Genomic DNA, 115,343 nt, shown 5'->3' with positions numbered 1-115,343 from the left:
GCTGGCTGGATCAGCAACAGGATTTACCAAGTCTGGCTTCACTCAGTTACACCTTAAATGCAGGCAGACGCCATTTTGCCAAGCGTTTGTGCCTCATCGTCAAGACTGTTGCCGAATTAAAGGAACAGTTAGGCTCTATTCTATCCAGCGAAGATCTAGAGCAGTATTTAGTTGCGATAGAGTCAACAAATCGTGATAGCCCTGCTGATTTGAATCATATCCGCAATCATTATCTACAGGGAAAATCGATTGATTGGGGCACAATCTATGGTAATTATCAGGAAAAAATCTCGCTTCCTGCTTATCCCTTCGCCAAAGAAACTCATTGGGTGGAAATTAAAAATAATTTATACCGCAAAGTACATGCATTGCTCGATGAAAATCTCTCTACGTTTTCCTCATCTATTTTTAGTAAGCAATTTTCAGGGAAAGAATTTTATTTGTGTGAGCATCGAATAAATGATGAGTCCGTACTACCTGGCGCTGTATGTTTGGAAATGGCGCGTGCTGCAGCCAGTCTGGCTGCAAGTAATCAACATGCAGCTACTCTAAGCAATCTTATCTGGAAAAAACCGATAAAAACTTCGGATTGGTCCAATCCAGTACATGTCCATTTATTTCCTGAAACTGATGGTGTTTCATTTGCAATCACAAACACAGATGCGACTGTTTCTTATGTCAGCGGAGACATTCATTATGGGGACCATTCTCCCGATAGCCGCCATACTCCACTTCCCATTCAGGAATTAAAATCAGTATTGCCCCATACTCAAGATCCTGAGGCCATTTATACTTATTTTAAACATGCAGGCATAACCTATGGCCCAAGTTTTCGCGTCATTCAGACCCTTCATTTTAGCGAGACTCATCTCTTGGCAGAACTTACCCTGCCCTCCTCTGTGCCTGCCCAGCACGATGAATTTATAATACATCCTTGTTTGTTCGATGGGATTTTACAAACAACTCAGGCTTTGCTTAAAAATCGTGAGGTGCTTTATCTGCCTTTTGCTATTACCCAGATGGATATTTATAAGCCTCTGGCAAATACCTGTTATGTATATGCCCATCTGATTTCTCCTGCAGATAATCACCATATGCCCGTTTTTAATATTCAAGTCAGCGATGCTGAAGGGGCACTCTTGTTGGGCATTACGGGATTTACCTTAGGTGCGGTGCAAGACTCGATTAAACCTGAAGAAGCTACTATCGCCTATTATTCTCCTGTATGGGTTGCTCAACCATTGCATTCAGCAACAGGAAAACGCCCAGACTCTATACTGATTCTAGGAAGTAATGAGCAGTTAATAAACTCAATAAAAGAACAATTTGCTGATCCCGGGATATCGTGTCAACGAATACAAAATTCTCATTTTGCACATACCCCTATCGATTCGTTAAGCGAATACATTATTCTTGCTCTGGAAGAATTTGATGAACCCCTGTTTTCGCCTAAAGAGATCCAAAAAAACTTGGATCAAACCTATTATCTGGTTCATAGTTTGGTGACCCAAATCAGTAAACTAAAACCTAAAAATCCAGTCCAATTAATTTGTATCAGTAAAGGACCTTCTCTTTTTTCACGTGCTTTAGTTGGATTTGCAAAAAGCCTGCATCAAGAGCAATCCAACATTTCCTGTCGTTTTATTGAATTACATGATCTTAGTCTGCTGGCAAGGGAATTAACCCAAAATGAAATTGAAGTTCGGTACGATAAACAAAATCACCGCTCTATTCGACGTTATGAAGCCCTCCCCTCATCCATATCAGCAGCACCAATTCTCAAAAAGTCAGGGGTTTATTTAATTACTGGCGGAATGGGAGGACTGGGTTATTTGTTCGCATCGTATTTGGCAGAAGAGTATCAGGCCAAAATCGTATTAACCGGGCGTTCCCCTATGTCTGAGCACGTTCAAAAGCGCATTGCAGAACTTGAAAAGCACAGTGCCTCAGTGGTTTATATACCTGCTGATGTGTCATCCTACGAGGAAGTCCTAGCCCTTATTCAAAGTACTAAAAAGCATTTTGGCGCGATTAACGGCATTATTCATGCTGCGGGCCTTACCCACGATGGACTTATTGTAAATAAAACAGTGCCTGAAATCGCAAAGGTTTTAGCACCCAAAATTTACGGCGCCTGCAATTTACATACTGCAACACGTAACGAGGCTTTGGATTTCTTCGTCCTCTTTTCATCCGTAGCCGCCGTATTCGGTAACATGGGACAAAGCGAATATGCTTATGCCAATTGTTTTCTGGATGAATTTGCTCACGAGCGGGAACAGCAAAGAGCCTTGGGCCATTGCTTTGGCCGAACGCTTTCAATTGCTTGGCCACATTGGGAAGAAGGAGGATTGCAGATTGCCCCTGAATACCAACAGGTGCTGGAGCAAACCTTAGGTATCATCAGTTTATCCACGCAACAAGGATTTAACGCACTCTTACAGACTTTGCAGTATGATGCTGCACATTGCATTGTTCTCCCGGGCTATCAACTAAAACTCCTGAGCGCATTGCAGAATAATTCCGTGTTAAAACACTCTATGAGGACTCATCCTCCGGAACTCAATTCGAATTTACGTACACAAACCAGACCTCTTTGGACACTCATTGTAGAGAAAGAAGCGCGCGGAGGCACGGAGCAATGCGCCTCTGCAGCAGAATTTCAAAAGAAGGATATTGAAGATTTTTTGAGAAAAATACTGGCAGAGACTTTGAAATGCGCACCAGAGCGTATTGATAGGAATTTGCCTTTTGAAAATTATGGCATCGATTCCTTGATGATCATTCAACTCAACCAACGTTTAGGCAATGAATTCAGGGAGTTACCCAAAACATTATTTTTTGAATACCGAAATGTAGCAGATTTAGCTGACTACTTCATGGAGCATTATGCCCATGAATTAATTCAACGCCTACCTGCTGATGCAGTAACGAAAACGAATTCAGTCTATCCCTTGGTAATCGCTCCCAAACGACTTAGTGTGACAAAAAATCCATCAAAATCGAGGGATATCGCTATTATTGGGATGAGCGGACGTTATCCTGATGCTAAGGATTTAACCGAATTTTGGCACAATCTGTATGCAGGGAAAGACTGTATCCGCGAAATTCCTCCAGAGCGATGGGCTTTGGCGGACTATTTTGATATGCATCAAGATCAGCCGGGTAAAACGTACAGTAAATGGGGCGGCTTTTTAACAGATGTGGATCAGTTTGACCCGCTTTTTTTTAATATTTCACCGCGCGAAGCCGCGTTAATGGATCCCCAGGAGCGATTGTTTTTAGAAACTGCATGGAAAACCGTAGAAGACGCCGGATATGCGCGTGACGCCTTAGCGGGGCAAAAAGTAGGTGTCTATGTGGGAGTAATGTACGGGCAATATCAATTATTTGGTAACGAATCTACACATGCCAATCAATTTGTTCCCACAAACTCCATATTTGCTTCAATTGCCAATCGAGTATCCTATTTTTTTGATTTGCATGGTCCGAGTATCGCACTGGATACCATGTGTTCTTCTTCGCTTACAGCAATCCATTTAGCATGCCAAAGCATACATGAAGGCGAATGCGATATGGCCCTTGCTGGTGGAGTGAATCTTTCCCTGCATCCCAATAAATATCTCTTGTTAAGCCATGGAAAATTTTTAGCACGTGATGGGCATTGCCGTAGTTTTGGCGAGGGTGGCGATGGTTATGTACCGGGTGAAGCCGTTGGCGCAATCCTGCTAAAACCCCTAGATAATGCACTTGCAGATGGCGATCTTATTTATGCAGTGATTAAAGGCAGCCACCTCAATCATGGGGGAAAAACAAACGGTTACACAGTACCTAATCCTAATGCACAAGCAGACTTGCTTGCTGAAACCTACCAAAAAGCCAATATTGACCCAGCATATATCAGTTATATTGAAGCACACGGCACTGGAACCTCACTGGGCGATCCTATTGAAATTGCTGGATTAAATAAGGTATTTAGCCAAAGAAAAATGCAACAATACTGTGCTATTGGTTCTGTAAAATCCAATATTGGCCATTGTGAGTCTGCCGCAGGGATTGCTGCGGTCACCAAAGTGGTCTTGCAATTACAACATCATACTCTGGTACCCTCTCTTTTTTCTGAACCATTAAATAGCAATATTAATTGGTCCACAACACCATTTCGTGTGCAACACACCGTAAGTGAATGGCAACAACCATTACCCAATGCACCACGCATTGCCGGAGTCAGCTCTTTTGGTGCAGGAGGTGCTAATGCTCATCTGATTTTATCCGAAGCCCCAGAGACATTGGATGGACCAACAAGGAATAAATCACATTATTTGCTGACCGTATCTGCCAAGACAGAAATTGCATTAAATCAACGTCTGGATGATTTGTTAACTTGGTGGGAAAACAATCCAGCAGCAGAACTGGAGCAAGTCAGTTACACATTAAATACAGGCAGAACTCATTTTGATTGTCGTTGCGCTATGGTGGTCAGTTCACTAGAGGAAGCAATTCACTGTGTACAACAATTTAAAGCACAACAACAACCTGCGCAATTGGTTCTCCAAACAGATGGAACAAATACCTCTGAAACCAGGCTATTGAGTCCCACCCTCTTACCCATCCTGATGCACCAATCGTCTCAGCCTTCCCAATATAAAGAAACGTTATTGGCGCTGGCCAAACTTTATGTAGAAGGCCAGGAGCTGGATTGGAAACAAATCCATGCAGGTGAATCCAGGAAAAAAATATCCTTACCTACTTATCCTTTTGCCAAGGAGCGTTACTGGTACTCTGATGTGGACCAATGCAGCGTAATTCAGGAAAGACAAACCGATTCGCCATTAATGCACAATGCACTCATCGACAAGGTCAGCTCGTTTCTTACTCGGCAAGTAGTCCAAATATTGAAAATGAACCAACACCGAATTGCACTAGAAAAAAATCTTGGTGAGTACGGGATGGATTCGGTGCATTTTATTGAATTGGCTAAAAAGATCGCTGAACGCTACCAAATCGAGTTTACCCCCGCCATCTTCTTTACACACAGTAGTGTGAGCTCAATCGGTCAATACCTGATGAATCAATTTCCGGAAGCCATAGCTAAAGCACATCATGAAGCAGCACAACTGCCAATTCATGCTCCTACGATAAAACCCAGGCAGAGAGTAACTGATGGAGCTGAATCGATTGCCATTATTGGTATGCAAGGGCTTTTCCCACAATCCGATGATCTTGCTGCATTTTGGCAGCATTTGCTCGCAGGTGATGATTTAGTGACCGAGATCCCTATAGAACGCTGGGACTGGCGTGATTATTATGGGAATCAAGCGCATCAAAGTAACTCCAAATGGGGCGCGTTTATCACCAATTTCGATCAATTTGATGCAGGTTTTTTTAATATTTCCGCCCGAGAAGCAAATCTCATGGATCCGCAACAACGGCTCTTTTTGGAAATTGTATGGAAAACCATTGAAGATGCAGGTTATGACCCCTTTGCCTTATCCGCGCAGAACATTGGCGTTTTTGCCGGCGTTGAGTTTAGCGAATATCAGACCTTAATTGCCAAACAACAAAAAGAACACCATGGATTTATCGCCACGGGTAATTCGCATAGCATGATTGCCAATCGTGTTTCTTACTTTTTCAATTTTCAAGGCCCAAGTGAAGCCATTGATACCGCATGCTCAAGCTCATTGGTTGCAATTCACCGTGCAGTACAAGCAATCCGTCATGGCGAATGCGATTTGGCTGTTGCAGGCGGCGTAAGCCTCATATTGAGCCCCGATACCCTGGTAGTCACCAGCCAACTGGGGGCTTTATCTGCAGAGGGTCGTTGCAAAACTTTTGCTAAAACCGCAGACGGCTACGTTAAGGGAGAAGGTGTAGCCAGTCTTTTGTTGAAACCTTTAAAGCAAGCACAAGAAGACGGGGATCATATCTATGGCGTCATTAAAGCAACCGCAGTAAATCATGGCGGCAAAGCGCAATCTTTGACTGCGCCCAATGCAGCCGCACAAAGCGAGCTATTGATTCGCGCCTATACCCAAGCTCAATTCGCTCCGGATACGGTAACTTATATTGAAACCCATGGGACAGGTACTGCCTTAGGTGATCCTGTGGAAATTGAGGGTTTAAAACGTGCATTTGCAACCTTACTTTCATCTGAAGTCAAGCAAAACTCGATTGCCTTAGGTTCTGTAAAAACAAATATCGGTCATTTAGAACCTGCATCGGGAATTGCCGGAGTGATTAAGCTGATTTTGGCCATGACGCATGAAACCCTTCCGGGTATTTTGCATTTGCATGAATTAAATCCCTATATCAATTTAACCGATACGCCATTTTACATTGCCCAAGAGACCCAAACCTGGCAGCGCATCAAAAATGAAGCTGGAAATGATATTCCATTGCGTGCTGGAGTCAGCTCATTTGGATTTGGTGGAACCAACGCCCATATTATTCTCGAGGAAGGCCGTCCCCATCAGCGAATGGCCGAAAACCGGCAAGCCAAACCCTATTATTTAATCACGCTTTCTGCCAAACGCCAGGAAAGCATACAGCAAAAAATAGTGGATCTGCACCAATGGCTTAATCAAAATAAGGAAACAGTTTCCCTACCTTCACTTAGTTTTACGCTCAATGTTGGGCGAGCGCATTTTATTTACCGTTGTGCCCTGGTGGTCGATTCTCTTGATGCGTTAGCGAATGCGTTGACCTTATTAGTTAACCATGAAATTCCCGAATATTGCATGATGAATGAAGGCCAAACCTGCACGATTCAAGGGCCAGCATTTGATGAAGTATATCAGGCAACAATTAAAGCCTTAGTTCAGCCCGAAAATTCGGATCAATATCGTCATAAATTATTTATTCTGGCGGATTTATATACAAAACACTATGTCATTGACTGGCAACATGTTTATCACGGAGAAAAGATACACCGTTTGGGTTCGTTACCTGCTTATCCATTCCTCAAACAGCGTTACTGGTATGATTTGGAATCCGATTTCATGCCTATGCCACAAACATCTATGAGCGCGACGTGCCGTGGCTTGTCCACGGCATCCATGGATCCCGCGTACAAGACGCGGGATGTAGGCTCTACGATAAATCATCAACAAACCCTGATGTATTTACAGCAAATCTTCGCAAAACAATTAGGTACTTCTCCCGAACTCATGCAAGCAGATGAAACGTATGAGGTTTTTGGAGTAGACTCCTTGATTGGTTTGGAAATTACCAATCGATTGGAAAAAGATTTTGGCACCTTACCTAAAACATTGCTCTATGAACGCAATCGATTAAATGATTTAGCAAACTACTTGCTCAAAAATTATAAAGAAAAATTATCCACACTGGTGTTCGAGGGCAAGAGCATACCCTTAGCAACACCTCTTGAAACGAAAGCAGTTAAGCCTCTAACCGCTTCACCCAAGATAAGTCATTCATCTCGTGATATTGCCATTATCGGGTTAAGCGGCACATTTCCTATGGCCAATTCTATGGATGAGTTTTGGCAGAACTTAAGTTGCGGACGCGACTGTGTCAGTGAAGTTCCTGCTGATCGCTGGGATTACAAAGAGTACCCTGTAATAATTGGAGGAGAAGAACACTATTTCCCCCATGGGGGATTTATTCCTGATATCGATAAATTTGATCCCCTGTTTTTTAATATTTCACCACGCGATGCAGGACTGATGGATCCACAAGAACGCTTGTTCATGCAATCCGTATGGTCCACCTTGGAAGATGCAGGGTATACCCGTGACAAATTAAAACGTAAAGCCCAAAATTCAGTCGGTGTCTTTGCTGGGGTGACTTATAATTTTTACCCATTATTTATCGCGGAAGAGTGGCAAAAAGGAAATCGGGTGCCTCTGGATATTCAATCGTTTTCAGTGGCAAACCGGATTTCTTATTTCCTTGATGTCAACGGTCCAAGCTTCGTTGTCGATACAGCATGTTCCTCCTCCTTGGCGGCAATACATTTAGCGTGTGAGAGCCTCTTGCGTGGTGATTGTGCCATGGCGATCGCTGGTGGCGTTAATTTGTCATTACATCCCAGTAAATATCACTTCCTGGGCAGTTTTAATTTTATGTCCGAACAAGGACGGTGTGCTAGTTTTGCTGAAGGGGGAACAGGTTATGTGCCAGCAGAAGGGGTTGGCGCTGTATTATTAAAACCTTTAGCTGATGCAATTGCCGATCATGATAGGATTTATGGGGTAATTAAAGGAAGCAGTATGAATCATGGAGGCAAAACCAGCGGCTATACTGTTCCCAATCCTAATGCCCAGGCTGCTGTAATTCTCCAGGCTTTAAAAAATGCCGAGATTGACGCACGAACGGTATCTTATATTGAAGCGCATGGCACAGGCACCGCATTGGGGGATCCCATTGAAATTCGCGGCTTACAAGATGCTTTTGAAAACTACACCGAAGACAAACAATTTTGTGCGATAGGTTCCGTCAAATCCAATATTGGACACCTGGAGTCCGCAGCAGGCATATCGCAATTGGCCAAGGTACTTTTACAAATGCGTCACCAAAAATTAGTACCCACACTACATAGCACGCAATTAAACCCTTTTATTGATTTTCAAAATTCCCCTTTCTATGTTCAGCAAGAACTAAGCGATTGGCAACCCGATAATAATTCGCCACGTCGGGCTGGAGTGAGCTCCTTTGGGGCTGGCGGCGCCAATGTGCATATGATTATTGAAGAATACATTCCCCCAATACTTCCCCAAAGTGCACTAAATAGCCCCTACGTTTTCTTATTATCTGCATTAAATGAAGAACGTTTGGCAATACAAATACAGCAAATGCATCGTTATGTGCTGCAAAACAGCCATACACGAAATAAAGAATGGCTCAGAGATGCGTGTTTTACTTTACAAACAGGACGAGAGCACATGACGGCACGATTTGCAGTAATTGCGGAAAATACAGACGAATTGCTTGCTGCACTGGCAAACTATCCTCATAACAATGGCCCAAATACCTGGATAAATTACACGACTCAAAGTAACCACCAAGCAGCTACTCACATAGAGGAATTAATCAGCAACGAGCTCTATGAAGAATTAGTTCAGCATTGGATTAATGGGGCGAAAGTGGATTGGGAACGATTATACAAACACTTACCTAATCTTATTTCGTTACCTACTTATCCATTTACTAAACGACGCTGTTGGATACCTACAAAAGAGGTAGAAACACTTCCTATAGCCCAGCCAACGCTGCAACCAGCGATTCAACTTCCCAGTACCAATACAGAACAGGTTGATGTCCAAGATTGGCTTTACATCACTCAATGGGAGAAAAATCCGCAAACGACTCAGTCTGCATCAATTCCTCAAAAGGGGAAATGGCTCATATTCTGTGAACCGGAGTCAGTACCTGCATTAAAGCAGGAACTTGGTGAACAAGCAGGGATTTATTGTTTTGCTCGCAATCAATTTGCATCAACTCATGATCAGGAGTACACCCTCAATGCCTCACAAAAAACAGATTATGAACTGCTTTTTACAACACTTCATGCCCAACACGAAGACAATTTAACAGGCGTCATCTATGTATGTTCTGTATCTGATGCAAATGAAGAAAACCATGCCGATCCAAGTCTGGCATTACTCTATTTATTTCAAGCGATGGTAAAGCATTCTTGGTCGCATCAATTAACTTTTTGTCTTGTATCACAATCGGCGCAGGAGGTTGACCCCTCGGATACCCTCAACATCTGGCAACATCATCTCTGGTCCATGACCCGTATTTTTGCCGCCGAACAAGCAAAATACCAGGCTTTATTGCTTGATTTGGATGTGAATGAAAACAGAGAACAAAATGCCAAGATCCTGATTAAGGAGTTAGGGCTTTACCAAACCCAACAAAATCATATTGCCTACCGTGCTTCCGAAAGGCACACCATTCGCTTCATTCCTCATAGACTACCGCAAAATCACGAGGTGATTCCTTCCTGGAAAGCGCCTGTAGCAGCTTTGATTACGGGTGGCTTAGGAGCTTTAGGCTATGAAGTAGCAGAATTTATCGTCACTCAAGGAACCCGCTTTGTTTTGCTTACAGGAACAACAGAACTCTCACCACATACGTCAGAAAAAAATACATGGCTCCGACAGTTAGAAGCAAAAGGCGCACAAGTTCGGTACGCTGCGGTTGATGTTGCTGATAAAGAGCACATGCGCATAATCATCAAAGAGGCAGAAAAAACCTGGCAACAACCTATTGACGGTGTTTTTCACTTAGCGGGAATCACTACGGATAATGTCACTATTGAGAATATGAATGAGGCATTATGGCGTGACGTATTACGCGTAAAAATACACGGTTCATTAGTCTTGCATGAACTCTTTTTACAGGCTCATTTGTCTTCGTTTGTGCTGTTTTCTTCCATTGCGGCAGTTCCCCATTTTGGTATGGCAGGACTTAGTGCTTATGCTGTGGCGAATGAGTTTATGAACGGACTTTCCTTATATCGTCGTAGTATGCAATTACCTGCATCAAGTATTAACTGGGTCGCTTGGTCAGAAAAAGGAATGAGTCATAGACACAATCATGATGCATTTTTAGATGCTGTAGGGATGGCCTCTCTAAGTATTAAAGAAGGAATTGCTTTATTGAATGCCTTGCTGAGACTTAACCCCGCTGAAATTACAGTATGTAACATTCAATGGAAAAAATTTTTACACGTGAATGCCACAGCCAAGCAACTTGATTTCTTTACCCATTTTGTTGCCGAGTATGCCTCAAGCACTCAAACAGCATTTGTTTCCTCATTGAATCAGGAAGAAATTACTGCATTAGTCTTGAATTGCTTTGCATCAGTATTAGGATTAGAAGTCACTGAAATTGATAGAGAAACACCTTTCCAACAGTACGGAATGGATTCAATTACGGGTATCGATTATACCGAACAACTGGGTAAACATTTCCCTGATGTCGTCGCACCGATGGATTTATATCGCTATCCTACTTTAAACCAATTAATTGATTACATCATGCAACGCGTGCAAGTCAACTGTGCACCAGTGCCTGCGCCACTTATTAATGCGGAAGGGAGCATGGATCTGGATCTGTTAAATGAAGCACAGCTCAATGAACTGCTTGAGTTGGAATTAAACGAATTAGAGCTGACTTATGAATGATACAACTACCTTAAAAAAATCATTGTTAATGATCCAAAAGCTCAAGAAGCTTTTACAAGAGCAGAATGAAAAATTATTTGATCCCATTGCGATTATTGGAATGAGCTGTCGCTTACCTGAAGCCAATAATCCTCAAGAATTTTGGGAATTATTATGCCAAGGCAAAAATGTCATTTCACCACTTCCTGACACACGCTGGGAGCTCCTGAAAGGAACTCGAGAAATGGCACAACGTGATGTTAATTTGCCTTATTGGGGTGGTTATTTACCCCAGATTGACGCGTTCGATGCGTATTTTTTTGGTATTAGCCCACGTGAAGCAACGCGAATGGATCCACAACAACGCATTTTATTGGAGGTAGCCTATGAATCACTTGAAGATGCAGGTTTGACCGTTGATGCCTTAGCAAGCTCCAATATGGGTGTTTTTTCCAGTTTGTATGCAAGTCAGTTTAGCCACCTGCAAAAACTGGATTCAGATATGGATGCTTTATTTATTCCTACAGGGAGCGCCATCAGCATGGCAGCAAATCGATTATCGTATTTATTCGATTTGCGTGGCCCCAGCCTGGTACTAGATACGGCGTGTTCGTCTTCGCTCATCGCCATTCAATTAGCATGTTTAAACCTGCACGCAAAATTATGTGATACTGCCTTAGTGAGTGCAGTGAATATCAACCTTTTACCTTCCATTCATTCAGTTTTAGCCAAAGCAACCATGCTCTCTCCTACCGGACAATGCCATACTTTTGATGCCAAAGCAGACGGTTACGTGCAAGGAGAAGGTGCAGGCGCCATTATTTTGAAACCGCTTGCCAAGGCATTACAGGACAAGGACAAAGTCTATGCAGTAATCACTGGCGCCGCAGTGAATCAAGATGGCAAAACAAACGGCTTAACGGCGCCTAATGGTTTGCAGCAAGAACAACTATTACGGGCAGCTTATCGAACAGCCAAAACAGATCCCGCCCATGTTTCCTATATCGAATGCCATGGAACAGGCACGTTCCTTGGCGATCCCATTGAAATTCAAGCCTTAGGCGAAGTAATCAGTAAAAATCGCAGCACCGATAAGCCGTGTTGGATTAGCTCAGTCAAAACCAACGTAGGTCATTTGGAACCTGCTGCAGGCATTATCAGTGTGATTAAAACGGCTTTATCCTTAAAAAATGGTTTGGTTCCCCCCCATCTTAACTTTAACCAGGCCAATCCCCATATTCCGTTTGAGCGTTATTCTTTGCAGATTCCCCATCAACCGGAACAATTACCCAGATACAGCGATACCGGTATTGCTGGAGTAAGTGGTTTTGGTTTTGGTGGAGCTAATGCCCATCTTGTATTACGCGAACTCTCTCTAAATGAGCAGCCCATTTTTACCGATGGGATCTCCAGAGATAAAGAATTATTTACCCTTTCTGCAAAAGAAAAATCTGCATTATCTGCATTAATTGCTCGTTGGTGTGATTATTTAAAAAATAATCCGGAAACAAATTTGGCACAGCTTTGCTATAACCTCCATATCAGGCGCTCTCATTTTGCACACCGTGTAGCAATCATAACTGATTCAGTTACTGATCTTTACCAAAAACTGTTTGCGTTGCGTACCGATCCAGATGCTCGAAATGAGTTTGTATTTATCAATCACGAGCAAAAAAAATCCATTACCCCTAACCCGATATCTGAGTTTTCTACTTTGGATTTGCCTGCTTTAGCAAAAAACTATGTCGCCCATGCGCAGATTGATTGGAAAAAATATGAAGAAGAACGTTCTTATGCACCTCTGGATTTGCCGTTTTATCCATGGCAACACAAAACATATTGGCCAACCCTAGAACAAAACATCAATGAAAGAATCAATACAACCTATCCCATGCGGGGTAAAGTTCTTGCCTCGCCTTTACCCGCACGACAGTTTGAGTTTGTCTTTGATACAAAAGTAATGCCTGAAGTTCAGGATACTTTTTATGTTTTGCATGCAGGTTATTATCTGGAAATGTTAGCCTATGCAACCAAGCAATTATCGCAAAAAGCCTCTTTTAAAGTACGAAACCTCAATTATTTATCACCCCTATTAGTTTTGGATGGGAAAACCATCTTGGTACAACTTATCATCCAAACAGATGAAGAGGGCATATTATCCTTTCGCTTTTACAGCAATGATGGCAAAGAATCGTGGATAGAGCATGCAAGTGGTACTTTAGCCCTGAATATTTTGCCCTCGTACAACCAAATTGAAACCCAGGACGAACTCCTGCAACGACTCCCTGTCTCGGGAACTGGTGAACTGTTTTATAACCGAATAACAGGCATGGGCATGCCCGCCGGTGATACGATTCGTTGGGCACAGCAATATTGGGCGAATAAGGATGAACTGTTTTGTGAGTTACGCGAACCCAAGTCCTCAGAGCGAGGGAAACAATTTGTAACCCGAATGCATCCAGGTATTATTGATGCCTGCATTCAGACACTCTTTTTATTGTTGCCCAAGCAATTCACCAAACCCTATATTGCATCACATATGGGCGCTTTAGAGTTTTATGGCTCAGTAGAAGATCAGAAATATATATACACTGTATTAAAAGAACTGCATCCAGAAGGAAAATACATCATTGCTGACTGGTACTTGCTGGATAAAAATCATGAATTGATCGCTGCATGCCATGATCTGCGCATGACCGTACTCAATGATACCCTGCAAATTAACCAAATTATGGAGATTCAATCCCAATTCCAACTCGATTTATCATTGCCTTATGAAGTGTGTCAAACCAAATTGATTCGGTACTTAACGGAGCAATTTGCGATGATTTTTTCAATGCCCCAAGACGACATCAAACCCTTCCAATCCTTGCATGAACTAGGAATGGACTCACTCATGGCGCTGGCAGTGATCCGAATCATAGAAACAAACTTAGGCATCACTTATTCTTTGCCTTTGATGATGCAAGGACCGTCCATTCATGAGATTGCCGAGTATGTATTAGCAAGCCAATGGTTAGGTTCCCAGCAAGAACCTCCTGTACCCCAAGCTCAATTTGAGACTAAACCTCTTCAGAAATTCGCTATAGAACCAGTAGTGCAAGGAGACCCGGAGCACTTTCCCACGCGGTCTACTCTCTGGATCGCCAATCGAACAATACAAGCTAATGCACAAGTACGTTTGTTTTGTTTCCCTTTTGGCGGTGGCGGTGCTTCAATTTATCGCGAATGGCAACAGGAATTTCCTGATTTCATCGAAGTATGCCCCATCCAATTGCCAGGCAGGGAAAATCGAATGGAGGAACCACCTCTTGCCAACCTCGATACCTTGGTTTCAATGTTAGCCAATCAGCTTAAACCCCAATTCAACCTCCCTTTTGCTTTTTTTGGCCATAGTTTTGGTTCCCTTATTGGATTTGAACTGAGTCGCTATTTACGTCGCCATAATTTGCCGCAACCCGCACATCTATTTGCCTCAGCATACCCTGACCCGCGTATTCCCTCCAAAAGCTTGGATAATTTGCTGACAACACTGCAGCAAATGAATATTAACTTATTTGATTTAGACCCAGAACGAATCAGTGAGTTAGACGACGAACAATTAACGGCTTTATCCATAGTATTTAAAGAAAACGGCATTGTTGATTACAGTGATGAGCGGATGAATAAAAGTATTATTAAAGTCTTATTACCGATTTTTATCAGTGATATGAATATTGTAAAAAGCTACGGTTATCGTGATGAATCGCCTTTAAAATCAAATATTACCGTATTTCTAGGCAAACAGGATACTTGGGTCTCTCCAGAAGATCATTTAGGGTGGGCGGCTCATTCATTGGAACATTGTGAATTCCAACAATTTAATAGTGGGCATCTGTTTATAAGAGAAAAAGAAATAAGATCACAAGTAATTCAAAAAATTTCAGAGAAACTTCTGCGTTTTAGTACAGCAGATTCTGAGATCTAAGCCCCTCTGGACCGTATATAAAGCTGAGAGGTGTCGCCAAAACCATCAAATTTACAAAACTTGGGCGTTGAGAATTACTTTTTTTAGTTGAACTCATTAAAATTGGTGAGTAATGGCTTTATTATGACTTTAGTCCCTAGAAAATTATTTTTTTCGCTGGATAATTCAATAAACTCATAGTTTAGCCATTTGGCATCTTCTGTAAACATACGCACACAGCCATGGCTCGCACGGTACCCTGGAATGTCATTAGAACCATGAAGAGCAAATCCTTTATGAAAATACATACAATAAGGCATCCTGGCATTATCGTAGGTATTGGATTGACACTTTTCGTTTTCTTTACTAAAGACGCGAAATATTCCAGTGAGCGTTCTGCATGATTTTGGGCTATCAACACATTTATCACGACCTGAAGAGATAGGTCCCCATTTGACTAAATGCCCCTGATGGTTATACGCAGCCCAAGCCAGCTTTTCCTGATCAACAACAATTAATTTCTCTCCATTAGTATCAACTTTTAATGAAAATGGAGCAATATCGAAAAGACTTAAATTTGTTAAATTAACGGGAACTGCTATTTCTTTGCCGGGCCAAAGAACATTGTAACTACGATTCAACCGCTGAACTATATCACGCTGTTGAGGATCTGGAAAAAGATTTTCCCAACTATCACCACGAACTATTTTTAAACAATCATATTGCGAATAAGCACAGAGCGTTGGTCCAAAATAAGCAGCACTATATGCCCATGATGTGTGTAATGTCGCAAAAACAGTCAAGAGTATTTTTTTCATATTTCATCCTTGCTTTTTGATTGTTGCTCAAAAAATCATATGCATTCAAAATTCAAGTAATGAACAATATTTACCCTCCTTGATTTAATAATAGGATATTAATTTTGCACTGTCAGATTGAATATGAATCAAAACCCTTCACATAGTTATAAAGAGTTGCTTTTTTTAATTGGTTTGTTATTCAACAACACCTAAATGATAGGATGGTTTGGTTGGGTCTAAAGAGAGTACTGTATTTTCTCTCACTGACTTTCCAAACGTTTCCTTGATGGCAAAAGCTGAAATCAGTACCGAAATTATAGAAAATATAATAACGAGAAAGAGGGCCTCCTGATAATTTTTTATTTGTGCAGGATAAGGCAACATACTCCCTATTATTGGAGCACTAACTGATGTAGTTATCGCTATCATCGCATTATTAAAAGCTAACCCTATTGCCAGATACTCTTCTTTACATTGCTCTGCAATAGCTGCAAATCCGATGCTTTGTCCACTGGCACTTAAACCAAGGGCTAGAAAACTAAGCCCTGTTAGTGTTTTTCCAAATGGAAAATATATAATTCCGGAGAGGGATATTAAAGCTGTAAAAGCACTTGTGAGCATTAGAGGTTTTCTCCGTTGTAGCTTATCAGATAAAAAACCGAGTAAGGGGCAACCTAATGCATAACCTAACCATGCCAATGTTATCATGTAGGAGGAAAATACGGGAGAAAATCCTTTTTTTATTAGAAATTCCACCCCGATATTTTCTGAAAAATATTCAATAGCAAAGTAAACACAACCAGAAAAAAGTGCAATGCTCCACACCTGTTTTTGACTGATTATTTTTAATAAATTCTGTGATACTTTGATAGGTTTGGTAAGTACTATAAATTTTTCTCGAGTATTACGATTGTTTTCTACAAACAACAATGTGAGTACAGCAATAATTATACCGATAACTGCCATACTGAAAAATATACCACGCCATCCTAACATAGAGTTTTGAGACAATGTGTTTAATGGGCCTGCAGCAAGCATTGGGCCTAAGGTACCAATAAATTGAGAAATACCTATAAACAAAGCAATATTTTTTCTAGGCATCCAATCATAGACAGCAATTAACAAACAAATAAATCCAAAAGAAGAACCTAAACCCATGAAGATGCGGCACAACATTGCTACACAGAAATGTTGGGATAAGGCAAAGCCCATTGTAGAGCTTGCACAAAAAATTAAAGCAATAAATAATGCTTTTTTTAATCCAAAGCGTGCAGTAATAATTCCAATAGGAATTTGCATTACTCCATAAATGACTAAATATCCTGTTGTGCTTAACAAAGAAAAAGTCATCGGTGTTAGGTTTAAGTCATTCATTAGTTGTGTTTGAAAAGTGCCTACCACTGTACGCAATAAAAATTCATACATAAAAAAGAGTGCACAGATAAGCCAGACTAATAAACCTTTTAAATTGAGTTTATTTTCTGCACTCATTCTTGAGCCTCTTTGCCCCAGGCTTCTAAAGCGATTTCGGCTCGATTATTATCGATAAAAGTAGCTACCTTAAAAATAGTTTGTCCTTCATAAATTAATGGATGACGGTTTATACCTACCACTATTCCTTCATGCTCTGCCTTTAGAACTTCAGCTGTATCAGCACTGAAAGGATCACTAATGATTCCGATACACTGTCCTTTTTGAATTCTTTGTCCAAGCTCTACGGTACTCAAAAACACACCACTACGATGAGTACGGATCCAGTCTTGATCTTGCGAAAAAACAGGTTTGAATACATAATCATTTTGATCAGACACATCCAGCATGCTCAAAGCCTCCATCACGTTATGAATCCCAGATAAACCTAAACTAATTGCCGATTTGTCAAATCGCATTGCTTCTCCTGCTTGATAGACAAGCATGGGAATACCTAATTGTTCTGTAGTTTTTCTCAATGAATTATTTTGCATGTTGACATTGGTAATAACGGGGGCTCTAAAACTTTTAGCTAAGCACTTACTTTCAACATTATTTAAGTCACAATAAATTTGAGGCAAAATTTCATGGTTGATAGAGCCAGTTTGTAATTCTATACAAAAATCACTTTTACTTAATATTTCTTGTGTGAAGATGTGAGCTATACGCTCACCATATGAACCATTTTCTACACCGGGAAAACAACGCTCAAGATTTGTATCATTATGTGCTCTTGATGGACCGATTAACCCAAGAATATTTAAAACAGGAACAGCAATTAGAGTTCCTCGCATTCGAGACAATCTATCAGATTCGAGTAAGCGATTTATAATTTCCAGTCCATTTAGCTCATCTCCTTTAACAGCCGAAAAAATTAACAAGCAGGGTCCGTGTTCTTTGCCGTGAATTACTTTTATAGGCATATAAAATGAAGTACATGAATAGAAATCAGGTAAAGGTAGAGCCAGATTAACCTGTTCGCCAGGATGAATAGTCGCGTTACAAATATTGAGTTTTGAATTTTTCATAAGCTGTGTATTAGTCGTTATCCTTCAAGTAAAATTTACATGCTAACAATTTACTGCCAATGATGCAAAATTTGACACAGTGTGTTCTGTATGATTAGCAATGATCATATAGAGACATTTATGATAAAAAGTCTATGAAGAAAACCAGAATAATCTACTCTGAAAAGTTGTCGGGTTAATGTTGGGATAAAATTTCTGTTCAGTAAGAAAATGCTGTGAACTAAGGAAATAAAAGCCAAGGAGCATGGAACCTCTATGAACATGCTTCTTTTTTTAACGTTCTACGCAAAAGTTGCGTATAGATAGGAGCATTTTTTGCAAACTGAACAACTGTAGTTGATGTTAAACAGGTAATCATTAACGGCAATATCAATAAATAATTTTGCGTCATTTCAACAACAAGAATGATACCTGTAATCGGTGCTCTTACAGAAGCAGCGAACAGAGCTCCCATGCCAGCCACCGCAAGCATACCCGGATGAATGTTTATGTCACTTGAAATTGCCTGAAGAATATGTGAAGCAGCTAATCCCAAAATGGTTCCTAAAGCTAACATAGGCGCAAAAATACCACCGGGGACACCTGTGCCATAACACAATAAAGTCATAATAAATCGAATTATAAGTAACATTATCAAGACTGAAAAATCAGGGTAAGCGATTAAAGCTTGTTCAATAATATGATATCCACCTCCAACAACGCCAGGCTGTTTATAAGCCAAATATCCTACGGTGAGGCCAATAATTAATACGTAAATATCTTTCATCCAGGGTTTCAGTTTGTCCAGGCTGTATAACAATTTCATCAAGAATTTATTAAAACACAGACCTACAATACCTACTACGATACCAAAGGCAAAGAAAAGCCAAAGCGATTGAAGACTTGGCGGGGTAAAGACAACCATCTTAATATCAGGTTGAGGTCCAATAATGATATGCAACATGATTGTTGCAAACACACAACATATGGCAACCATTTTGAAATTTGTAAAGGAGAAATTAAACTCATTGCGCATTTCTTCAAGTACAAATAAAACACCAGCAAGAGGTGCATTAAACGCTGTTGCAAGTCCTGCTGCAGCTCCGGCAGCTATAAGTGAGTCACGTCTTTTCCTATTTAAAAAGAAGATCTCACCTAACATTTCACCTAAATTACCACCAATTTGAATGGTAGGCCCTTCACGACCGAGCACCATCTTAGAACCAATTGACATGACTCCACCAATAAATTTTACAGGTAATAATCTTCGCCACAAAATTGGACGCTCATGAAGCAAAGTCCCTTCAATTTCCTGAACACCACTTCCTGATGCTTCGGTTGCAACCCATTTTACTAAAGCCCATGCGATGAAAACCATGACCATCGTTGTGAGTGCAGAAATGACACCGATATTATAACCTTTTGACCCTGCGAAATTAAACCAGCTGATTAAAACATTATTTAACCAATGGATTGCCAACTGCAACAATGAACCCACAGTTCCTGTTAATATGCCTAATAAGGTCGAAAGTACATAAAGTTTTAAGATTTTATCTCGCATCGGGCTTTTTCATCTTTAAAGGGTAGTTTGCTGCATGCTAATGCTAAGAAAAACTCCAGTTAATTTGTCCGCCAATGGCTGTGGTTTGTGTATTGGTATGTCCCTTAAGGGATGTCAAAGGAGTAATTAGATTCACTGGCATTTGGTTAAAGAATGAATGGCCTACCCCTACATCGTAGCCTAAATTTGCATTTTGTTGATAATGGGCTCCCACTGCCACAATGGTCGCACTCCCTACAGGATCGGCAATACCGCGATCACGATCGTTAGAAGGGGTACTCATAAATTGAATACCGCCACGGAATAATATTTTCTCAGTTGCCTTAAACGTAGCGCCTGCTGCATAATCAAAACAATTGTGGTAATTAAATGGAATTGTTACTGAACGCGTTTCTCCCGTAGGAGTTTCCGTATTTTCCATGGTTATTTGATTAAATGTTCTCCAATTGGTATAAAAAACCGTACCAAACCCAGTCCATCGTTTGGTGAAATCATGTTGTAAGCTCAATTGAGCTCGGGCCGGCAAAGCTGCTTTTGTTTCTTGTTGATTGGTTCTAAAGATCGCTACCACAGGTCCGATTGCAGGTGTATGTACTGTGCTATGGCCTCTGGTCGTAAGTGAAATTTTAGAATAATAACTCAATCCAATCCGAGTTTCTGGTAAAAAATCCCATAAAATACCGCCATGGCCCCCATATCCCCAACCGCTTAAATGATTTTCGAGTCTTGAGTCAGAAGGAAAAGAAACAGGCGGACCATACATATTATTTAATGTAAATGCCAAATGCAGTGCATCAAAACCCGCACCCAGAGAAAAGCGCTCCGTAATTTTCACTCCTAAACTTGGGCCTACATCAATGCCAACCACTTGAGCACGTGTTGCAGCATAACGTGCCATGGATGAGCGGGTGGAACCATAATTCGTACCCAATCCAAACGGAGTTGTTAAATTAAAACCAAAAGAAACGCGCTGAGTAAGGGGCGCTGAATAATAAAATGAGGGCATAAAAGCCCTAATTTGGCTTTTTGCTACGCCAGACTGCGCCACAGCGAACGGAAATGGGAAGGGTGGTGTCACTGCAGATCCTGTAAATCGGGCAGTACCGATGATGCCCAATGCATTACCTACTATTTGTTGACGCGACAGCTTAACAAGACCTGCTGGATTTGTATAAGCCGTACTTGCATCACTGGCAGCCGTTGCCCAATCAGCATAAGCAACACCCAATCCTGCTGAATTAACAAAAGGCAGGCTAAAATCGGATGCCCAAACTGGAGAAACTACACAGCACGAAAAAAGCGCTAGGTATAAATGAGAGACTTGACGCACGTTTTGCTCCTTTATAGTAAATAGCTAATCCCCTGTATGAATATGTACTCGAACGGTTGGATTTGAGCGCAGGTTCTCCCAAGATGCGCCAAATACAGCCGTTCCTTGGTAGGGACTGAGTCTTTTACCCCTTTATATTTTACTATCCCTTAATAAATTAATAACCTTCTCAATTTCTTCTGACATCGGTCTACAATGTTCTATTTTTGGAGAATATTGACGAACTGTATGATAAATAGATTGAGCTTTTTTACTCGCTTTTTCAATACCACGTAATTCAAGTGCTTGCGTTGCTGCAATTAACAAAATTGCCGTGAGACGCTCCAAATTAGCTACTGACTCTTGAAAATCAAAAGCAGCATGTGTGCCCAAACTATTTACATCCTGATTATCACCCTCGGTAGCTAAGGTAAATGCCTGATGTGACTGGGCCAATTTGCGATTTTGAACTGCAAGTGCTGCAGCTAATAGCTGCATTGATCGAAAACCATTATGTTTACTTGGATTAGGTACAAGATTAACTGGTAAATTATGATTCTTACGAGGATGAACTAAGTTGGCGAGCAATGCATGCATCCAGGTTGAAGCTTGAGCAATGTCCATTTTTAAAATGTCGCATGCATCGGTTATATAAAAACCCATAAAATTTGCGCTATGATGAATACTGTTCGCAGCGACATCAATAATTGGATTATCATTAACAGAGTTCATTTCATTTTCTATCCAACAGATTGCACGCTCCAAATTCTCATGGAATGGTCCGAATCCTTGGGGAACAGATCGAATTGAATAATAATCTTGTACTGGTTTATAGGTATAATCTGTAACTCTCAATTCATCTAAATCAATCAACAATTGACTCCCTTCCCAGAAATCGATAAAAAATTGATTGATTGTCATTTCACCCTTATGTTTTTTCAGTTGGTGCACCATAGGATGATAAGCACTGCTGATCACGAGTAAAGACTCTAACGTCATGGCAATAGCGGCCAACATTTGCTTGAATAAATGATGCAAATCATAGACGGCCAAACTGGCTATTGCCGTCATGAATGAGGTGCCATTGATCAAGGCAAGCCCATCACGCATTACGGGTTTATATGCCTTAAGGCCCGCTAATTGAATCGCTTCAGGCGCCAACATAACCTGATTCTGATAAGTCACAGCAACTGGTTCTCCAATAAGCGCTGCTGCAATCATAGAAAGAGGAATAAGATCACCACTGGCACCAATAGAACCATAACAACGAACGACCGGAGTAATACCTGCATTAAGAAAGTCTAAAAGTGAATTAATTAATTCAGGATGAACGCCTGAATATCCTTGTGCCAGACAATGCGCACGCAACATCATCGCCACGCGTACGATATGCGGTGAAACAATTGTACCTAAGCCGCAAGAAAGAGAGCGGAGAATATTTTCCTGTCGCTCATTAATCGAGTCATAATAATCTGATGTATCAGTAGCTTTGAGCGTAGCATCGATATAACGAACCTGATCACCAAAATTTGTATTGACCCCATAAATAGGAATTCTCGAATCAACATGAACTTTCAAAAACTGGTATGAGGCTTCTATGGCCTCCATCGCCTGGGGGGGTAAGGCTACTGGCAATGAATGATGTGCCAATGCTTGAGAAGAAGCAATAGTTAACTGACAACCATAACCAATTGTTATAGGTATGTCTACTCTGCTCATACTTACAGGATCAGACATTTTGCGAGTATTGGGAGACTTTAGATGTTCCAAGCGTAAACTCCATTTATCATAGTAAAAATTCGCCAAAAACTGGGCTTAGTGTGTTCTTTTTTATAAGATTTTTCAACAAAATAATTTAGGTGGAATTTTTAATCCTCAATAAGTCTGGGCAAATGACCCCTCCAGGCTTATTGAGTCATTTTAGAATCTATTTATAGCCAGATTACAACCACTCATTAGAATGGCAATTCCAATGTGTCATCCAACAAATGCATTTGTTTCTTAAATAACTGCTTAATCTGTTCTAAATTATCTTTATCTTCGGCTTCAAAACGAGCAACGAGACAAGGTGTAGTATTCGAAGCACGTAATAGCCCCCATCCTTTATCGAACTCAACACGTAACCCGTCAATGGCAATAACGCGTGCTTGAGGAAATTCAGCCATTTCATTAAATCGCTTCATAAACTGGAACTTCTCATCATCCGCTATAGCAATCTTCAATTCAGGCGTATTGACGCTATTGGGAATTGCTTCAAATTGCTCACTTACAGTCATGTCCGATGCGCTAATGATTTCAAGTAAACGGCAGGCACTATACAGTGCATCATCAAATCCATACCAGCGATCTTTGAAAAATAAATGGCCGCTCATTTCACCAGCCAAAGCAGCCTCTTCTTTTTTCATCACGTGTTTCACAATGGAATGACCTGTAGGGCACATTTTGGGTATGCCACCCGCTTCTTTGATCACAGCCTCCAAGTGACTGGAGCATTTAACATCAAAAACTACAGTAGCTCCGGGAAGACGAGTTAATAATTCACGAACATACAGCATCATCAAACGATCAGGCCAAATCATTTCACCTTTATTCGTGATTAAACCCAAGCGATCGGCATCACCATCAAAAGCTAAACCGATATCTGCTTTATGGGCTGCTACTGCAGTTTTCAAGTCAGCTAAATTAGCCTCAATGGTTGGATCGGGATGATGATTAGGGAAGTGACCATCTACATCACAATAAAGCGCAATAACCTCGCAACCTAACTCGCTAAGCATCTGAGGTACAATTGGACCAGCAATCCCATTACCACAATCAACCACCACTTTTAATGGACGCTTGATTTTTATATCACTTCTAATGCGTTGCTCATATTCAGGCAATACATCAAATGCCATGTCTTTCCCTTGGCCCGCAACGCGCTTGCCGTCAAGAACCAGTTGATACAAAATATCAATATCTTCTTGCATTAAAGTCTTACCCAACAAGACCATTTTAATACCGTTGTAATTTGCTGGGTTGTGGCTTCCTGTTACCATCAATCCACAATCAATGCTTTGAGTGTGAATTGCAAAATACATGACCGGCGTAGGAACTGCCCCTAAGTCTACTACATCGATACCGCTGTCCAGCAATCCTTGTTTTAAGGCGGAAGCCATAGCAAAACTCGTGAGACGGCCATCGCGTGCCAAAAAAATTTGTTGGCGCTGCAAATCACGCAAATAACAGGCTAGAGCGAGTCCAATACTATAAAAAGCATTTTCATCCAATTCCTGTCCAATTATGCCTCTGATATCATATGCACGGAACACCGAACGCGTCACTTGCTTTTGCTGATATTTCATTTAATGCCTCCCTGAACTTCCAAACCCACCTTCACCCCTGGAGGTTTCGGTAAATGCCTCAACGATTTCAAAAGCAGCTTGCACAACTGGGACAAAAACTAATTGCGCAATACGCTCCCCGGGATTTACTGTAAAATGCTCAATCCCTCTATTCCAACAAGAAATTTTGAGTTCTCCTTGATAATCAGAATCAATGAGTCCCACTAAATTCCCTAAAACAATACCATTTTTATGCCCTAAGCCTGAGCGGGGTAAAATCACAGCCGCTAATTTAGGATCAGCAATATAAATCGACAGTCCTGTCGGCAATAGCACCGTTTCTTGCGGTGCAATTTGAATCGGCTCATTAATACAAACACGCAAGTCCAATCCGGCTGAACCGTGAGTTGCATACGAAGGTAGCGGAATAGTATCACCTATTCGAGGATCAAGAATTTTTAATTGAATCGCTTGCGCCATCATTTTTCCTATAAAATATTAATGCCCATCATTTTGCAGAGTTGCAGCAATGATTGCAATAATTTGTCCAGCCAACCGTGTTTTATGGGTTAAGGGTAATTCGATTTGCTTGTTTTTTGTAATTACAGTTACTTGATTCACTTCACTATCAAATCCAAGTCCTTTTCCTACTGAGTTTGCCACAATCATATCCAGTTTTTTACGCTGTAATTTTTCAGTGGCATAATGCACAACCTCAGTGGTTTCAGCAGCAAACCCAACCACGCAAGAAGCCTTAGCTGATTCAGCAACACGACTGAGGATATCGGGATTTTTTATCAATTTAAGCGTCATTTCGTCCTGATTTTTTTTCTTCATTTTCTCAGAAGCAGGCGACTCGACCCGATAATCAGCAACAGCAGCTGTTCCTATAAATATACCACCTGCTGGCATTTCCTGCATTACTGCGTCCAGCATTTCTTGTGCCGATTCAACGAGAATCCGCTTAATTTTTGCTGAAGCCTGTAAAGTACTTGGTCCACTAATCAGAGTAACTTGCGCTCCTGCCATTGCAGCAGCCTCTGCCATGGCATAGCCCATTTTTCCAGAGCTGTAATTACTGATATAGCGTACCGGATCCATAGGTTCACGAGTAGGTCCAGCGGTCACAAGTACTTTTTTACCCGCCAATAACTGGTGGACATTATATAAACGTAAAGCACTCATGATGTATTCCACTTCACTTACGCGTCCCAAACCTTGCTCACCGCATGCTTGAGCCCCTTCTTCAGGGCCAACAAAAATCACCCCTCGCTCTTGCAAAAGCTTAAAATTAGCTTGGGTTGCAGGATGGGCCCACATGCTGCGATTCATGGCAGGACAAACTATCACTGGCACTTCAGCAACAAGATATAAAGTAGAGAGCAAATCATCAGCAATACCTTGTGCCAGTTTGGCAAGGCAATTGGCGGAAGCAGGAGCAATAATCAAGTAATCAGCCCAGCGTGCTAATTCAATATGTCCCATGGCACGCTCTGCCTGGGCATCAAATAAATCAGTACGTACATCGTTTCCTGATAAGGCCTGCATCAACAAAGGACTAACAAATTCCTGGGCGGATTGCGTCATCACCACTTTGACCTCCGCACCAGCTCGAGTTAATTCTCGAATCAGGTACGCTGATTTATAGGCGGCAACTCCTCCACAAACCCCAAGCAATACTTTTTTCCCGGTAAAATCTTGCATGACTCAACGTTTTTGATAAGAATAGCTGTGATCAAAGCATAAACTTCGCAATAAAGGAATAGAAAAATGACGGTTGTCCAATCAACACGGCGGTTCGATCTGCGTGAAAAACTTATCACGTATGGCGCACAAAACCTTTCAGATGCTGAATTACTCGCAATTTTTATCAGCTCTGGCACCAGTAAAAAATCCTGTGTGCAATTAGCTTTTGATCTCCTCAAGCATTTGGGTGATGTACGCGCCGTTCTAAATGCCGATATACAAAGCTTCAAACAAATATCGGGCTTGGGTGATGTGCGGTATGCCCAGTTGCAAGCAATCAAGGAAATGTGTCGGCGCAGTGATTTTATTCAATTAAAAAAAGAAACCCAAATCACGAACAGCAAACAAACTTATGCTTATTTAAAAAAACGTTTGCGTGATTATAAAAATGAAACCTTTGCTGCATTATTTCTTGATAATCAACATCGCATCATTGCTTATGAGGAACTCTTTTCCGGGACAATCAATACAGCAACGATTCATCCCAGGCCCATCATAGAGCGTGTTTTACAACTGAATGCAGCAGCACTCATTCTGGCCCACAATCACCCATCAGGCCTATCCGACGCAAGCCACCAGGATATCATCGTAACCGAACGCATCCGTGAAGCTCTGGAATTGGTTGATGTCCGCTTACTCGATCACATTGTTGTTGGCGACAACGAAGTCTATTCCATTATTGCCGAAAGCAAATCGATATGCTGTACCTAATCACGATAATTTCCTGTATCCAGATACAGTGGCATCTCATTATTACTTAAATTTTTTTGACCTATAAATTATTTTATTGATCATTTAATAATCACATAAGGTAAATGTTTTATCATTTACACCTATGAAGTAAATGTAATCGGAATAAACGATGTCACAAACAAAAATTAACGCAGAACAAGATAAGGATCTGCAAAAATACCTAAAAAGAATACAGAATCGAATAACAAAATATAATCAATTATCAGCCCCTACTACACTAGATAATAAACAATTAATTGATGATTTATATCTTTTCACGCAAACTTATCTTAAAAAAGCCTGCACGAATGATGCGGATAATTTTAAAGTCATTCAATTATTTCGACATGGAGAATGCACGAACGCGGATAAAGGATATGGATTCAAACCGAATGCAAATATTAATCCAGCCGCCGATGCAAATATGAAGCATTTTGATTATTCAGTGCTTTTGCATAATCAAAGTAATGATGCTCACGTTGTATTTTCAACTATGACACGGGCTACTGTAACCGCCGCAAATTTTATTAAAGGCTTACGTACTCATAACAAAAAAGTAACAGCCAAATCCTCACGTGAAATAACAGAAATTGCCGAAGGACCTTCCGGTTTTGATATAATGAATTGGCGTGAATATGGTCCGTTGCTTAATCCATTTTCTGATGTGAAGTTTTTACATCGAGCTTTGCTTTTTTTCTCATTTATTCGTTACGCTATTTTTGGAAGCACGTTAGAAGACAATAAGAGTGCAAAACAAACAGCATTGGATACTATCGGAGCGCTTGATGAGACGTCACAGCCCTCTGATGTAACCCATACAACAGACGCACAAAGAGAAAATGGGTTAGCAAAAGAGATAGTAGATGAACTAGATAATGATGAGCCGCGCGATATGGTAGTCATAGGCCATGGTAATTCAATACGAGATACTTTAACGAAGCTTTTTCCAGGTTATAAAGCGGAGCATCGAAAAGACGATGCATTAGACTTTGCTGAAAGCCAAGCTCTGATGGCATTTGATGTAAATGGGAAAAAAGAGCTATTTATGCTGCCATTTAGGATTCAAGTAGATCAACATACTCCTGGAAAAATGAATGTACGATATGTGCCTTATGCAGAACTAAATCCGGACTATCAACAAGTTGCACAAGAAGTAACAGACAGAGACTTGGAAATTACCGGTTGGCAAGTCGATGAAACAGATGCACTACTGGAGCAAAATCCGAACCGTTCGTATGGAACAATGCGCTTGCTAAATTTTGGTGGTAAGCAGAGAAGCGAACTTCCTGAATTAGTAATAACGGAATCAGATACACAAGAGTACGGCTCTGAGCAGGACGAGGATGAATTAGGTTTTCATCCTCAACCAGGTACAAAGCTTGGTAACAGCGGAAGTTTTGGCTAACTCTGGATCTCTAGAACAACATAAAAAGTGATGTTGTTGTTCTAGAAATAATCTTTCAAAATATGAGATTGGGAAAAACCATCGACGTATCCCAATCTCTCGTATAATTAGATGATGCCAATTAAAATAACCCATCCTTATGACTAAAATTATCTCATCACTGCTTTTTTCTCTTGCCATCGGTACTGCTTTCGCTGAAACAGACTATTGCCAATTGGCAATAGAAAATTTATATGCAGAGAAAAGTGATTTAATCTCCGTAATCAAAATCAATACCCATAAACCGTCGCTTTATTCATCCACAGTCGAAACAAGTAACGATTGTACCAATTACATCCCCTTGTTTTCAGTCAAAAACCCTGACGTGATAGAAACCCAAGGTGGCTTATGTGCCGTATTGCCTGCTGATGAAATAAAGCCTAATTTATGTTCTTTAAGCGTAACGCTTTGTGCTTCCGAAAAAGAGTGCCAAAATTTAATTATAAAATTAACAACAGAGAATAATCATTATACAAAAGCAGAGCCTGCTTATTATGAAATGGATTTCAAGTAATGAGATAAATGATGCTTTGTTCTGGAGTCTATACTTCAGAAAATGCTTTGAAAAAAGGTGTCGAAATATTACAAAAGGCTTTAGTTTTTCTAGTTCAAGCTACGAGTCATTTTATTCCCCAGATCCTTTAATTTGGGGCCAAATTTTTCTATTGCAATTTTATGATCAAAATTTATATAATGCGGACAATTAATGTTTGCTGAGCTGTTATATCATGACGTTTTCGAGTAAATTAAGAGCAGATTATGTTGAATTGATTAATGAAGAGTTAGATCGTATTCCTGTAGTACGCATTGAAGAGTTCAATTTAATTGCTCAAGAATTACAAATGCTCATTACTTCGCCTTTTATTTTAGCGGTTAAAGGCTTCTTTAGCTGCACTCCAAGGAAATCTACGCTTTCTGAAGCAGCTCAAAATCAGATTGCTTATATTCATTATTGCTATAATACCCCTAAAGATTTTGTGACAAATACAAAGGATTATTCTGAATATCAACAGATTCTCAAGGAAAGGATTTCAGCGAAAATCACGGAATTTCAAAAATTCACTGAAAAAGAAAAAAATGCGTACATCACGTTTCAAAAAGAACAACATAGTGAAGTGAAGCACACCTCATTCGATTTGGTTTAGTAAACATGAAGCTATTAGAATTTGCTTTTAACAGCTATATGTTGACTGCGCTTCTAGTTCTTTTTGCTTCTCTGCAAACTCGTACACTTGTTCTCTAGAAAGAGTAACGTTATACCTTTCATCAGTCGAATAGTTACTCTCGAGAGTAATAGTAAATTTTTTATTTTCTTTAATTGGTTTATCTTCACATGGTGTTATTTTTTCAACGAAGTGATACGAAGTGTTCAAAGTCTTGCCGACATATTGAGTATGGCCAAAGCCAACTTTCTCACCGAGTTTATCTATATCCAATCCAGCCAAATATTTCACTGCCAAATGAAGATCATCTTCTGTAAGTGCTGGATGACGTATGTCAGATAATTTCTCTTTGAGAATAGTACTTTTTTCTTGAGTGCCGGTCTCAACGCTTCCTGAGGCAAAATGTTGTTGTTGCAAAGAATGAAGTTTAGTGAGCAATTCCTTATTTCGAGAAGGTTTATGAGTTATGTTTCTTTTAAAAAAACTGCCGCTACGCTCGCTACTTACTAACTCACAATCTTTTTCTTTTATTGTAACATTGCTGATACTGTCAATATGCGTAATTCTTTTACCAACATGTGCATTCATTGTATCGAGTATTTTACTCATGGTCAGCGGTTCACTGGGTTGCCATTTAGCATAATAACGCGCTATTTCCGTAGCGATATAAAAAGCATTATCTTTGTCATTCTTTCTACCTTTCTGGCCTACCTTCAGTGTCTCAATAAACGATTGATTGTATTTATCGATGTCTTCTTGTTTCGGTTTATCAAATTCTAAATTAAGTCGATAATCGAGCGCATTGTACAGATTTGCTTCTTCTTGAAATTTAGTTATTACAGATTCCACACTGGAGCGGCGTCTTCGTATTTGCTCCCCAGCTTCAGCCCATCGATCAACAGAATCCATTACTCTCCAAGTATTTTCATGAACTTTTTGCATTGCGGTATACTCATAATAAGTACTCGATATTTGACGTATTATATCACGTTGACAATACCATTCCTCAGGTACAGGAACAGCACCAAGAGAAAATGCTTCAGTGAGCGATTGATCGCCTGCAACGCCACAAACATCCGACAAACGCATTAAATCAAGTGTCGTTTCAAGGGTGAAGCGATTTCGTTCAAATACTCTAAACTCTCTACCCTCAGGATTTGACCTATCTAAAATAATTTCCTGTGGCTTTTCTGAATCTCCAATATGAAAAACAAGCTTGGTATACCCAAGTTGTTTTAACTTTTCTTGAAAATCCGGTTCTTGAAGCATTAATAATGTTTTTTTGTCCTTATCATCCTTAGTTGAAGCACTTACAAAAAAATTAGCATGTTTGCCGGGCTCATTACTTGCTGCAAAAACCGTAGCAGCTCTTTTGTAAGAAAAAGGCCAATTATAATAAGAAAAAGCAAAACTATTTTTTGCAAGAAATGAAGATGTATCACCGCCCCAATTACCTAAAATCTGTTTTTTCAAAGAAGATTCAATTCCATCAATTATTTTTGCGCGCGCATTTTGTTTTGCGGGAGGAGAAAGACGTGAAAATTCCTTTAAATCGGATTCAATCAAAATTCCAGGGTAATCTTTCCCTACACCCACATTTCCGCTTAAACAAATTATGGGGGGCTTGTAAATTGGCTCCTTTTCAGGTGTTACCTCATAAAGACCATATTCCCCAATGAAAATTTTGGCGCAATCACTATTTTTATGATGTAATGTTAGTGAACCCTCGCAAATAGCAGTTTCCACAGCGAGTTGCGCTTTGCCACATATCCTGCCAATTACTGAACCATGGGTAGTGGTCGTATTAACAACTCCAATTTGAGGATAAACCTCTCCATCTAAGAAGCTCGGTTCAATTTGGCTTATTTTCTTAACTGAATCCTCTCTAGCCAAAACGTAAATAGGAGCATTGGGGTATTTTTTTGCAAGAAATTTAGCTATTTTCATTCCTAAAGAAACATCACCAAAACCCTCTTGATCACTCATATGCAACACTATGGGACCTTTAAAATCAGAGTTACCTTTAAAATCGGGTTTAAAAACATCTTCAGAACGTATCATGCTTTACCGCACAAAAAATCAATATATATTTAAATATTAGACTATCTATTAAGTCATTAAAGATTTTATAGGTTATATTTTAGCCAGAAAGAACAAATGGAGCCTCAAAATAAAATTAGAGCTCCATTTTCTATTTTCAAAATAGTTCAAAAATAATCGGATTTAAATTTGGAGAAATTAGAAGTAACTATGCCCTGTCAAAATCAAAAGAGATAATTTTGGCAATTTCAGGTTGTTTTAAAGCTAAGGCCAAGAGTCTATCAATACCTAAAGCGACTCCGCTGCATGAAGGCAAACCATGTTCTAATGCCTGCAAAAGATAGTGATCTGCCTCCATGAAAGGCAAGCCTTTTTCATTTCTTATTTTTTGGTCCTGGGCAAAACGTTTTGCTTGCGCAGCAGCATCGGTTAACTCATGAAAACCATTAGCCAACTCAACCCCTTGATAATAAACCTCAAAACGTTCCGCTACTCCATTGCTAATTTTTGCCAAGGAAGCTTGTGATGCCGGAAAATTATATACCGCAACTGGAGCACTTTCCTTGCCCAGAAAAGGTTCGACGACATGACTCATCAATAAAAAGAGATACTGATCTCTATCCTCTTCTTGAGGAGGCAAAACATTCTCCAAATCGTAATGCGCCAATAGGTCACGAAGTTGCCTGGGGGTTGCCGATAATGGATCAATACCACAGGCTTCAAGAAAAGCTTGTTGATACGTTTTTTTGATCATGGGACTGGACTGCATTACCCTTTGCAGAAAAAGATCCATTTCTTCCATTAATGCATGATGATCGATCTCCAGCTGGTACCATTCGAGCAAGGTAAACTCTGGATTATGCCAACGTCCTAATTCATCGTCACGAAATACACGGGCTATTTGAAAAATAGAACCACTTCCTGCTGCGAGCAAACGCTTCATATGGTATTCGGGGGAAGTCTGTAAATAATACGTTTCATCACGAAAGGTGGCTTTGATATTGCTTAGATAAACATCGGTTGTCCCATATCGCGCCATAATTGGCGTTTCTACTTCCCAATAACCACGTTCCGTAAAGAACAAACGTATTTTTGCTAATAATTCTGCGCGTTGGCGTAAGAACTCGATCGGTGCTGAAGGAGGCCACATCAATAAAAAATTCCCAATTCAAGCCGTGCTGCTTCGGTCATTCTTTCTTGAGACCAAGGCGGCTCCCAGACCAACTCTACAGAGCAATCGCGAACGCCTTCTACGTTGTTGACTGCTTGTTCTACCGTTCCTGGAAAAGTTTGTGCCACAGGACAACCAGGGGTAGTTAAGGTCATTTGAATCGTGACGTGAGCATCTTCATCAATCGAGATATTATAAATTAAGCCCAAATCATAAATATTAACAGGAATCTCAGGGTCATAAACGCCCTTAAGCGCATTAACAATGGCTTCTTTCAGTAATTCCTCATCCTGTTTTTTCTTAAAACCAAACATAAAGTACCTACTCTTTTTGGTGGCCGTAATCTAGGTGCCAACACAGCTGAGCTGTTATAACCTAATGGTATATATAAACCTCGCCCACGTCCCGCGGCTTTCCGTGGGAACCAGGCATCTTTCACCATCACTGGATCCCGCAGACAAGCCGCGGGACGTAGGATTTAACTCAATTCCTACATTTAATTGCAATGCTCAATGGAACCCAGAAATAGATCCTCCTATTCTGTTTTCACCACATTGCTGTCTTTATTCAACGCGGCTTCCAAAGTATGCCAAGCCAAAGTAGCACATTTTACCCGTGCCGGATAAGCCTTCACTCCTGCAAGTACTGTCAACTTATCCATATAACGTAACTGACCTTCTTCATTCTGAGTCAACATATGATGAAAGCGATGAAACATTTCATGAGCTTCTTCTATAGTTTTCCCTTTGATCGAGTCGGTCATCAATGAGGCCGATGCTTGGGATATAGCACAACCACATCCCAGAAAACTTAACTCAGTAATCACATCTTTTTCTATTTTGGCATATACCGTTAATTTATCCCCACACAAAGGATTAAAACCATTCGCTTGCGTCGTCGCATCCTTCATTTCATAATGATGGCGTGGATTGCGATTGTGATCGATAATGATTTCTTGATAAAGTTCTCGCAATTCAGCACTCATGCAAATACCTCTTTAACTCGCTGCAATGCGTGTATGCATGCATCAATTTCCTCTTTGGTGTTATAAAATGCCAGGGAAATACGCGAAGTAGCTGCAACATTATAAAAATCCATCAACGGCATGGCGCAATGATGGCCACTTCGTATTGCAATTCCTTCGCTATCTAAAATAGTACCGATATCATGGGCATGAATTGTTCCATGTACAAAAGCGACAACCGGTACTTTTTGTTTGGCGGTTCCAATAATATTAAATCCGCTCGACCGAACTCCGGCAGTTGCATAGTCTAACAACTCTTGTTCATAAGCGATGATTGCTTCCATATCCAAAGATTCTAAATAATCTATGGCAGCGCCTAAGCCAATTGCTCCGGCAATATCAGGAGTACCTGCTTCAAATTTACTTGGCACCGCAGCGTATTCTGTTGCTTCAAAAGAAACGGAATTAATCATCTCGCCCCCTCCTTGATAAGGAGACATGGCATTCAGAAGTTCTTCTTTGCCCCATAGAACACCAATACCTGTAGGGCCATATAATTTATGCCCGGAAAAAGCGTAAAAATCACATCCTAAATCTTGCACATCCACAGGAAAATGAGGAGCCGCTTGTGCGCCATCGAGTAATACTTCTGCACCAACATCATGTGCCATCTTAATCATTTCTTTAACGGGATTAATCGTGCCTAAAGCATTAGAGGCATGTGAAATTGCTACAAATTTAGTGTTTTTATTTAATTTCTTGGCAAACTCATCCAATAAAATCTCACCGTCAAGAGAAATGGGGGCAACCTGCAGCTTGGCCCTGGTTTTTTTACACACCATCTGCCAAGGAACAATATTGGAATGGTGTTCCATATGCGTAATTAATATTTCTTCATCAGGTAAAATACGTGGGGCAACCAAACTTTGTGCAACCAAATTAATCGCTTCAGTTGTTCCACGTACAAAAATGCATTCACGTGGTGAATTCGCTTTGATAAAGCGCTTCACTTTGGAACGGGCAGCTTCATAACTCTCAGTGGCTCTGACACTTAAAGTATGCACACCACGATGTACATTCGAATTATCATGCTCGTAATAATGAGACATAGCCTCAATCACCGCTTTAGGTTTTTGTGCGGTTGCCGCATTATCAAAATAAATTAAATCAAAATCATTTACTTTTTGATTGAGTACAGGGAAATCTCTACGAATTGCCTGAATATCCAAAGCGTCCATTTAGCTTACCCCAACTGTTGTGTTAATAAATGCCCCATGTAGTCTGCTAATTTGCGATGGGGAATAAGCCGCAGATTATCACTAGCAAAAGCATGAATTAAATAATGCGATGCTTCAAGCCGACCAATCCCACGAGTTGCCAAATAAAATAATGCTTCCTCATCCAATTGTCCAACCGTCGCACCATGAGAGCACAATACATCATCAGCAAAAATTTCTAACTGCGGCTTAGTATCCACTTCGGCGTTTGCTGAAAGTAACAGGTTTTTATTTTGTTGTTTGGCATCTGTATGCTGTGCATTTTGAGCAACAAATACCTTACCATTAAATACTGCTCGCGAACGACCAGTGAGAATACCTTTATAATCCTGTTCGCTGCTGCAGTCAGGCACCAGATGCTGCACTGTAGTATGATGATCTACATGTTGTCCTTCAGCAGGAGCATAAATCCCATTCATCAAAGAGTGTGCTCTTTCTTCTTGCATATACAAACTGATATCAGAACGCACCCATTGTCCGCCAAGACTTAAAGAATGATTGGCAAACTCACTGCCTTCTAATTGTTTCACCGACAGGTGACCTATATGAAACGCAGATTTACTCTCTCTTTGAAGGGTATAATGCGTTAATTTTGCACCAGTACCAACAACAATCTCGGTTACCGTATTCGTCAAATAGCAGCAATCAACCAAACCTTGATAATCTTCAATTATTGCAGCCTGACTGTTTTCCTCAGCAATAATCAAATGTCTCAAATAAACCGCTTGATTCGTTTGAGTTTGTACATGAGTTAACGCTATGGGTTCTTCAAGAACAACTCCTGATGGAATATAAATCAACACACCACAGTGAATCATAGCCGTATTTAAATAATGAAAACCATGCTCTTGTTTTAAAATAGTTCCCAGATAAGGCTTAAGTAATTCTGGATGTTGTGCTATTGCTACAGATAAAGGCAGAACTAACACTCCTTTAGGTGTCTTAGCAAGCTGCTCCACACCCGAAATGAGTCCGTCTCGAATCAACATATGCTGATTTATTGGCAAATCAGAGTTTACTTTATCCTTATAGGTAGCCGCAGCCTCCTTGATGTGATCTGTGGCATTAAAACGCATAAAAGGCTGATTTAGTAATGCTTCAACACGGGTATATTTCCAGTCTTCATCATGTCGCGTTGGAAATCCACATCGATCCAAATCCATTAATGCCTTAGTTTGCAATTGGGCAAGCCAAGGCAAAGATGATAAACCCGCTTTTGCTCGTTGTTGGTAAAAATCCAAAATCTCGCTCATATCACTACACCGTTTCCTCAAGCCAGCTGTACCCTTTTTTCTCTAATTCCAGTGCCAATGATTTATCACCAGACATAATAATACGCCCATTTACCAGCACATGGATAAAATCAGGCTCAATATAATCAAGCAAGCGCTGATAATGCGTTACTAAAATAATAGAACGCTCAGGAGAACGCATGGCATTAACACCATGCGAAATAATACGCAGCGCATCAATATCCAAGCCTGAATCAGTCTCATCGAGAATAGCAAGCTTGGGTTCCAGAGCTGCCATCTGCAAAATTTCATTGCGCTTTTTTTCACCGCCAGAAAACCCCTCATTGATGCTGCGGTATAGAAAGCTTTCATCCATTTCCAGTAACTGACATTTCTCCCGAATGAATGTAAGGAATTCAATGGCATCCAGCGTATTTTTTCCCTGACCTTTACGCACTGCATTAACAGAAGCTTTAAGAAAATTAATGTTCGTTACCCCAGGTATTTCTACCGGATATTGAAACGACAAAAAAATACCGGCACGCGCCCTTTCTTCAGGAGACAAAGGGGTCAAATCCTGACCTAAATAGTCTATTTCTCCACTCATCACTTGATAAGAAGGATGGCCAGCCAATACCTTGGACAGGGTACTTTTTCCTGAGCCATTAGGCCCCATAATGGCATGAACTTCACCTGCATTGACCTGAAGGTTAATGCCTTTCAAAATGGACTGGTCATTTATTTCAACATTTAACTCTTTGATTTTTAACATGTTAACCTACTGCCCCTTCTAAACTTAGACCTAGCAATTTAGTCGCTTCCACCGCAAATTCCATAGGTAATTCTTTTAATACCTGCTTACAAAAACCATTCACAATCATCGAAACAGCATCCTCGGTATCGATTCCTCGTTGCTGACAATAAAACAATTGCTCTTCACTGATCTTGGAAGTAGTTGCTTCATGTTCTACTTGTGCTGTGGGGTTTTTGACTTCTATATAAGGAAAAGTATGTGCGGAACATTCAGAGCCCATAAGCATTGAATCACACTGAGTATAATTGCGTGCATTCGTTGCTGTTGGGGCGATACGCACCAAACCGCGATAAGCATTATGTGCACGTCCTGCACTGATCCCTTTGGAAATAATAGTTGACCGCGTGTTTTTTCCAATATGGATCATTTTAGTGCCGGTATCGGCTTGTTGATAATTATTGGTTAAGGCAACTGAATAAAACTCACCAACGGAATCATCTCCTTGTAAAATTACACTGGGATATTTCCAGGTAATTGCTGAGCCCGTTTCAATTTGCGTCCAGGAAATTTTGGACCGTTTGCCACGGCAAGCACCGCGTTTCGTCACAAAATTATAAATACCTCCTTTTCCTTCCTTATCACCTGGATACCAGTTTTGCACCGTAGAATATTTAATTTGTGCTCCGTCTAATGCAACTAACTCGACTACAGCGGCATGGAGTTGATTTTCATCACGCATAGGCGCGGTACAGCCCTCCAGATAAGAAACGTAACTGTCTACATCAGCGATAATCAAGGTACGCTCAAATTGTCCTGTGGACGCTGCATTAATCCGAAAATAAGTCGATAACTCCATCGGGCAACGCACCCCTTTGGGAATATATACAAAAGAACCATCACTAAATACTGCCGAATTCAGCGCCGCATAAAAATTATCACGATATGGGACTACCGAGCCTAAATATTGCATCAGCAATTCTGGATATTTATGTACTGCTTCAGAGATAGGACAAAAAATAACACCTTTTTCAGCGAGTTTCGCTTTAAACGTAGTTGCCACAGAAACACTATCAAAAACAGCATCCACAGCAACGCCAGCCAGCATTTCTTGTTCTCTTAAAGGAATGCCCAGCTTCTCATAGGTTCTTAGTAACTCAGGATCAACCTCATCCAGACTCTTGGGCGCATCTTTTTTCATTTTAGGTGCTGAATAATAAGAAATAGCCTGGTAATCCACAGGCGGATAATGCACACTGGACCATTGAGGAGGTGACATGGTTAACCAATGCTTATAGGCTTTTAAACGCCACTCAAGCAAAAACTCTGGCTCGCCTTTAATTGCTGATAAACGACGAATAACATCTTCGTTCAGTCCAGGCTCAAAAGTATCTACTTCAATGTCGGTTGTAAACCCATGTTGATATTCTCTATCGAGCAGAGAATTAATTTGCTCACTGCTTTTAGCCACGATTAACTCCACTTGCCAATTGTCGAACTCGCTCCACATCATGTGCTTGCAAAGTTGGTTTAGCCAAAGTAGCTAAACTGACACTATCCAAAGCGGTTTCAATTGCTTGGCTTATTAATCGCCAATTGCCCTGAATCGTGCAAACACCTTGTAATGAACAATCATTAGGTTGCAAACTGCACTCTGTGAAACCACGATGTTCTTCCAATGCAAAAATTATTTGCGACACAGAAATCTCAGTTGCAGGCCGTCGCAATCGATATCCTCCAGTCACTCCACGTACTGAGGTTAACAAACCTGCACTGGTCAAACGTTTTAAAATTTTACTTACCGTAGGTACAGTCAGATGTGTATGTAATGCAATATCACGAGCATTACACAATTCTTGTGCGTGCCTGGCGAGATAAACCATCACAACTGTTCCATAATCGGCCAACTTGCTGATGCGCAGCATAACACCTCAAAATCGAATAATCTAGTACTAAATAAGTCTTAATTTGGAACAACACATCCACTTGATTAATTTCCTATCCATATTATAAATATAGTACCAAAATAGTTCTATATTTGGCAAACCAGAATATTACCTTATTGTTCATGATGGATGCAAATAAATTCAACAATAACAGCAACTCTATTGGATGGTTTGTAAGAAGTTAGTGGATGTCCCAGATATACCTATTAAAATCAGGCATATTGCCAAAGCGATTCAAACAGTCCAGGCTGAACAAACGAATACCCATTCTCTATGTAAAACGCTTGCGATCTAGGTGATGACTATTGTTCATAGCACATTAGCAGTTTAAAAATTTGACTCACTTGAACTAAAAGCAATATATAACGTATCATCTTCTTTTAAACTTAGAGTGTTTGCAATAGAATTTCATGCTTGAATCAGGATCTATTAGGAGCAAGACCATGACAGTTGCGCATTATCCAGCCTCATTGGTCAGCAGCCAACTTGTTGATTCGGGAACGATGCTTGTCCCGCAAGGTTACTATCGCTCCAAATTATTTATTGCTCCATTTTCTACTAACGCTTTAGTTGCGGCAGCAGGCCCTCTTTTGTCGCTATTGGAACGCCTCTGTCTTAGCCCTTCATTGCCCGCCATTGAGAATATCAGAGACAATATTGAACATGAATTACTTGCTTTTCAGAGCAAGATGGATGCATCGAAATACCCAGCAGACTTTGCTGCCATCGCTCATTATTTAATGGCAGCGACCATAGATGAAATCCTGGGTAAAAATTACATGCGTGTATATCAAATTACCGCTGAATTTAAAGCCTTTACACCGCTCACTAATGATAATGCTCAGCCACAACATCGTTTTTTTGAAATCCTTAACTATATCAAAGAACGACCAAACCAATACCTTGATCTTATCGAGTTGGTTTATTTTTTTCTAATTATTGGCTTTGAGGGGCATTACCATCTCAAACCGGATGGACGACAGGTTTTGGATAACTATATTGAAGATCTTTATCAAATCATTCAGAAAAATCGTTTTAATCAACCACGCCGTTTATTTAATGAAAACCCTATACCCAAGATTGTTAAAAAAAATTATAAAGCGGTCATAATTACTTTGATTACTGCGATTACTGTGGTAACACTTGCTTTTTTGACCAGCCAATACTTATTGGAAAATAAAGCAAAAAACGTTTTATTTGGACATACCCAACTTGCTCTTCTGGATAGCTGATGAACAATTCTTTACGCGCATTATGTGATGCTATAACAAAAATACTTTCACAATTAAAGCCACAAAGCAATCAGTTGTCCTTTATAGTGATTACCGGCAAGAATACTCAAGGGAAGTCGGCTATATTAAAGCAAAGCAATATGGAAGAAATACCTGTTTTTAGCGAACAACATGCCAAAATATATTTTAATCAGAAAGGGATCATTATTGAGCTTGGTGAAAATTGGCTTTCCAACAGTAAAACCTTATTGCTCACAACCCTGAAACAATTAAATCGATGCAATGCATATCTAAAAATTACCGGTCTTGTTTTATGCATTGATGTAAATGACTTGCTTATTGCAGATCCAAGTCAGTTTGCAGAACAGAAAAAAGCGCATTTGCAATTGTTGGAACGATTTGGGAGCAACCTGGGTTATTCCATTAATCTTGCGCTGATGTTTACCAAAATGGATACTCTTGCTGGTTTCACCGAATTTTACCAGTCAGAACATGCAGCCGATTTATCAAAGCCTTTGGGGTTTTCGCTGGATTGCAGGAATGAATTAAAGAAAAAAATAGAAGCATATTCACTACAATTCAATCAGCTCACAGAACAACTTGGCCAACAAGTAATTAGCAAAATGCATCCTGCACGCTCTACAATGAGGCGCAGTTTAATTCGGGAATTTCCATTACAGGTAGCCAGCTTGCGTGCCCCTATTCAAGCATTGATCCAGGGGGTTTCACCCAAACTTTTTAATTTACACTCCATTTATTTTAGCAGTGCAGAGCAAGGCGGAGTGAGTATTGACCGTCTGAATAAAAAAATTCAGCATGAATATGCATTGGTGGTCCAAGATACTTTTCCGCAAGCGACAAATTTCAGAGCCTATTTTGTTGAAGGTGCATTACAAACCCTTCAGGAGCATTGCAGTCAAATTCCACAAGTCAGAAAGTTTTCGCAAAAACCCATTATTGCAATTACTGCAAGTATTGCGGGAATCAGCTTGCTAATCTTAAGCTACAACCATTATAAAACAGCTCATTTATTGGATGAAGCAAGTAAAGAATTACTCGCTTATGACATACTCAACAGTCAGAAAAATAAAGAAAAGCAGGCTCTTTATCATTTATCCAAGGCTGCAAAAACGATGAGCCATATTCCCAGTAATTCCTTGTCGCTACCCACAGTGCATCAATTAAAACACAATTTGCACCACAATGCTGAAAGCCGTCTCCAGGGTGAGTTTTTACCTTCATTAAGCAATGAGCTGGAAGACGTAATCAATAACTCAGGAAATACCCCTATCGTTCGTTATAAGGCCTTGAAAATCTATCTGATGTTGAGCCAGCCAGAACATTTTTCAGCAATGCAAGTACATGATTGGTTTGCTGCTCAATGGAAAAACCAGCCTGAGAGTTCTTTAAACAAACAGCTGGCACTTTTAAAACTCTTATTAAGCAAACCACCTCAAAATATAACTACGAAACCACAAGTAATTAGTGACGCCAGGAATTATTTAAATGCATTGCCCACCAGTTACCTCTATTATTCTATTGCAAAAGAGTTTCTACCTAATGCCAAACAAAAAATTGCAATTAATGGTTTTGTATTAGCGACTAACGAATTACCGAGTTATTTTACCCGATCAGGTTTTAATGAAGTCATGCAAAGAATCCCTGATATTAGCCACAGTCTGCAAAAAGAAAACTGGGTTCTTGGACGCAATGATTTAAGCCAATTACAGGAAATGATAACTCAGGCATATTGTTTTGATTATGTCACCTGGTGGCAAACATTCATGCGCAAATCACAACCCTTGCATTATCAAGATTATCAAGCAGGCAGGCAAGTAGTTAAAAATCTGGAACAATCTCATGCACTAAGTAAAATAATCGGTTTAATCCAACAGGAAACCAAGGCGGACTTGACCAATAGCGCCTCGCTATTCAATCAATCTATTGCCAATCAATTTACTGATTTAAACTTAATGAGTCTTTCCAGCACTAAAGAGTTAAGTCTGAAAATCGTTGATTTGGAACGCTTTATTTCAACTTTATCCATGATCAATGATGGGGGTAAAACTGCATTTAATATTACTAAAACCCGTTTTGCCAGCGATAGTGCTTCGGATCCAGTAAGTTTGCTTTATAATCAAGCACGGCAATTACCCGAACCTCTAAGTACCTGGACGAAACAATTAGCAAGCGACACTTGGGTGATACTGATCAAAGACAGCCGTCAGTATATCAATCAACAATGGCAACAGACCGTTTATAGAGAATTCCAGGCCACTATTGCCAGACGCTATCCTTTTGACGCATCACAACCAGAAGAAATCGCAATAAACGATTTCAATCATTTCTTTTCGACTCACGGCGCATTAAATTCATTTACTGAAAACTATGTTAAACCATTTTTGGATATTTCCAATGCAGAATGGAAACCTAAAGCAGTAAATGATTCGGTGTTACCTATCGCATCAGAAACATTAGATGCGCTGATACGTGCAAATATTATTACCAATATGTTTTTCCCTGACCATGGTGAAGAAAGTAAAATTGATTTTAGCCTGCAAAAAATTAGTCTTGACCCTGTGGTTGCCAATCTGGAACTGCAAATTGGCAACACAAAATTGACCGACAATCAAAGCACTGACTCTGTTATTCGTTTTACCTGGCCCCAATCCCACGCAAAACTTGCTCTTAATTCAATTGAAGGAAATCACTATGAACTTGCAGAACAAGGAATCTGGGCTCTATTTAAACTTCTCGAAAAAGTGAACGTTCTAGTTGATGAACAAGACAGTTCCAGCTTACAAATTCTCTTTGAAATCAACAGCAATTCAGGACGTTACCTGTTAAAAACAAATAATCAGGTGAATCCATTTACTCCAGGAATTCTGAATGGATTTACATTGAATGAATCTATAGTTTAATTCTTTAAAATTTTGTTTTATTTCTAATTTATCAGGTACCGTTTTTGTATAAACTCTTTAATTCATCTATAGTTTAATACATCAGAAACTAGATTTAAGGAATTACATATGCCTAAATCGAAGGCGCATCAAGCAGTGGAAAAATTCTATAAGGACGTGAAAGAACTTGACTATAAATATGGTTATTCGCAAAAGCATCTTGCAGGAAGAGCAGCATTTGCTCTGGAAACAGAATTCAGAGCCCTATTGGCTGAAGATGAGAAAAATCCAAATTCTTCCTCCCTAAAAGCGCAACAAAAATTAATCCAAGACGCTCTGGATATTGTCACTAAATATGAGAAAGCAATGAAAGTGGCCCCCGGCACAGTTAATGAATTCAAATTATTCATAAATCAATTTTTTGGTAAAGAGCTTTTCAAGTCTAAGGGTTCAGTATTTTCAGAATCCTATAAAGCGAATAAAGATGAAAAAGAGGATGTTCAAGCGGTTGCTGGAAATTTTAAAAAATATAAAGACGAACTTGAAAATACAAAAATATCGACCGATGTTGCGAACGAAGATTTCGTAAAGAAAATGTGAAGTTATCAAGTCGAGCTTGAGTTAGGCTCGAGTTCTGGTCTTACGAACCTGAATTCAAAACGCGTTTGTTTGAATCCAGCAAAGCATTATGCCTAAGAGCAGGGAAATACTCCCCAAAAGCATCCTCAATGCGGCATCATTACACAACATTCTTATATACAAACCTTATCGTTAAAATTTTAATCACAAAGAGGCGGATTCAATAGAATTCATATATACTGTTAACTCTTTTAAAAAAAGGGTCTCATACCATGCGTACGTTTATTTCCTATTTCCTTATTGCATTACTAAGCTTTGGACTGTTGGTTAACGAAGCATCTGCTAAACGCTTTGGCGCCGGTAGAAGTTTTGGCATCCAGCGTTCCCAAAGTGCCTTGTTTTCACCCAATAAGGTACAGAAGTCCAGTGTTCTGGGACAAAGCGCAAAAAATCCCAGTAGATGGGGAGGATTACTCAGTGGCTTATTAATTGGCGGCTTGCTGACCAGTTTATTTATGGGACATGGCTTTGCCAATGGCATTTTATCCTGGTTAATTGTTGGGGCAATTCTCTTTTTTGTTATCGGTTTTTTTCGCAAAAGAATGCAGCCAGGTTTTCAGTCAGCACAAGGACAAGCCAAGCCTTTTAACCAAAATCCTTTTAATAATTTTAGTCAATCATTTAACAGCAGTTCAGAGAGCGGTACCGCGAATAACTTTGCTCAATATCCTGCAGGTTTTGTGCCCGAAACCTTTTTACGTGAAGCTAAAGTAACATTTAACCGCTTGCAAGCTGCTTATGATCAAAAAAATCTTCAAGATTTGAGTGAATTCACAGCACCCGAAGTATTCGCAGAGATCAAGATGCAGTTAGATGAGCGTGGAAATACGTCAAATAAAACAGAAGTCATCACTTTAGACGCTAAGTTACTTGATGTGTCAAGACAATCTAATTCACTCGTTGCAAGCGTTCACTTTACCGGATCCATTAAAGAAGATGATGAGCCTATGAGTCAACTTGATGAAATTTGGCATTTTCGTCAATTCACTAATAGTACCCAATGGGTTGTTGGCGGTATTCAGCAGGAAGTATTTCAACCTTAATTCTTACGACCCATAACCTGGATGCAACATCCAGGTTATGTATGTCTTCGTGCAAAACGGCAGGTTTTGAAAACTAATTCAAAATAAAGTGTTCATCAAAAACAACGACTTGATTTCGTCCATTTTTTTTGGCTTTATATAAAGCCTGATCTGCTTGGATTACAATACTATTGATATCTTGGTTTCCGTTAAAATTAGAAATTCCGATACTGATTGTGACATACACTTTTTGTTCATTGACAGTAAAATAATTTCGAGAAAATTGCAGTCGCAAGTCATTGCAAATTTTTTGACTGCTTTTGAGATCAGCACCAGGCAATATCAAAGCAAACTCTTCCCCGCCATATCGACCAATGATGTCCCGATTACGTAAACTAACCATCAATAAAGAGGCGAGTTTCTTTATAACAAGATCACCAAATGGATGGCCATAGGTGTCATTAATTAATTTAAAATTATCAATATCGATCATGATAAAAGACAGCAGTGAATTCTGTTGTTTTGCTCTAATAATTTCAATATTCAAACGATTCAAAATACTTGAGTGATTTAATAAACCGGTCAGGCTATCTGTAGTCATATAATAATTTAAAATACTTGCACGGTTTGATCGCGAACGTACTGCGGAAACTAAATCATGCGGTGATACAGGCTTGGTAAGAAAATCATCCCCCCCTAAGCTGATTGCGGCTAATTTTTTATTTTTATCATCCTCCGTAGATAGAAAAATAATAGGAATTTTTGTATATCTTCTATCCTTGCGCAGCAAAACAGCGAGCTCTAAACCAGAACACTCCGGCATATAAATATCCATTAAAATTAAATCGGGTTGGAACGTTTCAAGTTCCTTTAATAATTGCAATGGATTTGTAATAACACGAGTAATCATGTCAGCCTGTTTTAAAATCAAAGAATAATATTCAGCTAATGATTTCGAATCATCCAGTATTAAAATTCGATAGGCTTCGTTAACAGGTGAACTGCAATTTATATTCAATTCTTGCACCAGATAAGCCACATCCAGCGGCTTTTGGAAATAAGCGACACAACCAGCACGTATAGCAATGAGTCGCGGTAATAACTCATTATCAGGAACAATACAAAACAATTGGATAGGCGTTTTCTGTTGCTCTTGCATGGCAACCAGTTGATCCGGGGCATCTTTTTTCAAATAATCTGTATCGATAATTATTGCAATGGGTTGTTTTTCTTGCACTGAATTCAATAATGAGGTCATATCTTTTATATATTGTGCGTTATAATCAGATTGTTTGAGGCTTTGAATTAATTCATTGACTAATTCAGCTTCCTGCTCCAATACGTATACTAATTTATTCTCTTTGGGTTTTATTTCAGTTGAAAAGATTGAAGGGTTTTTAGGAGATTCATAAGCTAATACACTTTTTAATTGGCTAAAAAAAGAATTAATTTTTTCTTGATCATCATGAGTTAACTTTCTATTAGCAAGAATTTCCTTTAATAATATTTCCATTTGGCGTGCTGTCTTACTTAGTTCAGTATAACCATAGGTACCCGCCGAGCCACACAAACTATGGACATCTCGATGAAAATTTTGAAAGCCTACTAAATCCCATTTTTTAAGTTGTGCATGCCATTGCATCTCTATATTATGAATTCTCTCAGGGAGATTCTTGCTATAGAGAACCATGAGATCATGTAATTTTTTCTGTATATTTTCATCCATTGTATTTCAACCATGCATTTTTTATTGACGTGGCAAGCGTCAAAGGATCAAAGGGTTTTTTAATTACATCAATTGCTCCTATTGCTTTATATTCTTCTATCTCCTTAATTTGTATTTTAGCAGTCATAAATATAACAGGTATTTTTATAAAATCGGGGTTCTTACGTAATTCACGTAACGTGGTGGGTCCATCCATTTCAGGCATCATCACATCCAATAAGAGCAAATCAGGAATGTATTCTTTTGCTGCTTCAAGAATTTTTTTTCCATTAGAACAATATTTTACTGTAAACCCACCAATATCTTCCAAAGCAATTTGAGCAATTGCTCTTATATCCGCTTCATCTTCAGCATACAAAATTTTTTTAAGTTCTTTACTGGACATATTTTTCTCCTTTAATCAGTACTTAAAGAAGGTTTTTGATGGTATTTAATAAAATTTCATTTGACGAATTTGACTTAAGCAATGCTTGGCTAACGAACTTGGAATAATCTTCATTTAATTTGGTGTCAGAAAATACAACTACTGGCGCATGATATTTGGAGATCAAGGGTAAAATTTCCGCACCATTTCCATCAGGCAACAATAAATCCAAGATAATCAAATTATATTTGTCTTTTTCAAGCATTTCTTTTGCTTCGTGTAAGTTATTTGCATTTGAAATGATTGCGTGTTTTTCAAGAAGTGTTCCTACAATGGCTTGGGTATCCTTATTATCCTCAACATGCAATATATGAGGCTTACTCTGAGGATCTACCTTCTGGACTTTATTAATTGCGGAAAGTAATTTATTAAAATCAATGGGCTTATCTAACCAATCGATTATTGAAACCGCATTTCCATTAGATAACTCTTTCCCTGTTTGAGCAATTACTGAAAGTACAATAATGGGTAGCGTCATCGTTTTTTTATTTGTACGCAACTCTCTAATAAATGAAATACCGTCTTGATCCGGTAATATTAAATCCAATAAGAGCGCGTGAAACTCATATTTTTCTAATAATTTTCGTGTCTCTTCTGCACTATTAGCAACCTTCACAATAAAACCTGCTGATTCTAAAAGTAATTTAAGATAATTTGCTTGATCCCTATCATCTTCACAAATAAGTAATCTCTTTTTATCTTCTGGAATTAACATTTGATTTTCTTGGACAAAAGCTGGTTGCTGGGATATTGGCAAATCAAAATAAAAGGTAGTTAGATCATTGGGATTGCTTTCAAAATTTAACGTTCCGCCTAATTTTTCAATGATAGTCTTACTTATATTTAGCCCTAAGCCCGTGCCTCCTTTTCCGCGAGTAGTTGATGCGTCTCCTTGAGAAAATTTTTGAAAAATACGTGGCTGGAATTCCGGTGATATTCCTTTACCCTTATTGGAAATGGAGACACGCACCGATGCATCAATTTGTTTCATCCTTAAAATAACTTTCTCATTTTCATAAGAAAATTTGCAGGCATTAGAAATGAGATTCGTTAAAACTTGCATTAAACGATCTGAATCAACGGTTACTAAATAGTCTTTATTAGGCGGTATTAATTCAATTTTTACTCCAAATTTATCTCCATATATTTTATTAACCTCAATTGACTCTGCTATTATTTTATTTAAGTTGGTTGTTTTTAATTCAAAATCCATTTTTCCAGCTTCAATTTTTTCAATATCCAGAATATCATTAATTAACAATAGTAAGCGTTCACAGTTATTATTCGCTATTTCAAGCAATTTTTTTACCTTTTCAGGAAATTCCCCCATGACCCCACCCACTAATAATCCTAAAGAACCCCGTATGGATGTAATAGGTGTACGTAATTCATGACTGACTATAGAAACAAATTCATTTTTTAATTTCTCAGTTTGTTTTAAATCAGTGATATCATGAATTACAATAACTGCTCCTAAGTTATTTCCTTCCGAATTAATAATTTTTTGTCCGTCAATTACTACATTACGAGTTCCATTTTGTTTAATGTTTAGCAGGAGTTCGACACCGCGCACACGTTCTCCATTTAAAGCTCGTTTAAGGGGAAAATCATCAGGACTAATTGGATTATTATTCATTGTAAAAAGGCTAAAATAATCCAATATATTGTTCATGTCTTTATTCGACTTGTCTGACTGGATGTATTTTTGAATTGTATGGTTTAAAACGGTAATTCGGCCTTCCGCATTACACGCAATGATTCCATCCTCTAAATTATCAAGCATTGCGTTAAGAAATTCTTTCTCATTTGCTATAGCAGTGATCATTTTCTTGTAATAGCCCGATGCAATAAGTGCAATAATCAAGATTAATCCCGTGATCCCCGCCACAGAAAAAGCTAAATAATGTGACTGTACTGAAAGATCTTCACTGGTAATAACGTGTGATAAACTGGGAGTAAATACAGCAGCGGCCATCCCTGTATAATGCATGCCACAAATAGCCAATCCCATTAATAGGGAACTAATAAATTTTAGATTAAATTGTCTTTTATACGAACCATAATTACTCTGTATTGCCAACCAAATGGCGGTTTCCGCTGCTGCAATTCCAATGAGAATAGAAAGAAAAAATAAACCCGGTAAATAATGAATATGGACATGGCTTTTCATTCCTTCCATCCCCATGTAGTGCATAGAGGATATAGCAAGACCAACGACCAAGCCACCCAAAGCAAAATGCAGCACGGAATAATCTTTTTTTTGCAAAATAAACAATGCTAACGCTGAAGCGAGTATCGCAACAATTAACGAAGCGAGAGTCCAACTGAAATCATATTCCATGGACATGGGCATAATGAAGGCTAACATTCCAACAAAATGCATAGACCATATCCCTGCCCCCATAGCAAAAGCACCGCCCAGAAGCAAATAAATTCGTGCATGATTAGTCCTGGTGGCGCGAAGTCGACCCACCAGATTTAAGGCTACATATGAGGCAAGTACTGCAATGACATAGGATAAGGCCACCAACTTCCAATCATAATAGCCGGTGATTGTATTCGCTGGAATTGGGGTTACTTGAAACCATTCAGAAAATAGGTCCATTATTACTTCCTGTAATAATTAACACCGAAATTACATTCATATTTAGCCATGCTTCATTCAAAGCATGTTTCAATGCTCGCTATAATTATAGACCTTTTGTTACTTTATGAATTGAGACAACAGATGCGCTCAAACCTGGGTTTTGCTGCGGCTCCCCCAGGCTATAGGAAAAATTTGATGGAAATTAGATGTATTCTACATCAACAATTTCATACTCCACCATACCGCCTGGTGTGTTTACGGTGACTGAATCATCCAGTTCTTTACCTATTAAAGCACGGCCAATAGGAGAACTGTAGGAGATTTTATTCTGTTTAATGTCAGCCTCATCTTCACCAACAATTTTGTAGGTCACCTTCGCATCTGTTGCGATATGACATACTGTGACGGTACAACCAAAGACTACCTTGCCGTTATTCTGCAATTTTCTGATATCAATAATTTGTGCATGAGATAATTTTGCTTCCAGTTCTTGAATACGCCCTTCATTAAAGCTTTGCTGTTCCCGGGCTGCATGATATTCGGCGTTTTCTTTCAAATCACCATGTTCCCTTGCTGTAGCAATCGCTTCAACAATACGAGGCCTATCAACAAATTTTAATCGCTGTAATTCTGAATTAAGTGCTTCTGCACCTTCAACTGTCATGGGGTGTTTGCTCATATCTACCTCAAAAAATAATTCCCTGGTAATTTATCTTTTAACCCCATTCTCACATCAAGGTGAAAACGAGATCATTAAGCTCAGTAATAAGTGCGGTCTTGGTAAAAACGAAGCCTAATGTTTACCCCCTGGGTTTCGCTACGTTGCACCCAGACTATGCACTTTTTATTTTTATTAGGGTCTGTTTACATTTCGCTAGCTTGAGCCAAAATGGCCTGATTTTCGAGTACCGAAGCGCAGCATACATAAGGTATGTGAGCATCGGAGCGCAGAAAATCAGGCCATTTTGGCCAAGATAGTAGAAATGTAAATAGATCCTAATGTAAATCCTGCAATCGAGTTACCGTTTCTCTATCTTCATATTTCATAGCCAAACAAGCGGCCTCAGCTCCTGACAAGGTCGTAGTATAGCTAACCTTGTGTTGTAATGCATTGCGTCTGATTGCAAAAGAATCGGCAATTGCTTGCTTGCCCTCAGTTGTATTTACAATAAAATCGATTTCGTTATTTTTTATAAAATCCAAAACGTGTGGTCTGCCTTCATTCACCTTAAATACTCGGCGACAATCAACTCCCGCTGCTTGTAAAGCCAAGGCTGTGCCACGTGTTGCAATGATTTCAAAACCTAATTCAATCAATCGCTTGGCAATTTCACCTACTCGGGTTTTATCAGCATCCCTAACGGAAACAAAAGCACGCCGACGCTTAGATATGTTAGAACCGGCTCCCAATTGTGCTTTAGCATAAGCTTGTCCAAAACGTCTGGCAATACCCATTACTTCCCCTGTAGACTTCATTTCAGGACCAAGAATAGAGTCTACCCCGGAAAATTTGATAAACGGGAAGACAGGAAGCTTAATCGAATAAAAAGATGGCATATGGTGATTTTGACTTAAACCTTGTTCTTTTAAACTAATACCCAGCTTACAAAGAGCCGCAATTTTGGCCAAAGGTAACCCTGTCGCTTTGGAAACAAAAGGAACGGTCCTTGAAGCTCTTGGATTTACCTCCAAAACATAAATATCATCCGCTTGAATAGCAAATTGCGCGTTAATCAACCCAACCACCCCTAAATTCAATGCCATTTGACGCATTTGTTCCATCAAATCCTGTTGTACCACAACACTAAGACTAAATGGGGGTAAAGTACAGGCAGAATCTCCTGAGTGTATACCAGCCTGTTCTATGTGTTCCATTACGGCACCAATCAATACCTCTTTGCCATCACAAACTGCATCAATATCTACTTCTATTGCATCATTTAAAAATTTATCCAACAATACGGGAGAATCATTAGACACAGCAACTGCATGCGATAAATAATGGCGTAAATCATCTTCTTGATAGACAACTTCCATAGCGCGTCCCCCAAGAACATAGGAAGGCCTTACTACTAACGGATAACCGATCTTATTTGCTAAAGCGATGGCTTCTGCCTCACTACGCACAGTGCCATTATCAGGTTGATGTAGTTTCAATTCGGTGACTAATTTTTGAAAGCGATCCCGGTCTTCCGCCCTATCAATTGCATCAGGAGAGGTCCCAATTATTTTAACACCATTTGCTTCTAACGCTCGTGCTAATTTTAAAGGAGTTTGTCCACCGTAATGGACAATAACTCCCTCCGGTTTTTCTACATCTACAATACCTAAAACATCTTCTAGAGTTAGAGGTTCAAAATACAAACGATCGGAAGTATCAAAGTCGGTAGATACGGTTTCAGGGTTACAATTAACCATGATAGTCTGGCAACCTGCATTCCTAAGAGCCATAGCTGCATGCACACAACAATAATCAAATTCAATTCCCTGACCAATTCGATTAGGTCCTCCACCAAGAATCATAATTTTTTTCTTGTGGGTATCAGGACGAGCTTCGCAACTGGTTTCGTAACACGAATACATATAAGCCGTATCACTTGGGAATTCACCTGCGCAGGAATCAATGCGTTTGTAGACAGGGACAATCCCTAGTTCTTTTCGTTGCTTGCGTACTTCCTCTTCAGAGCAAGACCAAATATTAGCCAAATAGGCGTCGGCAAAACCACGTTGCTTCAGTAGACGTAACGTGAGTGCATCGATATCTGCTAATTTCTTCCCAGTCATAGAGCGTTCCAGAGCGACCAGTTCCTCGACTTGAGCCAAAAACCAGGGATCAACACGACTTTCTTGATGAATTTCCTCAAGAGTTATATTGTTTCTAAACGCATCAGCGATATACCAAAGCCTATCTGGAGTTGGTTCTCGCAAATGACCTCTTAGACGTGCTAAATCACTTTTTTTGAATAAGGGATGCAAACCACAACGCCCTATCTCTAAACCGCGTATTGCTTTTTGTAGGGACTCCTGAAAATTGGATCCAATCGCCATCACCTCACCAACTGACTTCATTTGTGTGGTCAAGATATCTGAAGTTTGTGGGAATTTATCGAAATTAAATCGTGGCACTTTAGTGACTACATAATCAATGCTTGGTTCAAATGAAGCCGGGGTCTTACCACCAGTAATTTCATTTTTTAACTCATCAAGCGTGTAGCCAACAGCCAGTTTGGCAGCTACTTTCGCAATTGGAAAGCCAGTTGCCTTGGAAGCCAAAGCAGAGCTACGAGAAACCCTTGGGTTCATTTCAACCACCAGCATTCGCCCATCCTCTGGATTAACAGCAAACTGTACGTTTGAACCTCCTGTATCAACACCTACAGCTCTTAACACTTTAATGGCGGCATCCCGCATGCGTTGATATTCTTTATCAGTAAGCGTTTGTGCAGGAGCTACAGTAATTGAATCACCAGTATGAACTCCCATGGGATCAAAGTTTTCAATGGTACAGACAATAATGCAATTATCATTTTTGTCACGTACTACTTCCATTTCAAACTCTTTCCAACCAAGTACTGATTCATCAATCAGTAATTCATGCGTTGGTGATAACTCTAATCCACGCATACAAATTTCTTCAAATTCTTCGCGGTTATAAGCAATACCACCACCACTTCCTCCCATAGTGAAGGAAGGACGAATAATTGCCGGATAACCTAATTGCGCCTGAACCTGGATTGCTTCCTCCATGCTATGGGCGATCGCTGAACGCGGCATATCCAAGCCAATTTTGATCATCAACTGACGAAACTTTTCTCTATCTTCAGCGCGATCAATCGCTTCTCGTGTGGCGCCGATCATTTCAACATCATATTTTGCTAAAATTCCCTCGCGTACTAAGTCCAAAGCACAGTTAAGCGCTGTCTGCCCCCCCATAGTGGGCAAAAGCGCATCTGGGCGTTCAATTTCAATAATACGTGCTACTTCTTTCCAGGATACCGGTTCAATATAAGTTGCATCCGCGAGTTCTGGATCGGTCATAATGGTGGCTGGATTGGAGTTTACCAGGATAACCCGATAACCTTCTTCCTTTAAGGCACGTACTGCTTGGGTTCCAGAGTAATCAAATTCACAAGCTTGTCCTATTACGATAGGACCTGCTCCAAGGATGAGAATGGATTTAATATCGGTTCGTTTTGGCATATTGACAACAAAAAAGAATAAAATGATACATTTTACCTACTTTTGCTTAAAGTTTATACCCTTAATGCACAATTAAGTGTATTGATTCGCTAAAATGATTTGCAGCCCTGCTTCAGTTAATGATAAATATTTATAATTAGGATCAGCGGTCGTTCGCTCCAGCCATTCATTCGCGATGCATGTATCCGTTAATTTTTGCAGATCTGCAACTGACACAGACTGTCCTAACTTTTGAGACAGCATTGCTGCTGCATCCTCTTCCATACTTAAAAAAACTTGATCTCGAGTTGCACTACGATTTTTCATCTCATCATAAAATAATTGCAAAATATCAAGTTCATTCATGATCATGGTCCTTTAAATAGATCATTTGACTACTTACAGTATAAACTTAAATTAATATCATGATTGCGAATGAAAGAAGAAAAGTAACAATAAATGTTCAATTTACTCTTGAATATGAATAAATAGTGCTTTGGCTTTCATCTCAACGTCTCACCTGTTAATGCAGTATCCAATTGTGTTGTAGGTGACTCAGAATTATTGCCCCCCGAACTAAAAAACGATTGGGATGCAGTACATAGCCCTATATTCATTTTTTGCTTAGGTACTAGAGGAAGTAACATTTGAAGCAAATCACTCATTTGGGTAGCAATCTCAGCTAACTCTTGGGAGGTGCACTCGTCTTTAGTAAGTTCATACCAAATATATTGTGTTTCCATTTGTTTATAATATTCTGGTTTTTTCAGAGTATCTTTGTTGAGAGGGTGTTTTGGATTTTGCTTTAACCAATGCAGTAAACTTTCTTTATCGGTAACATAGCTGCTCGCAGGAACATTATGCCATTGCTCCTCTTTTTTATATTGCTTCACCAATAATATAGGGGTTTCCACCTCATTAAAGGCTATCATTTCATCCTTAATTCGGGTTTTATCATTCTCCACTAAAGCAGTTCGTACATCCTCCAGCTTTTTTGATAAATCGTTATATTGCGTGTACAAAGTTTTTAAAGCATCTAACCGTTTCTTTTCTTCGAGAGATAAAGAATCTTGAGAATTGGTCAAGTTCTTTATGAGTGTGTTGATTTTTTTTAATTCAATGTCATTTAACGGATGAGATCCCCTTGGAGCCTTTCTTTCTAAATCTGGAACGTCCAAATCCTCCTTTACTACAACAACATCTTGTAATTCTTCTCTTATTCTTTGGAAGCCATCAAAATCAACATCATCGATTAATTCATCCGCGTGCACACCGGCCTGAAAAGCCCTCATATGCAAATCGATGTCCTGGATTAAAGTAGTTTGCGAAGCAAGCGCATTCCAAAATCCCGCCATCTCATGAAGTAATCCACTTCTAAAACCAAGCCAGAATGATTCAAGTATGTTGATGATAGTGTGGTAAACTAAAAAAGCGCTTGCAGCTGCGAAGGTAATTGCCACTCCTGTCGCTACTAGCGGAAAAATAATTAAAGTAGTCATTAGAACATTTTTTGCAATGGAAATGCCAAGATTATTAAAAGCAGATGCAAAATAAATGGGCAAGCTGATTACACTAGAAACTCCCAAAAGAAATGCAATTGCTTCATAAAACGCATTGTATGCCAAGATGCGAAATGGCAATACGATAACACCCAATACGATCGCTAAAAGACGTTTTAGAACATACATAAAATGTACTTATCATGAATAGTTGTATAAAAAATCCCTTTGTGCGCAAGAACAACTCTTTGAATCACGTACAACGCATGTTACTATGTTTAGGTTTAACACAAGTCAATCCAATATGGAAGCAGTTGATGTCATTATTATAGGTGCAGGTGCTGCAGGTTTAATGTGCGCCATTGAAGCGGGCAAACGTCAGCGCAAAGTCCTGGTATTGGATCATGCAAATAAAGCAGGTAAAAAGATTTTAATGTCGGGAGGAGGTCGTTGTAATTTTACAAATTATTATATTGATCCTGAAAAATATAACTCCCATAACCCTCATTTTTTTAAATCCGCGTTAACACGCTATACCCAATGGGATTTTATTGAGCTTGTTAAAAAACATAAAATTCCTTTCCATGAGAAAACCTTAGGACAATTATTTTGCGATAATAAATCGAAAGACATTGTGGATATGTTGCTTAAAGAGTGCGACGCTGCAGGTGCTACGATACATCTAAATACCAGTATAGAAAAAATTCAAAAATCACAAAGCTTTAAACTACAAACTACCAAAGGGATATTTCAGTGCCACTCCCTAGTTATTGCCAGCGGGGGGTTATCCATACCTACCATGGGGGCGAGTCCATTTGCCTACAAAGTTGCAGAGCAATTTGGTATTAAAGTATGGCCGACTCGGGCTGGATTAGTTCCTCTTACTCTGGATGTATTGGAGAAAGAAAGAATTGCTCTGCTTTCCGGGATTGGTATTGATAGTTTAGTCAAAAATACGCGTATTGAGTTTCGTGAAAATACCTTATTTACTCACCGCGGCTTGAGTGGCCCCGCAATTTTACAACTATCGTCCTATTGGTATGCAGGAGAAAGTATTTGTATCAATTTATTACCCGAAATCAATCTCTTGGATTACTTAAAAAGTGCTCGATCTGAAAAACCACAGAAACAATTAAGCTCTATCTTGTCCACACATTTACCTAAACGCGTTATCGAACTCTTTATTTCACCAGAACTTGCTGAAAAGAAACTTGCGGAACTCTCCAATCATAATTTGGACTCTGTAGCGAAACAACTTAACTCCTGGCTTGTAAAACCTAATGGGACTGAAGGATATCGTACCGCTGAAGTAACTATTGGTGGTATCGATTGCCATGCAATTTCTTCCAAAACTATGGAAGCTCAAAATATCTCAGGACTTTATTTCATTGGCGAAGCCTTGGATGTTACCGGTTGGTTAGGTGGATATAATTTTCAATGGGCTTGGTCATCAGGATGGGCCGCAGGGCAAATGGTATAACACGCTTGATACGCAAACAGATGGAACGATGAAAACAGTCATTTTACTTAAAAAAGAAATAAGCAAATGCTGTCAAGATTATGGATAAAATAAGGTAAATTAATTTGCCAAGATGCAGCTCACTTAAAAGGTTTTTTGCCTTTTCCCAATAATCAATCAGATCGATGATTAATGGACTGCCAAACCATAAATAGATAGGACGCTGCCAAAACGGTTTATCCAAAAATCCGCCTAAAACAAATAATTGTTTGGTACATAAACTACAATAATAAACAGCTTGGTCTGTAGTAACTAATCTTTTTTCCCAGCGAACAGTTGGTTCCATACGCTGTCGGCAAAACTTACACTGTATTTTCATTTTTTGATATATTGCACTACGTGCTCCATATTCTACCACAAAACGCTAAGACGAATCGGAAGTAAATCATCAGATGAGTTAGCGGACTTTTCTCATCAAATACAAACCCAATAGCGCGAAAATAAAAGTAGGCCCTAAAGCAGCTAATTCAGGCGGCAATTGAAATACAGTGCTGAGTGGACCAAAAAACCGGCTCAAGATATGAAAACTAAATCCCACTGCAGCACCCACCAATAATTTCGATCCCATAGTTGTCGAACGCAACGGACCAAAAATAAATGGGATGGCGAGGATCATCATCACCATGGTCGTAAATGGTTGAATAATCCGTTGCAAAAAAGCAAACTGATAAGTATGTACGTTCTGATGATTATGCTTTTGCTCTCGTATGTAGCGATTTAGTTCGTGCAAAGTCATTTCATCCGGTTCGATACTGCTAATCGCCAAGATTTTTGGTTTTACGGATACGTCCCAAGGAAGAGAAGCAAAAGTCTGAGTTTTGGTTTTATCTACGTCAAAATCTGTTTGCTGTATATCATATGCAACCCACCCTGTTGGAGTATACCTGGCTTCACGAATAAAACGTGACATTTTTAAATGATGATGAACATCAAAACGAAATTGATAAACTTCGTATAAAACATTATTAGGCAGTATTAAGCCAACAGAAATAAAATCATTTCCATAACGCAACCAAGAGCCCTTTGAGGTTCTCAATGCTTGTCCTCCGCTGACTGCAGCAGTTTTATAGTCATTAGCGTAATGGGATAAGTATGGGACCAAAGTTTCACCTAATGCAGTAATCAATACAATAAGCAATATCGATGCTTTTAGTACTGCCCAGGTTATCTGTCCTATAGACATTCCTGAGGCACGCATTATGACTAATTCGCTATGATTGGCTAAAATCCCAAGCCCAATCAAACAACCAAGGAGACTGGCCATAGGAAAAAATAAATAGACTTGATATGGTATTTGCAACAAAATAAATACCGTTGCTTGTACAATGCCGTAATCAACTCGCCCCAAATCACTTAGTTCACCCACAAATAAAATAAAAATTTGCAGTCCTATCAGCATGAGCGTGACTAAACCAATAGAGCTGAGTACGGTTTTCGCAATGTAGCGATCTAATATCTTCATACTCATGCTAATTTCGCCTGATTACGCCAAATTAGAAACAACCCGAAGCCAGCAATGATAAGATGCACCCACCATAAACCTAACCATTGGGGTGTTTTGCCGGAAATCATTAAATCACGCGCAATAAATAATAAATTAGCATATAGAATGTATATAATAATTGCGGGTAATAACTTGGCATATTTTCCTGAACGAGGATTAATGCGACTCAAAGGAACAGCAACCATGGTCAAAGTAAATACCATGAGCGGAACAGAAAAACGCCATTGCAATTCAGCAGCCTTGGCAACGTTTTCATTATTATAAGGTAATAAACTGGCTGTGCTCATTGTACGAAGATCTTCAGATATTCTAATTACAGGATGCGGCAAGCGTGCTTTATATTGCCCAAATTCTGCGACTTGATAATCCGCATGACCAGGAATCCCTTGGTATTCTTTTCCATTTTGCAGAATGATGTAATCCTCTCCTGTTTTCGCGTCAGTTTCAGCGAAAGCTTGATCGGCCCATAATATATCCCAACGTGTTTGTTGATTTACAGAACTTTTCTTTGCCAGAAATACTTGCTCGGCCTTAGTATGATCACGACTCATTGATTGAACATAAAATACTTCCTGACCGTCATTAATCGCATGGAAACGTCCAGGCATGATGGTTTGAACTAAAGTTTTTATGCCAGTAGTACGTAACAGTTTAGCTCGTTCAATGTAAATTAAAGGGCTACCCCAAATCATTACTACAGCAACAATAATGGCTACCCCTATTGCCATAATAAAACTGTGTTTTAATAATTGATTGGGTCCATAACCACAAGCCCCTAATACCGTCATCTCACTTTCAGCATATAAACGGCCGTATGCAAGCAACATGGCAATATAAAAACCTAATGGAACCAGTAAGCTCAGTAAAGTGGGTAATTCCAATATCATTAACTTCATAATAATGACACCCGGAATACTTCCAGAAGCAGCCCTGTTGAGATATTGAATCAGTTGATTACTCAGAAAAATTAACACCAGTATGGAGGTTAGCGAAATCAAAGTGATAAACACTTCTTTAGCCAAATAACGAAAAATGATCACCCAATGCCCCCATTTTAGTAACCTCATTCATAGAATCATTCTCATCTTGGGGCATTGTATCCTCTTGTGGAAAACTAAAAAAGCCCTTTCTACCCACACTCAGAAACACCCATTCATTAGATTATTTTGTTCTAATTTAATAAATTGGACAATAAATTATTATATTGTGAATTTATTGTCCATAATATCAATTAAGTTTATAAGGAATAATTTAATCTAAGCTCAACTCTATCGAGGCCCCACAAGAGAAATGGTGCATAACATCATTTATCGACGCCATATGTGGGGTTAATTCTACATCACAAAAATAAGGATTAATAATGTCTAAAAACAAACCATTAAAAGATTATCAGCAAAAAAGAGATTTTAGAAAAACTAAAGAACCTCAAGGAGGAACATCAAAGAAAAAAGAAAATATTTTTGTAATTCAAAAACATGATGCCAGACATTTGCATTATGAATTTAGTTTACCAAACGATGATGTATTAATCTCTTGGGCTGCCATTATGAAGAATCAGAGAATAACGTCCATTGGCTTAAGCCCAGTCTTGTTGGTGAAGTTGGTTTTACAGAAATGGACACGCCATGGAAAATTAAGGCATCCTCGCTTTTTGGGACTTCGTAAGGACAAGGATGCAAAAGATGTACGCCGAGAAGATCAAATAAAATAGGTAGTTACAAACCTCTGGGAGGAACCCTATGAAAATTACCGGTGTTAATATCTCTCATCCAGATAAACCGCTTTATCCAGATGACAAAATTTCAAAAAAGGAAGTTGTGGAATATTTTTATAAAATCGCAGAATACCTCCTTCCTTTTGTGCAAAATAGACCACTTACTCTGAAACGGTACCCTGATGGTATTAATCAGGAAGGTTTTTATAACAAACATCGTCCAGATTATTTCCCTGATTTTATAAAACAATTTACTGTACCGACAGTACAAAATAATTCAGAAATGAACATGGTGGGTGTCCATTCTAAAAAGGCTTTGGTTTATTTGGCAGGACAAGATACTCTGGAGCTACACACGTCCCTGTCAACTATGTCTTCAATCGAAAAACCCGATCAAATTATTTTTGATTTGGATCCACAGGATGATGATTTTGAAAAAGTGCGTGAAACAGCTCTTGCTTTAAAAAATCTACTTGATGAATTTGAGCTTAAAACCTTTCTCAAAACTTCTGGCTCCCGTGGGCTACATATCCATTTACCCATCAAAGCTCACTTCAAATTTGATAAAATTAAAGAAATATCAAGAAAAATAGCAGTAAAACTGCATCAACGGCATTCACAAATAACGACTTTGGAACAACGAAAAAATAAACGTGGAAATAAAGTATTTATTGATTTTTTACGGAATGATTATGCTATGACAACAGTAGCCCCTTATTCTTTACGCGCCAAAAAAGGAGCTCCAGTAGCCACCCCCCTGGAATGGGAGGAACTGAATGATAGTTCATTACACCCTCAATCCTATCATTTGAAGAATATATTTCAGCGTTTAGGAAAAAAAGCAAACCCCTGGAAAAATTTTAATAAATACAACCGACATATAAACTTAAACGATCTATTTGAAAAATTTCAATAATGCTATTTCGATAATTTTAAAGCCATTTTGCTTCAAGTGGACTGATAGCTAAATTTGAAGATCTCTCCGGTTTTACAGGGTATGCTGAATGATCTTTAGCGTCTTTCAGAATCTTTGCCTCTATTGTACTTTTTTATGATAAGTGCATAAGGTCGTCGGCACCTAAGCATTTATTAAAAATTAACTATAAAGCAATATATTCCATGTGACCGCCCTTCAGGGACAACCCCGCGAACTAGTCGTGGGGGCGGCCCGTAGGTGATGAAGGATCAGTGTCAACTCTTTTAATGAACAGAGATTTTTTTCAATGTTTCTCCGGAGAGTTTGCTATCGCAATGTAATGCAATATCACCTAAAGACAAGACACCGGATAATTTTTTATCTTTATTAAGCACAATGAGTCGGCGTATTTGTTTCTCTTTCATGCTTTCATATGCTTTTTTTACATCATCATTTTCAAAACAATACCATACGTCTTTATGCATCACATTTTTTACTGGTGTATCCAATGGATTCTTATTGGCAAGAGCGGAGATAACCAGATCACGATCAGTAAGTATACCGACAATTTTATCTTTTGCTTTATCACCAATGGGTAAAAAACCAGTATCTAATTCTCGCATTTTTTTAGCTGCTTCAGTAATAGTAGCCGTGGTGAGTAAGAATTCCGGCTTAGATGTCATGATTTCTTTGACTTGCATGATAACCTCCTTGAAAATAACTTTCCTTAACAAGTGGTAAAAAAAATTATGTTTTTGACTTAAAATTAAACACGTCTTTCTTAAGAGTATATCAATTTTTCAGAAAATCAATTGCTCATATTTTAAATTTATATGGTTTTTGTATGATTTTATGGATGGAATCAATAGGTCATCATATCAAGGAGCGCTCCTATTTGGCGCATCTTAAATGAAAATTGCACCAGAAAATACGCACAATGTTCCCCTAGGTGCAACGAAAATAAAAAAGCAGCTCAGACTTAAGTACTGGAACTGCTTTTTAAGAAAGATTTTTAAATTAATGCTTTACTTCAGATGCTTTTTTCGCTTCGTGAACAAAACCTAACATTGCCTTCTCAATAATTTGAAAAGATTTTTGCATGTAATCTAAAGCTTTGTGACCATTTTCAACAGCTAGACTAATTTGCTTCTCCAATAGTTCTTCAGGCTTTTTAATGCTCGCAATCTCTTCAGGTTTGAGGTATTGCATACCCTGCAAAGTTTTCACATTCAATTCAGCTATGGCTTGAAAAGGTTCTTGAAATTTTTTAGCCACTTCAGTCCATTTTTCAAAATTTTGTTGAGTCATGATATTCTCCTCTATGTTGCATTGCACAATTTAATATTAGTACATAGAGAGCAAATTTGTCAATGGGTTAGTGAAACTTTTTTTGCAGTGCAGCATAAAAAAACCAATCTTTAAATCGCTTATGCGCCCTTGCCTTAAAACTCCCCTCAATAACCGCTAACCTTTAAATAAACTTTGCCATTGTTGCATCATTTTTTGCATTTGCTGATTCCAGGTATCAGTTGCCTGACGATAAGGATTATTTTGTAACGGTTTTTCCATAACTTGAAACATCTGCTCCATCATCTGTTTTAAAGAAGCATGCATCGGATGATTGGCAAGAGAAATGATTTGTCGCAAAATATCTGAAGATAAAAATTGAGTTGAGCCCGCCTCCATTTCCACAATAATTTGTAGCAAGATGGCATTGGTTAAGTCTTTCTCTGTTAATGAGTCCTCTACTTTAAATTGCACGCCATCTACCACATAACGCTGCAATTCTTCAAGGGTAATATACTGACTTGTCTCAGTATCATAAAGCCGGCGATTTTTGTATTTTTTTATTAATCGAGTCATAGTTTTCTCTTAATATTTAGGTGAATTTTGCATTGTTAAAAACTTCACCTTTTTCCTCTTTCGTAAACCAGAAGAGGATAGTCTTTAATAAATGGAAGAATGCAATCTTTATTAATACATATGGAGACCGCCGTTCACACTAAGATTAGCCCCGGTAATGTATCGACTTTTATCACTAATTAAAAATTCTACAGCCCAGGCAATTTCTTGGGTCTTAGCTAACCGCTTTGCAGGAATTTGGGCAATAATCCCTTCCAGAATATCTGGCCTAATACCTTTCATCAATCGAGTATCAACATATCCGGGAGAAAGACTGTTCACAGTGATGTTTTTACTCATTAGTTCTTGTGCCAAACTTTTGGTAAAACCATAAACACCTGCTTTTGAAGCAGCATAATTTGCTTGCGAAAATTGACCTTTTTGCGCATTCACCGAAGAAATATTAACGATGCGTCCTGATTCGTGTTCTCTCATATTTTCAACTACATGACGGGTTACATTAAACATGCCATCAAGATTAACTGTTAATACTTCATCCCATTGCTGTTTGGTCATTTTTGTAAATACAGCATCTCGAGTGATGCCTGCATTATTAATGAGCACGTCAACATTACCGTATTCTTCAATAATGGAAGAAATAACCTCTCCGCATTGCTCATAATCAGTTACATCCATATGGCGAAAATAGATATTCTTATATCCTTCATCCGTTAACTCTTTTTTCCATGCTTTCCCTTCCTCTTCAGAAATTAAATCAAGAGAAAAAACATGTTTGTAAGAAGAGTTCAATTCTTTTGCAATTGCTGTACCTATATCTCCGGTACCTCCAGTGATCAATACAATATTATTATGGTGCATATGGTTCTCTATGAGTTAGATTTGCGAAAATTAATGATAAAGAAACAGTAATACCCGGATTATTAATCAAATCCAGACCTAATTTTACATATACTGTCCACCATTAATATCTAAGTTTGCGCCGGTAATAAATCCGCTATCGGGGGATGCTAAATAAGCAACCGCATCAGCTATTTCTTTTGGATTTCCCAAGCGGCCAACAGGAATACTTGCGATGATTGATTTGAGCACCTCTTCTTTTAAAGAAGTAAGCATTGGCGTTTCTACATAACCAGGAGAAACTGTATTCACCGTTATGCCTTTATTTGCTACTTCTAAAGCCAGGCTTTTGGTGAACCCATACAACGCGGATTTAGTTGAAGCATAGTTACATTGACCAAATTGGCCTTTCCGTCCATTAATGGAGGAAATACTTATGATGCGGCCAAAACCCTTATCGATCATAATTGGGATTACATTGCGGGTCATATTAAATACGCTGGTCAAATTGGCATCGATAACATTTTGCCATTGATCTGGAGACATTTTTCGTAAACTGCAATCTTGAGTAATGCCTGCATTATTAATCAGTACATCAACACTGCCATAGCGCTCCATGACTAAAGCCACTATCTTTTCACAATCTGCAAATTGTGCGATATCACCATAAACGATATCAATATCGTGACCCAGCTCTTTTTGCTCTTCTTGCCATTGCTTCGCTTCTTCATGTTTACCATGTTTGAAATAACACGCGACGACCTGAAAATCGGCAGCTAAGCGTTGACAAATGGCTGTACCTATACCACCAGTTCCACCCGTAACTATTGCTACACCTTTCATCATAACGACTCCCTGTTATTGCGATAATAAAATACTACTATAGACGATCGAAACTAAAACCAAATAAAACCATAACTTCTCACCTGTTCTCTCCTCTATGAGACAACATGGTGAGAAATTACAGAAAAATTACCTATATACAGGAACATATCCTTTTAGCTGTTGGGCAAATTGCCTCAAGACTTCAAGACCAGACTCTTCTGCTTGCCTGCACCATTGCTGTAATGCATCGATTAACTCTTTCTGAGTAGAGGCTGTTTTTAACCAAATATTTTGTAGCGATTGCTTGTATGCATAAACAATACGCAATTGTTCACGCGCTTCCAACAGATGAGATAAACGCATTCTCGCTCTTGTGTTCAACAAACAATTCTCGCGTCTCAATAAACTTCCAGCACGCGCCAAAAGCTTCTTTTCTTCCGTATTTTCAATAAGGTTATGCTTTTCTTGCTTGAGAATGGGTCTAATCACGCTTTTATAATAGTTCGACATGACCTGAAAACGATTCGCAATAACTGCTTTCACCGTATCCAAATCCACTTGCAGCTTTCCTTCTTCCATCGCCAGTTTTGGTGGTAATTTTTTTACTTTGGCAAGGCCTAAAAAGGAAAGAATTCGAATGTACATCCAACCTATATCAAACTCCCACCATTTAATGGAAAACTTGGCTGAAGAAGCAAAAGTATGGTGATTGTTATGCAATTCTTCACCCCCTATCCAAAAGCCCCAGGGGATAATATTTCTTGCAGCATCCGGACATTCAAAATTTCGATACCCCCAATGGTGCCCAATTCCATTCACTACACCGGCAGCATGAAATGGTATCCACATCATTTGAATTGCCCAAATCGTGATTCCAGGAACACCAAATAAGAATAAATTAATGAACAACATCAGCAATATTCCCTTGGAAGAATGGGGAGAATAAACTTTTCGCTCCAGCCAATCTTTAGGAGTACCATGAGAGTACTTAGCGACCATTTCTTTATCTTTACGCGCTACTTTGTAGAGTTCAGCTCCTTCCCAAAATACTTTTTTAATACCGAACACTACAGGGCTGTGCGGATCACCTTCAACATCTGCTGATGCGTGATGTTTTCGATGAATAGCCACCCAATCTGCAGTAACCATTCCAGTAGTTAACCACAGCCACAAACGGAAAAAATGACTGATAATCGGATGCAGCGTCAACGCGCGATGGGTTTGGTGGCGATGAAGATATAATGTTACTGCGGCGATAGTAATTTGCGTCAAAATCAATGTGGCAACCACATATCCCCAAAAAGACAGGTTTAAATAACCAAAAACCATAATAGCTCCACTTCAAATGCAAAAATGCAAATTAAGAAAAAACTCATCCTTTAGTTAGGTACTCAATGTAAGAATTTAAAAAATCCTTATACCATCATACTAAGGATAACACAATTTTACTCTTTACGTTGCAACATTTCATTATGTAGCCGATAATTAATAAATAATAAGATAGGAAATTATGTTATGAACGAAAAATCTCCTTTAGGAAAAATTTTTGAAAATTTGGTGCCTTTCTTGGTAGCCGGAGTTGCTATTGCACTATTTTTTGGTCTGTTATTTATGTTCTCGTATGTTTTGGTTTGGGGCCTTCTCATAGGAGGAATCCTTTGGTTGGTCGCGACAATAAAACAATATTTGTTCCCAAGCCACTCGACTAAAACAGAAGAGATTAATAAAAGTCAGGGTAGAATTATTGAACATGACGATAAAAAATAATGCCCGAATTACCTGAAGTCGAAACGACAAAAGAAGGAATTAAATCCCATCTGGAAGGGCAGACAATTAAACAAATCATCGTCCGCAATTCTCAACTCCGCATCGCGGTTCCCGACAACTTGGATCAATTATGTGCAGGCAAAAGAATAATTGCTGTTTCTCGTAGGGCAAAATACATTCTAATCCAGCTCTCAGAAGGATATCTTTTAATTCATCTGGGAATGTCAGGTCACCTGGGTATCGTAGCGGATAAAAGCCAGCCAGAAAAGCATGATCACATTCTCTTAACGATGGCAAACGAGCTCGTACTCCGATTCTGTGATCCCAGGCGTTTTGGTTTATTCCTGTACATCAATGAAAACCCGTATCAACATCGATTACTTAGCCATTTAGGTCCCGAACCTCTTCGTGAGGAATTCAATGGTCATTACCTCTTTCAAAAAGCTCAAAATAAGAACAAACCGATTAAATCATTAATTATGGATAGTGAAGTTGTGGTGGGTGTAGGCAATATTTATGCTACAGAAAGCCTTTTCCTAGCGCATATCCATCCTAATACCCCAGCGAAAATGCTTTCAGAAGAAGCGTGTTATATGCTCACCAAACAGATTAAAGAGGTACTTAAACAGGCTATATTATGTGGTGGCACTACCCTACGTGATTTTTATGCTTTTGATGGCAAACCGGGTTATTTTAGTATCTCGCTTAAAGTATATGGCCGAAAAAATAAACCGTGCTTGCTCTGTCAACAGCCTATTGAATCGGTGGTAATTTCTGGACGTAATTCCTTTTTTTGTCCCCAATGTCAAAATGAAACATCCAATTAAGTTTGTTCATTCTATAACTTAATTGCCCAATACTTGATTTTAAATTACCATGTAATTGCCTAATTTTCCTGGGATTTTTTTATGTTACGTTTAAGATTAGCAAGACATGTCGCTGAACAATATCAAGTAAAAGGAACAGTGCATCTTCCAGACTTTCTTATTTATGATTTTGATGAAGATGAATATCGAATGTTTTGGCGAGAAATTGCTTCATGTCCCCGGCAAAGACTCTACACAGATGGAGTCGATGTTTTTCAGGTCAGTTGGTTTCGTACTCTTTTTGAATCATTTAAAGGCTGGTTGGGTTTTGAGAATCATTGCCATCCTAATCGCATTGAAATGACTTTAGGTAAAATTGCCTATGCCGGCTACCTAAAGGGTTTTAAATCTAAAGAATTGAGTAAATGCAATGATGGATTTCCAATTTCCACAAATTTTATACGCTTAGTCCATTTACCAAGAACAAATCAAACTTCTAATGAACTCCAGCAATTATTAGTTAGTTATTTCATTGCGCATTCACCTGCCTTTCCTGAACTCAATGAATCCATCCGGAGGAACTACCCTTTTGGTCAAGCCTTTATACGAGAATCTCTGGCTTATTTGCTTCCTGCCATCGATCCCCAAGACAATGAAACAATTGATGCTGCAATTCGCCAAATTAATTATTACCGCCAACATGTCAGCAAAATAGATTGTTTTAAATCCAGTCTTTTTGCCAAAGCCTATGCACAATCCCTGGCTTCACAACAACAATTTTATGAAGCATTGGAGTGGTCTCCAGAAGTCAAAAAAAAATTTAAGGAAGAATTTATTGATTTTTACTTAACCCAAGAAGAAACTGACCCTCAAGCATTAATCAATGCGATGGAACTCATTGGTGCATTATTCTTATCAACGAACAAAGAAGATCAACAAAAAGCAGTTAATTATATACAAAACAATTTTAGCTATGAAGAACAAATAGTTTACTTAATATCATATCCTGAATTACGTACCCAAGTAGCCAAAAGTTATTTAGAGGACGCTAAAAAAGAAAAAAGTAAATGGAGATTAACCCAGTTCTTCACTGGCAATCAAACCCTCGAGTATTTAGCTCAAGCAGTCAGACTTGAACCCCAAATTTTAGATCAGGACAATTCCATGCACGACATCATGATGAGAGAAGAGTGGACTCTATATCAATTTGACCTCGCTATGGAAAGTCATCGTTTTCAGGACGCTGATGTTTTGTATCGAAACAGTCAAAACCTCAAATTTAATAAGTTTAAGCTTGAACGCTTGCGTGAATATTATTTTACTCAATTCAATACAAATGCATCACAGATAAAAGAAGCATTGCTCTATAAAAAGACAAAAGAAGCACTGCAAATGGCTGAAGAACAAATAGAGCTGGCTAAAAAAATAGTGAGTATCCAACCACACGATTCGCTAATCAGGGAGGCGACTTTAAGTTATGCGGCCACGCTTTTGGCGATCGATGAATTAGAGCACCCGGTGAAAGAATCCGATCGAACCCAATTAAGCAAAGCGCAACATCGACTCAGTGAATTTCTATTTCTCAATAGCAACACGACATTAAAGGAAGTCTATAATCAATTAAATAAGTTATTATTACGAAAAATTGATTGTCTGATTGCCCAACTTGGTGTGCCTATTGATTATAACGACAGTTTAAGCGCCCGTGTTGATTTTATTAAAGTGCATAAAAATGAAATTGACGATTTGAAGAACGAGCTTAAAACTTTTATTACTATTAATGAGCCAAAATCAAAGGAAATGCGTCAAATCCTCGCGAAAATTTATTATTTACTCGCCGATACCCTTGTTTATTTTGAGGAGAAAAAGCAAGAGTCCATTCCCTACTTTAAAAAAGCGAAGGAACTCATGCCTGAAAATCTTTATTACAATTTACGGTATTTTGAACTCATTGAAGATGAAAGAAGGCATGGGATAAGAGAAAAAATAGGAGCTATTAGTCATTTACATGGAACTCGATATCGATATTACATGGACGAACGTTGGGGTGAGGATAAAATTATGTCGAATGGTTTTGATATTCATGCGGTCCTCCCCGATGACTCATTCATCAATACCGTAGGCAGGGCAGTAGGATTTTTTTAAATTTATCGTGTTTCGATTGGGGCAAAGCCTATTGCCAATCCCATAGATACATTTAGACTTCTTAAAAACTATCTGTGCAAGCGAATCAACTTGCGTTATATTACCGCTAATTCACTTAGTCTTAACGCGAATGAGAACAAATCAATTACGAACCGCATGGATTCTTTGCAATATCATTTTTTATACGGCAGTTACCAGTACGCGCTGTCTCTTTAAATATTTTTTTAGCACCATAAGCCGGCAATGGACAGATAATGCGCTACACCATTGGATTGATCAGTTACTGAATGCTGTACAAGTAGAGTATAAAGTGATAAACCCGTTTAATGTCCAGCCGCAACCAGGAAAAGCTACAATTATTATGTGCAATCACTCAAGCGCTTATGATATTCCTCTTGCATTTAAAGCATTTCCAAATCATTCCATTCGGATGTTGTCAAAAAAGGAACTCGCAAAAATTCCCTTAATGGGTAAAGCGATGAAAGCTGCAGAATTCCCTTTTATTGATCGAAAAAATAAATATCAAGCGATTAAAGACTTGGCGTATGCGCAGCAATTAATGGAAAGCGGTATTGTTATGTGGATTGCTCCTGAAGGAACTCGCTCCAAAGATGGAAAGCTTGGTTCGTTTAAAAAAGGAGGATTTATTACTGCAATCCAATCCAAGGCAACAATTATTCCTATAGGAATACGTGGTGCCAATAATATTTTACCAGCACGAACTTTTAATTTTCATCTAAAACAAAAAGCTGAAATACATATAGGTAAGCCTATTGATGCCGCACAATTTACCCTTGAGAATAAAGAAAAGCTCATTCAGCACACTTTTGCAGAAATAAAAAAGCTGATTGGAGAAAACCAGTCATAATTGCATCGCAGCCTGGGCTGAAAAGCCCGGTAATAATGCCAAGATGCACAATCGTTGCTGGGCTTTTTCAGCCCAGCATGCCCGAACGCTATTGGTAGAACGTCAGATTTGGGCTCAGGTTGAAAAAAGCGCAGAATACATCAGTATGTGAGCCTCGGAACGCAGAAAATCAGAACAGTTTGGCCAAGATAGTACAATGTAAACGACCCTAGAATTTTACTCCGTATCCGCTTGGCGTGTTCACTATAGACGCGGCTAATCCTATAAATCTCGGATCAGAGGCTGCAGTTAAGATATTGGTTTGCTTATCCCAGGTAATTGCTTGCATGTCCCCATAATATTGCCCTAATTGCATTAGATGATACCCCATAGCTTTTAATTCTTCTTGAATTGGCGCAGGAAAAGTATCCGGCTCAAACTGCAATATATCCGGTAAATACTGATGATGAAAGCGCATCGCCGAAACCATACTAATTGCACCGTAGGCATCATGAAACACTAATGATGCAATTAATACCATAGTAGGGATACGACTGCCTCCGGGAGTTCCCAAAATGGCGACACGCCCTGGTAATTCAAGAAAAGTAGGTGTCATGCTGGATAATGGTCTTTTCCCGGGTGCAATTTCATTTTTATCTGCCCCTACAATACCAAAAACATTTTCTTCACCCACTTTGCTGGAAAAATCATCCATCTCATCATTTAACAAAACACCGGTTCCTTCGGCTACAACGCTGGAGCCAAAGATGTAATTTATAGTCAGGGTCGCAGAAACACGATTACCCTCAGTATCAATAATAGAAATATGAGTCGTATTCGTAGAATTGTTTTGTTTCCCTTGAGGATTCTTCACCTGCTTCTGCAAAACAGTACTAGCAATCGCTTTCTGGGGAGGAATTAGTGTACTGAGCTGTTTTCCGTTTTCTGCGGAAATTAACTTTTCAACGGGGATAGTGATAAAATCAGGGTCACCCAAAAACTGTTCGCGTTGCCAATATGCAAGGCGCATGGATTCTACAAGGTAATGTATCGATTGCACTTTTGATAATGAAGATAAAGTATAGTGAGACAATATATTCAACATGGTCAATAAGGCAATACCCCCTGCTGAAGGCGGAGGTGCGGTAATAATTAACATATTATGATACGCACCTATCAATGGCTCCCTGATCTTGATACGATATTTAGCTAAATCCTCAAGTGTCCATATACCTCCTGCAGCATTAACTCCCTTAACTAAACGCTCCGCCACTTCTCCAGCATAAAACCCTTGCTCTCCTTTCGCGGCAATTTGCTTCAAAGTATTTGCTAAATCAGTTTGAATTAAACGCTCCCCAATGAGATAAGGAGCTCCATTATTTAGGAAAATTTTGGCTGTGGAAGGATACTTCTTGATTTGCTCTAATCGGTCTGCGCTCTTTAAAAAAAAATTTAATTGCTTATCAACCAAAAAACCTTCTTGTGCTAACTTGATTGCAGGAGCTAATGTTTTTGCCAAAGGTAGTCGCCCATAATTTTTGGCAATATATACCAACGCTGCAGGTTCTCCAGGAATCGCTGCGGCTAGACCTCCATTTAAGGATAACCCGGGTATCACACTCCCGTCAGGCGTCAAATACATGTTTTTTTTTGCTGCCAAAGGAGCTGTTTCCCTCCCATCAATAAAGACGTTTTTATGAGGATTTTCTTGATGCAGCAGCCAAAACCCACCGCCCCCCAGTCCTGAATGATAGGGTTCAACTACAGCTAATACCGCAGACACAGCTACTGCTGCATCAAAAGCATTTCCACCATTGGCTAAAATTTCAAGTCCGGCATTAGTTGCCAATGGATTTGCACTAGCTACAGCATAACCAGGAGGAAGGATGTGATTTTGGTCGGCAAAAGTATGGGTAGGGAGATAAAACAAAAAATTGATGCATAGTGTAATCAGGCAAAAAGCCTTAAATAATTTTTGACGTTCCATGTTCACCCTGTCTCTTTTGGAGTTCCCTTACGACACAAGAAGGCACAAATTGAGAGATATCTCCATTTAAAAGTGCAATTTCACGCACCAGAGTAGACGAAATGTACATAAAATTTTCTGATGGGGTTAAGAATATCGTTTCTATTTGCTTCGATAATTTCCTATTCATCCCAGCCAGTTGAAATTCATACTCAAAATCAGAAACCGCGCGCAAACCTCGTAAGATAATTCCAGCATTTTGTTCCAATACAAAATCTATTAAAAGAATATCAAATCCAAGTACGCGAACTCCGGGTAACTCTGCAACCGCCTCTTCTACAAGTTTGATTCTCGTCTCGAGCGGTAAAAAAGGATGTTTTGCTTTATTGCTCGCCACAGCTACGAGAATGTCTGGAAAAATCTTAGCCGCACGAGTAATAATATCAACATGTCCATTAGTAACAGGGTCAAAAGTACCAGGATAAATTGCTTTTAATTTCATATTGATTAAGACTGATTGCATAAGCGTACAGTCTAGCGTATTGTTAATTGAAAAACTACAAAAAAGGACTTGAGGTGATAAATGAATAATATGAAACGATTAGTACTAATTTCCTTTTGCTTCTTAACAGCAGCCTGTGCCCCTCCTCGACCTGCAGGGGAAGTGCCTGAAAACAAAAACCTCCCATCAGAACAAAACAAAGCGATGTCCGGAGCAGAAAATAAAGTGATGTCCGTAGAACAACGCAAAGCAAAAACAGCAACGGTTTCCTCCTGGGAAATTCGTGGGTCCATGGCTGCAAAAAATAAAAATAAAGGATGGTCGGCGGCCATGAACTGGAAACAAAGCGGTCCTGGCGCCTATCAAATCCGCCTAATGGGTCCTTTAGGGGCTGGTACCGTTCTTATTAACAAAAAAGGCAACACCATTACCTTCCAAGATGGGCCTAAAAGAATCACGTCTCATAACCCTGATCAACTCTTAGCAGAGCAAACTGGAATCAGACTTCCTGTAAATAATCTTTACTATTGGGTAAGAGGGTTACCCGCACCAGGTCCTGTTCAATCGGAGCAGCGTGATGAATACAATCACTTAGTACAATTGAGACAAAGTGGCTATACAATTAATTTCACTAAATACACTTCAGTCAGAGGAGTTGACCTGCCAAGTTTGATTCGCCTCGAAGGAAATGGAGTAATGGTTAAAGTAGCTATTCAAAATTGGACTGTTTAAGACCGATTTGCTCTTGGATTCTGATAAAACGAAATTCGGAGATTTTTCTGAATTTCGTTTCTACTGACCTGTTTCAATGCTAATATGACATTCTAACAATAAAGTCAACCACTCTTCTTGCTTAAAAAATATAAAAAATTATTGCTTTCAAAGTTGACATGTTCCTAAAACCACTGCAAAATACGCAACACATTTGCAGGGATGAGCGCAATTTTTAATAATGGATGATTGTAAGAATCTGCAAATTTAGGGGTGTCGCCAAGCGGTAAGGCACAGGGTTTTGATCCCTGCATACCTAGGTTCGAATCCTAGCACCCCTGCCACATTCTTGTTGATTCAAGTAAACAGACAGCAGAAGATAACCTAGAAGGATGCGTTCTTGTAATGCTCAAATAATAATAATATCTTTTTGGCTGTCTTCTGCTATGTGTTTAAGTTTAAATGATTAACCTAGATCTAAAGGCTTTTTACACATGTCCACTATGATGATTTTTGCCGGAAACGCAAATCCGGAATTAGCTCAACAAATTTCTTCTCATTTGAAAATACCTATTGGCCAAGCAACCGTTGGTACTTTTAGCGATGGGGAGACAATGATTGAGATCCTAGAGAATGTCCGTGGTAGAGACGTTTTTATAATCCAATCAACTTGTGCTCCATCAAATGATAACCTAATGGAACTCTTGACAATGGCTGATGCGCTAAGAAGATCCTCTGCTTCTCGTATCACTGCCGTAGTTCCTTATTTTGGTTATGCCCGCCAGGATCGTCGAGTTCGCTCAGCACGTGTTCCTATTACAGCAAAAGTTGTTGCTGACATGATGGCATCTGTAGGTATCTGTAGAGTGCTTACAGTAGACCTGCATGCTGATCAGATCCAGGGTTTTTTCTACATGCCAGTGGATAACGTTTATGCAACTCCGATACTCCTCGAAGATATAACAAAGCAAAACTTAAAAAATATAATGGTAGTCTCTCCTGATGTTGGCGGTGTTGTTAGAGCTCGAGCCGTTGCGAAACGTCTTGACCATGCAGAATTATGCATTATAGATAAACGCCGGAGTGGCCCTAATAAATCTGAAGTTATGCATATTATTGGTGAACCCAAGAATAAAAATTGCATTATTGTTGATGATATTGTTGATACCGCTGGAACGCTTTGTTCTGCAGCCCATGAGCTTAAGAAAAACGGAGCGCATAGTGTTAGGGCGTATATAACTCATCCGGTTTTATCTGGTCCTGCAGTTAATAATATTAAAAATTCAGGTCTTGATGAAATTGTAGTCACGGACACGATTCCTCTATCTGATGAAGCACGTAAATGTGAAAAAATTCGTGTTGTAAGCCTGTCTGATATGCTCGCGCAAGCCATCAAACGAGTTAATATAGAAGAATCTGTAAGCTCGATGTTCGCCGAATAACTACAAACGTGTAGCCTGGCTCTTTGATGAAAATCTGCTAGGATTCCCCAGCGACAAGCGTAGCCTGTTTGCTTGCAAACGGGCTTTTCTTCTCCATTCAAAGATGAATCCGCTCCTCCAGCAATTTGGATGTTTTCACCTCGACCCAATTAAAATTATGTTTGATCCTGGTTGCAAGCAGCCAAACTATACTTTCTGTTCAAAGGTCGTGCTTTAATCCTCCTGGAAAGTCAGATTTGGCTCTGGTTGGACGAAAATACGAGGAGAAAGCCGCAAAGCAGGTATCAGTATTTTCGTCCAACCAGAGCCAAATATGGCTTTCCGGTCATAAAACGCCCATGAACTATTATAAAATTTCAGTTAAAAAAAAGGAGCTTATCAGCTCCTCTAATTTAAATTTCTGTTTAGTCTCGAGTACCAACATATTTATCATCGAAATATCGACGTAATTTAGTCCTCAAAGTTCCACGACTAATCCCCAGCATAATTGCTGCTCGTGACTGATTGTACTTGCAATGCTCCATCACTGCACGAAACAATGGTGTTTCAATTTCTTCAAGTACAAACTGGTATAAGTCAACAGGATCAGTTCCCTTAAGCTCAGAAAAATATTTTTGCACTGAAAGAGTTACGCTTTCGGCGAGAGAAGCGGTGTTGTCCACTACTTCATTACTGATTGTTGTCATTATTATTAGCTCCTCCTTTTAAAAACAGTATATTACCGAAACAAACCCGTTGAAACAAGGGTAGAACAGAAAAAACTGTATTAATAATCAATATATAATGTTCAATATCAGTTCAAAAAGTTCTTATAAGGAGTAGGTTGCTTTTTACTATCTACTCCTTACAAAAATGCTCCAGTTGTATCTTAAAATTTCATCATTGAAGGATCATAAGGTTTACCATTAATTGTAAATTTACCTTGATCCAAACTTACCTCAATTACAAAGTCTGTACCCTGAGCTGTAATTAAGCCATTTTGTTGTAATGCATTTATTTGTTTATTTGTTTGCATTTCTGCTAATTGCTCAGGAGTTGGAGCTGGAGCAGCTGGCTGATTTGGCTGGCCTGCTGTCTGACTCGCTTGCAATTGCTGCGTTAGGGTTTGTTGTAAATCAGGCTTTTTAGCAATTTGCTGAAGCACTGATTGTTTCATAACTGCTTTTACTGCCTCTGCGGGTACTTGCAGCCTTGCTTTGCCTTGAATCTTTTGCATCATTTCAAATGGATTGGCATTTTCACCTTTAGGCAAAGTTACAAACATATTTCCTTCAATCTGTCCTTGTGGAATCGTGAAGCTAAGTTTGGGGATTTCAAATTCTGCACCCTTGTTAAATAATTTGGGTACTTCAGGAAGAAGAGCCAGCATTGCTTGTTGGCGTTGCATATCGTTGCCATTTTGCATTGCTGTTGTTTGTTCATTGATTTTAGCAAGTACATCTGCATCAATGTTTCTTAAAGCAACTTGCAATTCTCCTGGGCCGTAATTCTGGCCATTCGCTAATACTGATTTTAAAGTCAAATTGAAGTTGGTGTTAAAAAGATGCTGTTCAATATCACTATCTGATCTGATTGTGAGATCATTGATTGCAAACATCTTTTGATCTTTAACATAGACATTAAAAGAAGGTAGAGAGAAGTTTGCATCACCCAGATACAATCCAGCAGGTGTTTCATGTAAATCGTAATCACTCGATACTTTGCTTAAAGTGATTTTAGTATCGTCTTTGGTAGCATTCAGACCATCCAAGACAACTTTACCTGCAACTTTACCCATTCCTGAAGACATTTTTGTGCTTGAATCCATACCTAACCATTCAAGGTGACCGGAACCATCTTTGGCAATTAATTTAAAATCGGGAACTTTGAAATCTACAGTACTTTCGTTCAGATAATTAACGAAAATACTTAGATCCAACTTTGGCTTAGTTGATTCTTTGGCAAATTGAGTATCAAATTGCTGGTTATACTGTTCTGGGAATGGGAAAACTGCCTCAGCATAACCCAATCCAAAACGCAATTTATTATTAGCATAAATAATAGGACCATGATGGATTGTTAGTGGCATTGCCATATTATAGTCTTGGGCAGGAAGAGTTTGAGGTTGTCCATTCTCATCTTTTACTATGCGCTCTGGAATATGTAACTGCCATTTAATTTGGGCTTCGGAATCAAATAATCCTCTTTTGTATTGCTCGATTTCAGCATAAAGCCCATTAGATTGGTCAATTACTTCTATATTTTTTCTAATCGTTCTTTCAGTAAGAAAGCCCATGCCATAATACCCGCCTAGAATTAGAACGGCCAGGATAATTATTAATCCTGTTAATTTTTTCATTCTCTTCTCCATGTTATTAATTCGCATGCAGCAAAACTGCAGCTGAAAGTATAGCAGTAAATAACATCTGAGTGCGATACGCGCTTGTAAAAAAACAGGTGTAGCTATTTTTTATATCAATAAAAAAATACCAAGCGCTTAGGAATGGTTCACTGGCTTACAATAGGTTTCTTTAACAGTAAAAGCCAATACCAGTGCGATTATGGAACAAAGAGGCAATAATTTTAAACCCGCTTGGAAATCAGAGAGCAATAATGATTCAACGTTATAAGCACGTGCACCAGATACCATATCAACCAATCGTCCAACTAAAGGTTGTAATGAAGCTCCTACGAAAATCGATATCATATTGGTAAATGCAATTGAGGTTCCCACTACATTTCTATCATGTATCTCTGTTGAAACAGCATAAGCAATAGCAACACCCGTGTTCGTTAAACCGAAAAGAAAGAACAGTAAATAAGCCGAATTTTGACTTAAATTAGAACTGTACACAAATAGAGTTGTAAAAAGTACACCAAAACAGGCTGAAAGGATCATTAAAGGTTTACGTCGTCCCATTTTATCTGAAATCCATCCTGATAAGGGACCACTAATACCCCAGCCGATAAAAATTAATCCGGTGGCAAAAGCAGCTGCATGCGCACCTAATCCTCTACCATATTGCAGGTATGCAGGTCCAATTGCCTCACCAATAACAGCCGTTGGTCCAAATAAAAATCCAGCATAAAGCGCATTAAGCCACGTTTGTCTGCACGATAAGATTATTTTTAAACTCTGAAGAATACTGATCTGATTAATAGATCGTACCTCACTGCGATGTTCTCCCGGTTTATCTTGTACAAATTGATACAACAAAGCTGCGAGTGCAATAAAGAGAAAAGCAATAATCAGCATACTGTGGCGCCATCCCACATTAGTGACTAAAAATGAAACAGGAGCTTCTCCTGCAGCTGCCCCTAACATTCCTAAAGCTTGGGTTAAACCAGCAAGTAAACCTAACATTGTGGGGGGGAACCAGGACGTAGCTAACCTAAGAGAGCAAATAAATGCAAAGGCTGCACTAAAGCCTATGAGCATCCTTCCTATTGAGGCCATAAGTAAACTATCTGCAAGGCCAAAAACACAACAACCAAAAGCAGTCACGAGCGACATAACCGTAAGTAGCCAACGTATACTTAAGCGGTCTACAGTCAGTCCTACAGGAATTTGCATCAGGATGTATGGAACATAAAATGAGGCAGTTAAAATACCAAAACCCGCTTCATTAATTCCGAAGTCAATTTGTAAGTATCGGTGCATCACTCCGGGTGCAACACGAGCCATATAATCAGAAAAATAGAACGCCGCAGCCAACCCCCATACTAACCAAGCAAATCCTAAATAATTTTTACGATTATAAATTTCTACTCTAGACTCATGTACTTTATTCATAAACTCTCTGCGTTAATAAAACCCTAATCGGCTCTGTTCAATTGAATGGTTACCTGGCAATTACACATCAAAAAAACAACCCAGGATAGAGATCGTTAACATTTCACTAGTAATAGCTGAAATAGAAACAAACCCTAAAATATTTATCTAAAAAGTGAGCAATAAATCTGCAAAACCAAAGCAACATTATACTAGGGTTGTCATTTATTTCAACACATAGTTTGATTTCATTTTCATAGGTACAGAAAATGGTTATAATTTACAGTGCTGTATCGCTTTTTCGATGTGTTATCATTGAATTTGTATTATCTTACAATAAATTTTGCTAAAACAATTTCAATTTGATTAAAATCAAAACTAAGGCTTAAAATGAATACGCTTAACCTTGCAATAAAAGAAGCTCTTGATGCGAATGGAAATACCAAAGAAGCCAATAAAGCATATCTTGAGTTTATTAAAGCCAACTTTATCATTCCAGTAGAGCAAAATTCTGCAGATGACCAACCGAAAGTATTGTTTTTACAAGAGCAAGAGCATATCTTCCTTCCGGTGTTCACAGACATGCACTATCTTGATGCATGGGCTGGCGATATAGCCCAAAAAATTCAAATCCTTAAATTATCTGGTGTAGATTTGCTCAAGGGGCTTGGTGAAAATGTGACCGTATGTCTTAACATAGGCAGCGAAATTTATAAGGAATTTAATCCTTCAGAAACGGCACGAATGCGCTCCATGGTATTAAAACTTTTTAAAAATTAGTAATTATCATTAAATCCCCTCTCCCAAATGGGAGGAGGAAAAATGAAGGGTTAAGCAGTACCATATATCACGTCGTGAAATAAAAAATCTTGAAGGGTTTTGCATACAAAATTTATGCTACCAATTCAAATAATTGATATCCCACTAATGCCGAAGCTGCTATTGCACCGCTAATTTCAATTACCAGAGATAAAAAGCCGTGCTTATGGCAATACTCTTGATCATTCGCGGCACTTTCTTCGCTAGATAGCTCCGCTGCTTCTTGAGCATTCAATTCAAATAAAGGCTCTTCACCACCAATTGCATCCCACCAGCCTTCTAGCCAGTGCTCTGCTTGTTGGGTTCCTTTACGAAATGGATTATCTGCCTCAGCTACGTCTGCAAGTGCGCATTCATAACCAAATGCATAGCTGTCTTCGTAGCTTGGATGTTCAATGTTGAAACGTAATTTAATATGTGGTAGTAAGGCTGTTATGTCGTTCATGATTATACCCTCTATTTGTTTATACAGTATTTTTATCAATACTGTTAATCATTTATACATTTAAAATAATTTTACGACTTTCTGTTAACGCTTATTTACCAAATAAAAACATTTACTAATTCTTGACAAATTTTTCTTTACTCTGAAAAAAATAACCTCAAAAACAGTTCGATTAATATCGTATTATTTATTAAAGCAATTTTCAGGCCAAGTTTTTCTGTCTTTAAAAAAAACAGAAAAAATAGAGTAAGTACAAAAAGAGGGATAAAACATATAATTGTGGCAGAATTTAACTTTTTGCCGGCAAATTTTGCCGGTCGTATATAGTCTTACCCACTAGACAAGCCGCAAGTGAATAAGGCAACGGAGTATATATTAATACATGGACTAAACCGAGTGAGCGTGCAACGCACTATAAAGTTCAGTGGGGGAGGCTATATCACTATTGCTAAGGGGCCAAACGATGATACTTCCATTGCCCATCTTTTATATAATAGCGAATTCTATCGTGCAAACGGTTATCACGCCCTTGCCAAAACTCGATTTCCTCAGGAATAACCATATAGCCGCCCCAATAGCTAGGGCGTAATACAGGCTCTTGGCCGTGTTTTTGAATTAAATCATTTAAAGCATGCTCTAATGCTTCTCTGCCCCCAATTTCCTGACTTTGCGGAGATACAATAGCACTGAACTGGCTTTTGATCGGTCTTGTTGAAAAATAAAGATCTGATTGTTCCTTGTTAATCTGTTCGATTTGACCACGAATGCGTATCTGCCTTGCCATTTGTGGCCAATAAAAATTAAGTGCTGCATAGGGGTTATTTTGAATTTGCTTTGCTTTCGTACTTTGATAATTGGTATAGAAAATAAATTGCCCTCTGTCCAAACCTTTTAACAGAACCACTCTAGAATCTGGACGGCCTCTTTCGTCTACAGTTGCAAGAACCATAGCCGTGGGATCATTTTTTTCATTTTTTAAAACATCCTCAAACCAAAGCTTAAATTGGACAATTGGATCTTCAGGAAGTGATTGTTCACTTAAATTCAGATCTCCGTATTCTCGTCTTATATCAGCAATGCTTCGAAAATTTGTCATGAAATGCCATAAAAAAGAAATTGGGCATCAGCGCAGCATAACCCAGGTTATATAGATCGCGACTCGATAATCCTGGGTATGGCTTTTGTCTTAACCCAGGATTACATCATAACTCAATTACTTACGTAAGCTGAGTTACCAGCCGGTTACTTCAGCAATTGCATCGCCCAAATCAGCTGGGGAGCGTACTGTTCTTACTCCAGCAGCTTCTAAAGCTGCGTATTTTTCAGCTGCTGTTCCTTTACCACCGGAGATAATCGCACCAGCATGTCCCATACGTTTTCCTGCAGGTGCAGTAACGCCTGCGATATAGGAAACTACAGGCTTGCTTACATGAGATTTAATGTATTCAGCTGCCTCTTCTTCTGCAGATCCTCCAATTTCACCTACCATGATAATAGCTTTTGTTTGAGAATCTTGTTCAAATAAAGCCAAGGCATCAATAAAACTGGTTCCAGGAATCGGATCCCCTCCAATACCAATACAGGTACTTTGACCAAAGCCTTTATCTGTGGTTTGTTTCACCGCTTCATAGGTTAGAGTGCCGGACCGGGAAACAATACCTACTTTACCAGGTAAATGAATTGATCCTGGCATAATCCCAATTTTGCATTCGCCTGGGGTAATTATTCCAGGGCAATTAGGTCCAATCAAACGGGCTTGGGTATTGTTTTCCAAATAGACTTTTACTTGCAACATGTCTAATACAGGAACGCCTTCCGTAATGCAAACAATTAATTGAATGCCGGCATCTGCTGCTTCTAAAATAGAATCCTTACAAAATGGTGCCGGAACATAAATCACGCTGGCTTCCGCTTTGGTTTCTTGAACAGCTTCACGCATCGTATTAAATACTGGCAAGCCTAAATGCTTTTGTCCGCCTTTGCCTGGGGTCACACCCCCTACCATATGTGTGCCATAAGCAATCGCTTGTTCTGAATGATAAGTTCCTTGCTTTCCAGTAAAACCCTGACACAGTACTTTAGTATGTTTATTAACTAATACACTCATTGTTAACCTCGAAATTTAGTAATTAGGCAACAGCTGCCACAATCTTCTTCGCAGCATCAGTTAAACTGGTTGCAGCAATCACATTCAAATCACTTTTATTTAAAATATCAGCACCTAGTTGTGCATTATTACCTTCAAGACGCACTACTACAGGAATTTTCACATCGACCTCTTTCACTGCAGCGAGAATACCATCAGCAATGAGATCACAACGAACAATACCACCAAAAATATTTACCAAAATGCCTTTGACTTTTTCATCAGAGACAATAATTTTCAGTGCTTCACTCACGCGTTCTTTAGTAGCACCACCGCCCACATCAAGGAAATTAGCCGGTTCACCACCATGAAGCTTGATCACATCCATAGTCGCCATAGCCAGACCCGCACCATTCACCATACAACCAATGGTTCCATCGAGTGGAATATAATTTAACTCCCAGTCACTGGCACGATTTTCGCGCTCATCTTCTTGAGTCGTATCACGCATATTTTTTAATTTAGGTTGACGATACAAGGCATTGCCGTCAATGTTAATTTTTCCATCCAAACAAATTAATTGCCCTTGCTTTGTTACAACTAATGGGTTGATTTCTAATAAACTTAAATCACAATCAACAAACATCTTGCCCAAGCCCATCATCAAATGGGTAAAGTGTTTAATTTGTTCTTCCTTTAATCCCAATTTGAATCCTACGTCACGGCATTGGAACGGCATAACGCCGACAAGCGGATCGACGATGACCTTGAAAATTTTTTCAGGCGTCTCTTCAGCCACTTTTTCTATTTCAACACCACCCTCAGTAGAGGCCATGAATACAACACGACGAGTAGCACGATCAACAACAGCTCCAAGATATAACTCTCGGCCGATTTCGCATGTCTCTTCAATTAGCACGCAATTAACTGGCTGGCCATGAGCATCTGTTTGGTATGTTACCAAACGAGTCCCTAATAATGATTTAACCGCTGCAGCCAACTCATCTTTATTCGAGACTAATTTCACACCACCGGCTTTTCCTCGACCACCTGCGTGGACTTGGGCTTTAACAACCCAACGAGCAGTAGATAACTGTGAAGCCACTTGGATTGCATCTTCAACATTATAAGCTACTTCGCCGTTTGGAACGGGTAAATTGTAGCTCGCAAATAATTGTTTGGCCTGGTATTCATGTAAATTCATTGCAATTACCTTTCTAAAAGAAGCAAAATCTGGCACTACTCATAAGTATCAATTTGTGTATCGCATCCTGAGCGAGAGGCAAAACGAAACTCAGGATTTACTATGAGTACATTTATGAGTCAAATGCGGATTTCGCTGTTACATTTCATTAAACATTAAGTAAAAGGCGAGCTGGATCTTCCAATAATTCTTTAACGCTCACCAAAAATTGTACTGAATCTTTACCATCAATCAACCGATGATCATAAGATAAAGCGACATACATCATAGGACGAATTACAATTTGTCCTTTTTCCACCACAGGTCTGTCTTCAATTTTATGCATTCCTAGTATACCTGTTTGCGGCGGGTTAATAATTGGGGTAGCCAATAACGAACCAAATACCCCACCATTAGTAATAGTAAAGGTACCTCCTTGCATGTCTTCCATAGCCAATTTGCCTTGTCTGGCCTTTGTAGCCGAATCGTTAATTGCCAGTTCAATGTCTGCCATACTCATCTGATCGGCATCTCGAATTACGGGGACTACCAGGCCTCTCTCTGTGGAGACAGCAATACCAATATCATAAAAGCCATGATAAACCACATCTTGGCCATCTATGGAAGCATTTACTGCTGGAAAACGCTTTAATGACTCAACAACTGCCTTGGTAAAAAAGGACATAAATCCAAGCTTGACCCCATGTTTTTTCTCAAAACTGTCTTTATATTGAGCACGCATGTCCATCACTGCTTTCAAATTGACTTCGTTAAATGTGGTCAACATTGCCGCGTTATGCTGGGCTGCCAATAAACGCTCTGCAATTTTTGCCCTTAAACGGGTCATCGGAACACGTCGCTCTTCACGCAAGCCCATGGGTGTCTTAGGTGTCTCTTCTTTTTTACTCTCTCCAGATTTAGAAGTTTTTTCTCTATTGGATTCTATGTAAGAGAGAACATCCTCTTTAGTAATACGCCCCTCCTTGCCACTGCCCTGAATTTGCCCTGGCTGTAGATCATGTTCTGCCAGCATGCGACGTACTACAGGACTGGTTGATTTATCTTCCTTCGCACTTACTTTATCACGTTCCGCTTCTTCACTTTCCTTCGCCGTTTCAGTTTTCTTTTCTTCTTTTTTTTCTTCTTTAGCGTCAGAGTCAGAGCCTTCTTTTATTTTTGCTAGTAACTGGCCAGACTGTACTGTATCACCTTCTTGAAACTTGATTTCAGCCAATATTCCATCAGCAGGAGCAGGCACTTCTAATACGACTTTGTCAGTTTCTAGGTCCAGTAAATTTTCATCACGGGTAACTTTATCACCTACTTTTTTGTGCCATGCAGCTACAGTTGCATCAGCAACTGATTCAGGCAAAACAGGTACTTTGACTTCGATAGACATGATTATACCTTCTTATTTTATTAAATTTGTTAACACATTGTAGTCTGGGGAAAAATGAAATTGCGCCAGACTACGATAAACTCAAACTCAGTCCAATAAAGCTTGCTCTACTAAAGCTTGCTGTTGCTGTGCATGCAGTGCTGGACTCCCAACAGCAGGTGCGGCAGCAAATTCTCTTCCGGCATAATGCAAGGATTGCTCGGGACGTAAACAATCTTTTATATTATGTTGGGAAGAGAACCAGACTCCCTGATTTTGTGGCTCTTCCTGGCACCAAATAATTTGCTTAGCTTGGGTATATTTATTTAGCTCTGTTGTAAGTGCTTTTTTAGGAAACGGGTATAATTGCTCGATTCGCACTAAAGCAATATGGTTTAACTCTTTATCACGACGCATTTGCAGTAAATCATAATAAACTTTTCCACAGCACAATACTACTTTTGTAATTTTTTTCGGATCAAGCGTGTCAATTTCCGGAATAACGTTATGGAATTTACCTTTAAATAAGTCCTCTAAAGGAGAAACCGCTAATTTGTGACGTAAAAGGCTCTTAGGTGTCATGACGATTAAGGGTTTCCGGAAATTACGAATAACTTGTCTTCTTAACAAATGGAATATCTGTGCCGGAGTAGTTGGGGTACAGACTTGCATATTATGCTGAGCACAAAGCTGCATGTAACGCTCCAAACGAGCTGATGAATGCTCCGGTCCCTGTCCTTCATATCCATGGGGTAACAACATGACTAAGCCACATAAACGGCCCCATTTTTGCTCACCAGAACTGATGAATTGATCAATAACTACTTGAGCACCATTAGCAAAATCACCAAACTGAGCTTCCCATAACACTAAGAAATTTGGAGCAGAAGCAGCAAATCCATATTCAAAAGCCAGTACTGCTTCTTCAGACAGTACCGAATCGATAACAGAAAAAGGTCGGTTCAACTCATTCTTTATTTGCTCAAGAGGAACAAACGTTTCCCCAGTTTCAGCATCATGTAATACAGCATGCCTGTGCGCAAAAGTTCCTCTTCCAGAATCCTGACCTGATAAACGCACGCCATAACCTTCCTGAACCAGACTGGCGTATGCCATAGTTTCAGCATATCCCCAGTTCATCGGTATCTCACCTGCGGTCATTTTGTCTCGTTCATTCAATAATCGTTGAACTACGGAGTGTAAAGTAAAACCCTTAGGTAAAGCATTCAATTGCTTGGTTAGTTTTTGTAAGTTTTCCTTGGTGATCGTTGTATCTACTTTATCTGTCCATTTTGCCTTCGAATAAGGAGTCCAATCAACCGCATATTTCCCTTCATAATCACCGTGTACCAAGTCCACTACTGCCTTACCCTTATCTAAGGTATCACGATAGGCATCCACTAATTTTTCAGAGTCTTTCCTCGTCAACACACCTTCCTGAATAAGACGATCGGCATAAATTTCACGTAAGGGACGCATGGATTTAATTTTTCGATACATAGAAGGTTGAGTTACTGCCGGCTCATCTGCTTCATTATGCCCATGTCGGCGGTAACACACGAGATCAACTACAACATCCCGTTTAAATTTCATTCTGAAATCAAATGCGAGCTTAGTCGCAAATACGACTGCCTCAGCGTCATCACCATTCACATGAATAACAGGTGCCTGAACCATTTTGGCAACATCAGTACAATATAGAGTAGAACGTGCATCCAAAGGATTACTGGTAGTAAAACCTATTTGGTTGTTAATAACAATGTGAACCGTACCACCTGTGCAATAACCACGGGCCTGAGAAAAATTGAACGTTTCCATCACGACGCCTTGGCCGGCAAATGCAGCATCTCCATGAATGACAACAGGGACAACTTTCTCCTTTTTCTTCAGATCATCGCGACGGCCTAACCGAGAACGAACAGATCCTTCTACTACTGGGCCAATAATTTCCAAGTGTGACGGATTAAAAGCTAAAGCCAGATGCACTACTGAGCCTGAATTTGTTTTTATATCCGAAGAAAAACCTAAATGATACTTCACATCACCAGTACGTTCATATTTTATTTTTCCTTCAAATTCCTGGAAAAGCTGGTTAGGTTCTTTACCTAAAACATTTACCAATACATTGAGACGGCCTCGATGTGCCATACCAATAACTACTTCTTTAACGTTATCCCTTCCAGCACACTCAATAATTTCTTTCATCATAGGGATGAGTGAGTCGCCCCCCTCAAGAGAGAATCGTTTTTGTCCCACGTAGCGGGTCCCTAAATAACGCTCTAAACCATCTGCAGCAATTAAATCTTTTAAAATTTGCAGTTTTTTTTCTTTATCCAAGTTAAGACGACCATGCACAGACTCCATTCGCTCCTGCAGCCATTCTATTTCTTCGGTATTAGAAATATGCATGTATTCAATACCAATACTACCGCAATATGTTTCACGTAGTGCTTGATATATCTCATCCAGAGTCATTTCTGGACCATTGAACGTGGTGCCTGCAAAAAACTTTCGGTTTCTATCTACATCAGATAAATGATGATGCTCCAATTCCAATGCTGGTACGGGGGTACGTTCTGTCATCTCCAGAGGATCGAGTTTAGCAGCATGATGCCCCAATGCACGATACGCATTAATTAAATCTGCAATTCTGAATTGTTGGCTATCTGAAGCTTGAACAACAGGTACTGCTTTTTTATCTGCATTCTGCAAAAAATAATCACGGATATCTCGATGCGAGAATTCCTTCTCGGCACTATTAACCTTAGGTAAAGCGCTGAATACTGCGCGCCAATCGGATGAAACCGAACTAGGATCAGCAAGATAATCTTCATAAAGACTATCAACATACGCCATACTTCCACCAGACAAATAGGAAGAAGCCCATTCTTTTTGCAGATCGGAACTGCTCATTTTCTCTCACTCCAAAGGGATATTAATCTCTACGCCATTACAATTGGCTATTCCACTCATCCACGTGGATAAAACAGCTATCCCCGCTAGGGCGGGGATCATCCTTATACTGGTTTCGAGCCCCTCACAGAAGATAATTCCCGTTTTTATTGAGAATTACATGCTCCTATTTAATGGCTTTACCAGATACCTTTTAATAACAAGAAAAGTACTATTAGGTTTCTTGCGTCAACATTTGTAAGCGAATATCTGCAATCGCCTTCATTGGATTGAGTCCTTTCGGGCAGACACTGGTACAATTCATAATGCTCCGACAACGAAACACACTGAAAGGATCTTGTAATTTATCCAAACGATGTGCCGTTGCAGTATCTCGACTGTCTGCTAAAAATCGTCTTGCCTGTAATAATCCCGCTGGACCAACATACTTTTCTGGGTTCCACCAGTATGAGGGGCATGAACTGGTACAACAGGCACATAAAATACATTCATATAACCCATCAAGTAATGCACGCTCTTCTGGGGATTGCAGGCGTTCTTGAGCAGGAGGTACCGCATCATTTTGCAAATAAGGCTCTATGCGCTCGTACTGTTGGTAAAACTGGGACAAATCAACTGCCAAGTCACGGATTACTGGAAATCCAGGTAAAGGACGAACAACTATTTTATCGGTCTTTAATTGAGATATATGAGTAATACAGGCTAAAGCATTAGCCCCGTTAATGTTCATACCATCCGACCCGCACACCCCTTCGCGGCAGGAGCGTCTATAGGTTATAGAAGGATCCTGCTCTGCTTTTAAACGCTCAAGTAATGTGAGCACCATGGGATCACTTTTAGCCGGGATCTCCAATTCATAATCTTTCATATAAGGCTTAGCATCCACCTCAGGATTATAGCGATATATTGATAGGGTCAAATTTCTACTATCTGCCATGTAATCTATCCTCTTTAGTAAACGCGTTCTTTCGGCGCAAAAGGTTCGACATGTTTAGGTGATGCATTAACCGGTCGAAAATCAATCTTCTCACCTTCCTCAAAATATAGCGTATGTTTAATCCAGTTCTCGTCATCACGTTTTGGATAATCTTCACGACTATGAGCACCACGACTTTCCGTGCGAACAATCGCAGACTGCGCTGTTGCATATGCAGTTGCCATTAAATTATCCAGTTCTAAGGCACTAACCCGCTCTGTATTAAATATCTTACTTTTGTCTTCCAATTTGGCATGCTCCAAACGCTCACGCAAAGCCTGAAGACGCTTCAAACCTGAAGCCATTACTTCTCCAGTGCGAAATACACCGAAGTCTTCTTGCATTACACGTTGCATTTCATCATGAATTACAGCAGGACTTTCGCCCTCTGTTGAATCATTCCATCGGTTATATCGCTGTAACGATGAAGCAATATCATCATCGCTGATGTAAGCCATCTCTGGTAATTGATGTGATTGCCATAACTCTTCAACGTGCAGCCCTGCAGCCCGACCGAAAACCACTAAGTCTAGTAAGGAATTGCCGCCTAACCGGTTTGCGCCATGCACAGAAACACATGCACACTCGCCTACCGCATACAATCCCTCTACGATATGTTCCTTACCATTGGTTTTGGTAAGTACTTGGCCATACATATTCGTTGGTATTCCTCCCATGCTGTAGTGGCAGGTTGGAACTACAGGAATCGGTTCAACAATTGGGTCAACTCCTGCGAATTTCATAGATAACTCACGAATGCCTGGCAAACGTGACATGATAAGATCGGCTCCTAAATGATCCAGTTTTAACTTAACATGATCAATCCCTTTAGGATCAAAGCCCTTACCTGCACGTATTTCGAGAGCCATAGAACGAGCGACTACATCTCGAGAAGCTAAATCTTTAACCCGCGGTGCATAACGCTCCATAAAACGTTCACCGTCTTTATTAATCAAATAACCGCCTTCACCCCGGCACCCTTCGGTGACTAATACACCAGCCCCAGCAATGCCAGTAGGATGAAATTGCCACATTTCCATATCTTGCAAAGGAATGCCAGCTCTTAGTGCCATACCGAAACCATCACCGGTATTGATAAATGCATTGGTTGTGGATTGGTAAATACGACCAGCACCACCAGTAGCCAGGATGCAAACTTTTGACTGGAAAAATACTACCTCACCTGTCTCAATACACATGGCAGTAACACCAGATATGTGGCCCTGAGAATTTTTGACAAGATCAAGAGCATACCATTCACTAAATACATGTGTTTTGGCTTTTAAATTTTGTTGATACAGCGTATGCAGTAAAGCATGCCCTGTTCTATCTGCTGCAGCACAAGTGCGCGCAGCCTGGTCTCCACCAAAATTTTTGGATTGGCCACCAAACTGACGTTGATAGATTTTACCATCATCCGTACGTGAAAAAGGCAACCCCATGTGTTCTAGTTCATATACAGCTTCTGGCCCTGTTTTACAGAGGTACTCGATTGAATCCTGATCACCAATATAATCAGCACCCTTCACTGTATCATACATATGCCAGCGCCAATCATCTTCATGGGCATTTCCCAATGCACAGGTAATACCCCCTTGGGCAGATACGGTATGTGAACGGGTTGGGAATACTTTGGATAAGAGTGCGACTTTTAATCCAGAATTTGCCATCTGCAGTGCAGCACGCATTCCGGCTCCGCCTGCTCCAATAATTACTGCATCAAATGTGTTACGTGCAATTGCCATGCTACTGCCCCCAAAGGATCATTAAGCCCCAGATAAATTGACTAAGGAGCCATAAAACAACTAACATTTGTACTGATAAACGCAAGGCAGTACATTTCATATAATCTGTAGTCACAGTCCAAATACCTATCCATGCATGCAATGAAAGCGCAAACAATGCAATAAGTGATGCAATCCGAACCAGGGTATTAGAAAAAAGAGCATGCCATTGTGCGAAGCCCAATTCAGGATGCAATAACAAAAAACCAATGATAAAAAAAGAATAAACAGCAAAATAAACTGCTGTAACTCGTTGAATCAACCAATCCTTTAACCCATTACCTGTTAAGCTGGTGACATTATTTACCATATCCAAAATCCTAGAAAAATTGACAAAATAATGGCAAGAATAATGACTAAAACAGCAGAACGCCGACCGGCATCAAGATGCTCACCAAATCCCATATCCATCACAAGATGCCTAATCCCTGCAAGCAAATGATATATCATCGCAGCCCCAAATGCCCATACCACCACTTTATAAACGGGATGAGACAATAAATCTTTTACCTGTATAAAGGCTTCTTCCGATTGCACTGATTGACCAAAAATATACAACATTATGGGTAACAGTAAAAATAAAACCACCCCTGAAATCCTATGTAAAATTGATGCTATAGCCATAGGGGGAAATTTTAAACTACCCAAATCCAGATTAACGGGTCTTTTTTTGTTCACTGTGAGTTTCTTCCTTAATTAGAAAAGTTAATTAAATAAAGCACAAATGCGAAGTATAGCACTCTGTTTTTATCGCGCAAGATTAAGACGCTATGGAATTCGAGCAAAAGCAAACTTTGATTCATTGTAATAGAGTGAAGAGTCAATTATTTTTTTGTTGTTATTTTCACCATGACTTGAGCGTCAGCACTGTGAATAGCATGCATACAAAAATCAAGTGATATGTATTAAGATGCATCGAGTACTAATTTATACAATTTCTGTTCTAAGTGAGCGCTCCTTATCATGGTACTCTGAAGAAATCGTCTCTTTTAATTCTAAATAATCCTTATTATCATTGCTAATGACCGTAATTAACTCTTTAAGATGTCCATTGCTCAATTTATCAGTATCTAAACTTTCTATGTTTGAAACATCTTGTATCAACTTTCGGGCAATACCTAAATTTATTTGTGTCTGATCTTTGTTAAAAAAGAGTTTCAATCCTCCTCGGTAAGGTAATTTATTCTCTAGCCAAGACTCTCTAACAGAAATATATTTTTCAATTGCTTTTTTAGCTGCTTCTTCCTGAGTAAAACCTGCTGCATGCAGCGATTGATAATAATCAATGAAACGATTTTTAAAAGAAGTTATTCCTTTTTCTTGAAGTGACGATTTTTTAGAGAAAATATGACTAATTTCCAAAAACTTATCCTTTATTCTCTGATGACCCCGCCAAATTAGAACTTTATCTTCAGCCGGACTATACGCAAGGTTATAACTTGTTGTACTCGAAGGAACTTGAATAATATTTATATCATGCTGAACTTTCATTTGAGTTAATTTATCTTTTAATCGCTCTATTTCATTTGAGTCATCAAAAGAAATACTGCCTCTAAACATTTTAATATCTACTTTATCCCCCGGCTTTAATGACTTTATTGCCTCATAATAAGCTTTATCAGATGACTCAGGGGTTCCACTGTACTGATCGAGCCAAAGTACATAGCCATTCTCGTTTTGGTTTAAATTATTTCGGGGGGCGGTGACTCAATGGAAAAATAACTTGCAGCACATGAAAATATGAATTACTGACTTACCCGGTTAATTAACAAGAACTTAGTGTATAATTAATGCGCTTTGTTTTTTTATAGGTAAATATTCCATGCTAGAAACTGAATTTAATTCACAAGAAATAAGACTAGTCGACCTCGCCTCCAGAGGACTTTTTCGAACAGTAAACAGTCGTCAATATATAAAATCAACTTTAGCCATGGCCAAAATTCGGCCCGAAGTGATTGACAAAGCAGTAAAAACCGCAATAGCTGCAGCATCTCAAGTTTCAACAGAAGAGGCTGAGAAACGATGGAACATTGTCATCATGTTATGCAGCTTAAAATCAAAAACTCATCAACCAAGTCAAAAAATTGCAGACTACGCTTTAGAGCAAGCGGCAATGGTCGCGGCTAAAATCAATAATTGGGAGTTTTTTATCGCCCTCACAAACTTAACTGATCCAGCACGTAAACCAAGTCAGAAAGCTATAGACAAGATATTAGTGAATGCAGGATTAGCAGCAACTAAAATAAATAATTGGGATTTTGTGTTCGCTCTTTTAAACTTGACTATCCTAACACGTCAACCAAGTCAAATCGCTGTGGACAGAGTGTTCGAGCTTGCAACAGTAACAGCACTTCAAACTAACAATTGGGAAGCTGTTATCGCTCTTGCACGCTTAGCTGCTCCAGCACTCCAGCCCACTAAAAGAGCAATCAATGCAAGCTTAGAACTCGCGCTATTAAGGTTGATACGATATGAACGTCATGGTGATATAGAATCCTCTTCTAAGGTATGTGAGGCAATTAAAGCTATTATAAGCCTAAAACCGCCGGCAAATGTACCCGATAAAGAGCTAGTGGATAAAGCATTATATACTCTACAGAGACGAACCGATAAACACTTCATCCTATCAGCTCAATATGGAGAATGGGAAAAGCTTTTGAATTATTTCATTCAAGACCAATGGGGTAAGCCTTCTCAGAAGGCAATGAATTGTGCATTAACTTATGCATTAGCAACAGTGGGGGAAAATCCTCCAAGGGGAGTTTTTAAGGCACTTTGCAGTTTTATGCAACCCGACAAAAGAACTGCTGGTACTTTGCTGCTCGTTGCAGCCAGAATAGGACGCATTGAGGTTGTCCAGCTGCTGTGCAATTTAGAGGAACAGAATAAACCTTCTCTTTATTTCATTAAAAATGCGTTACAAATTGCACAGCACGCTGGGAATCAGGAAATTACCAGTTATCTCTCCTATGAACTAATGCATCAGCATCACTTAGAACACGATCCTTTAGCCCTGACAAAAACAATACTTACAGACTACTGTGATCATCATACCACTATGAGTCAATTATTTAATACCCAGTTAAAGCAGGTAAAAACAATTCTTGCTAGAGTAAAACGAGCAGACAAAGAAACAGAAGAAGATGTCAGGAATAAAGCAGCAAGCGATGCGGTGGATCAATTAAAAGCAATGAGCGGAATAGATAAGGAATTAAAGATTTGCATTGATTACATTGATGAGCATTGCCGTAAAAACGAACACCTTGCATTAAAGCAAAGCCTTAATTCAATCTCATTTGAAAATTGAAAAACTTCAGCTCAGGGAATTTAAGATAATAAATTCTTATCTTTTAGGACCTGAGCTAGGGCCTTTATGTGGCTGTCTATAGGTGTCACGTGGAGATTCAGAAGGATACCCATACTTATCCGCATTTTGTTTGACAATTTGTAAATAACGCTCACCCCATGCACCTGGATCAAAGTTAGTTACTACGACGTTATAAGGTAAATTGATAATTGATTCAAAAGCCTTTCTTTGGGGGAGCAAATGTCCGCCGAAAGCCACTTGAACTTCCGTTTCTTTATCAATGCCCCCTTCTTTTAAACGCTCAACCAATATATAAATCATTTTTTCTATGGTCATATAGAGCTTATACATTGACATACCAGCAGAAAGCATCTCTTCGCTTTTAGAAGTAGACAATTTGGATCCTGAATCAAGAATAGGATATACAAATTCATACTCGTTTGTTCCTGTTATAAGTTCTGGTTTGAGAATTATTGCAGGAGAAATAATATCTATAGTCGGAGATACAATATAAAGTTCAAAATCAGCCCAATGCCACCAGATTTGATAAACACGTTCTACTAAAGTTACTGGATCATTTAAATCCTCTTCCATTTGCAGCTTGCGAAAATCGATGCTGTTCTTGTTCTCATCAAGAAGTTCGAAGTTTTCTTCAACATCAGGAAAGTCTGGGTTTTCTTCAATAGGAATATCTGATTCATCAGCCATTTGTATACCGCATTTTTCAAAACCATATGATTATTATATTAGCCCAAATTTGGTGAATGAGCACGAAAGTTAAAGTAACTTAAGTAAAAAACCCGTAAAAAAATGTAACTCAAGTGCGCGGCAAATTACAAAAGATATTGATAAAATTCAGGGGAGTTAGAACGACACTTAAAGCATGTGCTTTGACAATTCCCCTTTTCCTGACACTTACGTATTACACCCTTACCTATCCATAAATCAAGCATAGGTTGTAATGCTGTGAGTTCCAAGCGAAACTCTCGAGTCAATTGTTGCGTGCTCACTACACCTTCACGGCAAATGTAATTACGTATTTGCAACAACATGATTCCTCCTTACGCTGCGTTTGATGTATTGGCGCAAGCCTATAGCAAAAAATAAAACGAATAAGAATACGATAATCCCCAAAATATTGTGCTCCGAACTCTGAATCCATTTAGCCACTTGATAAAATAAAACTGCTGCGATATAGGCAACAACAAAAGACCAAACTACAGAAATCCACATATATTTTCTATTTGCCTCTTGTCGAATTACCGCCATAGTAGAGACACAGGGAATGTAAAGTAGAACAAATAACAGATAAGCATATGCCCCTATTTTTCCATCAAAGCGCTGGGCCATTATTCCATATACGGACTGAGATACGGGGTTATCTGCTGCACTAGCTAATACAGGATTGAGCAAAGCAGAGCCTAGTTGAGCTAAATTCTGCGGTATAGACCATAAGGCTGCCTTGATGCCTGCTAAAAAATCAAAGTGTGCAGTGGCAATTTCCCCTACGTGACCTATTTGTGCATACAGTGAATTTAACGTCCCAACCACTACCTCTTTGGCTAACATGCCCGTTAACAACCCGACTGTGGCAGGCCAATTATCTTGATGAATCCCCATGGGTGCAAATAGAGGAGTAATCCATTGCCCCATTAAAGACAATAATGATTGAGTACTGGCTTCACCCGAATTCACTCCGCCGCTCAAAGTAATGGCATTTAAGCCACCTAAAATAACACAAATTGGCACAATTAATTTGCCTGCCCGTACTATAAAAAAACGCAGTCGCATAAAAGTTTCTTTAAATAAGCGCTTGAGTGCAGGTTTATGATAAGCAGGAAGCTCCAAAATTAAGGGGGAGGCATTTCCCTTTAACATAGATTTACGCAAGATAAATCCCGTTAATACAGCCATCAAAATCCCGATAAGATACAAAGAAAACACGATGTTTTGTCCACCAGAAGGGAAAAATGCAGCGACAAATACAGCGTAAATGGCAAGACGTGCGCTACATGACATAAAAGGACTCATCATGACGGTTAATAACCGATCGCGCTCTGAATCCAAGGTACGTGCTGCCATAATCGCAGGAACGTTGCAACCAAAACCAACAATCATCGGCACAAAAGACTTGCCAGGCAAACCCATCATTCTCATTGCTTTGTCAACAACAAAAGCTGCCCTTGCCATATATCCAGACGTTTCCAACAAAGATAAGAAAAAGAACATTGCAGCAATAACGGGGATAAACGTTAACGTGGTATTTATACCTTTACCTACACCATTCGCCAATAAAGCAATCAACCAATTGGGAGCATGAATCTGTTGTAATAACCAGGCAGTGCCTTGTACAAATAGTGTATCAGTACTGATATCAAAAAAATCTTGAAACGCACCACCCACATTAATTGCAAATAAAAACATCAAATACATCATGGCAAAAAAAATAGGGAGGGCAAAAAAACGATGTAACATAATCTTATCGAGTTTTGCAGTAAAATGTTCACTGGCATCACTGTGTTTTTTCTGTACAGATTCAACCATGGCGTGTATTTTCTGGTATCGAGCATCGGCCAATAATATATCAAGACTGGGATCCGCTTCGTTCAATAAAGTCAAATCCTTAGCAATCTCCTTGCCGAATAACAATCCATCTCCCTCAGGAAGTCTACGTGCATAATAATAAGCAAGCGATTGGCTATAACCTTCATGAATTAATGTATTTTCCAGGGTCTCTAAAGTCTGTTGTATGGACTCAGAGACAGGTAATACCCACGGAATCATGGTCTGAGGCATTCGAGTCAATTCTTGCATCAGCTGAGATATACCTACCTTTTTATGTGCCTGGATAGGAATAACAGGGCAACCTAATTGTTGTGACAAGGCATTTGGATCTATGGATATACCCCGCTGCTCGGCAATATCCATCATATTTAGTGCGAGTAGTACCGGTTTGCCTAACTCCAGGATTTGGGTGGTCAAATATAAATGCCGTTCGAGATGACAGGCATCGATCACATTAATGATACAATCTGCCTCCATAGTGGCAACAGCCTGTGCAGCGATTTGCTCATCCTGACTGATTCCATCCGCATTAGCTGCTAGAGAATAAACTCCTGGCAAATCAGTCACTTCAAATCGCTGCTGATCGACAAAGAATTTCCCCGTTTTCTTTTCAACCGTAACACCCGGCCAATTTCCTATACGCTGATTGTCGCCAGTTAATGCATTAAATAATGTGGTTTTACCACAATTAGGGTTACCTACTAACAACACATGAGTCATATTCGCTCCAAAATCAATTGACTCGCCTCTTCCTTACGCAACGTTAAAGCAGTTCCTCTGACTTCAATTTGTATAGGGCATCCTAAAGGGGCAATTCGGACAACTAAGAGCTCTGTACCACAAGTCACACCTAAAGATAAAAGTCTACGCCTGTACTGCATATCAGTTGTACCAAAACTGGTTAACCGTGCTTTATCGCCTTGTACCAACTCTGTAATTTTTATCATGTCCTAACAGCAACCCGTGAAATAACCTAATTTTAGCATAAATGAAATCGAGAATCATTCTCAAATAAGAAAAAAAATATACATTTATTTTAATCTGACCATTCGTAGTCTAGGTGTGAAAATTCAGAAATATTTCTGCTAAATGCTTCGTTTCCCTCCAACTAAGAATTATTTGTAATGAATTCCTGAAGCTCTCTTTTAGGATGACGTGCTAAATAATCCACTGACTGCATTTCCAATAACCGACTTAAGGTACGCTTAAAGGTTTCTTTCATTTCACCCTCGAGATACAATTCATCAACCGTCACTTCTGCGGAAATAATAATATTAATTCCACGATCGTACATTACGTCAATAAAGTGAATGAACATAATCGCCTGTAACGTATGATTTACTGTAAGCACAGGTATGTTACTTAGAAAAATAGTATCAAACTTATCCGCGAGCTCTAAGTAATCCAATTGGCTGCGAGGTAAATTACACAGAATATCAAAGGAAAACCAAATCGCCTTTTCAGCACGCTTAAGATAAGGAATTTCACGATTTTGTATCGTAATTACCCCATTTTCTTTAAACTCAGCCACTAAAAGTGCGAATTGTTTTTCCATGGTTTGTTCAGTTTGTTCATTTAAAGGAAATAAATAAGCATCTAATAAAGGGGTTCGCCCAACCCGATAATCTCTTTGTTCATTTAAATACAGCACCTCGCAATGAGCTTTAATTGCGGCAATTGCAGGTAAAAATCGTTTGCGATGAACTCCATTTCGATACAAATCATCAGGGGGTATATTCGAAGAAATTACCAAAATAACGCCATGTGCCGTCAAAGCTTGCAATAATTCGGCCAAAATCATGGCATAAGCCACGTCATGCACCATAAATTCATCAAAACAAAGTACTCGTATTGTTTTTGCTAATTCTTTAGCAATTTTACGAAGCGGATTTTTTTGTCCTTGCAATTGTCTTAAGCGAGCATCGACTTGTTGCATGAAATGATGGAAATGAAAACGAGCCTTCTTTTTTTCTTCAAGACAATCGTAAAATAAATCAATTAAATAGGTTTTTCCCACACCAACAGGACCGTAAAGATATATGCCTTTGACCTTAGATTTAATTAATGGATAAAGCCAGGATGAATTCGATTTGTTCACGCTATCGATAAGGTGTTGCATACGTATCAATATGTCACGTTGTAACGGATCATCATCAATTTCACCACGATGAATCGCAGCTTCATATTGAGTAATCAAATTCATTATAAAACAACCTGAGAACGAATATATTCCATGAGTTTTGTTTTCAGATCTATTAATTTTCCATGAAAAAAGTGGCCGGTATTGGCAAAACGAATTACCGGTATTTCAGGATTGCTCTGGGAAGCAAAATCAAAAACCAAAGCAGGAGGAACAACCTCATCTTCATCACCTTGTATAATAAGCCAGGGATAAGGAGCGGGATTAAATTCACGATAATCATAATGATGCACCGGAGGAGCTATCGTAATTAAGAGTTGTGAATCCGTTTGAACTGCTGCACGATAAGCCACGTAAGAGCCAAAAGAAAAACCAGCAAAGATGAGTTTCTTTTCGGGCTGCTCTTTTTGCCATTCACGAACCAAAATCAGCATGTCTTCGCTTTCGCCAATCCCTGAGTCATAAGCTCCTTCCGATTGGCCTACCCCACGAAAATTAAAACGTAATGAAGGAACACCTAATTCTCTAAAGGCACGTGCTAATGTAGTAACTACTTTATTGCTCATTGTGCCTCCTTGCAAGGAGTGTGGGTGGCCCAAAAAGGCTATAAAAGCAGAATGATTGTGTTCTGGAACAGTTAAAACTGCTTCCAGTTTCCCAATTGCTCCTTGCAAAAACAAAACATGTTCCCCTGGGAGCGCTAATTTTTCAGTGATTTGCATAAAAAACCTATTGTCATAAAGTACCTTTTCACGCGACTACTCAGAGCTTTCCACAGCAGTAGGCTATGAAAAGCATGAATGATAACTCAGAATTATAGAGGAACAAAATGCATAAAAGAGTCAATACCAATAATAACCGACCATCTTTTTCTAAGCATTTTACTTTTAGAGACTTTTTTACATTTCAGTTACTCTATTGTTCTTAAGGAAAATAAAATGAACTAAAGAGGCTTGGCGCCTCTAGCATGACTGATATAAGTGATGGATTATCCCCATCGGTTACACCTTAATTTTGAAGCGCAAGGGCACTGGCAGCACTCTTCTCATTGTTCAACGAATAATTCATTTTCTTCCTTAATAGCTCGCGAGCAGGTTGCTCAACGAAATAATGAAGCAACGTAGCAACGATAATAGCCGCTGCTAAATCAAGTACAATGGGTAAGTGGAATGGATGTAAAACTACTTGAACCATAAGTGCAGATAAATAAAAAGCATAAGAAATTTTGCCCATGAAAAATGCTAACTTATTCCCAAAAAGCATTTTGGACAGTCCTGAGTTATTGGAAAGGCCCATGATAATCAATGTGGCAGGAACTATGGTTTCCCATAAGGTAGCACAGTAAAAATTCAGAATAAGACATACGCCAACTAGAGTCAAAATATCATAAACGACACTATTATTCGTCCATTTTTTGATCTTTTCTACCAGAAAATACACGACACATCCCCAGAAGAATGCCCAGAAAAATAGCACCAGAGAAATTCCATGAGAAAATGTAAGTTGACGGCCTGTATTTAGAAATTGATGTGCTATTCCCCAATTTATAAGAGCATCATAAAAAGAATACCTTATCTGAGAGTAGATAATTGCCATGATGATAAACAATGCCCACAGAGGAGCTTTGGCAAGTCTGCTGATGAATAGCGGAAAAAGCAGATAGCTGAAAAACTCGGTACTTACTGACCATGAAGGTTGATTCCACGAAAGATGCTCTGTGAATCCCCAGGCCTGGAGCAGTGCAAGGTTTAATATAAATGTTTTCCATGTATTGCTCGGCTGAAGATCAATTCCAACCCATACAAAAGCACCATAAAGTATAAGGGTCACTAAATGTAGTGGATATACGCGAGCGAATCGGGCAAACATAAAACTACGGTATCCAATTGTTTTTTTTGCAAATTTACTAGAGTACACATAGGAAAGGATAAAACCGGAAAGCACAAAAAATACCGTAACACCCGAGGCCCCATAACTGGCAAGTTTCATTGCAAAAGTATCGCCTTGCCATTCCCCTGATGCATGTAAAAAGAAAACCCAAAGTGCGGCATATCCACGAAGACCAGTTAACCCTTTTATTTCTGTGGGATCAGAGTGAGTAAATAACTTCCTATTTAATAGTTCCATTATAAATTTCTCATTTTAACTATGAAGATTTTTAGTGCTCATCCAGTCTCTTGAACATCGAATTGTCATCGATAATCATTGTAGATTGGCTTTATTTGAAAAATAAAACAGGCAGAGTATAGATTTTGAAAGGTCTGGCTTAATTCTTAGACTTCCATGTAAAGTTCCTGAAAAAGATTTTCAAAAACAAAAAATGGCTCAATGGATGCCCTTCTCTAATTGTACCTTTGCCAGCGCTAGAGCATACTACAAACTATATTTATATGATAGGTCGGATCCTTACCCCATAAATGCATAACTTATCGACTCTTCTCAACTACCTGAATTTGCAATATGATAGCCATTGTGTGCGTGCTGATAGCTGTGCATAATGCGCTGACCCGAGTTGGCAGCGACTTCTATTTTAATTTTTTTGGAGGACTTGATCCATGCGACAGGTACCTATATTGTGTCTCGCTTTTCATTTTCACGCTTACTTCCCTTTAGTAAGGAGTAACGCAGCATGAAAATTCATGATTTCAAACGCAAACAAGAAGAACAACAAAAAATTTCCATGATTACCTGCTATGATTATCCATCTGCTTGCATTGTAGCTGAATCAAATATTGATTGTGTTTTGGTCGGAGATTCTGTGGCTATGGCAGTACATGGCCATGATACAACCATTATGGCTACGATGGAGATGATGATACTTCATACCCAAGCTGTAGCACGTGGCTTAAAACAACAATTTTTAATCAGCGATCTTCCCTTTTTAAGTCATAAAAACTCACTGACTCAATCTGTAGAAAATGTAAAATGCTTACTTCAAGCAGGAGCCCATGCTGTGAAAATTGAAGGAGCCGATGCAGATACATGTCACACTATTTCTTATCTGGTCAACGCAGGTGTCCCAGTTATAGGTCATATCGGTTTGACCCCACAATCCATTCATCAATTAGGCGGCTATAAAGTACAGGGAAAAAATCAGGAACAAGCAGAAAAGCTTATCCAGCAAGCTCATCAGTTAGAAGCGGCAGGCTGTTTTGCTCTAGTACTCGAATGCATACCTCAACAGCTTGCATTAACAATAACCAAGTCATTGAGTATCCCTACTATTGGTATTGGAGCGGGTCCTCATACCGATGGACAAGTACTTGTTTGGCATGACATGTTGGGTTTACAGACTGATTTTAATCCCAAATTTGTTAAAAGATACCTCCAAGGCAAAGAAATTCTGTTGAATGCATTAAATACCTATGTTCAACAGGTTCAACAAGCTAGTTTTCCAGCAACCGAACATTCATTTTAATTGGAGAGCAGAATAATTCTCTTATTTGCTTGATGTGTTTATGGTTGAACGAAAATTACGATGAGAAAGCGCAGCATGCATCAGTCTGTGAGCATTTATCAGAGTATTTTTCGTTCAAGATGAGCCAAATATGGCTTTCCGGTCATAGGTTGTAAGCGCTTACGAGAATTATTCACTCACAAATTCCTAAGGAGTAACTCATGCACATTTTTCACAATCTCGACGAATGGTTACGCTTTCGTAAATCTTTATCTACCGAATTAACTCTGGGCTTTGCACCAACAATGGGTAATTTACATGCTGGGCATGCGTCTTTGTTTTTAGCCAGCCAAAAAGAAACGGATCATACTGTATCCAGTTTATTTGTAAATCCTACGCAATTTAATCAGGCTGAAGACTTTAAACATTACCCTAGAACATTAGAAGCAGATCTCAAAATTATGGAAGATTGTGGTGTTGATTTTTGTATTCTTCCGGATGAAAAATCAATCTATGCTGATGAATACACTTATCAGGTGCATGAACGCCAGCTTTGTCAACTCATGGAAGGAAGCCATCGACCTGGACACTTTAATGGTGTATTAACCATCGTCATGAAATTGTTGAATTTAGTTAAGCCTCATCGAGCTTATTTTGGTGAAAAAGATTATCAACAATACTTATTAATTCAAGGAATGGCTAAAGCATTTTTTATGGATGTTGAAATCAAAGCGTGTCCTACAATTCGTGAAGCCAGTGGTTTGGCTTACAGTTCTCGCAATAATCGACTCAATAAAGAGCAAAAAGCTTTAGCTGAAGAATTTGCCGCAATATTTCAGCAAAAGGTACTCACATGTGATCAAATCATAAAAAAATTAACAGAAAAAGGGATTGGGGTGGAATACGTTGAAGAACACCAAGGCCGCCGTTTTGCTGCGGTACGTGTTAATGACATCCGCTTAATTGATAATTATTTATTAGGGTAATTTCTAAATTTTGTTGTAACTGGCTGTTTTGCAGCCAGGTCTATTGTGATGGAAAAAATCCCGTTAGCAGCAACAGGATTGTATCTTTAACTTGTAAACAAAAGAGCGTGATCATATCTCTGCCTACGCCACACGGCTTGTCCGCGAGGTCCATGTATTGCAGATTACCTGGATCCCTGGACAAGCCGCGGGACGTAGTAGTACGTGGACAATAGTTATAATAACTCTGGAATTGCCTCGTCTGGAACCTTTACTGTTGTAGAAGGCTGTAAAACGTATCGATATGGCGTGCCAAGAGCTGTAGATTGTGCAGGAATACCAGCCCAATGGGTATTTTCGGGTAAACATTCCCCTTTCATGAGTAAAGAAAGGCTACCTAAAGAAGAATTTTTTTCCATTAACGTGTTGTAAAGAACAATTGAACCTACACCAACATTACAACCAGAGCCAATAGTCACATGAGATACTTTAAATATTCTATCTTCATAGAGATGGGTTTGGATTATTGTCTCCGCATTAATGCAAACATCATCACCAATCGTAATTAAGTCAAACTCAGAAAATTCCGCGCTATCTGTGAAAACCCTTTTCCCTGCTTTAGTTCCCAGGCAACGATGTACCCAAAGCGCAAAGGGAGTTCCTAAAACTTTGTTAGTCCAATGTGGGTTCGTATAGTAGTTATACGAGTATTCGATCACATCATTTTTCCAAATAAAGGAGTCCCAAATAGGTTTAGTTAATGGTTTTAATTTACCTAAAATTCCCCATTTTAGAGCTACCAATATTCCAACAAGGCAGACAGTAATGAACATCTCTGTTGGTGGAAGCACCAGTGCTGTCATAAACCATGAATATTCGTTCAACATATAATCCAATACATAAAGCATATTGAATAATCCAATCAATGAAAATGTTGATGGTAAAATAATTCGTATAAACTCAATGAATAAACGCATGCAGTAGAGTTTTTTGGATGGATAAAATGTATCTTTATCAGAAAAACCAACAAATAACTCTCGTTTTGGGAGAAATACAGCCGGAGAACCTAACCAAGCAGAATAAGGTTCCATTGCTTTGTCACTTGGCGGAGTCACTGATAAACATCCTAATAAAGTACCTTCACCAATGGATTTGCCTGCAGATAATAAACTTACATTCCCTACGAAAGCTCTGCGTCCAATAGCCACCGGAGCAAAAGAAATGACCCCATTGTAAACATGAGGCCAGGCTAAAGCGACTGAACTGGCAGTAAAACCACCTTCTTCAATAGTCACCAGGTCAGGAATAATATGAGGTGTTTCTCCCATTTCCACTCCTTTACCTAGTTTTGCTCCCAATAATCGTAAAAAGGCTGGCATATACAAAGTATCCGCCATAACTGAGATTTCATCCCCATCCAGCAACTTCACCATGAGCCAATGACGAAAATAGTACACACTCTTCAAAGGATAATTGCCAGGTTTGATCTTATTCATAATAACTTTTTTACAGAGTACAATGCATGAATAATATAAGCCTAAAAACAGAATTGCCCCTAAAGGTATTGCAAAAAACATAGTCGTAAAATAATGGCTTTGATCATAGTAATAGCTAATCAAAGAGATTGAGGGAATTAAGCATAAGTAATATATCCCCATGACAAAAATGATGCCTAAGTAATGCAAAATACCAAAAAGAGTATTTTTCATCATGCTCGATTCTTCAACGGTAACTTTTTTCCGTGTAACGTGGTCGACAGGGACAGCACCAGGGACTGCAGGAGAACCCGAAAAGTAAGTTCCTTGAGGAATTAAACCCTGATCAGGCAACATGGACATTTCATCCAGGAGTGCATTATCTTCAATCCGGGTATTTAACCCAACTACTGCCCGCGAACCTACATAACAATTATTGCCGATATTGATGGTTCCAATTTTTAACCATCCATCCTCAACAATATAGCCATTAAGCCTACAATCAGCACCAATAGAAGTATTATCTCCTATGGTTAATGAATCATGGGCAGAAATCTGCATGGAACCCAAATAACAATTTTTACCTATTTTGGCCCCTAATAAGCGATAATAAATACCGGCCAATGGCGAGCCAACTAAAAATTTGGCTAAAAACAAATTCTTTTGCAATCTTTGCACCAACCACCAGCGATAATAGAACCATCCCCAAAGAGGGTATTTTCCTGGTTTCACTCGTCCCAGTAAGAGCCATTTCAAGCCAATCGTTATCAATAAGGAAATGATTGGCATCGATAGAAATAATACTAAAAGTGCTAGCTGTGATTCTCTGGAAATAATTGAATACTCAGAACTAACCCAGCTGTAGCACAAAATAACAGCAAGCAGTTGTAAGGTACCTACCGCATATTGCAATAAGCAGCCAAAAAACTGACCAATACCACATAAATAATATTTCCATTGGGGCACACTATACTTTTTGGGGGCCGACTGATTTTCCTCAACGTGTGCATAGAAATTAGGTTCACGAAACTTCTGCTCCAGTTGAGCAATCGTTGGATTTTTATATAAATCCAAAATTGAGATGTTTTTTAAAGCAGATATTTTTCGCAAACTAGAAATTACTTTTGCCGCATGTAATGAGTGTCCACCTAAATCATAGAAAAAGTCTGCATTTACGGAAATATTCTTACAATCAAATACTTTTTCCCAAACCCATGCAATTTCCTTGGCTAACTCAGATTCAGGCGCATTATAAGGGCTCTCTGTTTTTTGTTGTACGGGTTTAGGAAGCTCTTTGCGATTCACCTTACCACTAGCTAAAACTGGAAGAGTTTCCAAAACTTCGATTAAAGAGGGGAGCATATAATCAGGTAAATGTGACCTTAAAAAAGCTTTAAATTCATTTGCATCGAACGCGTTATATGTATCAAGAATCAAATAAGCAACTAAAATAGGTTGTTCCAGTGTTTGCAAAGAAACCACTGCTTGTTTAACTCCAGCAAATTGCATAATAACGGCTTCAATTTCATTGAGTTCAATGCGAAATCCACGCAATTTGACCTGATCATCCACGCGTCCCACAAAACGCAGATTCCCGTTAGAATCTCTTGAAACTAAATCACCTGTTCGATATAAACGTTGATGTTTATTTACAGGATTTAAAACGAATTTTTCTGCTGTAATCTCAGGTCGATTAACATAACCACGAGCCAAGGCAACTCCAGCAATACAAAGTTCACCTTCCTCACCATCAGCTACTTCCTGCAATTGTTCATCCACAATGAGTACTTCATAACCAGGCAGGGTTTTACCAATAGTAATTTCTTGCTCAGGATGACATTCTGCATAAGTCGCGATAATCGTTGCTTCAGTAGGACCATAAGTATTGATAATGCGCAGACCCGATCTGCTCCAGCGCTTAACCAAACTGGGTGGACAAGTCTCTCCCCCCAAGATTAAAAGACGCAAATCAGGTAATTGTCCTTCTAAAGAAGACAATAGAGTGGGAACTGTAGAAAAAACACTAACCCGATGCTGTTGTAAAAAGGAAACCAGACCTAAACCGGATCGGACCTCTTTTGCAGTACACGCGACAAGGGCAGCACCATTGGCAAAGGCCATCCAAAACTCTTCTAAAGAAGCATCGAATGCCAATGAAAAACCTTGGTATACCTTATCATTACTTTTTATATCATAAAGTGTGCTCGCAACTTCAACGTAATGACAAATACTGCGTTGCGTAATTTCCACGCCTTTGGGCTTTCCTGTTGAACCCGAAGTGTAAATGATATAACACAAATCATCAGTGCTTAAATCACCTTGGGAAGTTAGTCTCTGGGTAGGGTAGTTGGAAATTCTTTTGGCAAGCTTATCAAGAGCGTAAAAAGTTGGCCATGTCAGATTTTTTTGGTCTAATTGCATTGAAGAAGTTAAAACTGCATCAAAGGACAGATCAGAAAAAATATAATTAATACGTTCGTCTGGATACTCTACTTCAAGAGGCACATAAGCTGCACCTGTTTTTAAAGTAGCGAGTATAGCAATATAGCACTCTATAGAACGCTCTAGTAGAATGCCTACAATGCTGCCTGTGGATATTTTATTCTCATGGAGATAATGAGCTAATTGATTCGCCCGATTTTCTAATTCCTGGTAGGAAATAAATGCATTATCACAAATCAAAGCAATATTGCTTGAATAATTATCAGCCGATCGTTCAAAAAAGTGATGCAATTTCATAGTGTTATATTCGGGTGAAAAACTCAAGTTTGAATTGACTCCTACTAATTGCGCCATTTTTTCACAATTTTAAATTGATTTTTTTATTGTTTATTTTTAATAATAAAGAGGCGAGTAAGAATTTTGTGAAGCCAATGATATTATATTTAGCAGAAATAGTAAAAGGCTTATGAAAAAAACGCAGCAGCAGGAACATTTTTATTTCTGCCACAAATATTAGTTTAGGTACATATTACAATGTAGGCTAAATGAAGCCTACATTTTCCATATTCATTATCACGTTTAAAAACTACTTAATCAAAATTTCTTGCAAAAAAACAATCATGGCTTCCCATGAACGTTGGGCAGCTACTGCGTTATATATGGTTCCCAATTGTGTATCATACGCCAGCGGATTAGTAAACGCATGCTGTACGTGTCCATACATATGCATCTGCCAATCTACGTTTGCTTCGGTCATCTCTTTGCAAAATGCATGCACCTTATCAGGTTGAACCATGGGGTCATCATAGCCATGCAAAGCTAAAATTTTGGCTTTTATTGGTTCAGATTTTAAATTGCCTGGCTTGTGCAGCAAACCATGAAAACTCACTACCCCCTTAAGTTCCGCTCCAGAACGTGCCAACTCAAGAGCACACAACCCCCCAAAACAAAATCCAATAATTGCAACCCGTTTATTGTCAACTTCAGGCATGGAGCATACAGCAGTATACCCCGCTTGAATGCGGCGGCGTAGTAAAGCTTGATCAGAAATCAAAGGGTTCATTAACGCTTGTTTTTCCTCAATAGTAGAGCCAAGCTGGCCATCGCCATATAGATCTACTGCAAAACCTACATAACCCATTTCGGCAAGTAATTTCGCTTTATTACACGCAAATTCATTGCGGCCGGACCAATCATGAACTACCAATACTGCAGGACGTGGAGCAGTACGAGCATTGTCATATGCAACAAAGCCATGGAGTTCTTGCTCATTATCATGATAAATACAATTTGAAGTATGCATCTAAAGCTCCCTGAAATTAACTTTTTAGCAGCTTAGTTTATTAAATTGAGTTAAAGAGATAAAGTTATGAATTACATGAGGTTGTTTCCCTTCTTTTTCTTCTCATCTATAAAGTCGATTTTTTCTTTGTCATCATGGTGTTATAGTAGACAATTGGGCATAACTATTGAGCAATTATTTGGAAAACATAAAAAATGATAGAATGTTCTTTTTTAGTCTACACTTAGAGTAAACTCTAATGGGGATATAATCATGATGACTTCATCATTAATCCATGTAAGAGATGTTTTACTTGCACAATTGTGTTATCAGGCCTTTATTACTCCTATCTTTTTTCCTTTGGAAAAAGAATATAGGACTTTTGCCAAATTGGCTTGTGAGTTTATTGAAGGAAGACGTACCGAGGTAATTCATCAGGAATTTCCCCGACATCATGTACTACATCGTTTTGCTCCACAGAAAAAAGCGAAAGGAAAAAAGATATTGATTACCCATGGATGGATATCACGCGCAGCATATATGGCTCGTATTATCCAGGCTCTGCATCAAGAAGGATATGAAGTATATGCCCTTGATTTCCCAGCACATGGCGAAGCAAAAGGCTTGCAATTACCCTGGACGGATGCAGTCGCCATTTTAAAAGATACAATCAATCAACATGGACCTTTCTATGCAGTCATTGGACATTCATTTGGTGGCTCCATGCTGCTCAATACTCTGAATATTGCGGGACAACTTCCTGAATGGCAATTAAATCATAAACCAGAGCGCGCGATTTTAATTGCATCACCAACACAAATGCGAAGTCCGGTTAACCGGATTGCAAAAAAATTTAAACTAAGCGGCCATGGTTATCTGCAACTACGTCAGGTTATGAAGCAACAAGCAGGCTTTGACATTAAGCTGGTCCGTTTGCATCATTTCATTTCTCAATCCCCCAACATTTCTTTTTTATGTATTCACGGCGAGTTAGATAAAACGATTAGTACTAAAGAATCGATCGAATTCTGTAAAAAATACCCGGATTCCAGACTTTGCCTCCTTCCTGATGCAAATCATGTGAGCGTCTTACTCGATGAACGAGTAGAACAGCTGGTTTGTAATTTTTTGGAATGAATCGCAGAAACTTAGCCTGGGTGTAGCAAAACGGAACCCCAGAATCTATGACAAGAGGAAAACCCCGGGTTTCGCTTCGCTACACCCAGGCTACCCGTTAAGAAATTTACTCGCTTTCTATATATTGTCGCAGTTTTTTCATGGCATTTTTTTCAAGCTGCCTAACCCGCTCCGCGGATACCCCGTATTTTTTAGCCAAATCATGCAGCGTTAACTTTTCTTCAGCTAACCAACGTTGTTGTAAAATATCCTGGCTGCGCTCATCTAACTGCTCTAAAGCAAACATCAGCCTCTCACGTCCATGATCTCCAGTATTTTCCTTTTCCAACAAAACAGAAGGATCATCATTAGCATTAAATAAATAACGCTCAGGTGCTGTATAAAATTCATCGCGTTCATCCGCATCAGGAGCATCATAAGGTGTATCCATAGCGTTCAAGCGTTGTTCCATGACCAGCACATCTTCACAACTTACACCCAAATCATTTGCTACAGCAGTTACCTCTTCATGACTCATCCAACCCAAACGATTTTTCATTTGGCGAAGATTAAAAAATAACTTACGTTGTGCTTTGGTTGTTGCAATTTTAACAATACGCCAGTTACGCAAAACAAATTCATGAATTTCTGCTTTTATCCAATGCACTGCAAAGGAAACAAGACGTACACCCATCTTAGGGTCGAAACGTTTTACCGCCTTCATCAAACCAATATTACCTTCCTGAATCAAATCATTCAGGGGCAAGCCATATCCCAAATAACCACGAGCTACACGGACAACATAACGCAAATGGGCAAGAACCAAGCATCGCGCAGCCTCAAGATCTCCTTCAGCATGAAAACGCTCCGCATAGGCAATTTCTTCCTCTAAAGACAACATAGGAATTTGATTAACCCTGTGAATGTAAGCATCAAGGCTTCCCACAGGTAAATTCATTTCGGCAAGTTGCAAATATTGACTCATGCTTCTTTCCTCTAAAACTTCTCTGTAAATAAGGTAAAAAAAAGAGGGGCTTATAATTGGGGCTCAATGGAAGCCAATTGACGTTTTACCGATAAACGTGCCCCCATCCATCCTAGTATAACTGCAAATAAAACAAGTAGCAAGATCTGTCGCATTGATAAACTTTTTAACGGATAGTGCATTTGATAAGCAACTGCCAACTGATTCACAGCAGCTTCCAAACTGAAGATAAAAATATTCACCATAAAGACAGCAAAAACAGCCCCTAAGGCACCATACCAAACCCCAGAATATAAAAAAGGTCTGAGGATAAAAGCATCTTTGGCTCCGATTAACTTTAACACTTGAATTTCTTCTTGTCGACTATGAAGTGCCAGGCGTAACGTAGTGCCAACGATCATAATCACTGCCATGGCTAATAAGGCGAGTAATGCATCTGCAAACTTGGCAGCAAAACCTAAAAGCGCATGCAAGCGGCTTATCCATTCCATATCGACCTTTGCATTTTCCACTTGAGCTATGGTCTGTAATTTCCGTGCCAATAAATCCAATTTTGCAGGGGAGTCAATGATTAAGGCAGGTAGAACATCCACTACTGCGGGTAAAGGATTTTCAGGAAGATAACGCATAATATCCTGCATCCCCTCTTGCTGGGTTAATTCCGATAAACCATCACTGGATGATTTTAAAGAAACTTGAGCTACGCCATCCGTTTCACGCACTTTTTGTAATACAAGCTGTTGCTCCACTTCAGACAAACCCGGTTTTAAATAAAGAGAAATATGCCCGCCCTTCTGCCAGCTTGAAGTTAATTTAGCGATGTTATCGGAAAATACCCAGAAAAGAGCAGGCAAGGCTAAGGCAATGGCAATCACTATGGAAGTCATCATGGTTGCTAAAGGTCTGCGGCATAACAAATTTAAACTTTGTATTGCTGCTTGCACATGATAAGCAAGGATTGCTTGTGCTCGTTTTAACACATTCGTCCTCCTTTAAGCATGACAATACGATGTTTCATTCCTGCGATCAATGCCAAATCATGGGTGGCAATTAATATACTCACCCCCACTCGATTAAACTGCTCAAAAATAGCCATGATTTCTGTAGAAAGTTTGGGATCAAGATTTCCAGTAGGTTCATCGGCCAATAATAATGCTGGCTTGTGTACTACAGCACGCGCAATTCCCACACGCTGTTGTTCACCCCCTGATAAATGGACAGGGAGCATTTTTTCCTTGGTTAATAGGCCCACCATATCCAAGGCTGCATGCACTCTTTTGGCAATCATGGGATATGCCATACCTTGAATTTGCAAGGGGAGGGCTACATTATCAAATACTGTTCGATCATTAAGTAAATAAGGAGATTGAAAAGTGATACCCAGTTGGCTTCGGTGAGCAGCTACATCACGTTTTTTTAACTGATTCAGACGTAAACCGTTTACGATCAATTGACCAGAAGTAGGCCATTCTAAAAGAGCGACCAATTTAAGTAAGGTACTTTTTCCTGCGCCTGAATGTCCTGTAAGAAAAACCATCTCCCCTTTTTGCAGGGAAAAGTTTACTTGGCTTAACGCTTCAAAACCACCCGGATAACGTTTCGTCACTTGGTTAAATGTGATCATTGAATAGTGCACCAACAAATTGCGCAGCATCAAAGGGCCGTAAATCCTCTATCCCTTCACCGATCCCTATGTAACGAAAGGGCATCCCTAATTCATTAGCAATAGCAAACAAAATTCCGCCTTTAGCCGTACCATCCAATTTGGTCATGGTAATTCCAGTTAAACCAATCGCTTCATGAAATTGTCGTGCTTGAACCAGAGCATTTTGCCCTATGCTTGCATCCAATATCAACATCGTCTCATGAGGAGCATCCGGACAAAGTTTCTGCAATACACGCTTTACTTTCTTCAATTCGTCCATCAAATTGCCCTGTGTATGCAATCGACCAGCAGTATCAGCGATTAAGACATCCATTTTGCGTGCTTTTGCCGCTTGCAGCGCATCAAAAATCACCGAAGCACTATCAGCCCCTGTATGTTGGGCAATTACTGGGATATCATTTCGTTCCCCCCAAACATGCAATTGCTCCACTGCTGCTGCTCTAAAAGTATCTCCTGCAGCCAACATGACTTTCTTGCCCTGTTGCTGAAATTGTTTCGCCAGTTTCCCTATAGTAGTTGTTTTACCTGCCCCATTCACCCCAACCATTAAGATCACAAAAGGCGAATGATCTGCGGTCTCTAAAGTTAAAGGCTGATTATTCCGGCTTAAAATCATTTGCAAATGAGATTTCAGCGCCTCATAAACAGCGTTACCATCGGATAACTGTTTGCGAGCCATGCTTTCAGTCAACTGGCCCAGTACGGTTTGTGTTGTCTCCATTCCCAAATCAGCACTGACTAACAGCGTTTCTAACTCATCCAACAAATCCTGGCTGATTTCTTTTTTCCCTAATAATAACCGGCCAATTCCATCACCAAGCTGGTGACGGGTTTTGCTTAGTCCTTTTCTGAAACGTGCAAAAATGCCTTCTTTTGCAGGCTCTTGTTCCTGTTTGATATCTTCTACAGGAGCTTCAGGCAATGAGTCAGTAGTACTTTGTGAATGATCGTCCTCTACCGAGGTGGAATCATGACTTCGTTTAAACCATTTAATCATATAGTGTACAAATCCTGAAAAATATGAAATTCTATCATCTTTTTTACTTTGAGGTTAAGTTGTGCGCAAAATACTCTTTACTTTACTCATGGTACTATCTTGCCAGACCTTTAGCCAAGTGCAAGAGTTTATATTGAATAATGGATTAAAAATATTGGTTAAAGAAGATCACCGGGCGCCTATAGTTGTATCCATGATTTGGTATAACGTGGGGTCTGCTGATGAGCCAGGGGGGATTACCGGCGTATCCCATGCGATAGAACATATGATGTTTAAAGGTACCGAAAAATACCCTTTAGGCGTCTTTTCTAAAACCATAGCGGCAATTGGCGGACAAGCCAATGCATTTACTAATAATGATTACACTGCTTTTTTTGAAAAAACAGCTGCGTCAAAACTTGCTGCCAGTTTTGAACTGGAAGCGGATCGCATGAATCATTTGCTTCTTGATGCCAATGAATTTGCCAAAGAAATTAGAGTAATCCAGGAAGAACGGCGTCTTCGCACTGAAGATAATCCACAGGCCCTTGCCTTTGAGCGTTTTCTGGCAACAGCGCATCTAAGCGCGCCTTATCATCATCCTGTAATTGGCTGGATGAGCGACCTGAAACACATGTCCGTTGAAGACATAAGGGAATGGTATAAAAAATATTATGCGCCTAATAATGCGACCTTGGTTGTTGTAGGAGATGTTAACCCCGAGCAGGTTCGCACTTTGGCAGAATATTATTTCGGTGCTTTGCCAAAACACCCTGTTCCTGCAAGAAGATTACAAAAAGAACCGCCTGCTTTAGGTCAAAAGATTGTTCATATTCAAGCCTCAGCAAAATTACCTTTATTAATGGTGGGTTATACCGTCCCTAGTGTGAACACTGCTAAAAAAGACTATGAGCCTTATGCCCTGGAAATCATTGCTGGAATTTTAGACGCAGGAGAAAGCGCCCGTTTTTCTAAAAATCTGATTCGTGGCAAACATATTGCCACAGATGCAAATAGCTATTATAGCCCTTACACAAGATATCAAACCCAATTTATTGTTTATGGATCCCCGAGTCAAAACCATACAATTAGTGATTTACAGAATGGCCTCCTTAACGAAATCGATGATTTGAAAAAAAATCAGGTTACTGCTCAAGATTTGCAACGAGTGAAACATCAAATCATTGCTCAGAAAACCTTTGAGAAAGATTCAATTTTTGGACAAGCCTCAGAATTAGGTTTGTTAGAAACAATCGGGATTGGTTGGCAAAAAGCGGGTGAATATACTAAAGCAATTAATGCAATTACACCACAACAAATCCAGCAAACTGCCCAACGTTATTTTCAGGAAAATAATATGACGACAGCAATATTAGAACCTCAACCACAAAGGGCTGCACCATGAGAATTTTTAGCGCATGTATTCTAACATTACTGATTACACTGTCAGATACATCGACAGCAAGTATATTCAAAACAGAAAAGTGGCTCACTAAAAATGGTGTTCAGGTGATTTTTTATCCCGCCATGGAAGTGCCTATGCTTGATGTCAGCTTGGCTTTTGCGGCAGGATCAGCATATGATGGGGATCAATACGGCCTAAGCGCCTTGACCAGCCGTTTGATGGACCAAGGAAATGCGGGACGAGACGCAACAGCAATAGCCGAATCCCTCGCGGATGTTGGTGCTCAATATAAAGCTGAGATCAACCGAGATATGGTTATATTTAATCTCAGGACTCTAGTCGCCACGGAAGCATTGGCCAAAGCAAGTGATACCTTTACACAAATCATTAACCATCCAGACTTTCTTGATCATGAATTTTCAAGAGAGAAAAAACAACAGATGATGGCCATTGAACAGCGACAGGAATCGCCTGAAGACGTTGCCAATCTCCATTTTTTTCAAGCCTTATACAAACAACATCCCTATGCACATCCTGTTAATGGAACAAGCAATACCGTCAAGTCAATTAATATGAGCCAGGTGATTGAGTTTAATAAACGCTATTATGTTGCCAAAAACGCTATCTTAGTTATGGTAGGTGCAATTAATAGTGAGACAGCACATCAGCTTGCCGATCAACTCACTCAAGAACTTCCAGAGGGACATCCTGCCCCCCTGATCCCCCAAGCCACTCAATTAACCCAAGCAGAAACGATAAATATTCCATTTCCATCCTCACAAACCATGATACGGCTCGGCCAACTCGGTATTGATCATCATGACCCCAATTACTTCCCACTGATTGTAGGGAATTATATTTTCGGAGGAGGAGCTTTGGTTTCTCGACTCGCTATAGAAGTCAGAGAAAAACAAGGATTGACTTATGGGATAGACAGCCAGCTTGTTCCTATGTCAGGGAAAGGGCCTTTTCTCATCAGTTTATCAACGAAAAATACACAAACTAAGGATGCATTAGATATTATTCAAAATGAGTTACGCGCCTACATTGATAAAGGCCCAACTGATGAAGAGATGAATGCGGCAAAACAATACCTTACAGGAAGTTTCCCACTTTCTTTATCAGGTAATCGCAGTATTGCAAATATCTTATTACGCATGACTTTTTATCATCTACCTGAAGATTTTCTTGACACCTACCTTGCTCGCATCAATGCAGTAAACAGTGAACAAGTAAAACAAGCATTCAAACACCAAGTTAATCCTGATAAATTGTTACTGGTCACCGTAGGTAAATCGTGAAACAGATCGTTCGCATTATAGGAGGTTTATATCGTGGAAAAAAATTGCATTTTCCCGATGTAGAAGGTTTGCGGCCCACCCCGGATCGTGTGCGTGAGACTTTATTTAACTGGCTCATGCATGACATTAGAGAAGCACGCTGCCTGGATGCTTTTGCAGGCAGCGGGGCTTTGGGTCTGGAAGCATTTTCGAGAGGAGCTGCGCGAGTTGTTTTTCTTGAACAATCACCTAAAGCTTATGCTCATTTACAAAAAATAATCGCTTCGTTTAACAGCCCAAAACTTAAACTCCTACAGACAGACGCAGTACAATATCTACAGCACAAACAGGAGGAGTTTGATATTATTTTTCTGGACCCTCCTTTTGCGCAAAACCATCTCCCTCAATGTATTTCGAA

General features: G+C 39.3%; 90 protein-coding genes and 1 tRNA gene (2 of these 91 cut by a window edge). 28 read left to right on the top strand and 63 right to left on the bottom strand.

Annotation, left to right across the window (positions count from 1 at the left end):
- Both LXO92_RS04440 and LXO92_RS04435 read left to right on the top strand, forming a co-directional pair.
- On the top strand, positions 1-11,156 hold the 3' portion of the coding sequence (locus LXO92_RS04440; protein ID WP_232890446.1) for an SDR family NAD(P)-dependent oxidoreductase. It extends 3,331 nt beyond the left edge of the window; the window shows 11,156 of its 14,487 coding nt (coding positions 3,332-14,487); its start codon lies off the left edge, out of view; its stop codon occupies positions 11,154-11,156.
- Complete coding sequence (locus LXO92_RS04435) at positions 11,149-15,102, top strand: beta-ketoacyl synthase N-terminal-like domain-containing protein (RefSeq protein WP_232890445.1); 3,954 nt, start codon at positions 11,149-11,151, stop codon at positions 15,100-15,102. The genes LXO92_RS04440 and LXO92_RS04435 overlap by 8 nt, the downstream gene beginning before the upstream one ends.
- A gap of 83 nt (positions 15,103-15,185) precedes the next feature.
- Here the strand turns inward: LXO92_RS04435 and LXO92_RS04430 are convergent, their stop codons facing one another.
- The 9 genes from LXO92_RS04430 to coaBC form a co-directional block, all read right to left on the bottom strand.
- Complete coding sequence (locus LXO92_RS04430) at positions 15,186-15,899, bottom strand: L,D-transpeptidase (protein ID WP_182351513.1); 714 nt, start codon at positions 15,897-15,899, stop codon at positions 15,186-15,188.
- A gap of 177 nt (positions 15,900-16,076) precedes the next feature.
- A complete protein-coding gene (locus LXO92_RS04425; protein ID WP_232890444.1) occupies positions 16,077-17,372 on the bottom strand; it encodes an MFS transporter in 1,296 nt (431 codons plus the stop codon).
- Entirely contained in the window at positions 17,369-18,379 is a 1,011-nt protein-coding gene (locus LXO92_RS04420; protein WP_182351511.1) for a succinylglutamate desuccinylase/aspartoacylase family protein, read from the bottom strand. The genes LXO92_RS04425 and LXO92_RS04420 overlap by 4 nt, the downstream gene beginning before the upstream one ends.
- A gap of 253 nt (positions 18,380-18,632) precedes the next feature.
- Positions 18,633-19,919, bottom strand: a complete 1,287-nt coding sequence (gene clcA, locus LXO92_RS04415; protein WP_182351510.1) for a H(+)/Cl(-) exchange transporter ClcA — start codon at positions 19,917-19,919, stop codon at positions 18,633-18,635.
- 43 nt (positions 19,920-19,962) lie between these two features.
- Positions 19,963-21,249, bottom strand: coding sequence for an OmpP1/FadL family transporter (locus LXO92_RS04410; RefSeq protein WP_232890443.1), 1,287 nt, complete (start codon positions 21,247-21,249; stop codon positions 19,963-19,965).
- A 132-nt stretch (positions 21,250-21,381) separates the two neighbouring features.
- Positions 21,382-22,998: an HAL/PAL/TAL family ammonia-lyase gene (locus tag LXO92_RS04405; protein WP_232890442.1), complete on the bottom strand. Its 1,617-nt coding sequence runs from the start codon at positions 22,996-22,998 to the stop codon at positions 21,382-21,384.
- A 185-nt stretch (positions 22,999-23,183) separates the two neighbouring features.
- Positions 23,184-24,572, bottom strand: coding sequence for a phosphomannomutase/phosphoglucomutase (locus tag LXO92_RS04400; RefSeq protein ID WP_182351508.1), 1,389 nt, complete (start codon positions 24,570-24,572; stop codon positions 23,184-23,186).
- A complete protein-coding gene (dut, locus tag LXO92_RS04395) occupies positions 24,573-25,031 on the bottom strand; it encodes a dUTP diphosphatase (protein WP_182352729.1) in 459 nt (152 codons plus the stop codon).
- An 18-nt stretch (positions 25,032-25,049) separates the two neighbouring features.
- Positions 25,050-26,255, bottom strand: a complete 1,206-nt coding sequence (gene coaBC / locus LXO92_RS04390; RefSeq protein ID WP_182351507.1) for a bifunctional phosphopantothenoylcysteine decarboxylase/phosphopantothenate--cysteine ligase CoaBC — start codon at positions 26,253-26,255, stop codon at positions 25,050-25,052.
- Between the two features lie 66 nt (positions 26,256-26,321).
- On the opposite strand from coaBC, the gene radC reads away from it, so the two are divergent.
- From radC to LXO92_RS04370, 4 genes are all read left to right on the top strand, one after another.
- Positions 26,322-27,008, top strand: coding sequence for a RadC family protein (gene radC / locus LXO92_RS04385; protein WP_182351506.1), 687 nt, complete (start codon positions 26,322-26,324; stop codon positions 27,006-27,008).
- A 151-nt stretch (positions 27,009-27,159) separates the two neighbouring features.
- Positions 27,160-28,434, top strand: a complete 1,275-nt coding sequence (locus tag LXO92_RS04380; protein WP_232890441.1) for a hypothetical protein — start codon at positions 27,160-27,162, stop codon at positions 28,432-28,434.
- A 139-nt stretch (positions 28,435-28,573) separates the two neighbouring features.
- A complete protein-coding gene (locus LXO92_RS04375) occupies positions 28,574-28,987 on the top strand; it encodes a hypothetical protein (RefSeq protein WP_182351504.1) in 414 nt (137 codons plus the stop codon).
- Positions 28,988-29,201: 214 nt separating this feature from the next.
- Entirely contained in the window at positions 29,202-29,618 is a 417-nt protein-coding gene (locus LXO92_RS04370; protein WP_182351503.1) for a hypothetical protein, read from the top strand.
- Between the two features lie 27 nt (positions 29,619-29,645).
- On the opposite strand, the gene LXO92_RS04365 is transcribed toward LXO92_RS04370, so the two are convergent.
- From LXO92_RS04365 to LXO92_RS04325, 9 genes are all read right to left on the bottom strand, one after another.
- The gene (locus LXO92_RS04365; protein ID WP_182351502.1) at positions 29,646-31,697 is read right to left on the bottom strand and encodes a hypothetical protein; all 2,052 of its coding nucleotides are present in this window, start codon (positions 31,695-31,697) and stop codon (positions 29,646-29,648) included.
- A gap of 187 nt (positions 31,698-31,884) precedes the next feature.
- Positions 31,885-32,826 carry an elongation factor P--(R)-beta-lysine ligase gene (gene epmA / locus LXO92_RS04360; protein WP_232890440.1) on the bottom strand — a complete coding sequence of 314 codons (942 nt, stop codon included), beginning with the start codon at positions 32,824-32,826 and terminating at the stop codon, positions 31,885-31,887.
- A complete protein-coding gene (locus tag LXO92_RS04355; RefSeq protein ID WP_182351500.1) occupies positions 32,826-33,161 on the bottom strand; it encodes an SUF system Fe-S cluster assembly protein in 336 nt (111 codons plus the stop codon). Before LXO92_RS04355 ends, epmA begins: the two co-directional genes overlap by 1 nt.
- 221 nt (positions 33,162-33,382) lie before the next feature.
- Entirely contained in the window at positions 33,383-33,832 is a 450-nt protein-coding gene (gene sufU, locus LXO92_RS04350; RefSeq protein WP_182351499.1) for a Fe-S cluster assembly sulfur transfer protein SufU, read from the bottom strand.
- Positions 33,829-35,049, bottom strand: coding sequence for a cysteine desulfurase (locus LXO92_RS04345; RefSeq protein ID WP_304599226.1), 1,221 nt, complete (start codon positions 35,047-35,049; stop codon positions 33,829-33,831). Before LXO92_RS04345 ends, sufU begins: the two co-directional genes overlap by 4 nt.
- Before the next feature lie 5 nt (positions 35,050-35,054).
- On the bottom strand, positions 35,055-36,341 hold the full coding sequence (sufD, locus tag LXO92_RS04340) for a Fe-S cluster assembly protein SufD (protein ID WP_232890439.1): 1,287 nt from the start codon (positions 36,339-36,341) through the stop codon (positions 35,055-35,057).
- A 4-nt stretch (positions 36,342-36,345) separates the two neighbouring features.
- Positions 36,346-37,092 carry a Fe-S cluster assembly ATPase SufC gene (gene sufC, locus LXO92_RS04335; protein WP_182351497.1) on the bottom strand — a complete coding sequence of 249 codons (747 nt, stop codon included), beginning with the start codon at positions 37,090-37,092 and terminating at the stop codon, positions 36,346-36,348.
- A gap of 1 nt (position 37,093) precedes the next feature.
- Entirely contained in the window at positions 37,094-38,542 is a 1,449-nt protein-coding gene (gene sufB / locus LXO92_RS04330) for a Fe-S cluster assembly protein SufB (RefSeq protein WP_370529173.1), read from the bottom strand.
- A complete protein-coding gene (locus tag LXO92_RS04325; RefSeq protein ID WP_131778053.1) occupies positions 38,535-38,996 on the bottom strand; it encodes an SUF system Fe-S cluster assembly regulator in 462 nt (153 codons plus the stop codon). The genes sufB and LXO92_RS04325 overlap by 8 nt, the downstream gene beginning before the upstream one ends.
- 464 nt (positions 38,997-39,460) lie before the next feature.
- Here LXO92_RS04325 and icmH point away from each other — a divergent pair, with 464 nt between their 5' ends.
- The 4 genes from icmH to LXO92_RS04305 all read left to right on the top strand — a co-directional run bounded on the left by icmH (position 39,461) and on the right by LXO92_RS04305 (position 44,831).
- Positions 39,461-40,249 (top strand): type IVB secretion system protein IcmH/DotU, encoded by a 789-nt coding sequence (gene icmH, locus LXO92_RS04320; RefSeq protein WP_182351496.1) that lies wholly within the window; start codon positions 39,461-39,463, stop codon positions 40,247-40,249.
- Positions 40,249-43,170 (top strand): type IVB secretion system protein IcmF, encoded by a 2,922-nt coding sequence (gene icmF / locus LXO92_RS04315; RefSeq protein ID WP_182351495.1) that lies wholly within the window; start codon positions 40,249-40,251, stop codon positions 43,168-43,170. Before icmH ends, icmF begins: the two co-directional genes overlap by 1 nt.
- A 135-nt stretch (positions 43,171-43,305) precedes the next feature.
- The gene (locus LXO92_RS04310) at positions 43,306-43,749 is read left to right on the top strand and encodes a hypothetical protein (RefSeq protein WP_232890438.1); all 444 of its coding nucleotides are present in this window, start codon (positions 43,306-43,308) and stop codon (positions 43,747-43,749) included.
- 251 nt (positions 43,750-44,000) lie between these two features.
- Complete coding sequence (locus LXO92_RS04305; RefSeq protein ID WP_182351493.1) at positions 44,001-44,831, top strand: Tim44 domain-containing protein; 831 nt, start codon at positions 44,001-44,003, stop codon at positions 44,829-44,831.
- A gap of 73 nt (positions 44,832-44,904) precedes the next feature.
- On the opposite strand, the gene LXO92_RS04300 is transcribed toward LXO92_RS04305, so the two are convergent.
- From LXO92_RS04300 to LXO92_RS04270, 7 genes are all read right to left on the bottom strand, one after another.
- On the bottom strand, positions 44,905-46,536 hold the full coding sequence (locus LXO92_RS04300; protein ID WP_182351492.1) for a diguanylate cyclase: 1,632 nt from the start codon (positions 46,534-46,536) through the stop codon (positions 44,905-44,907).
- Complete coding sequence (locus LXO92_RS04295) at positions 46,529-46,921, bottom strand: response regulator (protein ID WP_182351491.1); 393 nt, start codon at positions 46,919-46,921, stop codon at positions 46,529-46,531. Before LXO92_RS04295 ends, LXO92_RS04300 begins: the two co-directional genes overlap by 8 nt.
- A 22-nt stretch (positions 46,922-46,943) precedes the next feature.
- A complete protein-coding gene (locus tag LXO92_RS04290; protein WP_232890437.1) occupies positions 46,944-49,565 on the bottom strand; it encodes an MHYT domain-containing protein in 2,622 nt (873 codons plus the stop codon).
- Positions 49,566-49,749: 184 nt separating this feature from the next.
- Positions 49,750-50,226, bottom strand: coding sequence for a transcription elongation factor GreA (greA, locus tag LXO92_RS04285; protein WP_232890436.1), 477 nt, complete (start codon positions 50,224-50,226; stop codon positions 49,750-49,752).
- 317 nt (positions 50,227-50,543) lie between these two features.
- On the bottom strand, positions 50,544-53,747 hold the full coding sequence (gene carB, locus LXO92_RS04280) for a carbamoyl-phosphate synthase large subunit (protein WP_182351488.1): 3,204 nt from the start codon (positions 53,745-53,747) through the stop codon (positions 50,544-50,546).
- Between the two features lie 72 nt (positions 53,748-53,819).
- Positions 53,820-54,092 carry a hypothetical protein gene (locus LXO92_RS04275; protein ID WP_182351487.1) on the bottom strand — a complete coding sequence of 91 codons (273 nt, stop codon included), beginning with the start codon at positions 54,090-54,092 and terminating at the stop codon, positions 53,820-53,822.
- Between the two features lie 137 nt (positions 54,093-54,229).
- Positions 54,230-55,414 carry a coiled coil protein gene (locus LXO92_RS04270; RefSeq protein ID WP_232890435.1) on the bottom strand — a complete coding sequence of 395 codons (1,185 nt, stop codon included), beginning with the start codon at positions 55,412-55,414 and terminating at the stop codon, positions 54,230-54,232.
- Positions 55,415-55,529: 115 nt separating this feature from the next.
- Between LXO92_RS04270 and LXO92_RS04265 the strand changes: the two genes are divergently transcribed.
- Complete coding sequence (locus tag LXO92_RS04265) at positions 55,530-56,705, top strand: BaiN/RdsA family NAD(P)/FAD-dependent oxidoreductase (RefSeq protein ID WP_232890477.1); 1,176 nt, start codon at positions 55,530-55,532, stop codon at positions 56,703-56,705.
- 43 nt (positions 56,706-56,748) lie between these two features.
- On the opposite strand, the gene LXO92_RS04260 is transcribed toward LXO92_RS04265, so the two are convergent.
- From LXO92_RS04260 to lptF, 3 genes are all read right to left on the bottom strand, one after another.
- Positions 56,749-57,030 carry a hypothetical protein gene (locus tag LXO92_RS04260; protein WP_182351485.1) on the bottom strand — a complete coding sequence of 94 codons (282 nt, stop codon included), beginning with the start codon at positions 57,028-57,030 and terminating at the stop codon, positions 56,749-56,751.
- Between the two features lie 111 nt (positions 57,031-57,141).
- Complete coding sequence (gene lptG / locus LXO92_RS04255; RefSeq protein WP_182351484.1) at positions 57,142-58,212, bottom strand: LPS export ABC transporter permease LptG; 1,071 nt, start codon at positions 58,210-58,212, stop codon at positions 57,142-57,144.
- Entirely contained in the window at positions 58,209-59,288 is a 1,080-nt protein-coding gene (gene lptF / locus LXO92_RS04250; protein ID WP_232890476.1) for an LPS export ABC transporter permease LptF, read from the bottom strand. Before lptF ends, lptG begins: the two co-directional genes overlap by 4 nt.
- A 320-nt stretch (positions 59,289-59,608) precedes the next feature.
- Between lptF and LXO92_RS04245 the strand changes: the two genes are divergently transcribed.
- Positions 59,609-59,959 (top strand): hypothetical protein, encoded by a 351-nt coding sequence (locus tag LXO92_RS04245; protein WP_232890434.1) that lies wholly within the window; start codon positions 59,609-59,611, stop codon positions 59,957-59,959.
- A gap of 28 nt (positions 59,960-59,987) precedes the next feature.
- Positions 59,988-60,878, top strand: coding sequence for a non-homologous end-joining DNA ligase (gene ligD / locus LXO92_RS04240; RefSeq protein WP_182351482.1), 891 nt, complete (start codon positions 59,988-59,990; stop codon positions 60,876-60,878).
- A gap of 284 nt (positions 60,879-61,162) precedes the next feature.
- On the opposite strand, the gene LXO92_RS04235 is transcribed toward ligD, so the two are convergent.
- From LXO92_RS04235 to LXO92_RS04210, 6 genes are all read right to left on the bottom strand, one after another.
- Positions 61,163-61,579 carry a CBS domain-containing protein gene (locus tag LXO92_RS04235; RefSeq protein ID WP_182351481.1) on the bottom strand — a complete coding sequence of 139 codons (417 nt, stop codon included), beginning with the start codon at positions 61,577-61,579 and terminating at the stop codon, positions 61,163-61,165.
- A gap of 316 nt (positions 61,580-61,895) precedes the next feature.
- Positions 61,896-62,186 carry a phasin family protein gene (locus tag LXO92_RS04230; protein ID WP_182351480.1) on the bottom strand — a complete coding sequence of 97 codons (291 nt, stop codon included), beginning with the start codon at positions 62,184-62,186 and terminating at the stop codon, positions 61,896-61,898.
- A 156-nt stretch (positions 62,187-62,342) separates the two neighbouring features.
- Entirely contained in the window at positions 62,343-62,741 is a 399-nt protein-coding gene (locus tag LXO92_RS04225) for a polyhydroxyalkanoate synthesis regulator DNA-binding domain-containing protein (protein WP_182351479.1), read from the bottom strand.
- Positions 62,742-62,852: 111 nt separating this feature from the next.
- On the bottom strand, positions 62,853-63,599 hold the full coding sequence (phbB, locus tag LXO92_RS04220; protein ID WP_182351478.1) for an acetoacetyl-CoA reductase: 747 nt from the start codon (positions 63,597-63,599) through the stop codon (positions 62,853-62,855).
- A gap of 84 nt (positions 63,600-63,683) precedes the next feature.
- A complete protein-coding gene (phbB, locus tag LXO92_RS04215; RefSeq protein ID WP_182351477.1) occupies positions 63,684-64,424 on the bottom strand; it encodes an acetoacetyl-CoA reductase in 741 nt (246 codons plus the stop codon).
- 126 nt (positions 64,425-64,550) lie between these two features.
- A complete protein-coding gene (locus tag LXO92_RS04210) occupies positions 64,551-65,732 on the bottom strand; it encodes a DesA family fatty acid desaturase (RefSeq protein WP_182351476.1) in 1,182 nt (393 codons plus the stop codon).
- Between the two features lie 186 nt (positions 65,733-65,918).
- On the opposite strand from LXO92_RS04210, the gene LXO92_RS04205 reads away from it, so the two are divergent.
- The 4 genes from LXO92_RS04205 to LXO92_RS04190 all read left to right on the top strand — a co-directional run bounded on the left by LXO92_RS04205 (position 65,919) and on the right by LXO92_RS04190 (position 69,989).
- Positions 65,919-66,170, top strand: coding sequence for a hypothetical protein (locus tag LXO92_RS04205; RefSeq protein ID WP_182351475.1), 252 nt, complete (start codon positions 65,919-65,921; stop codon positions 66,168-66,170).
- Positions 66,170-66,997 carry a bifunctional DNA-formamidopyrimidine glycosylase/DNA-(apurinic or apyrimidinic site) lyase gene (gene mutM / locus LXO92_RS04200; protein WP_182351474.1) on the top strand — a complete coding sequence of 276 codons (828 nt, stop codon included), beginning with the start codon at positions 66,170-66,172 and terminating at the stop codon, positions 66,995-66,997. Before LXO92_RS04205 ends, mutM begins: the two co-directional genes overlap by 1 nt.
- 81 nt (positions 66,998-67,078) lie before the next feature.
- Entirely contained in the window at positions 67,079-69,121 is a 2,043-nt protein-coding gene (locus LXO92_RS04195; protein ID WP_232890433.1) for a hypothetical protein, read from the top strand.
- 130 nt (positions 69,122-69,251) lie between these two features.
- Complete coding sequence (locus tag LXO92_RS04190; protein ID WP_232890432.1) at positions 69,252-69,989, top strand: lysophospholipid acyltransferase family protein; 738 nt, start codon at positions 69,252-69,254, stop codon at positions 69,987-69,989.
- 208 nt (positions 69,990-70,197) lie between these two features.
- Here the strand turns inward: LXO92_RS04190 and ggt are convergent, their stop codons facing one another.
- Both ggt and coaD read right to left on the bottom strand, forming a co-directional pair.
- Complete coding sequence (gene ggt / locus LXO92_RS04185) at positions 70,198-71,955, bottom strand: gamma-glutamyltransferase (protein WP_232890431.1); 1,758 nt, start codon at positions 71,953-71,955, stop codon at positions 70,198-70,200.
- Complete coding sequence (gene coaD / locus LXO92_RS04180; protein WP_182351470.1) at positions 71,933-72,457, bottom strand: pantetheine-phosphate adenylyltransferase; 525 nt, start codon at positions 72,455-72,457, stop codon at positions 71,933-71,935. Before coaD ends, ggt begins: the two co-directional genes overlap by 23 nt.
- A gap of 60 nt (positions 72,458-72,517) precedes the next feature.
- On the opposite strand from coaD, the gene lolB reads away from it, so the two are divergent.
- From lolB to LXO92_RS04165, 3 genes are all read left to right on the top strand, one after another.
- Positions 72,518-73,168 carry a lipoprotein insertase outer membrane protein LolB gene (gene lolB / locus LXO92_RS04175; RefSeq protein ID WP_182351469.1) on the top strand — a complete coding sequence of 217 codons (651 nt, stop codon included), beginning with the start codon at positions 72,518-72,520 and terminating at the stop codon, positions 73,166-73,168.
- A 248-nt stretch (positions 73,169-73,416) separates the two neighbouring features.
- Positions 73,417-73,491 (top strand) — tRNA-Gln (locus LXO92_RS04170).
- A 150-nt stretch (positions 73,492-73,641) separates the two neighbouring features.
- A complete protein-coding gene (locus LXO92_RS04165) occupies positions 73,642-74,589 on the top strand; it encodes a ribose-phosphate pyrophosphokinase (RefSeq protein WP_182351468.1) in 948 nt (315 codons plus the stop codon).
- Positions 74,590-74,993: 404 nt separating this feature from the next.
- On the opposite strand, the gene LXO92_RS04160 is transcribed toward LXO92_RS04165, so the two are convergent.
- The 3 genes from LXO92_RS04160 to LXO92_RS04150 form a co-directional block, all read right to left on the bottom strand.
- On the bottom strand, positions 74,994-75,275 hold the full coding sequence (locus tag LXO92_RS04160) for a helix-turn-helix domain-containing protein (RefSeq protein WP_003633193.1): 282 nt from the start codon (positions 75,273-75,275) through the stop codon (positions 74,994-74,996).
- 182 nt (positions 75,276-75,457) lie between these two features.
- On the bottom strand, positions 75,458-76,927 hold the full coding sequence (locus tag LXO92_RS04155) for a YdgA family protein (protein ID WP_182351467.1): 1,470 nt from the start codon (positions 76,925-76,927) through the stop codon (positions 75,458-75,460).
- A gap of 138 nt (positions 76,928-77,065) precedes the next feature.
- Positions 77,066-78,361, bottom strand: coding sequence for an MFS transporter (locus LXO92_RS04150; protein WP_182351466.1), 1,296 nt, complete (start codon positions 78,359-78,361; stop codon positions 77,066-77,068).
- Positions 78,362-78,730: 369 nt separating this feature from the next.
- Between LXO92_RS04150 and LXO92_RS04145 the strand changes: the two genes are divergently transcribed.
- Positions 78,731-79,120: an SseB family protein gene (locus tag LXO92_RS04145; protein ID WP_182351465.1), complete on the top strand. Its 390-nt coding sequence runs from the start codon at positions 78,731-78,733 to the stop codon at positions 79,118-79,120.
- Positions 79,121-79,232: 112 nt separating this feature from the next.
- Here LXO92_RS04145 and LXO92_RS04140 read toward each other — a convergent pair whose 3' ends face one another.
- From LXO92_RS04140 to LXO92_RS04090, 11 genes are all read right to left on the bottom strand, one after another.
- Positions 79,233-79,604, bottom strand: a complete 372-nt coding sequence (locus LXO92_RS04140; RefSeq protein WP_182351464.1) for a transmission trait enhancer LetE — start codon at positions 79,602-79,604, stop codon at positions 79,233-79,235.
- A 448-nt stretch (positions 79,605-80,052) separates the two neighbouring features.
- Entirely contained in the window at positions 80,053-80,700 is a 648-nt protein-coding gene (gene pdxH, locus LXO92_RS04135; protein WP_182351463.1) for a pyridoxamine 5'-phosphate oxidase, read from the bottom strand.
- Positions 80,701-80,835: 135 nt separating this feature from the next.
- On the bottom strand, positions 80,836-81,711 hold the full coding sequence (sucD, locus tag LXO92_RS04130; protein WP_182351462.1) for a succinate--CoA ligase subunit alpha: 876 nt from the start codon (positions 81,709-81,711) through the stop codon (positions 80,836-80,838).
- Positions 81,712-81,733: 22 nt separating this feature from the next.
- Entirely contained in the window at positions 81,734-82,894 is a 1,161-nt protein-coding gene (gene sucC, locus LXO92_RS04125) for an ADP-forming succinate--CoA ligase subunit beta (RefSeq protein WP_182351461.1), read from the bottom strand.
- Between the two features lie 148 nt (positions 82,895-83,042).
- Positions 83,043-84,272 carry a 2-oxoglutarate dehydrogenase complex dihydrolipoyllysine-residue succinyltransferase gene (gene odhB, locus LXO92_RS04120; RefSeq protein WP_182351460.1) on the bottom strand — a complete coding sequence of 410 codons (1,230 nt, stop codon included), beginning with the start codon at positions 84,270-84,272 and terminating at the stop codon, positions 83,043-83,045.
- 87 nt (positions 84,273-84,359) lie between these two features.
- Positions 84,360-87,164: a 2-oxoglutarate dehydrogenase E1 component gene (locus tag LXO92_RS04115; protein WP_182351459.1), complete on the bottom strand. Its 2,805-nt coding sequence runs from the start codon at positions 87,162-87,164 to the stop codon at positions 84,360-84,362.
- A 214-nt stretch (positions 87,165-87,378) separates the two neighbouring features.
- The gene (locus LXO92_RS04110; protein ID WP_232890430.1) at positions 87,379-88,101 is read right to left on the bottom strand and encodes a succinate dehydrogenase iron-sulfur subunit; all 723 of its coding nucleotides are present in this window, start codon (positions 88,099-88,101) and stop codon (positions 87,379-87,381) included.
- Positions 88,102-88,115: 14 nt separating this feature from the next.
- Complete coding sequence (gene sdhA, locus LXO92_RS04105; protein ID WP_182351457.1) at positions 88,116-89,885, bottom strand: succinate dehydrogenase flavoprotein subunit; 1,770 nt, start codon at positions 89,883-89,885, stop codon at positions 88,116-88,118.
- Between the two features lies 1 nt (position 89,886).
- On the bottom strand, positions 89,887-90,234 hold the full coding sequence (gene sdhD, locus LXO92_RS04100; RefSeq protein ID WP_182351456.1) for a succinate dehydrogenase, hydrophobic membrane anchor protein: 348 nt from the start codon (positions 90,232-90,234) through the stop codon (positions 89,887-89,889).
- Complete coding sequence (sdhC, locus tag LXO92_RS04095) at positions 90,228-90,602, bottom strand: succinate dehydrogenase, cytochrome b556 subunit (protein WP_182351455.1); 375 nt, start codon at positions 90,600-90,602, stop codon at positions 90,228-90,230. The genes sdhD and sdhC overlap by 7 nt, the downstream gene beginning before the upstream one ends.
- A gap of 249 nt (positions 90,603-90,851) precedes the next feature.
- Positions 90,852-91,484 (bottom strand): hypothetical protein, encoded by a 633-nt coding sequence (locus LXO92_RS04090; protein ID WP_182351454.1) that lies wholly within the window; start codon positions 91,482-91,484, stop codon positions 90,852-90,854.
- Between the two features lie 262 nt (positions 91,485-91,746).
- Here LXO92_RS04090 and LXO92_RS04085 point away from each other — a divergent pair, with 262 nt between their 5' ends.
- Positions 91,747-93,231 (top strand): hypothetical protein, encoded by a 1,485-nt coding sequence (locus LXO92_RS04085; protein WP_182351453.1) that lies wholly within the window; start codon positions 91,747-91,749, stop codon positions 93,229-93,231.
- A 36-nt stretch (positions 93,232-93,267) separates the two neighbouring features.
- Here the strand turns inward: LXO92_RS04085 and LXO92_RS04080 are convergent, their stop codons facing one another.
- The 7 genes from LXO92_RS04080 to LXO92_RS04050 all read right to left on the bottom strand — a co-directional run bounded on the left by LXO92_RS04080 (position 93,268) and on the right by LXO92_RS04050 (position 100,063).
- The gene (locus LXO92_RS04080) at positions 93,268-93,939 is read right to left on the bottom strand and encodes a virulence factor (RefSeq protein WP_232890429.1); all 672 of its coding nucleotides are present in this window, start codon (positions 93,937-93,939) and stop codon (positions 93,268-93,270) included.
- 125 nt (positions 93,940-94,064) lie between these two features.
- Positions 94,065-94,283, bottom strand: coding sequence for a FeoC-like transcriptional regulator (locus LXO92_RS04075; protein ID WP_182351452.1), 219 nt, complete (start codon positions 94,281-94,283; stop codon positions 94,065-94,067).
- The gene (feoB, locus tag LXO92_RS04070) at positions 94,264-96,516 is read right to left on the bottom strand and encodes a Fe(2+) transporter permease subunit FeoB (RefSeq protein ID WP_182351451.1); all 2,253 of its coding nucleotides are present in this window, start codon (positions 96,514-96,516) and stop codon (positions 94,264-94,266) included. The genes LXO92_RS04075 and feoB overlap by 20 nt, the downstream gene beginning before the upstream one ends.
- Positions 96,513-96,743, bottom strand: a complete 231-nt coding sequence (locus LXO92_RS04065) for a FeoA family protein (RefSeq protein ID WP_182351450.1) — start codon at positions 96,741-96,743, stop codon at positions 96,513-96,515. Before LXO92_RS04065 ends, feoB begins: the two co-directional genes overlap by 4 nt.
- Before the next feature lie 161 nt (positions 96,744-96,904).
- Positions 96,905-97,999, bottom strand: coding sequence for a cell division protein ZapE (zapE, locus tag LXO92_RS04060; RefSeq protein WP_182351449.1), 1,095 nt, complete (start codon positions 97,997-97,999; stop codon positions 96,905-96,907).
- Positions 97,999-98,658, bottom strand: coding sequence for an alpha/beta hydrolase (locus LXO92_RS04055; protein WP_232890428.1), 660 nt, complete (start codon positions 98,656-98,658; stop codon positions 97,999-98,001). Before LXO92_RS04055 ends, zapE begins: the two co-directional genes overlap by 1 nt.
- Positions 98,659-98,944: 286 nt before the next feature.
- Positions 98,945-100,063 carry an acyltransferase family protein gene (locus LXO92_RS04050; RefSeq protein ID WP_182351447.1) on the bottom strand — a complete coding sequence of 373 codons (1,119 nt, stop codon included), beginning with the start codon at positions 100,061-100,063 and terminating at the stop codon, positions 98,945-98,947.
- Between the two features lie 502 nt (positions 100,064-100,565).
- Here LXO92_RS04050 and panB point away from each other — a divergent pair.
- Both panB and panC read left to right on the top strand, forming a co-directional pair.
- Positions 100,566-101,354: a 3-methyl-2-oxobutanoate hydroxymethyltransferase gene (gene panB / locus LXO92_RS04045; protein ID WP_232890427.1), complete on the top strand. Its 789-nt coding sequence runs from the start codon at positions 100,566-100,568 to the stop codon at positions 101,352-101,354.
- Positions 101,355-101,554: 200 nt separating this feature from the next.
- The gene (gene panC / locus LXO92_RS04040; protein ID WP_182351445.1) at positions 101,555-102,319 is read left to right on the top strand and encodes a pantoate--beta-alanine ligase; all 765 of its coding nucleotides are present in this window, start codon (positions 101,555-101,557) and stop codon (positions 102,317-102,319) included.
- Positions 102,320-102,534: 215 nt separating this feature from the next.
- On the opposite strand, the gene LXO92_RS04035 is transcribed toward panC, so the two are convergent.
- Both LXO92_RS04035 and LXO92_RS04030 read right to left on the bottom strand, forming a co-directional pair.
- Entirely contained in the window at positions 102,535-106,569 is a 4,035-nt protein-coding gene (locus tag LXO92_RS04035) for a Pls/PosA family non-ribosomal peptide synthetase (RefSeq protein ID WP_232890426.1), read from the bottom strand.
- Between the two features lie 232 nt (positions 106,570-106,801).
- Complete coding sequence (locus LXO92_RS04030; protein ID WP_182351444.1) at positions 106,802-107,518, bottom strand: dienelactone hydrolase family protein; 717 nt, start codon at positions 107,516-107,518, stop codon at positions 106,802-106,804.
- A gap of 252 nt (positions 107,519-107,770) precedes the next feature.
- On the opposite strand from LXO92_RS04030, the gene LXO92_RS04025 reads away from it, so the two are divergent.
- Positions 107,771-108,634, top strand: a complete 864-nt coding sequence (locus LXO92_RS04025) for an alpha/beta hydrolase (RefSeq protein ID WP_182351443.1) — start codon at positions 107,771-107,773, stop codon at positions 108,632-108,634.
- A gap of 106 nt (positions 108,635-108,740) precedes the next feature.
- On the opposite strand, the gene rpoH is transcribed toward LXO92_RS04025, so the two are convergent.
- The 4 genes from rpoH to ftsY are packed head-to-tail and all read right to left on the bottom strand — an operon-like array spanning position 108,741 to position 112,261.
- The gene (gene rpoH / locus LXO92_RS04020) at positions 108,741-109,598 is read right to left on the bottom strand and encodes an RNA polymerase sigma factor RpoH (protein ID WP_182351442.1); all 858 of its coding nucleotides are present in this window, start codon (positions 109,596-109,598) and stop codon (positions 108,741-108,743) included.
- A gap of 50 nt (positions 109,599-109,648) precedes the next feature.
- Positions 109,649-110,578: a permease-like cell division protein FtsX gene (ftsX, locus tag LXO92_RS04015; RefSeq protein WP_182351441.1), complete on the bottom strand. Its 930-nt coding sequence runs from the start codon at positions 110,576-110,578 to the stop codon at positions 109,649-109,651.
- On the bottom strand, positions 110,572-111,222 hold the full coding sequence (ftsE, locus tag LXO92_RS04010; RefSeq protein ID WP_182351440.1) for a cell division ATP-binding protein FtsE: 651 nt from the start codon (positions 111,220-111,222) through the stop codon (positions 110,572-110,574). Before ftsE ends, ftsX begins: the two co-directional genes overlap by 7 nt.
- Positions 111,209-112,261 (bottom strand): signal recognition particle-docking protein FtsY, encoded by a 1,053-nt coding sequence (gene ftsY / locus LXO92_RS04005; protein WP_182351439.1) that lies wholly within the window; start codon positions 112,259-112,261, stop codon positions 111,209-111,211. The genes ftsE and ftsY overlap by 14 nt, the downstream gene beginning before the upstream one ends.
- Before the next feature lie 88 nt (positions 112,262-112,349).
- On the opposite strand from ftsY, the gene LXO92_RS04000 reads away from it, so the two are divergent.
- The 3 genes in view from LXO92_RS04000 to rsmD are tightly spaced (each overlapping or abutting the next) and all read left to right on the top strand, a layout consistent with a single transcriptional unit that may run on beyond the window.
- On the top strand, positions 112,350-113,645 hold the full coding sequence (locus LXO92_RS04000; RefSeq protein WP_255666587.1) for a M16 family metallopeptidase: 1,296 nt from the start codon (positions 112,350-112,352) through the stop codon (positions 113,643-113,645).
- A complete protein-coding gene (locus LXO92_RS03995; RefSeq protein WP_232890425.1) occupies positions 113,642-114,946 on the top strand; it encodes a M16 family metallopeptidase in 1,305 nt (434 codons plus the stop codon). The genes LXO92_RS04000 and LXO92_RS03995 overlap by 4 nt, the downstream gene beginning before the upstream one ends.
- A protein-coding gene (rsmD, locus tag LXO92_RS03990; protein ID WP_232890424.1) for a 16S rRNA (guanine(966)-N(2))-methyltransferase RsmD crosses the window boundary here: on the top strand, positions 114,943-115,343 show its 5' portion. The gene runs 148 nt beyond the window's last position; only the first 401 of its 549 coding nucleotides appear in the window; its start codon is at positions 114,943-114,945; its stop codon lies beyond the right edge, outside the window. Before LXO92_RS03995 ends, rsmD begins: the two co-directional genes overlap by 4 nt.

This window comes from Legionella resiliens, from assembly GCF_021344005.1.
Classification (GTDB): Bacteria; Pseudomonadota; Gammaproteobacteria; order Legionellales; family Legionellaceae; genus Legionella; species Legionella resiliens.
The sequence above is the reverse complement of the archived record's forward strand: the minus strand, read 5'-3'. Positions and strand labels throughout refer to the sequence as shown.

Coding starts and splice junctions, on each gene's coding strand:
- LXO92_RS04110 (WP_232890430.1), bottom strand. CDS start 88,101: ATGGCAGATAGTAGAAATTTGACCCTATCAATATATCGCTATAATCCT.
- LXO92_RS04140 (WP_182351464.1), bottom strand. CDS start 79,604: ATGAACGACATAACAGCCTTACTACCACATATTAAATTACGTTTCAAC.
- LXO92_RS04025 (WP_182351443.1), top strand. CDS start 107,771: ATGATGACTTCATCATTAATCCATGTAAGAGATGTTTTACTTGCACAA.
- LXO92_RS04375 (WP_182351504.1), top strand. CDS start 28,574: ATGACTAAAATTATCTCATCACTGCTTTTTTCTCTTGCCATCGGTACT.
- phbB (WP_182351477.1), bottom strand. CDS start 64,424: ATGATGAAAGGTGTAGCAATAGTTACGGGTGGAACTGGTGGTATAGGT.
- feoB (WP_182351451.1), bottom strand. CDS start 96,516: ATGACTCATGTGTTGTTAGTAGGTAACCCTAATTGTGGTAAAACCACA.
- LXO92_RS04355 (WP_182351500.1), bottom strand. CDS start 33,161: ATGTTTGGTTTTAAGAAAAAACAGGATGAGGAATTACTGAAAGAAGCC.
- LXO92_RS04115 (WP_182351459.1), bottom strand. CDS start 87,164: ATGAGCAGTTCCGATCTGCAAAAAGAATGGGCTTCTTCCTATTTGTCT.
- LXO92_RS04145 (WP_182351465.1), top strand. CDS start 78,731: ATGAATACGCTTAACCTTGCAATAAAAGAAGCTCTTGATGCGAATGGA.
- LXO92_RS04295 (WP_182351491.1), bottom strand. CDS start 46,921: ATGTCCAGTAAAGAACTTAAAAAAATTTTGTATGCTGAAGATGAAGCG.
- LXO92_RS04030 (WP_182351444.1), bottom strand. CDS start 107,518: ATGCATACTTCAAATTGTATTTATCATGATAATGAGCAAGAACTCCAT.
- panC (WP_182351445.1), top strand. CDS start 101,555: ATGCACATTTTTCACAATCTCGACGAATGGTTACGCTTTCGTAAATCT.
- ftsE (WP_182351440.1), bottom strand. CDS start 111,222: ATGATCACATTTAACCAAGTGACGAAACGTTATCCGGGTGGTTTTGAA.
- clcA (WP_182351510.1), bottom strand. CDS start 19,919: ATGCGAGATAAAATCTTAAAACTTTATGTACTTTCGACCTTATTAGGC.
- sufC (WP_182351497.1), bottom strand. CDS start 37,092: ATGTTAAAAATCAAAGAGTTAAATGTTGAAATAAATGACCAGTCCATT.
- sufD (WP_232890439.1), bottom strand. CDS start 36,341: ATGAGCGAGATTTTGGATTTTTACCAACAACGAGCAAAAGCGGGTTTA.
- LXO92_RS04000 (WP_255666587.1), top strand. CDS start 112,350: ATGGTACTATCTTGCCAGACCTTTAGCCAAGTGCAAGAGTTTATATTG.
- LXO92_RS04225 (WP_182351479.1), bottom strand. CDS start 62,741: ATGACTCGATTAATAAAAAAATACAAAAATCGCCGGCTTTATGATACT.
- radC (WP_182351506.1), top strand. CDS start 26,322: ATGACGGTTGTCCAATCAACACGGCGGTTCGATCTGCGTGAAAAACTT.
- LXO92_RS04370 (WP_182351503.1), top strand. CDS start 29,202: ATGACGTTTTCGAGTAAATTAAGAGCAGATTATGTTGAATTGATTAAT.
- LXO92_RS04055 (WP_232890428.1), bottom strand. CDS start 98,658: ATGCAAATCACTGAAAAATTAGCGCTCCCAGGGGAACATGTTTTGTTT.
- sucC (WP_182351461.1), bottom strand. CDS start 82,894: ATGAATTTACATGAATACCAGGCCAAACAATTATTTGCGAGCTACAAT.
- epmA (WP_232890440.1), bottom strand. CDS start 32,826: ATGTGGCCTCCTTCAGCACCGATCGAGTTCTTACGCCAACGCGCAGAA.
- coaD (WP_182351470.1), bottom strand. CDS start 72,457: ATGCAATCAGTCTTAATCAATATGAAATTAAAAGCAATTTATCCTGGT.
- LXO92_RS04345 (WP_304599226.1), bottom strand. CDS start 35,049: ATGGACGCTTTGGATATTCAGGCAATTCGTAGAGATTTCCCTGTACTC.
- phbB (WP_182351478.1), bottom strand. CDS start 63,599: ATGCACCATAATAATATTGTATTGATCACTGGAGGTACCGGAGATATA.
- LXO92_RS04260 (WP_182351485.1), bottom strand. CDS start 57,030: ATGGAACCAACTGTTCGCTGGGAAAAAAGATTAGTTACTACAGACCAA.
- LXO92_RS04235 (WP_182351481.1), bottom strand. CDS start 61,579: ATGCAAGTCAAAGAAATCATGACATCTAAGCCGGAATTCTTACTCACC.
- LXO92_RS04290 (WP_232890437.1), bottom strand. CDS start 49,565: ATGGACCTATTTTCTGAATGGTTTCAAGTAACCCCAATTCCAGCGAAT.
- LXO92_RS04265 (WP_232890477.1), top strand. CDS start 55,530: ATGGAAGCAGTTGATGTCATTATTATAGGTGCAGGTGCTGCAGGTTTA.
- LXO92_RS04245 (WP_232890434.1), top strand. CDS start 59,609: ATGTCTAAAAACAAACCATTAAAAGATTATCAGCAAAAAAGAGATTTT.
- LXO92_RS04230 (WP_182351480.1), bottom strand. CDS start 62,186: ATGACTCAACAAAATTTTGAAAAATGGACTGAAGTGGCTAAAAAATTT.
- zapE (WP_182351449.1), bottom strand. CDS start 97,999: ATGAATTTGATTACTCAATATGAAGCTGCGATTCATCGTGGTGAAATT.
- greA (WP_232890436.1), bottom strand. CDS start 50,226: ATGAGCAAACACCCCATGACAGTTGAAGGTGCAGAAGCACTTAATTCA.
- LXO92_RS04150 (WP_182351466.1), bottom strand. CDS start 78,361: ATGAATAAAGTACATGAGTCTAGAGTAGAAATTTATAATCGTAAAAAT.
- icmF (WP_182351495.1), top strand. CDS start 40,249: ATGAACAATTCTTTACGCGCATTATGTGATGCTATAACAAAAATACTT.
- LXO92_RS04305 (WP_182351493.1), top strand. CDS start 44,001: ATGCGTACGTTTATTTCCTATTTCCTTATTGCATTACTAAGCTTTGGA.
- rpoH (WP_182351442.1), bottom strand. CDS start 109,598: ATGAGTCAATATTTGCAACTTGCCGAAATGAATTTACCTGTGGGAAGC.
- LXO92_RS04420 (WP_182351511.1), bottom strand. CDS start 18,379: ATGAAAAATTCAAAACTCAATATTTGTAACGCGACTATTCATCCTGGC.
- pdxH (WP_182351463.1), bottom strand. CDS start 80,700: ATGACAAATTTTCGAAGCATTGCTGATATAAGACGAGAATACGGAGAT.
- LXO92_RS04300 (WP_182351492.1), bottom strand. CDS start 46,536: ATGGATGAAAATATACAGAAAAAATTACATGATCTCATGGTTCTCTAT.
- LXO92_RS04275 (WP_182351487.1), bottom strand. CDS start 54,092: ATGAATGAACTTGATATTTTGCAATTATTTTATGATGAGATGAAAAAT.
- LXO92_RS04325 (WP_131778053.1), bottom strand. CDS start 38,996: ATGCTGCGCATCAGCAAGTTGGCCGATTATGGAACAGTTGTGATGGTT.
- LXO92_RS04080 (WP_232890429.1), bottom strand. CDS start 93,939: ATGGCTGATGAATCAGATATTCCTATTGAAGAAAACCCAGACTTTCCT.
- LXO92_RS04155 (WP_182351467.1), bottom strand. CDS start 76,927: ATGAAAAAATTAACAGGATTAATAATTATCCTGGCCGTTCTAATTCTA.
- panB (WP_232890427.1), top strand. CDS start 100,566: ATGAAAATTCATGATTTCAAACGCAAACAAGAAGAACAACAAAAAATT.
- LXO92_RS04085 (WP_182351453.1), top strand. CDS start 91,747: ATGCTAGAAACTGAATTTAATTCACAAGAAATAAGACTAGTCGACCTC.
- ggt (WP_232890431.1), bottom strand. CDS start 71,955: ATGGAACGTCAAAAATTATTTAAGGCTTTTTGCCTGATTACACTATGC.
- LXO92_RS04160 (WP_003633193.1), bottom strand. CDS start 75,275: ATGACAACAATCAGTAATGAAGTAGTGGACAACACCGCTTCTCTCGCC.
- odhB (WP_182351460.1), bottom strand. CDS start 84,272: ATGTCTATCGAAGTCAAAGTACCTGTTTTGCCTGAATCAGTTGCTGAT.
- LXO92_RS04090 (WP_182351454.1), bottom strand. CDS start 91,484: ATGTTTAGAGGCAGTATTTCTTTTGATGACTCAAATGAAATAGAGCGA.
- LXO92_RS04065 (WP_182351450.1), bottom strand. CDS start 96,743: ATGATAAAAATTACAGAGTTGGTACAAGGCGATAAAGCACGGTTAACC.
- LXO92_RS04195 (WP_232890433.1), top strand. CDS start 67,079: ATGTTACGTTTAAGATTAGCAAGACATGTCGCTGAACAATATCAAGTA.
- LXO92_RS04430 (WP_182351513.1), bottom strand. CDS start 15,899: ATGAAAAAAATACTCTTGACTGTTTTTGCGACATTACACACATCATGG.
- LXO92_RS04380 (WP_232890441.1), top strand. CDS start 27,160: ATGTCACAAACAAAAATTAACGCAGAACAAGATAAGGATCTGCAAAAA.
- dut (WP_182352729.1), bottom strand. CDS start 25,031: ATGGCGCAAGCGATTCAATTAAAAATTCTTGATCCTCGAATAGGTGAT.
- lptG (WP_182351484.1), bottom strand. CDS start 58,212: ATGAGTATGAAGATATTAGATCGCTACATTGCGAAAACCGTACTCAGC.
- LXO92_RS03995 (WP_232890425.1), top strand. CDS start 113,642: ATGAGAATTTTTAGCGCATGTATTCTAACATTACTGATTACACTGTCA.
- LXO92_RS04210 (WP_182351476.1), bottom strand. CDS start 65,732: ATGGTTTTTGGTTATTTAAACCTGTCTTTTTGGGGATATGTGGTTGCC.
- LXO92_RS04365 (WP_182351502.1), bottom strand. CDS start 31,697: ATGATACGTTCTGAAGATGTTTTTAAACCCGATTTTAAAGGTAACTCT.
- icmH (WP_182351496.1), top strand. CDS start 39,461: ATGACAGTTGCGCATTATCCAGCCTCATTGGTCAGCAGCCAACTTGTT.
- sucD (WP_182351462.1), bottom strand. CDS start 81,711: ATGAGTGTATTAGTTAATAAACATACTAAAGTACTGTGTCAGGGTTTT.
- LXO92_RS04050 (WP_182351447.1), bottom strand. CDS start 100,063: ATGGAACTATTAAATAGGAAGTTATTTACTCACTCTGATCCCACAGAA.
- carB (WP_182351488.1), bottom strand. CDS start 53,747: ATGCCAAAACGAACCGATATTAAATCCATTCTCATCCTTGGAGCAGGT.
- mutM (WP_182351474.1), top strand. CDS start 66,170: ATGCCCGAATTACCTGAAGTCGAAACGACAAAAGAAGGAATTAAATCC.
- LXO92_RS04205 (WP_182351475.1), top strand. CDS start 65,919: ATGAACGAAAAATCTCCTTTAGGAAAAATTTTTGAAAATTTGGTGCCT.
- LXO92_RS04165 (WP_182351468.1), top strand. CDS start 73,642: ATGTCCACTATGATGATTTTTGCCGGAAACGCAAATCCGGAATTAGCT.
- ftsY (WP_182351439.1), bottom strand. CDS start 112,261: ATGATTAAATGGTTTAAACGAAGTCATGATTCCACCTCGGTAGAGGAC.
- sdhD (WP_182351456.1), bottom strand. CDS start 90,234: ATGGTAAATAATGTCACCAGCTTAACAGGTAATGGGTTAAAGGATTGG.
- sufU (WP_182351499.1), bottom strand. CDS start 33,832: ATGAGTGCTGAATTGCGAGAACTTTATCAAGAAATCATTATCGATCAC.
- LXO92_RS04425 (WP_232890444.1), bottom strand. CDS start 17,372: ATGAGTGCAGAAAATAAACTCAATTTAAAAGGTTTATTAGTCTGGCTT.
- lolB (WP_182351469.1), top strand. CDS start 72,518: ATGAATAATATGAAACGATTAGTACTAATTTCCTTTTGCTTCTTAACA.
- LXO92_RS04035 (WP_232890426.1), bottom strand. CDS start 106,569: ATGGCGCAATTAGTAGGAGTCAATTCAAACTTGAGTTTTTCACCCGAA.
- LXO92_RS04435 (WP_232890445.1), top strand. CDS start 11,149: ATGAATGATACAACTACCTTAAAAAAATCATTGTTAATGATCCAAAAG.
- LXO92_RS04190 (WP_232890432.1), top strand. CDS start 69,252: ATGAGAACAAATCAATTACGAACCGCATGGATTCTTTGCAATATCATT.
- LXO92_RS04400 (WP_182351508.1), bottom strand. CDS start 24,572: ATGAAATATCAGCAAAAGCAAGTGACGCGTTCGGTGTTCCGTGCATAT.
- LXO92_RS04270 (WP_232890435.1), bottom strand. CDS start 55,414: ATGTATGTTCTAAAACGTCTTTTAGCGATCGTATTGGGTGTTATCGTA.
- sdhA (WP_182351457.1), bottom strand. CDS start 89,885: ATGGCAATTGCACGTAACACATTTGATGCAGTAATTATTGGAGCAGGC.
- coaBC (WP_182351507.1), bottom strand. CDS start 26,255: ATGCAAGATTTTACCGGGAAAAAAGTATTGCTTGGGGTTTGTGGAGGA.
- ligD (WP_182351482.1), top strand. CDS start 59,988: ATGAAAATTACCGGTGTTAATATCTCTCATCCAGATAAACCGCTTTAT.
- LXO92_RS04075 (WP_182351452.1), bottom strand. CDS start 94,283: ATGTTGTTGCAAATACGTAATTACATTTGCCGTGAAGGTGTAGTGAGC.